This is a genomic window from Azospirillum sp. Marseille-Q6669, from assembly GCF_965111635.1.
The window spans coordinates 1-115,343 of record NZ_CBCOOP010000001.1 but is presented as its reverse complement, the minus strand read 5'-3'; the positions used below and the strand labels follow the sequence as shown (position 1 = coordinate 115,343).

Below are 115,343 nucleotides of genomic sequence, written 5' to 3'. Positions count from 1 at the left end.
CGCAACCGGTCCGCCGCCACAACACGCCGGTCGCCGCAGGGCGCATCCCAGAGCGGCGAAAAAGGAAGGAGCCGCGGCGCAGAGCCAGGATAATAAGCCTTCAATTTCACGCTTGAACGACATTGGTCCGGTGCCATATCCAACCGAGACATAAAAAGGCTTCAAATCTCTCCTAAAGTTTGTTAGCCTCTTGTCAGTGGCGGCCAGGAATTGACCTCTTGAACGCGCTTCAGGAGCGCCATTCCGTGTGCGCATTTCCCTACAACCCCAGTCTGTTTCAGAGGTGACATCGGTATGCATGCATAGATAAATCTGTTTTCTTGTTCATATAGCCTTCAATTTCATGAGTCTTCGCTGTTTTTGCGTTTTCTCATGTCGCTTTACTTTCCCTGTGGTTGGCGGGAGGCGGTCGCGACGCGGCTGTCAAAATTTCTGGCGTGCGGGCGAAAGGCCCTGCCCCGTCTCTTATAAACATCTGATGCTGCCGACGATATGCAGTGGTGAGAACTCTTCGGGGGCCGTTCTCTTCAAAAAAAAAAAAATCCAGCGCTTATCCATTCCGTCCCTCGCTACCCACACCTGCCCTTGGCCAATGAAGGCTGCACGACGGACCGGTCCCTTTCGGGGTCCGGAACCACACGCATTTTGCCAAGAGCGGAGGCATCAGCGGATGACCGCGAAAATTGCCGTAAACGGCGTCACCCGGATTTTCGGGCGCCACCCACGTCAGGCGCTCGACCTGCTGAAGGCGGGTCTTTCCAAGGAAGAGATCTTTAAAAGAACCGGCCAGACCGTCGGCGTCCTCGACGCCAGTTTCGAGGTCGAGGCCGGTGAAATCTTCGTCATCATGGGCCTGTCGGGCTCCGGCAAATCGACGCTGGTCCGGATGCTCAACCGGCTGATCGACCCGACCGCGGGCGAGATCCGGATCGACGGGCGCGACATCACCAAGCTGTCGCGCGCCGAGCTGACCGAGCTGCGGCGGCGCGACCTGGGCATGGTGTTCCAGTCCTTCGCCCTGCTGCCGCACCTGCGGGTGTGGGAGAACGCCGCCTTCGGGCTGGAGATTGCCGGGGAAAGCCTGAAGGCGCGGCGCGACAAGGCGCAGCAGGCGCTGGACGCGGTCGGCCTCGGCGCCTACGCGGAGAGCTTCCCACGGGAGCTGTCGGGCGGCATGCAGCAGCGCGTCGGCCTGGCCCGCGCGCTCGCCAACGAGCCGTCCGTCCTGCTGATGGACGAAGCCTTCTCGGCCCTCGACCCGTTGATCCGGACCGAGATGCAGGACGAGCTGCTGCGCCTTCAGGCCGAACGGCAGCGCACCATCGTCTTCATCAGCCACGATCTGGACGAAGCGATCCGCATCGGCGACCGGCTGGCCATCATGGAAGGCGGCCAGATCATCCAGGTCGGGCGCCCGGACGAGATCCTCAAGCAGCCGGCCAACGACTACGTTCGCTCCTTCTTCCGCAACATCGACGTCACCAAGATCCTGACCGCGGGCGACATCGCCCGGCGCGATCAGGTGACGCTGATCCGCCACACCGGCGAAGGCCCGCGCGCCGCCGTCCGCCAGCTGCGCGAGCGCGACCGCGAGTTCGGCTATGTCCAGGACGGCCGCCGCCGCTTCCACGGTGTGGTGTCGGTGGAGACGCTGGTTACCGCCATCGAGCGGCACAACGGCTCCGCCACGCTGGACGAGGCGCTGCTTCCGGGCATCGAGCCGCTTCCCGTCGACCTGCCGATGGACGAGGTGCTGCCGCGCATCGCGTCGGCCCCGTGCCCGCTGCCGGTGGTGGACGGGCAGGGCGCCTATGTCGGGGCGATCTCCAAGACCGCCTATCTGGAAACTCTTGGACGGACGCGCTGACCATGGAGTTCAAACTACCCATCGGCGATTGGGCCGACACCGCCGTGATGTTCCTGCTGGACCACGCGCAATGGCTGTTCGACGGCATCGACCTCGTGGTCGGCGCGGTCGCCGACGGCGTCCAGGCCGCCCTGACCTCGCTGCCCGGCGTGGGGCTGGCCGCCATCGTGGTGCTGATCGGTCTGTGGCGGAATGGCTGGCGCTTCGCGCTGTTCGCCGCGGCCTCGCTGCTGGTCGTCGCCGGGCTGGGCATGTGGCACCAGACGGTGGACACGCTGGCCCTGGTGCTGACGGCGACCGCCATCGCCCTGACCATCGGCGTTCCGCTGGGCATCGTCGCCGCGCGCAACGACCGGGTGGAAACGGTGGTGCGTCCGGCGCTCGACCTGATGCAGACCATGCCGGCCTTCGTCTATCTGATCCCGGCGGCCATGCTGTTCGGTCTGGGCCGGGTGCCGGGGATCATCGCGACGATCATCTTCGCCATGCCGCCGGTCGTCCGCCTGACCAGCCTGGGCATCCGGCAGGTCCCGCACGAGCTGGTCGAGGCCGGCCTCGCCTTCGGCTGCACGCCGCGCCAGCTCCTCTTCAAGGTGCAGATGCCGACCGCGCTGCCGTCGATCATGGCGGGCATCAACCAGACCATCATGCTGTCGCTGTCGATGGTCGTCATCGCCTCGATGATCGGGGCGGGCGGCGTCGGCAACGAGGTGCTGCGCGGCATCCAGCGGCTGGACATCGGCCTCGGCGTCGAGGGCGGGCTGGCGGTGGTGATCCTGGCGATCCTGCTCGACCGCATCACCCAGAGTTTCGGAACCCCGGACGCGGGGGGACGCTCCCCCCGGTCCGCTTTGCGCTCCCTGCTGAGCCGCCGCCGCGCGGCGCAGCCGAGGGACGACGCGCACCTGTCTCCCACGCACGGAGTCACGGAAGCGGGATGAACCGCCATCCCCAAAACCATACAAAACAAAGGATTTTTTGCATGAGACGCACGTTTCTGAAGATGATGGCCCTCGGCGTCGCCGCCATGATCGGCAGCACCGCCCTGTCCTCCGCGAGCCTCGCTGCCGAGGACAGGAAGCCGGTCCGCATCGGCTGGACCGCCTGGTCCGACGCCGAGGCGGTGACCAAGCTCGCCCAGCGCCTCATCCAGGAACGGCTGGATCAGCCGGTCGAGCTGGTGCTTGCCGACATCGGCCTGCAGTATCAAGGGCTCGCCAAGGGCGACCTCGACTTCATGATGATGTCCTGGCTGCCGACCACCCACGCCTCCTATCTGGACAAGGTGGGCAAGGACATCGTGCCGCTGGGCATGCTCTACACCCGCGCCCGCCTGGGCTGGGCCGTGCCGGACTATGTGCCGGAGGATCAGGTGAAGACCATCGCCGACCTCGCCAAGCCGGAAATCCGCGAGAAGCTGAAGGGCAAGATCCAGGGCATCGACCCCGGTTCGGGCCTGATGCAGGCGTCGGAGAAGGCGCTGAAGGACTACGGCCTCAACGACTACGAGCTGGTTTCGGCCAGCGGCGCCGCGATGACCGCCGCGCTCGGTCGCGCCGATCGGCGCGAGGACTGGATCGCCGTCACCGCCTGGAGCCCCCACTGGATGTTCGCCAAGTGGAAGCTGCGCTATCTGGAGGACCCGAAGGGCTCTCTGGGCGGGCTGGAGCGCGTCCACGTCATGGCCCGCAAGAGCTTCTACCAGGATCACCCCAAGGTCGCCGAGTTCCTGACCCGGATGTACCTGCCGCTGGAGGATCTGGAGAAGATCATGCTGGAGGCCGACGCCACCTCCTATGAGAAGGCGATCGACACCTACATCGCCAACAACAAGCAGCGCGTGGACTATTGGGTGACCGGCGAGATGCCTGCCTCCTGACGAGGCCGGGACAGGCCCGAGGCACTGCCCTTACTCTCACAAGGGTCCGGACAATGCCTCGATGCTGTCCTTCAGCACGCCTTCCAGGCTTCCGGCCAGGGCCAGGGCCTCGTCGGGCGGGGCTCTTTCCAGCGCCAGCGCAAGGTCGCCCAGCCGCTTCGCCCCCATGTTCCAGGACAGCCCCTTGAGCGTGTGGGCGGCGCGGCGGTGCTCGTCACCGGCGGCCAGAGCGGCGCTGATCTGCGCCACCTGCTCCCGCGCGGTGCGGGAAAAGCCCTCCAAGGCCTCGGACCAGAACTCCGGACCGAGTGCCTCGGCCACGCTGTCCACCTGTTCTCGGTCCAGCAACTCCGCCACCGGAGCGCTTTCCTGAACCGCCTCGTCAACCGGCTCGTCAACCGCCTTGCCAGCCGAACTGTCGATGACCGCGCGGATCGCCGCGTCGAGCGCCGCCGGACGCAAGGGCTTCGGCACGAACCCGTTCATGCCCGACGCCATGCATTCCGGAAGCGAACTGCCCGAGGCGTGGGCGGTCAGCGCGATCACCGGCACCCCGTTGCGCGGCGCCGGCAAGGCGCGGATCAGGCGGGTGGCGGTCAGCCCGTCCATTCCCGGCATCTGGATGTCCATAAGAACCACGTCGAAGGGCTCCTCCGCCCGTTCCACGCTGCGCACCGCCTCGTCCCCATCCACGGCGGTGACAACGCTGTGCCCGCCGCGCACCAGCAACCCGCGCACGATGTCGCGGTTCACCGCGTTGTCGTCCACCGCCAGGACCCGCAAAGGGGGCAGGGGGGCGGCCGGCGGTGCCTCCGCGGCGTGGCGCAGCGCCGCCGGATCGCCCAGCGCGCAGGCGACCGAGAATTGGAACAGGCTTCCCTTGCCCGGCACGCTGGAGACGGAAATCGTCCCGCCGAGCAGCCCGCACAGTTCCTTGCAGATCGCCAGCCCCAGACCGGTGCCGCCGTAGCGGCGGGTGATGGAACTGTCGGCCTGGGTGAAGCGGTCGAACAGCGACGGGATGGACTCGGCGGCGATGCCGATGCCGCTGTCCTCCACCTCGAACTGCAGGAGGAAGCGCCCGTCCGGCAGGTCGGCGCCGCGGCGGGCGCGCACGGCCACATGGCCGGTACCGGTGAACTTCACCGCGTTGCCGACCAGATTGAACAGGATCTGCCGCAGGCGGGCCGGATCGGTGACCACCGCCTCCGGCACGCCAGGCAGCATGTGGCAGGACAGGGTCAGCCCCTTGTCCGTCGCCGACGGATTGAACACCGCCATCACCGCCTCCGCGAGGTCGGCGGGCGCGCAGGTCTCCTCCTCGATGGCGATCCGCCCGGCCTCCAGCTTTGAGAAGTCCAGGATGTCGTCGAGCAGCCGCAGCAGGCTTTCCGCCGAACGGCGGGCGACGCCGGCCAGACGCCGCTCCTCCGGTTTCAGCCCATCGTCGTCCAGCAGGGTCAGCGTGCCCAGGACGCCGTTCATCGGCGTGCGGATCTCGTGGCTGATGGTCGCCAGAAACTCGCTCTTCATCCGGTTGGCGTGTTCGGCGCTGTCGCGGGCGCGGCGCAGGTCGGCCTCGATCTGCTTGGCCTTGGACAGGTCGTGGAAGACGCCGATGAAATGCTCCCGCCCGCCGCCGCGCCAGCTCGACAGGGCGATCTCGGTTGGCACCAGCGTGCCGTCGGCGCGCCGGACCGGCACCTCGCGGATCATGCCGCTCGGGCTGCCGCGGCCGCTGGACTGGTAATCCCGGAACAGGCGGTCATGGCTGCCGGCGTGCCCGCCCGGCATCAGGGCCGTGACGTTCCGCCCGATCATCTCCGCCTCCCGGAAGCCGAAGAGGGCCTCCGCCGCCGGGTTGAAGCCGGTGATCACGGCATTCTGGTCGGTGACGACGATGGGCTGGCCGACCGCGGCGAACATGGCGCGGTAGCGCCGCTCGCTGTCGCTCAGCGACCGTTCCGCCCGCCGCCGTTCCGTCACGTCGGAGCCGGAGCCGCGGTAACCGGCGAAGGCGCCCTGGTCGTCGAAGACGGGCTTGCCGCTGAGCGACCAGATGCGGGTGTCGCCGTCCGGTCCGCGGACCGCGAATTCGAAATCGCGGAAGGGCTGCCGGTCCTCCAGGGTGCGGCGGTGTTCCTCCCAATGGACGCCGTCGCCGGCTTCGCGCTGGGCGATGTCCTCGCAGCGCCGACCGCGGTACAGCTCCGGATCGCGGATCGAGCCGGCGTAGGCGCCGGACACGCCGGCAAAGCACAGATCGGCGTCCATCTCCCAGAACCAGTCGGACGCCGTCTCCGCGATGTCGCGCAGCTTCGTCTTGCTGGCGCGCAGATGCCGAGCCGCCTCGTCCAGCGTGGCATGGGATCGCTCCTGGGCGCGGCTCTGCCACGTCACCAACGCGGCCAGGACGAACAGCAGGGCGGTGGTCAGGCTGGCCCCGACGGAGTAGGCGCGCTGCCGCGCCCAGGTTTCGGCCATGAACTCCGCCTCGCCGAAGCCCGCGCTGACGATCAGCGGGTAGTGCGGAAGGCTGCGGAAGCTGGTCAGGCGGGCCACCCCGTCGACGGGACTGACCGAACGCAGGAAGCCTTGCGTTTTCTCCTGCGCCTGCCGGAGGATTGGCGACATGCCGAGGGCCAATCCGATGATGCGGTCGTCCATAACGCTGCGCGCGCGCAGGATGCCGTCGCGGCCGATGATGGAGATGACTCCGTCATGGCCGACATCCAGATTGTCGAAGGTGCGCCCGAAATAGAAGGGGTCGAGCGAGGCGACGATTATCCCGCCGAACCCACCGTCCGGGGCGTCGACCTTGCGGCTGAGCTGGATCGACCATTTGCCCGACGCCCGCCCGAAGACCGGCCGGCTGATGAACAGCCCGTCGACCGTACTCTCCTTGTGCACGCGGAAATGCTCGCGGTCGGCCAGATTCACCCGGGCCGGGGCGTTATCCACGCTGGTCTGGATCAGGTCGCCTTTGCCATCCGCGTAGGCGAGCTGGAGCAGCAGGTCCGAATCCAGCGTCGCATTCCGCATCACGTCGCGCAGCAGCGGGCTCTGGCTGCCCAGCCGGTACAGATCATAGCCGATGAAGGACAGGATGCGGTCGGTCCCGGCGATGGCCCGTGTGGTCTGTTCCGCGATGATGTGCGCCAGGTTGCCGGTGTCGCGCTCGGCCCGCTGGAGCGCGTCGCGCTGGTCGCGCTCCGCCAGGTAGAGAGCCGCGGTCCAGGCCGCCGCGGTCAGCAGGAGCGTGGCCATCCACACCCCGGAGACCAGCGCTCTGGACCGGAACGCATAGGCGCGGTGGCCGTGCTCGGGCAGGGGAAGGGAAACGGGGGTATCCGGCATCGCACCCTCCCGTCTAGCGGAACGCGGCGCCGTCCGTCCCGGTGAAATCCGGGTCGGGATGGGCGTCGTGGATGGCAAGGATGGACGTCCAGGCGCGCAGGAAGGCGTCGACGCAGGCCGGGTCGAAATGGGTGCCGCTGTGCTCGACGATGTAGGCCTTCGCGGTATCGAGCAGCCAGGGCGTCTTGTAAGGGCGGGCGGTGGTCAGCGCGTCGAACACGTCGGCGATGGCGACGATGCGACAGGCCAGCGGAATCTCTTCCCCCCGCAGGCCCTTGGGATAGCCGGTGCCGTCGTACTTCTCGTGATGGCCGAGCGCGATCTCCGCGGCCTCGCAGATGAGCGGATGCTCGCTGCCCTGGAGAACGGCGTGGCCGATCGCCGGATGCTCGCGCATCACCCGCATTTCGCTGCCGGTTAGCCGGCCGGGCTTCAGCAGGATGGCGTCGGGAATGCCGATCTTGCCGATGTCGTGCATCGGCGCGGCCTCGGCCAGCCGGGCGCAGTCATTCGGGTCGAGCCCGAGGCTTTCGGCGATGACGCGCGAGTAGCTGGCCATCCGTTCGATGTGCAGGCCGGTTTCCGGATCGCGGTACTCGGCGGCACGGGCGAGGCGGGCCACCAGCTCCTGCGCCTGCTGGCGGAGCTGGGCAGTCGCCTCCTCCACCCGGCTGCGCAGGACGGCGGCCTGATCGCGCATCATCCGCTGGCCCAGCCGCAGGCGCAGAAGGTTCTGCGCACGGGCGAGCAGCTCCGGCACGATGATGGGTTTGGTCAGGAAATCGGTGCAGCCGCTTTCAAGGGCGGCCACCCGCAGCTTCACCGACGTGTCGGCGGTGATCATCACCACCGGAACGTCAGCGAGATGTCGCTGGTCGCGGATGCGCTCCAGCACGTCCATGCCGTCGAGGTCCGGCATGACATGGTCGATCAGGATCAGGTCGGGCGTGTTAGCGGCCAGCCAATCCAGAGCCTCCAGCGGACTGCCCATGCCGACGGGCTCCGCGTCGTCGATCCGCCGGATGACCGCGCTGGTGATGAACAGCGTGGAAGGATCGTCATCGACGATTACAACCTGCATTTTTGCGCCCGTCTCAAATCACCATTTCGGGTATCATTAGAAAATGATACACGGCAAAATCTTAACGAATCTTGCTAAAATTGGATATATGAGGGCGAAAAAGTCGCGGCCGGACAGTCCGGCCGCGTGCAGGGGACCTGTGGTGTCGGGTGCGCCTCAGCGGGCGGCGGTCAGACCGCCGTTGGTCGCAGCGCCCGGACGGCTGAAGGCCGCGGCCAGACGGCGGAACAGGCTGCGCAGGTAGGCGGCCCGCAGGGCTTCCGCCTGGCGGCGGATGTTGCGCAGTTCCGTGGACGACAGGGGGTTCGCAAAGTTGTCGGCGTTCATGGCTGTCCTCATGGCGGCATCAAGGGCCGCGGTTCGATGGGAATGTCTCTGGCGGTGCCGCTCGGGCGCCGGGGTCGGCGGCTGGCCGTGGAAGGGGCCTGCGCGATGCCGGCGGAGGGGCGGTGCTGCCTGCCTGGATATATTGACACCACCACCCCGAAAGACGACGCGCCGATAACGCATGGCTTCTATTACTATGATGCAGCGCACAACCAAGAATAAAAGGGAGCATCATCACTCAAGAACACAAGTCTTCGCAGCGCTGTTAAAAGACTTCATCGCAGCGCTGTGACAGTGGAGACTTCCGCAGCGCTGCGAAGCGCGGATTTCCTGCCTTCGCGGCCTGACAGGAACGCACCGGACTGGATGATCGCCGAGGACGGGTTGACCGCACTCCACCGCCGCGGCAGGGTCGAGACCCGCCCCTCGAAGGAAGGGGATTCCGTCGAAGGGGAACCCGCATGCTTCGCCCAGCGCTGCTCGCCCTTGCTCTCCTGGCGCTGCCGACCGCCACCGCCGCAGCGGCGGGCTTTCCCTGCTCCAAGGCCGCCACCCCGACGGAAAAGGCCATCTGCGCCGATCCGGCGCTCTCCGCTCTGGACGAGCGGCTGGCCGCGACCTACCGCGCCGCCCTGGAGCGGCTGTCGGGCGCCAGCCCGGAGGAGGGCACCGCCGGTGCCGCCGTGAAGGCCGACCAGCGGGCGTGGCTGCGCGAGCGCGACTCCTGCGGCGCCGACGCGGCCTGCCTGCGCCGCGCTTATGACGGGCGGGTGGTGGTCCTGTCCTTCCGCACCGATCCGGTCACACCGCCGTCGCCCGTCGGTCGCTATGTCGGCCGCTTCGACCATCAGGGGTTCATGGGTATCGCCGCCATCGCCCTGCGCAACGGGACCATCGCCGTCAGCGTCAGCGGCGCCGAACCCACGGCGGGACGCTGGGTGTGCGACTTTTCCGGCATCGGGCGGCTGGACGACCAGGGACGGCTGACGGTCGGCACCCCCGACGCGGAGGGCGGCGGCCTGATCCTGGTCGCCGAGGAGGAAGGCGAGGTCATCATCCCCGACCTGGAGCCCAACCGCGCCGCCAGCGGCTACTGGTGCGGCCACAACGGCAGCTTCATCTGGACCTACCGGCGCGCTCCCTGATCCGCGCCGCCTTGCGAAGCGCGTGCCGCGACGCCATTCCGACGATGCATTGCGCACAATTCAATTGCGCATAGTCAATCATATTGCGCGCAATTCAATTGTGCGTGATAGTCCTTCTCGACAACAAGCGGCAACCCGCTTCCCCGATCGAAACGATCCATCTGTTCGAAGGAGTGCACGCAATGAAGATTCTCTACACGACCAAGGCGACGGCCACCGGCGGGCGTGACGGCAAGGCGGAGACCGACGACGGCCTGCTGTCGGTGGCGCTGGCCGCCCCGAAGGAGCTGGGCGGCAAGGGCGGCGCCACCAACCCCGAGCAGCTTTTCGCCGCCGGCTATTCGGCCTGCTTCCTCGGCGCCATGAAGTTCGTCGGCAACCGCGACAAGATCACCGTTCCCGCGGACGTGACGGTGACCGCTCAGGTCGGCATCGGCCCGCGCGACGACGGCGAGGGCTTCGGCATCGCGGTGGACCTCACCGTGTCGCTGCCCGGCCTGGACAAGGCGGCGGCCGAGGATCTGGTGGCCCGCGCCCACAAGGTCTGCCCTTACAGTCACGCGACCAAGGGCAACATCACGGTGAACACGGCCATCGCTTAAAGGGCGCGTCACCAGGCACATAACAGGGTTTCATGCTCGCGGGCGTGTTGCGTGCCATATCCCCATGCGCTATGGGGTCGCGCGCAACAAGCCCGCGACGCGTCCCTGGCTGGGAACTCCCGAACGATGAGCACCGAGAACGACAACCCGCTGCTTCTGGCCAACCAAGCCTGCTTCGCCCTCTATTCGGCGAATCTGGCGATGACGCGGGTGTACCGCCCGCTGCTGGAGGCGCTGGAGCTGACCTACCCGCAGTATCTGGTCATGCTCCTCCTCTGGGAACAGGACGGCCAGACCATGAAGGCGCTGGGGGAACGGCTGCTGCTCGACAGCGGCACGCTGACCCCGCTGCTGAAACGGCTGGAAGGGCAGGGGCTGGTCACCCGCAGGCGCGACCCGGCGGACGAGCGTCTGGTGCGCATCCACCTGACTCCGCAAGGCACCGCGCTACGGGACCGGGCGACGGCGCTGCCGGAGCACATCGCGGCGGCGGCGAACTGTCCGCTGCCCGACCTCGCCGGTCTGCGCGACGCCCTCCTGAGCTTGCGCGACTCACTGAACGCCGCCGCCGACCGGGATTGAACCCGGCCGCGGGGGCTCTCGTCAGCCGGCCTCGGCCATTGGCAGACGCGGCGGCTCCTCGGTCAGCCGCTTGGCGCGGCGCGCGCGGGTCTCCACCGTCGCGGCGGGAGTGACCGGCACGAAATCGGTGGGCCGGCGGTCGTCGCCGGTGATCGCCCGCATGGCCGCCACGTTGGCGCTCTCCACCGCCTGCGCCTTGCGCACCTGGGCGAGGAATTTGGCGCTGGGCAACATCACGTAGGTGATCCCCTCGATGCGGGCGCCCACCTTGTCGTAGAGCTTCTCCGCGCTGGTCAGGATGCCTTCCTCGACCAAGGCGTCCACCGCCGAGGTCACCGCGCGCAGCGTGTCGCGGCGGCGGCTCCACACATTCATGCCGCTGTTCTTGATGATCTCGTCCGCCGACAGGGTCATCGCCCTGGCGCCCAGATCGCCCGGCGCCTCCGCCCCCGAATAGTCGTACTCGGCGCTCAGACGGTTGTAGAGCCAACGGGAGACCGGGCTTTTCAGCCGCATCAGCCATTGGTAGCTGACCGGCTTGAACTCCAGGTTCCGGATGGCCGAGGAGACCAGCGGGTTGAACTGCAGGTGGGTTTCCTCGTCGCCCCCCTCGTCGCCGATCAGGTCGGGTCGGGAGCGGATGGCCAGCACCGGGAAGGCCGTGGATTCCAGCAGGTTGGCCCCGCGGCCCTTCTTCACCCCCTCCGCCGGCTTGCCGATGATGATGCGCGAGCGCGCCAGGATGGTCAGCGATTCGCGGATGTCGCGGATCGACAGGGTGTGGCCGACCGCCTTCAGCTCGCGCTGGATCTCGTAGAGGGTGAAGCGCATCTGGACCTTGTCGCGGTTCTCGCCGCCCAGCGACAGGCGCGAGCGGTCCATGGCGAGGCGGCGCACCACATGCTCCACCACCTGCTCGCGCTCGGCGGGGAAGACCTCGTATTCGATCTCGGTCTGGCCGTCGGCCTGGGCGGCCGCGTCGTCGCGGTTGACCATCCTGGTCAGACGGGCGGGCTGGATGGTCAGGTGGAAGGTGCTGCCGTGGTAGGTGAACTCGCGCTTGATCGACGCGACGAAGTTGCCCTTCGCCGGCGCGGTCTCCGCGGACCGTCCGCCGTCGCGCGAGGCGAAGACGTAGCGCGGTGCCAGATCGTACAGCGCGATCAGGTGCGACTGGGAGCGGTCCTCCAGCTCGAACAGAACCAGTTGCAGCGCGCCGGGTGTCGCGATCTTGCTCATCCAATCCCTCCTTGCCCGGCAATGACCATGCGGCGGGAGGCGCGCGCTGACAACCGCTTCGTGACGGGCGACCTCCTTCGGTATGGAGCCTTTGCCCGCGCCCATGGAGCGATAGCCCGCGGTTATGGAGCAACAGCCCGCGCTTTTCCGGCACGGCGTTGAGATCCTTCGACTCTGCGGGCGACTCCGCCACCCGATGCGAATCGCTCCGCCCCGGCGGGAACCAGGGTGCGGGCTATCACTCCATGACCGCGAGTCCCCCCGCGAGTCGGAACTCCATGGGTCGGTTCGGTGAAGCGCGAGCAAAAGCTCCATCCTGTGCTCGCCGCCGGATGACCAGCCTTGGGCGGGTGAACACGGCCAAGCGCGGGCTATCGCTCCATAACCGCGGGCTATCGCTCCAAGGTGGGCGGGTGGACCTAGTCCAAAGCGCGGGCTGTTGCTCCATACTCCCGCGCGCCAGCCGCGGCCTATGGCTCCAACGGCCGGGATTCCAGAAGCGCGGGCTATCGCTCCAAGGGCGCGGGTTTCCACTCCAGGATTCCGATTCGGCGATGAAGCGCGGGCTATCGCTCCATGACGGCGGGCAAAGGCTCCAGGAGCGCGGGCCAGGGCTTCAACGGTGCGGGTTACCGCTCCATGCCCGGCTATGGAGTGATTGCCCGCGGTTTGAAGAAGCGTGCGCCGCTGGGAATCCTGATCCGCAAAGCCACCGGCCCGCCTTCCGTGCGGAGCCGGTCCCGACAGCCTTGCGGAGACCGCACCATGACACCCCGCGACGACACACCCATCGACACCCCACCGGATGACGCCCTACGAGAATCCGGCCCGCCCGCGGACAACGGGCGGTGGGGCCGGATTCCCGCCTGGTGGCTCGGCCACCCCGCCATCGATGCCGACGGTCTGGCCGTGCTGGCGGCGCTGGCGACCTACGCCAACGCCCGCGGCGAATGCTGGCCGTCCCAGGCGACTCTCGCCACCGCGCTGAAGCGCAGCCGCAGCACGGTGAATCGAATCCTCGGCCATCTCGCCGAATCCGGGGTGATCGCGAGGGAGTCCCGCCGCTCCGCCTCGGGCGGGCGGCTGTCCTGCCTGTACCGGCTGCGGTTGGCCGCCGTCGACGGACCGATTCCGGCGGCCGGTGCAGCGTGCGACCAAGCCGCGATGCCCCCTGTGCAGACGCCGGCCAAGGATGTCGCTCCCGCCGACTCCCCATGTGCGCCAGTGCGACAGAAACAGCCGGAATCTGAACAGACTCTGGACTCGCACACCTCGCGCGGCCCTGCGCAAGCCGTGCCGGACAGCTGGACGCCCGATGCCGGAGACCGCGCTTGGGCCGAACGCCGCTTCGCCGGGGTGGATCTCGACCGTCACGCCGAAGGATTCCGCCTGCGCTGCCAAGCCCACGGTTACCGCTACCGCGACACTGGGGCCGCCTGGAAAGCCTGGCTGACGCAGGACGCCGCCGCCGGCAAGGCGCCGATGCTCCGGCCGACAGCGCCCGGCACCCCCGCAAGGCCGGCATCCAACGTCCTCGTTCCCGAACAGAAACTCGGCGCCTGGATGGCCGCCGCGGCGAAGCTCAACGCGGCCCAGGACCACGGCCCGCAAGCCCGCAAACCCGTCTGGAGGTAAGGACACACCATGGCCGCACAGTCGCGTTCCGTCCCGCCCGGGGTTCCAAGCCCATCGGTCGTGACTCCCTTGCCAACCCGTCCACCGCCGGCCTTCGACCCGTCCTCCCCCGCGGCCGAGCGCCGCGCCACGCTGGTTTCAGCCTTGCCGGGCCCCCTCCGGGACGTCCTCGGCTCCGGACGGCTGGAGCGCCGCCCGCGCTTCGGCGACCGCGGTTTCGACGGGGTGACGGAAGACTGGAGCCCACCCGACGGGATGACCGCCCAGCACGCGCTGATGGCGCGGCGCGCGCTCGACGAGCTGACCGGCACCATCCTGGCCCCGGCGTCGCCGGACCATCTGCTGGCCCGCGTCCTGGCCCTGCTCAGCCACTACCCGGCCAAGGGAACCGCGCCGGAGGTGGAGCATCTGGTCGCGCTCGACTGGGCGGAGGATCTCGGCGAGTTCCCGGCCTGGGCGGTCGATGCGGCGGCGCGGACCTGGCGCCGGACGCAGAAATGGCGCCCGTCCATCGCGGAGATGCGGGCGCTGTGCGAGGAGGCCTGCGCACCGGAATGGGCGCTGGCGCGGCGGCTGTCGGTGATTGCGGCGGCGGGAAGCGCGTCCGGAGACGGGGCGGGCGAGGGGACGGACCACGGCCGCACCGGCCGGCTGCGCGCGCTGGTCGGGGGAGCGGTCCGGCGGATGGGATGAACTGACCGTCCGGCTGCGTCGCCTACGGCGTCCGCTCCTCGCGGATCGCCCGTTCGAAGGCGGCCAGCATCTCCACGCCCTCGGCGCCGAAGCGCCGCTCGATGGCCTGCCGCACCGCGGGCTGGGTCACCTTGCGGAACGCCTCCGCCTCGCGCGGGGTCAGCGTGTGGACCTCCATGCGCTGGGTCAGCGGCGGCAGGCCGCGGTCGGAGGATTCGATCAGGCGGCTGAGACCGCGGCTGGCGACGACGCCCAGCCGGGCGGCGTTCATCACGGCCGCACGGTCGCTGGGGGCGAGCTCGTCCAGGAACTTGGCGTTCATCACCCAAACATAGGGGAGGAACAGGTGGTTGCTCAGCGTCAGGTGGCGCTGCACCTCGTCGAAGCGGGCGAAGCGGACGATCGGCACCGGATTCATCTGGCCGTCCACCGCGCCGGTGCCCAGAGCGTTGTAGAGGTCCGACCAGGCGACGTTGACCGGCGTGCCGCCCAGGCTGCCGATCATGGTGCGGTGCGTCTCCAGATCCATGGTGCGGATCTTCAGCCCCTTCATGTCCTCGGGCTGGCGGATCGGGCGCTTGGAGTTGGTGATGGTGAACAGCCCGCCCGGATCGCCGAAGCCCAGCACGGCGAGGCCCGCCTTGCGCCGGATCTCCTCGGCCAGCCGGTGGCCGAAGGGGCCGTCAAAGACGTCGTAGGCGTTGGCGACCGAGGAATAGGCGAAGGGCAGATCGATGACCGCCAGCATCGGGTAGAGCGGCGCCACCCCGCCGACCGAGGAGATGGCCGACTGGATGGTCCCCTGGCGGACCAGCTTCACCGCGTCGCCGTCGCGGCCCATCTGGCCCTCGGGAAAGATCTCCACGCGCACGCGCTTTTCGGTCGCCACCTCAACATGGTTCTTGAAGACGATCGCCATGGCCCCGGCGGTGTTGTCGAAGGCGTCGTTGCGGTTGGGGTGGGCCAGCTTGATGACCGTCTCGGCGGACACCCCGGCGGCGGCGAACGCCAGCGCCAGTACCGTGCAGGCGGCCAACAGCCGCGCCGTCCATCTGCTTTTCATCGCGTCCTCTTCTGGCTACTTGGTCTTGAAATGCTCGGCGGGGTCCCAGCCGTCGCCGGGCGGGTCGGCGATCAGCCGCTCGCAGCGCGCGATGTAGAGCCGGGCCAGCGCCGCCACCTCCGGCTCGTCGGCCAGCGGCCGCAGCAGGTCCAGCGCGGCCGCCCAGCGCCGGCTGCGGTAGAGCGAGACGGCGACGTGCCACTGGCGGCAGAGGTCGTGAGTCTCCGGCGGGCGGGCGAAGGCCGAATGCGGGTCGAGCGCGCCGACCAGTTCGAACAGCTCGATCGGCGCCGACAGGCCCGAGGGCACGGCGAGATCGACGGGCCGGAACAGGAAGCGCCCGCGCACCGCGTGCTCCACCGCCCCGGTGACCAGGATGCTGGTGCCGTAGACCTTGTTCAGCCCCTCGATGCGCGAGGCGAGATTCACGTGGGAGCCGAGTGCGGTGTACTGCATGCGGTCGGAGGAGCCGACGTTGCCCACCACCACCTCCCCCAGATGCAGGCCGAAGCGGGTGGGCATCGGCGGCATGCCGGCGGCGAGGCAGGCGTCGTTGATGGCGCGGTTGACCGACAGGCAGCCGAGAGCGGCAAGGCAGGCATGCTCCGCATGGTCCGGGTCGGGGCGCGGGGCGTTCCAGAAGGCCATGATGGCGTCGCCGATGAACTTGTCCACCGTGCCGCCATGGCCGTGGATGCAGGCGGTCATCCGCTCGAAATAGGTGGTCAGCCGGTCCAGGACCTGCTGCGGCGGCATGGCTTCGCTGGTCGCGGTGAAGCCGGCGATGTCGCTGAACAGGATGCTGAGGGGACGCGTCTCGCCGCCCAGCTCTCCGCCGTCGCCGGTCACGATGATGTCGCGCACCAGCGCCTTGGGGACATAGGCGCCGAAGCGGCGCAGGCCGCCCTTCATGGCCTCCACGGCGCCGGCCAGCTCCGCCACCTCCTGCACGCGGGTGCGGACGGCGAAGCGGCCGTTCAAGTCGAAATGGCGGATGCGCTTGGTCTCCGACACGATGTCCTGCATCGGGCGGGTCAACCGGTGCGACAGCCACAGCAGCAGCAGGACCGACACCGCCAGCAGGCCGGCGCCGATCACGACGATGCGGTAGGTGGCGCGGCGCAGGGAGCCGACGAACTCGTCCACCTCCACCGCCACGCCGACGGTCCAGCCGCTGCCGATCCCGTCGGCCAGGGTCGCGAACTCGACGATGTAGTCGCGGCCCTGCGGCCCCAGCGGGGCGATAAAGCGGTCGCCGGCACCGTCGCGGCGGCGCTCCACCGCCTCGGCCAGCACCGGGTCGGGGAAGGTCGCGGTGGTGTGGAGGGCCGCCGTCGCGCCGTCGCCGCCGACCAGCAGGTCGGCCCGGTTGTGGCAGATCACCCGCCCGGCGCCGTCGATCACGAACACCGCGCCGGACGACCCGATGCGCAGGGCGTCCAGCCGGGCCGCCAGCCGGTCCAGCGAGACGTCGGCCCCGATGGTGCCGATGGGCACCCCGTCGTCGGTGGCCATCCGGTAAGAGACGGTGACCACCGGCCGCCGGGTCGCCGGCAGGACGAAGGCGTCGGACATCACCGCCACAACCGCTTTCTGAGCCGCCACGTACCAGGGGGCGGTGCGCGGGTCCTCCGTCGCCTCCGTCCGCTCCACGCCGGTGACCTGCCCCCAGGAGCGCAGATAGAAATAGGAGTCGGCGAACCGGCCCGAACTGGAATCCTGCATGCGCAGGGCGAGCGCGCTGCCCGGCGGCGGCGCGGCGGGTCCGAAGCGTCCGCCGTCGGGCGCCAGCCGCGCCATCTGGAAAAACGCCCCGTCCCCGGCGAAACCGACATAGAGCGAGGCGAGCTGCGGCAGGGTGGCCAGGGCGTCGGAGAAGTAGCGCAGCGATTCGATGCGCCGTAGCCCGTTGCGGTCGATCCGCCCGAACCCGGCCATCGCCTCGGCGACACGGGCCACCGGGCTGACCAGACCGTTCAGGTCGTTGGTGACCGTCTGGGTGGTGCGCGCGATGGACTGCGACGCCACCTCCAGCGCGGTGCGGGAGTTCTCGTGGTAGAGATAGCTGAGCATCACCGCGATCAGCGGCACCGTCGTCAGCAGGAAGACCAGCGCGATTCCCACGCGCAGGCGTATCCGGTACGGCGTTTGGGACATCGGGCGGTCTCCGGAAGGCCAATATTGCGGTGACAAGAGGAGCCTCAGCCGCCGGCCGGGGCGGACAGGTCGCGGACGAAGAGGAGGCGGTCATGGCCGTCGTGCTTGGGCTTGCGCGCGAAGACATGCATGCCGACCGACAGCATTCCGCGCACGCTGGCCGTGTTCTCGGGCCGGACGGTGGCGAACCAGTAGCGGTGCCGGTCCGGCGGCAGCACCCCTTGGGCGGCGGTTTCGATCAGGCGCCGGTGCAGGCCCTGCCCGCGCCGGTCCGGATGCACGAGGATGCCGGTGAAGTGCAGCGCCCGGTCGAGGTCCCCGTCGGGAAGGCCGTAGTCGCGGCCCAGATTGTGGTCGGCCTGACCGGGAAACTGCACGGCGAGGAAGGCGGCAAGCGCGTCGTCGGTCAGCGCGCCGAGCACCGCCCCATGACCCCTGTGCGGCCCTCCCAGCATGTCCGACAGCTCGGCCTCGCCCAGCGGGTGCATCAGCGGGCCGCAGGCCTCCCGCTGCAGCGCCAGGACGGCGCCCAGCGCATCCGGCGCCAGAAGGGCGAAGCGCAGGCCGCTCATCGCCGGCCCTCCGTCCGCTGGCGCGCTGTGCGGTGCGGGACGGTCCGCCGCCACGTCAGCAGGGCGAAGAGCAGCAGGCTGCCGGCCAGAAGCCCGCCGATCAGGCCCACCCCCTCCGGTCCGGCGCCCAGCGGGACGGCGGCGGCCAGCGTGCCGAACAGCAGCGGTCCGGCGGCCTGTCCCAGCTTGCGGGTGTTGACGTGCAGGGCCAGCACGGAATCGCGCCGCCGCGCCTCGCGCGCCGCCAGCAGCTCGACGTGGCGCATCTGGGCGGACAAGCCGAAGCTCTCCGCCAGGCCGATCGCGAACACGGCGGCGAAGGCCGTCCACAGCGACGCCTGGAGACCGAACAGGGCCAGCGCCCCGGCGATCAGCGCCGCGGACAGCAGCGTCACCCCCGGAATCGGCAGGCGCCGCGCCGCCATGCGGGTCAGCAGCGGACCGGCCAGAACGACGCACAGACCGTGCAGCAGGTAGGCGCGGCCCACCGTCGCCGACGACAGGCCGAGATCCGCGATGAACAGCGGCAGATAGAAGGGCAGGAACATCGCCGCCACCGCGGTGGGCAGGGAGATCAGCGCCAGGAACAGCGGCACCTTGATGCGCCGATGCCGCGGGTGGACCGTCGCGCTGCCGGGCGAGGGAACCGCCGCAGGCGCGCATTGCGCGGCATCCGGCGGGACGGTTCCGGGCAGGCGGGGAATGCCGGAAGCGGTGTAGAGCAGCCCTGCCAACGGGATCAGGGCGCCCGCGGCGAACACCGTCACCGGTCCGTAGGTGGTGGAGAGCAGGGCGCCCGACACGGCCCCGCAATTCACCCCGGCGTACATGCCGGCGAACAGGCCGGGTTGCAGAGCGGAACCATCCGAAACCCCGCGCAGCCGCCCGATCAGGGCGTTCGCGGCGATGAGTCCGGCCATGCTGCCCGCCCCGCTCAGCCCGCGGGCCAGGACGAACAGCAGCGGGTCGGCGGTCATCGCCGCCACAGCGGCCAGCGCCATTCCCGCCCCCGCAGCGGCGAAACCGGTCAGCGAGACCGCCCGCCAGCCGAGCCGCCCGGTCAACCGTCCGGCGGCCAGCGCCGCGGCGACCCCGCACAGCATCTCCGCCGTCAGCGGCGCCGCGGCGATCTGGGACGGGGACAGAAAGGGAAAGGGCTCCCCGCCGAAGCTGGTCATCAGCAGCGGGACGAAGGACACCGGCAGAAAGGCGCCGAAATACATCAGAAAGGCCGAGAAGCGGATGAAGCCGGCGAAATCGCCGGTCTCACCCGCCGCGGCGCGGCCATCGCCCGAACGATGGGCCATCCGCGTCCGTCCGCCGAGCGCACGGTCCATCTCGAACATGAACAGAAGCGAGGTGACGAGGATGGTCGCCATGTCCAGCCCGAACTCGGTCAGTTGGGCGGCAACCCGGTCGCCGTCCACCACGGCCACCAGCTTGCGCGACTCGCCGCCGCGGTCCTGGGCGAGCGGCCAGCGCAGCGTCACGTCCGGCATGTCCGACAGGAAGGGAACGCCGGTCACCATGTGGCGTCCGTCGTGCGCCGGCGGGCTTGCGCCGGGCATGGCCAGTTCGATGGATTGCAGGGTGGGCATGCTGGCGCGGATGCGCTCGAAATAGCCGTCCATCCCGGCCAGCGACCCATAGTCCAGTCCGCGCCGGACCACCGACTCGACGTCGTTGCGGATCATCCGGGCGACGATCTGGGTCGCCTGTTCGGCGGCCTCCAGATGGGCGGTGGAGATCACCGTGTAGCATTCCGCCGCCGCCGCGGTCTGGGCGGCCAGCATCGCGCCGAGCGCCAGCAGCCGGCGCAGGCGCTCCAGCCGGACCCGGCGCCCCTCCGATGCGCGGCGCAGCCCGAAGGCCATGGCAAGGCCGGTCAGGCCGAGGAAGCCGACCGTCCCCAGACCCGTCCACAGGAGCTGCGGCAGGGTACGGTCGCGGAATTCCTCCACCCGGTCGTCCACCCTGCCGCTGTCGGACTGGATGATGAGGAAGCCGACGGGAGCGTCGGCGTGCCGGCCGTCCCGCTCGGCCTCGCCAGGATTGCGGATCGGCAGATAGAGGACGTAGGACCCGCGGTCGGCGTCGTGCCGGAACCAGTGGGGGCGCCGCTCCAGCTCGGCACGGGCGCGGCGTAGGGTGGCTTCCGCCATCGGCTCCACGGGCCGCCCCCTGGCGATGGCGACGACGCGCCCGTCCGCCACCGCCACCCCGATTCCCCGCGCCCAGGGCAGATTGGCGGCGAGCTGGTCGAGGATCGCCTCCAGCCCATAGAAGTCGTCCAATGGCTTGCCGTAGCCCAGCGCGTCCTGGATGTTCTCCACGGTCTTGCCGCCGACCACCGCGAAGGCGGCCATCAGCGTGCCCGCGTAGTTCTGGCGGAAGGAGCCGAGATTGATGCTCAGGCTGAAGGCCAGCGTCACCCCCACCAGCAGAACGGACACAAGGAAGGCGCGGAGGGGGCCGGAACGGCTGGACGGGGCGCCGGGTGAGGCCATGGCTAGAGCACTCCGTGCAGTGAATCCGCCGCCAGCAGCGCCGGGAAGGGGATGCGGTAGCCGATGGCCGCCGCCGTCGCCGCGTTCCAGGCGATGAAGGGCGTGTCGAAATAGACCTGCGGCAGGTGGCGCAGCGGCTCGCCGGCCGTGACGCGGGCGAGGGTGGCGGCGCCGAAATGGCCGATGCCCGCCATGTCGGCGCGGGCGATGCTCATCAGCGCGCCGCGCTCCACCTCCTCGGGGCCGAGCTGCGAGAAGGTCGGGATGCGCTGTTTCAGGAAGGGCCGGGCCAGCGAGGTGAAACGGTCCAGCGGCCAGCGACCGTAGGTGATGTAGACGGCATCCGCGTCGCGCGACAGCGCCTCCCAGGCGGCGGTCAGCTCGACCTCGTAGCGGTATTGGTCGAGATGGTCGATCGGCGCGCGGACGTGCCGCTCCACCAGCTCGAATCCGATCCGTCCGGCGGCAGCCTCGATGTCGGGCAGCGAGGCGATGGCGCGGCCGGTGGGGCTGTCGTCGTAGGCGATGCCCAGCCGCCGGAACTGAAAAGTCTTGTGAAAGATGGACAGCTGGCGCTGGAACCGTCGCGGGTCGAGATGCGCCCACACATGGTCGCGTCCCGTGTCGGCCTCTGACTCGACGATTCCGGCGGCGATCGGATTGGTGCATGAGAAGGCAAGGACCGGCACACGATGCGCGTCGGTCGCCAGGGCGACGCCGGCGACCGTCCCCATGACGATCATCAGGTCGATGTCGCGCGTCTGGTGCAGACGCGTCACCAGCGCGGCGGCGCCGTCGGGCGTCAGGTTGGTGACGTGGGCATCGGCGACGAAGTCCAGGACTGGGCTGCCGGCGCGGGCGGCCAGCCAGGACCACAGGGCGGCGGTGTCGGTCTGGCCCGGACGGTAGGGCATGCCGGTCAGCGCGCCGGTCCAGCCCATCCGCTCCAACTCGCCGAGGATGGCGGCGAGCGTCGCGGCGTAATTGCCGTAGGGCATGGATTCCGCGTAGCCGACACGCCAGCGCCGCGGCACGTCCCGGACCGACGGGAGCGGGCGGGGGGCGGCCGGGACCGCCGGCGACGGGCAGAGGGCGCCGAGGCTGGCGGCAGCGGCGCCGGCCATCCAGCCGCGGCGGGTGATCGCCGCGGCTCCGGTTTTGTCCGCAAGGGCTCGATAGTCGAATGGCGGGGTGGCGGGGCTCATTCCGTTTGGTCCTCCCTTGCGGCGCTCGACCGGTAGCGACGGACGATCCGCGGCCCGAGAAGCGGGATTGCGCTGGGGCGCAGCCCGGACCGTGCCGCGATGTCCTCCACGGTGATCCGGTGATCGCCCTGCCGCCCGATCAGGACCGCCTCGTCGCCCGGCTGGACGCCGGGTACGTCCGTCAGGTCGGCCAGCAGGCTGCTCATGAAGGGGCGGCCGAGGACCGGCGCCGGGCGTTCCCGGATCAGCAGGACCCCGCCGGCCAGCCGGTGCAGGTGGTGGGCGTCGGAGAAGCCGAAGGGCAGGACCGCCACCGGCGTGCGCCGGGGCGCCGCGCTGGCGGCGGCGTAATCGGCGACGTCGCCCAACTCCAGCGCCGTTACACGGGTAACGCGGGCCTTCACGCTCATCACCGGAGCGAGGGGGAGGGGCAACTCCCCATCCACCATGCGGATGCCGAACAGGGCGGCGCCGCACCGCACCGCCGTGCAGCCGATACGCGCCGCGGCCTCGGTCAGCAGAGGCCGGCCGAGCGCCGCGCTGCTGAGCGCGTGGACCAGCGGCGGCAGCAGTCCGGTTGCCCGCACCGCCTCGACCGCCTCGCCGAACCGCTCCAGTTCCGCCAGGCCTCCGTCCTCGTAAGGACCATAGGCGCCGGACAGGTGGGTGTAGAGCCCTTCCAGCCGCAGCGCCGGCGCGCCGGCAACCGCGGCCAGCAGGTCGGTCAGGTCCGCCCGCGGTGCCCCGAAGCCGGCGAAGCCGGTGTTCACCCGGACATGCACGTCGACCGTTCGTCCGGCGCGGTTGGCGGCGGTGGCGAGCGCCCGCGCCTCCGCCGCGCTGGTGACGGTGGCGCCCAGCCGGTGCAGGGCGGGCAACCGCAGCTGGCTTTGCAGCGGCGGGTCGATGACGAGGATGGGGGCCGTCACGCCGGCCCGCCGCAGGGTGATGGCCTCGCCCATGTCGGCGACCGCCAGCCCGTCGATCCCGAACCGCTGGAGCGCCCGCCCGACCGGTCCGGCGCCGTGGCCGTAGGCGTCCGCCTTGACCACGCCGAAGACGGCTTGGCCGGGGGGAAGGCCGCGGCGCAGCCGTTCCAGGTTCCGGCCGAGGGCGTGCAGATCGATGTCCGCCCAGGCGGTGGTGCTGCCCCGCCGGCCCGTCCGCGTTCCCGTCATGCAAGGAACTTCGCGCTGATGTCGGTCGAGGATTCCCTGCCGATCTTGTCGAAGTGCTGATCCAGGAACTCGTCGGCCTTATGGCGGCCCGTTTCGAACATGTACATCAGAAAGTCCCAGTCGGCATTCAGCTTGCTGGTGACGCCCAGCTTCTCCACGACCTCTTCGGCGTCGACGGTGTGGATGTGCATCTTCTTGTGCTTCTCCGGGCTGAGTTCGCCGGAGTCGATCAGTTTGGAGACGAAGTCGACGACGCGCAGTTCGCGCATCATGCTGGAGTTGAAGCTGAGCGTGTTGACGCGGTCCATGATCTCGCGGGCGGTGCGCGGCGGCACCGGCACGCGGACCGGGTTGATCTGGATGATCAGGATGTCGCGGCTGTCGCACTGGTCGATCAGCGGGAACAGCGGCGGGTTGCCGGAATAGCCGCCGTCCCAGTAGAAGGCGTTGCCGACTTGCACCGCCTGGAACAGGAAGGGCAGGCAGGCCGAGGCGAGGACCGCATCAACCGAAATGTCTTTCGGGCCGAACACCTTCAGCCGGCCGGCGCAGACGTCGGTCGCCGCGATGAAGGTCTTGCAGGCCGGCGCCTTGCGCAGGCGTTTGAAATCCACCACGTCCGACAGCACGTCGCGCAGCGGGTTCATGTTCATCGGGTTCAGCTCGTACGGCGACATCATGCGCGACAGCGCGTCGAACATCTGCCAGAGCGGGGAGAAGTCCATGTTCCCCTTGCTGAACATCTTGTCGAGCGGGGTCGGCTGGAGCGGCCCCTTCTTCGCCTCGTCGGAGATGCGGCGCCAGAATTCGCGCAGCTTGCTCCGCGCGCCCTCGGGACCGCCGACGGTGAGGCCATAGGCGGTGACGGCGCAGTTCATGGCGCCGGCGCTGGTGCCGACGATGCCGTCGATGGTCAGGCGCCCGTCCTCCAGGATGCGGTCGAGCACGCCCCAGGTGAAGGAGCCGTGGGCGCCGCCCCCCTGGAGCGCGAGGTTGATCGGCTTGGCGCCTTTCCGGTTGGCGGGTTGGACGGCGGGGGCGGGCATGGTCTGGTCGGGCATGAATGGCTCCGGTCGTTGACGTCCTGATGAGGACGGCGGAATGGGACGGGTCGTGCTCGGGTGTGCGGCGCTGGTCAAAGCGCCGGTTTCATCACCTTGGGAGGGGCCTTGGGCGGGCGTGTTCTGGTCAGCACGCCGTGCTTGGTGGCGCGCCGCGCCTGCGGGGTGTCGGGCGGCGGTTTCGCCAGCAGGTCGCGGTGATCGGGAACGGCGCTGCGCAGATAGCTGCGGATCTGCTGGATCCACTTGCGTGCCAGCTCTTCGGAGATGGACAGCTCCGCCGCGATGTCCGCGTAGGGCTGTTCCTCAATGAAGCGCATGCGGGCGGCTTGGCGCATCCGCTCGTCCCGGATGCCGTCGAGCGACTCCAGGACCTTGACCAGCAGGGCACGGTCGGCGTTGGTGCGTTCCGGGTCCATGGCGTCCCGCCCGCTGGACCCGTCGGCGATGGAGGCGATCTCGACGAGGGAGCCGACCAGGACGGGGTGGCGCTGGTGGGCGCGGTGCCGGTCGATGAAATGGTTGATGGCGGTGCGCCGCAACCAGGTGCGCGTGTTGAGGATGGAGCGCGCGTAGAGGGGCAGGACATCCGACAGGCTGAGGCAGAGCCCGCTCAGGCAGTCGTGGATTTCCTGCCTGTTTCCTTTGCACAACCTTTGATATGTCCAGAACAGGTCGGTGTAATGGCGGCACCAGAAGACCCAGAAGGCGGTCTGGTCCCCGGTTGCGATGCGTTCCAAAAGGCCGGAATCGTCCAATTCGTGGAGATCCTCCCCGGTGCGGGAGAGAAGCCGCGGCGATCCGGCCATGGACAGGGAGGGCCAGGGGCGTTTCGGTTCCCGCCGCCGATCCAACGCTGTTCCGGTGGGGGTATCCCCCAAAGGTTGCGCTCTTTGCTGCATATGACGTCCCTTGCGCGTTTTGCTCAAGGGACGCTCGCCAAGTTCTACGTGTGAACGAACTGGATATACTTTTTTTCGAAATACCTATGTATTTCGGACGATATTATCTAAAAAAAAGCCTATCCGACCACAACCGCACTATGTCTTGATAATCAAGACATGGCTATGCACACGCAGGCGAATGCGTCGATTCTATGGGTTCGCAGCGAAGGATCGGGATAGGGGCAGTAACGCCACGCGGCGCCAAGCCGTTCAGGGCCTTAAGGATAAAAGTGTATTAACCAAAGGGATCGAATGCTCGATCGCCGCCCTGACAATGTTTCCAGATTTCTATATTTCAGGGGGGTGGTACCGCGGTGTGCGGGGCCATCCGAATCACCTGCCGGATGGCAGGAGTGGAGGGGCTCGAACCCCCAACCCCCGGTTTTGGAGACCGGTGCTCTACCAATTGAGCTACACTCCTGTCGCCGCCTTGCAGCGGGAAGCCGCTTTTAGGCGATTTCAGAGCGGCACACCAGCGGAAAATTGCTGCGATCCACCCCGAAACGCTCTTTCACCACAGACAGGACGGCAAGAGGACCTGGGGGAAGCACCTCGACCGTGGCCGGACCACCGCCAGCCCTTCATTCCTGATATATGGGAAGTGAAAATTTACCGACAGAAGTAATATTGTCATGAAGCGGAATGAAAAGTCCGGTCTATTTGTAGAATTACGACACATTTGAAAATATCGATGTCAAATTTTAAAGAATGACGTCGGAGAAATCATGGTTGGCGTGGGAAGGGTTGGGGTGTGACGCCTCCCGCGTCACGGGCTCGTGAAGCCGTGGCGGAGCAGGATCGCCTGACCGGCTGGGGACAGGATGCTCTGGGCGAGCGCTTCCGACCGCCTGCGGTCCGTGCCGTTCAGGACGGCCAGCCCATAGTCGGCACCCACGGCCATCGCCGCCGGCAGGGCGACGATCCTCAATCCTGGAATCTCCCGGGCCGCGAGCCGCGCGTTGGTCCGGTAGGTCAGGAACAGGTCGGCCTTGCGCCGCTCCATCAGCCAGCCGTAGGGGTCGCGCCCCTCCGGCGGCCCCTCGCTCTCCGGCCCACCGGTGAGCCGCAGCGCCTTCGCGTCCAACGCCGCGAAACTGCCGGGGCGCAGGGCCTCTGCCTTGCGGAAGACCTCCCAGGCGTAGTCGCCGGCGGGATCGGCCTGCGGCGTTGAGGTGCCGAGCCTGATGGAAGGGTCGAGCAGGCGGTCGAGCAGCGTGTCCGCCGTGACCCCCACCTCCGGCTGGGCGATGGCGCAGAGCCGGTTGTGGGCGAATGGGCGAATGGTCGCCGCGCGTCCGACGTCGGCCAGCGCGCGGGGATGGGCCATGTTGGCGGAGGCGAACAGGCCGCTCTCTCCACTTTGCAGCAGCCGTGCCTTCAGCAAACCGGATGGAGCGAAGACGGGGGCGATCCGGATGCCTTCCCGCGCTTCGAACGCCTGGACCAGTTCGCCCAGCGCGGCCTTCAGGCTACCGGCGGCGAACAGGTGAACCGCACCGTCCCACCGCTCCGCCGTCTTGTTCATGGAGATCCCTGTCCGCACCGCTTGTGTCCAAACGCCTTTTTCTTATGCATAGAGCACGGAGCGGACGTGGAAAAGAGCGAGGACCAATGCTTCCCGTCACGGCACGGCCGCTTCGGACGCGTTCATCCGGAAGCGCCGGACAGGGAGCGCATCGTCTTTCCCACAACTTAAAACACATGTTTGCCGGGCTGCATGCCGCAGCTTTTCCCCGTCAAGGCAACCCGATGCGACAAGCGTGTCGGTCGTGAGTCCTTCGGGCTTCGACGCCCTGCCGTTAGTGAAGCGTGCCGCGAGGGGTGCGCACCCAGCGCCCTCGGTCGGCGCAGTGTTGCGATGCGGTTCGCCAGCCCAGCACCGCTTACGACAAGGATATGAATGTTACAAATTCCGACAAACTAGGACTAACACCCAATCCGAAATCGTATGATAAAAATAGCTACCTCAGATGGAGATCCGACGGGGTCTTCGTTAATCAAAGGTTAGCAACGACCATCGCGTGAAGGTACCGGTCCAATGAACTCGTCCACCAAAGCCGCCTCCTTCATCTTCATCCCTAACGAAGATGTGGGTAAGAGAAAAGCGCCTTGGTGGGCTTTCTTGGCGGCAAGTGCCATTCTTGCGGGTGTGATGGCGCCCGTGCTCGCGCAACAGCTGCCGGCCCAGCTCCCCTCCGGTGCGGAACCGCGTCCGGAGGCGCCGCGTCCGGTGATGCCGCTGCCCTCGGTGCCGGGCGGCGCGGTGACGGTGCCGAAGGCGCCCGCGGCGGAGGCACCGGCGGGGGCCGAGAATTACCGCCTTACGTTGCGGAGTGTCTCCATCGAAGGCGCCACCGCCTACAGCCAGGACAGCCTCAAGACCGCTTACCAAGATATGCTGGGCCGCGAGGTGTCGGTGGCGGACCTGTTCAAGATCGCCAACGACATCGAGTTCCGCTACCGCAACGACGGCTTCATTACCAGCCGGGTCATCGTTCCCGCCCAGACGATCGAGGACGGCACCTTCCGCCTCCAAGTGGTCGAGGGCTTCGTGTCCGACATCACTTATCCCGACGACATCGGCCCGGCGCTGGCCGCGGTCAAGCGGCTGGTGGAGCCGCTCCGCGGCGTCAAGCCGATCAACGTCGCCGAGGTCGAGCGCCGTCTTCTCCTGGCGAACGACCTCGCCGGCCTGAGCGTGCGCGCCAGCCTGGAGCCGTCGCCGGACACGCTCGGCGCCTCGGTGGTGGTGGTGAAGACGGACCGCAAGGCGGTGGACGCCCTGGTGTCGTTCAGCAACCGCAACACGCCCTATCTCGGCACCGCCCAGACCACCGCGACGGCGGCGCTGAACTCCTTCGGGCCGAACGCCGACACGGTGAACCTCAGCGGGCGCGTGTCCTCTCCGGCGTCGCGGGCCTGGTCGGTCGGCGCCGGCTATCAGGCGCTGGTGACCGGCGACGGGCTGACCTTCTCGGCCACCGGCTCCTATTCCAAGTCGCGGCCCGGACTGACGCTGGACCCGCTGGACGTGGAAAGCTGGGTGGCCGCGGGTGTGGGCACGCTCAGCTATCCGGTGATCCGCTCGCGCCTGGAGAACCTCCGCGCCGTCGGCGAGTTCGAATACCGCGACGTGAACACCGACATTTCCGGCGACCGCTTCAACCGCGACCGGCTGCGCATCCTGCGCGGCGGTTTCAGCTATGACCGGACCGACAATTGGGACGGCATCACTGCGGTGCGCGGCCTCGTCCACCAGGGGCTGGACATCCTTGACGCGACGAAGCTTGGCTCGGCCTACGCATCGCGCGAGCGCGGGCGCAGCGACTTCACCAAGCTCACCGCCGACATCACCCGCGTGCAGCAACTCCCGGCCAACTTCAGCATTTTCGCGACGGCCACCATGCAGGCCGCGGGCACGCCGCTGCTGGCCAGCGAGCAGATCGCGCTGGGTGGCCCGAGCTACGGACGCGCCTTCGACGAGGGCGAGATCTCCGGCGACAGCGGCTGGGCCGGGTCGCTGGAGCTGCGCTACACGCCGGTGGTCCCGGAGAACGCCTTCGCGCAGGCCGTCCAGATCTATGGCTTCGTCGACGGCGGCGAGGTGTGGAACCGCTCCAGCCTGGAGCAGAACAGCCGCAATTCGCTGGTTTCCGTGGGCGGCGGCGTGCGCGCCAGCCTCGTGGAACGGCTTTTCGCGACGCTTGAGATCGACAAGCCGCTGACCCGCCGCGTCGCGACCGAGGGCGACAAGGACATGCGGGTCTTCTTCAACATCACTGCGCAATACTGATAGGGCCGGGGGATACAGGACATGGGCAAGGGCAACGTCACCACCACCTCCGGCTTCACCGAGCTTCCCGGCGCGCGCCGCCACCGCCAGACGCTGCGCCAGCGGCTGCTGCTGTCCTCCGCGACGGAGGCGCCCCAGCGCGGCGGCGGCACCCGGCGCCAGCGCCGCGCGGCGAAGGCGCAAGGGGGCATCGACTTTGCGCGGCTGGCGCTGCGCAGCGTGATTGGCGTGGCGCTGTCCACCCTGTTCGCGGGTGCGGCCTACGCCAACCCGCTGGAAGGCACCGTCACCGCGGGCGCGGCGACCATCCAGTCGGCGACCCCGAAGTCGATGGAGATCCTGCAGTCTACCGACAAGGCCATCATCAACTGGAAGTCCTTCAGCATCGACGCCGGTGAGAAGGTCACCTTCCAGCAGCCCTCGGCCTCCAGCGTCACGCTGAACCGGGTCACCGGCAACGACCCGTCCAAGATCATGGGCAGCCTGTCGGCCAATGGCACGGTCATGCTGGTCAATCCCAACGGCGTGGTGATCGGCGCCGGGGCGAAGGTGGACGTCGGTGGGCTGGTGGCGACCACCGCCAACATCTCCGACGCCAACTTCATGGCGGGCAAGTACCAATTCGACCAAGCCTCCACCAAGCCGAACGCCATGGTGGTGAACGAGGGCGACATCACCGTCAAGGACAGCGGCCTGGCCGCCCTCGTGGCCCCGCACGTCCGCAACTCCGGAGTCATCCGGGCGAAGCTGGGCAAGGTGGCGCTGGGCGGTGCCGAGACCTTCACGCTCGATTTCCACGGCGACGGGCTGATCAGCTTCGACGCCAGCTCCGCCGTGAAGACGGTGGCGAAGGACGCGGACGGCAAGCCGGTCGCGGCGCTGGTCGTCAATTCCGGCGAGATCGCCGCGGAGGGCGGCAGCGTCACCCTGTCGGCGCGCGCCGTGAAGGGCGTGATCGACAACGTCATCAACACCGACGGCGTCATCAAGGCCACCTCGGTCGGCAGCGCCAACGGCAAGATCGTCCTGTCGGGCGGCGACACCGGCAAGGTCACCATCGCCGGCACCGTCGACGCCAGCGGGCGCGGGGAGGGGCAGACCGGCGGCACCGTCGTCGCCACCGGCGCCGAGATCGCCGTGAAGAAGAATGCCCGCGTCGACGCCTCCGGCAGCAAGGGCGGCGGCGAGGTCGCCATCGGCAGCAAGACGGGCCGTTCCGGCACTTGGTCGGACAAGGTGACGGTCGAGGCCGGCGCCACCCTGTCCGCCGACGCCGTGAAGTCCGGCAAGGGCGGCAGCGTGACGGTGCTGTCGCAGAAAAGCACGAAGCACGCCGGTAAGATCTCCGCCCGCGGCGGTGCCGAGGGCGGCGACGGCGGCTTCGCCGAGGTGTCCAGCCATAAGGACATCACGCTGACCGGCAGCGTCGACCTGACCGCGCCCAAGGGCGCGGCGGGCACCTTCCTGCTCGATCCGGAAAGCCTGCGCATCGTCAGCTCCGCCGGGGGCAGCCAGGACGGCGCTGCGGCGGACGGCACGATCGGCGTCAACGACCCCAACCTGGGCAGCGGCGACGCCGTCAACACGGTGTCGAAGCAGGTGCTGGAGAGCATCGCCGGCAACGCGAACATCGTGCTGGAGGCGTCGGGCCTCATCACGGTGGAGACCAGCCTTGATCTCCAGACCACGGCGGGCCACAGCTTCACCCTGCGGTCGCTGACCACCAGCGGCATCGCCTTCACCGACGCCAGCTACGAGATCCGCACCAACGGCGGCGACATCGTGCTGGAAGCCAACGGCATGGCCAGCAACCTGACCAACATCGGGAAGCTGACGACCCGCGGCGGCGCGGTGCGGCTGACGGCCACCAACAACGTCCAGCTTGCCAACCTGATCGACACCACGCCGGTTTCGGGCAGCGTCGGGGCGGTCTCCGTCAGCGCTCAGGGCGGGTCGCTGACCGCGTTGGACGCCGGCCGGATCGTCGGCGGCCCGATCTCCCTGACCGCCGGCGGCGCCATCGGCGCCAGCGGCGCGGCGGTGTCGACCAGCAGCACCCAGCTCTCCCTGGTCACCGGCGGCGACCTGTTCGTCACCAACGACCGGACACTGACCGACCTCTCCGTCACCAGCACGCACCGGACGGTCGGGGCCGACAGCCAGTTCTTCCTCGCCTCCACGGGCCTGATCTTCACCGTCACCGATTCGTCCGGCGGCACTACGCTCGACACGATCAGCCAAGTCGGGGGCCTGAACAGTTTCGCCTTCCGCGGTGATCGCAACGTCCAGGTCGGCACGGTCAGCGCCGGAACGGGGTCCGTCGCGCTGACCAGCACCGCCGGCAACATCACCGGCACGGGCGCGAGCCTGCTGACCGGCGGTGCGCTGACGCTGACCGCCAAAGGTTCGTCGGGCAGCAACGGTGCCATCGGCACGTCGTCGCAGGCGCTGAACACCGCTGGCGCCAGCCTGACGGCCACGGCCGGCAGCGGCGGCATCAACCTGTCGAACACTGGCGCGCTGGCCTTGACCAATCTGACCAGCGGCGGCTTTACCACCATCGCGGCCACCGGCAACCTGACGGTCGGCGCGGTGGCCAGCGGCAGCAACACGCTGACCCTGACCAGCAGCGGCGGCAGCATCCTGAACGACGCCGACGCCTCGACCACCATCAGTTCCTACAGCTTGGTCCTGAACGCTGCCGGCAGCATCGGTACCAGCGGCACGGCCCTGACCGCCAGCTCCTACAACATCGACGCCACCTCCGGCGCGGGCGGGGTGTTCCTGACGACGTCGGGCTCGGCGGTGCTGGGTTCCATCGTCTCGACCAACGGCGACGTCGCGATCACCACCGGCGGCACGACCACCATCGGGACGATCACCAGCGCCAACGGGACCAGCAGCATCTCCGTCACGGCGAACGGCACGGTGTCCGACATCACCGCGACCACGGTCAATGCCGGGGCCAACGGCAACGTCACCCTGACGACCGCCAACGGCAGCATCTCCGGCCTGTCCGGCACGATCACCGGCGACAACGTCACGCTCGCCGCCGGAGGCAGCACCTCCACCGTGACGGTGAACACCGCGGCGAAGCGGCTGACGGTCACCAACAACGCGGGCAACGTCACGGTCTCCCAGACCGGCGCCGTGACCGTGGACAACATCACCTCCACCGGTTCGTCGATCTCGCTCACCGTGAACAGCGGCGCCGCCACGCTGGGGACGATCAAGACGACCACCGGCTCGATCTCCGTGACGGCGACCGGCGGAGCGATCCTGGGCAAGGACGCCAACAACCGGCTGTCCGCCAACGCCATCAGCCTGAGCACGGGCGGCGCCATCGGGAGCTCCGGCACCCGTCTGCGCACCTCCACGGGGTCACTGACGCTGAGCAACGTCGGGGATCTGTATCTCGACAACAGCGGCGTGATCCTGACCAGCCTGTCGATCACCAACCGCCATGTCGGTGGGGCCGCCAACGCGCTGGAACTCACCTCCGAATACTTCAACTTTGTGGTCGGCGACAACGGCACCGCGACCATTCTGGAAGCGATCGGCAGCCCGAAGCTCTCCACCCTCAACTTCAACAGCGACATCGACCTGATCGTCGGCGATCTGGCCACGGTGGGAACGGGCGGCACGGTCACGCTGACCTCCACCACCGGCAGCATCCGCGACGACGGCAGCGTGAACACGCGGATCAACGCCGACACCGTGACGCTGAGCGCCGCGGCGGGCAGCCTGGGCGACACCTCCGCTCCGCTGGCGCTCAACGCCACGAAGCTGACGCTGACCACCGGCGGCGACCTGCACGTCACCAACCTGTCCGACATGGCGGAGCTGACCGTCACCAGCACGCATGCGGACACGACGGTGGTGAACAGCTACTCGATCACCGCGCCGAACTTCGCCTTCGACCTGACCGACGACGCCACCAACGGCTACCTGCTGCGCACGCTGGTCGACACCACCGGCCAGATATTCTCCTTCAAGGGCGACCGCGACATCCGGCTGGGCCGGGTCGATCTGACCTACAAGAACGGCGTCCTTCCCGACAACGGGACGCCCTCGCCCAGCGAAACCTACAGCATCTTCAACGCCGAGACGACGAACGGCTCCATCCTGGACGACGGGTCGAAGACCACGGTGGTGCTGGCCGGTTCGGTCAACCTGAAGGCCAGCAAGGCGATCGGCAGCGGCTCGGGCACCGAATATCTGGACATCGTCACCCCGGTCCTCAACGCCAGGGCGTCAGACGGCGGCATCTACATCACCCTGCCGACCTCGACCGGCGTCAACAACCAGAAGAATCTCGTCACGCTGGGCGGCAGCTTCTTCAGCGCCGCCAACAACCCCATTGTGGTAACGGCGACGTGGGGCGACATCGCCTTCGGCTCCAGTTTCTCGTCCAGCGCCAGCAGCGACATCACGGTGAAGGCGACCCACGGGTCGATCCTGAACCCGAACAGCGCCGGCTTGCGCGCCAGCTCCACCGGAACGGTGACCCTGACCGCTGGGAAGGACATCGGCTCCGCGTCCAACGCCCTCGTCGTGCAGGGCGGAACCGTGGTTGCCAACGCGGGCGGCTCCATGTGGCTCGGCCTGAGCAGCAGCACGGTCAAGCTGGACAGCCTGACGGCGGGTGGCGACATCAGCGTCGCACAAACCAGTGGCACCCTGACCGTCGGGACGGTCAACGCCACCAACGGCACCGTCGAGTTGAAGGTCAGCAACGGCAGCATCCAGGGCGACGCCGACACCACCACCCTGATTTCCGCGGGCAAGGTGATCCTGAACGCCAGCGGCGGCGTCGGCAGCGTGAGCGCGCTGGATTTGGCAACGGCGAACCTGTCGATCACCGCGGGCGGGTCCATCGGCATCGCCGGCACGATGGCGCTGACCGACCTCACCCTGACGCGCGGCTCCTACTCCGGCGGCACCATCGGGATCACCACGGTCAATGGGCAGGTCTTCACCCTGTCGGACAGCTCGTCGCAGTCCACGATCCAGACCGTCACCAGCAGCACGGCGCTGAACTTCGCCTTCAATTCATCGCGCGCGGTCAAGGTTGGCACCGTAAACGTTGGAACGGGCGGAAGCGTCGCCATCGTCTCATCCAATGGCGTCACCAACACCGGCAACGGCAGCAAGATCACCGCCGGCAAGGTGTCGCTTGAGGCGGGAACCTCCTCCTCCATCGGTGATTCGACCCTCTACGGGGCTATCAGCCTCGACACCGGCGACCTGTCGGTGACATCGGGGCGCGACATCTACGTCGACAACAACGGGCGCGCCTTCAACAGCCTGGCGATCACCAGCACGAACGCCACCACGGCCTCCGCGACCAAGAGCACCTTCTCCATCGGCAGCACCGGGTCCCAGATCTACTCGCTGGCCGACAGCGGCACGGCGCATTCGATCGACATCACGGGTGCGGGCAACAGCAAATTCAGCTTCACCGGCAAGAAGCACATCGTGGTTTCCGAGATCGTCGCCGGCGGCGGTTCGGTCAGCCTGACCACCGCAGGCGGCGGGGAGAACTCGACGATCACCATGTCGGGCGGCGGGGCCATCGCGGCGTCCTCCGTCACCCTGTCGGCCAACGGCTCCGGCACCAACGGCGGCTCCATCGGCACCAGCGCACGGGCGGTGAAGACCTCCGCCTCGTCGCTGACCCTGGTGAGCAACGGCGACCTCTACATCAACAACAGCAACACCGCGCTGACCGCGCTGGACGTCACCGTCACGCACAAGACGTCCACCGGCACGGGGACCTACCAATTCAACGCCCTCGGCTCCAACCGCAGCTTCACGGTGACGGAAGCCAGCGGCGTCCAGACGCTGGCCCTGTCCACGCCGAGCAACGGCAGCATGGACCTGCGCTACAGCGTGGATCGCGGTATCGTGGCCGGCACCATCGACGCCGGCACCAGCTCCACCGGCTCGGTGGCGCTGATCTCCACCGGGGCGGCTTCGGGCGCGTCCGGTGGTATCTCCGTCAACGGGAACGGGTCCGACAGGATCACGGCGGGTCAGGTTTCCCTGACTGCCACCGGCACCAACAGCAACGTCGGCGGCGTCAGCGCTGTCCTGACCAGCACGACGAAGTTGGCCATCACGTCGGGCGGCAACGTTTCGGTCAACAACAACGACACGCTGTCCGAACTGACGCTGGACACCCGGCACCAGAAGTCCGGCGGCTCCACCAATAACTACACCATCACCTCGACCGGCCTGACCGCCACCTTCAGCGACTCCACGCAAACCGGCCTGACGGTGTCGAACGTCACCCAGAGCGGGCTGAAGCTGAACATCAGCAACGACAAGGCCCTGCGGATCGCCAAGATCGACGTCGGGAGCACCGGCACCGTCGATCTGACGGCCAATGCCGGCGATTCCGCCATCGACGCCACGAACAGCAGCGGCACGACCGTCACCGCGGGCAGCCTGACGTTGAAGGCGACCAGCGTCGGGCACACCAGCAGCGGCTCCCGCTTCACCACCCAGGTCGGCACCCTGTCGGCCGATCTGAAGGGATCGCTGACGCTCGGCAACTCCGGCACCCTGACGCTGAAGAATGTGAAGGCCGGTTCCTCGGCGGACATTCAGGTGACCAACAACGGGTCGCTCCTCCAATCCGGAACCAAGCCGCTGAGCGCGGACGAGGTGACGCTGACGGTCGAAGGCGGCTCCATCGGGGCGTCCGGCACGCCGCTGCTGACCGAGGCGCGGACCCTCAAGGTGACCGCCGGGCGCAACGTCTATCTGACGAACAGCGCCGACCTGTACGCCTTGAGCCTGGATGTCAAGCACGGCTCGGCCGGCACGCAGAATGTCTACGACATCCGGTCCGAGGGGCTGACCTTCGCGCTGACCGACAGCAACACCGGCAGCCAGTACACCCTGTCCAGCGTCGTGGACAGCAGCGGCCTCGACTTCTCGTTCAAGAGCGACAACAGCGTCGCCCTGGGCACGATCAACGGCGGCCTGTCCCGCAAGGTGTCCATCGAGACCACCGGCACCGGCAAGAACATCCTCAGCACCGGCAGCTCGATGGTGACCGCCGGCACGGTCACCCTCACCTCGACCGGGACCATCGGTCAGGCGGGATCGTCCTCCAACCACATCGCGACGATGGCCGACACGCTGGCGCTGACCACGGCGACCGACGCCTTCGTGGACAACGGCCGGGACCTGACCGCGCTGTCGCTGACCAGCTCGCGGACGACCGGCGCCGGCACCTATCAGATCAGCGCGCCGCAGCTCGTCTTCACCATGACGGACGACGGCACCACCTCCACGCTGAGCGAACTGACCGACAGCACCGGTCTTGCGTTCAAGCTGGACACCAAGCACGCGCTGTCCATCGGCACGCTGAACGTGCAGAACTGGGGCACCGTCGACCTGACCAGCGCCGGGAACATCCTGGGCGCCGCCTCGGCGAACGTGGGCAACCCGGCCAACCGCATCACCGCGGGCACCGCGACCCTGAGCAGCGGCGGCGGCGCCATCGGCTCCTCCAGCAACAAGATCCACCTGTCGGCGTCGTCCGCGACCTTCAACGTGAAGGGCGATCTCTACGTCGAATCCGACACCCGCATCGGGGCGCTCAAGATCAAGAGCACCTCGTCCAACATCGACAACCGCACCTACAACCTGACCGCGGTCAGCACGGCCGGCACGGCCATCGCGCTGATCGGCGCCGAGAGCAGCACCCAGACGGCGCTGGCCTCGCTGACCGACGCCAGCGGGGTGCGCTTCACCTTCGACAGCCACCGCAAGTTGGTCGTCGGCGGCCTGGACGTCGGCAAGACCGGCACGATCGCCCTGATCGCGGACCCCGGCATCGTCGGGAACGGCCATTCCGTCGTCAAGATCAACGCCGGCGTCGCGAGCCTGACGTCCTCCTCCAACGTGGTCGGTGCGCAGGGAGGTGAGTTCATCAGCATCACCACCGGCAACCTGACGGTGAACGCCAACAATGGCGCCGTGATCAACCTGCACGGCTCGACGGTCATCGACTCCATGAGCTTGGCCGGCGCGCTGACCCTGAACAACTCGACCGGCGACATCGCGCTCGGCTCGATCTCCATGGGCGGCGCCAACGCGGTCATCAACAATCAGGGCGGCTCGATCCTCAGCGGCTCGATCAGCGGCAGCAATCTGCTGACGCTGACGGCGACTGGGTCCATCGGCAACGTCTCCGCCATCTCGACGTCGGCCGGTTCCGGCGGCACCACGACGCTGACCGCCAGCGCCGCCGGCAGCATCGCGGTGTCGGAAGGCAGGGCCCTGACCGTCCAGTCGGTGGTGAGCACCGGCGGCGGTGCGATCAAGTTGTCGACCGGTTCCTCGGGGACCAGCCTCCTGACCGTCGGCACCGTCACCACGACCGGGACGGTGACGCTGACCAGCAGCGACGGCAACATCCGCGCCAACAGCGGCAATCTGGTGACCGGCGGCAGCGTCGAGCTGTCCGCCATCAAGGGCGGCATCGCCGACACGGGCTCCACGCTGAACGTCGCGACGACCGACCTGACGCTGAAGACGCCCGGCACCTTCAACGTCGCCGACACGCTCGACCTCGCCAAGCTGACCATCGACCGCACGCCCTCCACCGGAACCGCCACCTCCGGCACGATGAGCCTGACGGCGACCAACCTCAGTTGGAACGTCACGGACAGCGGCGGCGTCACCACCTTCACCACGCTGACCGACAGCACCGGCCTGGACTTCACCTTCAAGGCTCCGGGGGCGATCGCCATCGGCACGGTGACCACGGGCGCTTCCAGCACGGTCAGCCTGACGGCGACGGGCAACAGCTCGACCGCCGGCAGCATCACGGCGGTGAACAACAGCTCCATCATCACCGCCGGCTCCCTGAAGCTGGACGCCCAGAAGAAGACCAACGAGCAGACTAACAGCAGTTCCATCGGCACCAGCGCAACGGCGCTGGGCATGAACGTGTCCAGCCTGACCGCCAGCAGCGGCTCCGGCGGGCTGTTCGTCAAGAACGCGGCGGGGCTGAACCTCAGCTCGATCACCACGGGCGGCGCCCTGACGGTGATCGCGGCGACCGGCGACCTGACCGTCTCCAACCTCTCCTACGACAGCAGCAAGGCGCTGACCCTGACGGCGACGGCCGGCCGGATCCTCAACGGCGGCTCCAGCCTGAGCCTCGGCACCGGCAGCGCCACGCTGACGGCGGGGACCGGCATCGGAACGGCGGACTCGGCGTTCAAGGTCACGACGTCCAGCACCGGGGCACTGACCACCAACGTCACGGGCGCGGGCGGCGTCTACCTCGACATCGCCGGGTCTCTGACGGGCGGGCTGACGGCCGCCGTCCAGAACGGCCCGGTGGTGGTGTCGGGCAGCGGCAACATCACGCTGACCAACGTCGCCATCGCCACCGACGCGGCGGGCAACAGCATCACCGTGACCTCGACCGGCGGGTCCATCACCGCCGGGACGGTGACGGCGGGGGCCAACAACGGCTCGGTCACGCTGAGCGCCACCGGCAACGGCGGCAAGATCCTGGCCGCCAACGGCGGCTCGGCGGTCACCGGCAAGACCGTCGCGCTGAACGGCGCCGGCGGCATCGGCACCTCTTCCGCCCGTGTCGGCGTGGGCGGGGCCCAGGTGCAGGTGAACGGCGGGTCGGGCGACATCTATCTGGGCATGACCGGCGCCACCGCGCTGGCCTACGCCGCGACGACCGGCGGCAAGATCGACGTGCAGGCCGGCGACCGCCTCCAGGTGGTCAGCGCCAGCACCGGCGGTGGGGCGATCACCATCGCCTCCACCGCGGTGGACGCCGACATCATCGCCGGCGGCATCAACGCCGGCAGCGGTGCGGTCATCCTCAGCTCCAGCGGGGGCGGCGTCTATGACGACGGCCTTGCCGAGACGCGGATCGTTGGCGGCTCGGTCTCGCTGACCGGCGGGAAGGGCATCGGCACCTCCAGCCGGTCGGTCCAGACCACCACTCCCGGCCTGACCATGGCGAGCGCCAACGGCAGCGTCTACGTGACCGACGACACCGCCGCCGGCGTCGCCGTCGCCTCGGCCACCGCCTCCAACGGCTCGGTCACCATCGCGTCGGCCGGCACGATGACGGTCCAGTCGGTGTCGGCCAACACCACCAGCGGAGCGGTCGCGCTGACCGCCGCCGGCTCCATCCTGGGCAGCGGCAATGGCACCCATGTGACTGGCCATTCGGCCAGCCTGACCGCCACCGGCGGCAGCATCGGCACCGTCACCGACGCCGCCACCGGCGCCGGCACGCCGATCAAGATGAACGTGTCGAGCCTGACCGGCCTGACCGCCAACGGCACCACACCGGTCATCTCGGTCGACAACATCAACAGCGCCGCGCTGTCTCTGGGCAACAACCTCGTCACCCTGGGGGCGGGCGGGTCCGCCTACATCCGCACGGCGGGCAACCTGGACGCCAGCGCCGGCCTGTCGATGACCAGCGGCAACCTGCTGCTGCAGTCCGGCGGGGTGCTGACCCTGCCGACCGCGGCGATCAACCTCGGCACGGGCGCGCTGACCCTGAAGGGCGCCACCGACGTGGTGGCCGCGGGCGCCTCGCCGCGCTCGCTGTCGATCACCGCGGGTTCGCTGACCTTCGCCAGCGGTTCCAACGGCGGCAACACCACCCTCAACACCACGGTCGGCACCATCGACGCCAGCCTGACCGGCTCCGGCAAGAACCTGACCGTCAACAACACCGGCACGCTGACGGCGGCGACCCTCGGCGCCAACGGCACCGTCACCGCCACCAGCAGCACCGGCATGACGGCGACCTCGGTGACCGGCGTCGGCACGGTCAGCCTGACCGCGACGGCGGGCAGCCTGACGGTCGGCACGGTCAACGCCGGGGTGAGCGGCGTCATCAACCTGTCGGCGGCGGGCGGCAGCCTGCTGACCGGCAACGGCACCAGCCTGACCGGCGGCGCGCTGAACCTGACCTCCAACACCGGGATCGGGACCAGCACTGCCGCCTTCACCAGCACCATCGCCAACGTCTCGGCGATGGTGACCGGGACGGGCGGAATCTATCTGGCCGGCACCAGCTTCAACCTGGGCAATCTCGCCACCACCGACGGCGACATCGCCGTCACCGCCAGCGGCGCCATTACCGACAGCAACGCCACCACCGGAATCAACGCCGGGAACAGCGGCAACGTCTCCCTGATCTCCACGGGGGGGGCGGTGTCCTTGACCAGGGCGGTGTACAGTGTCGGTTTGGACGCCACCCGGGCCAGCGTGACGGTGCAGGGCACCAGCATCGCCCTGGGCAACGTCACCACCACGGGCACGCAGACCTACACCGGCAACACCACGCTGGGCGGCGCGCTGTCCGGCAAGTCGGTGACCGTCACCGGGAACCTGACCCTGTCGGGCGCCAACCGCACGGTGACCGCGACCGGCGGCGACCTGTCGGTGAGCGGCACGCTGAACGGCGGCGGATACGGGGCGACCCTGCTCGCCGGGCAGGGCGCGATGACGCTGGGCGGGGCGGCCAGCAACCTGGCCTATCTGACGGCCACCGCCGGGACCATCGGCCTGCGCGCCGTGACGACGGCGGGCGCGCAGACCTACACCGGCGCGACCAGCCTCCAGGGCGCCTACGCCACCGGAAACGGCGCCTTCACGGTGACCGGCGCGACGACGCTGGCGGGCGGCACCACGGTGAACTCCGGCAGCGGAAACGTGCTGTTCAGCGGCACGGTGAACGGGGCCAACTCACTCGTGATCACCAGCAGCGGCGCGACGCAGTTCACCGGTACGGTGGGCGGCACGACGGCGTTGACGAGCCTGACCATCGATGCCGGCGGGACGGCCAGCGTGAAGTCGGTTTCGACCACGGGCGGACAGACCTACAGCGGCACGGTGACGCTGGATGGCACCTACACCACCGGCGCGGTCTTCTCGGCCATCGGCGCGGTGACGCTGGGCGGCAATACGACGGTGGACGGCACGTCGAGCGTTCTGTTCATGAACACGGTGGACGGCGCCTATGCCCTGGCGGTCAACAACAAGGGCATGGCGCAGTTCAACGGCGCTGTGGGCGGCACGACGGCGCTGATGAGCCTGACTACGGACGCCGGCGGCTCCAGCAGCCTGAAGTCGGTGACAACCAACGGCGCCCAGACCTACAACGACGCTGTGACGTTGGACGGCACCTACACCACCGGCAGCGGCGCCTTCACCGCCAACGGTGCGGCGACGCTGGCCGGCGGCACGACGGTGAACGGCGGGTCGAGCGTGCTGTTCGCCGGCACGGTGGATGGAGCCTACGCCCTGGCGGTCAACAGCAAGGGCGCGACGCAGTTCAGCGGCACGGTGGGCGGCACGACGGCGCTGGCCAGCCTGACCACCGACACCGGCGGCACCAGCAGCCTGCGCAGCGTCACCACCACGGGTGTCCAGACCTACAACGACGCGGTCACCCTGAACGGCACCTACGCCACCGGCAGCGGCGCCTTCACTGCCAACGGCGCGGCGACGCTGGGCGGCGGCACGACGGTGAACGGCGGGTCGAGCGTGCTGTTCGCCGGCACGGTGGACGGTGCCCAGGCCCTGGTCATCAACAGCAAGGGCGCGACGCAGTTCAGCGGCACGGTGGGCGGCACGACGGCGCTGGCCAGCCTGACCACCGACGCCGGCGGCACCAGCAGCCTGCGCAGCGTCACCACCACGGGTGTCCAGACCTACAACGACGCGGTGACGCTGGACGGCACCTACACGGGCGGCACGGTCACCGTCAACGCGGCGACCACGCTGGCCGGGGCGACGACGGTGAACGCCGGGACGGCCACCTTCAACGGCGCGGTGAACGGCGCCCAGGCGCTGACCATCGCCGGAACGGGCACGACGCAGTTCAACGCGGCGGTGGGCGGCACGACGGCGCTGGCCAGCCTGACCACCAACGCGGGCGCCACGGCCAGCTTCCTGAACGTCTCCACCACGGGCGCCCAGACCCACGGCGCCGCCACGACCCTCAACGGCACCTACACCACCACCAACGGCGCCTTCACCGCCAGCGGTGCGGTGACGCTGGCCGGTGACACGACGGTCAACGGCGGGTCGAGCGTGCTGTTTAGCGGCACGGTGGACGGCGCCTACGCCCTGGCGGTCAACAACAAGAGCACGACGCAGTTCACCGGCACGGTGGGCGGCACGACGGCTCTGGCCAGCCTGACCACCGACGCCACCGGCACCAGCAGCCTGAAGTCGGTGACGACGACGGGCGCCCAGACCTACAACGACGCGGTGACGCTGGACGGCACCTACACAACCAACAGCGGCGCTTTCACCGCCAACGGCGCGGCGACGCTGGGCGGCGGCACGACGGTGAACGGCGGGTCGAGCGTGCTGTTCGCCGGCACGGTGGACGGCGCCCAGGCCCTGGTCATCAACAGCAAGGGCGCGACGCAGTTCAGCGGCACGGTGGGCGGCACGACGGCGCTGGCCAGCCTGACCACCGACGCCACCGGCACCAGCAGCCTGAAGTCGGTGACGACGACGGGCGCCCAGACCTACAACGACGCGGTGACGCTGGACGGCACCTACGCCACCGGCAGCGGCGCCTTCACTGCCAACGGCGCGGCGACGCTGGGCGGCGGCACGACGGTGAACGGCGGGGCGAGCGTGCTGTTCGCCGGCACGGTGGACGGCGCCCAGGCCCTGGTCATCAACAGCAAGGGCGCGACGCAGTTCAGCGGCACGGTGGGCGGCACGACGGCGCTGGTCAGCCTGACCACCGACGCCGGCGGCACCAGCAGCCTGCGCAGCGTCACCACCACGGGTGTCCAGACCTACAACGACGCGGTCACCCTGAACGGCACCTACGCCACCGGCAGCGGCGCCTTCACTGCCAACGGCGCGGCGACGCTGGGCGGCGACACGACGGTGAACGGCGGGTCGAGCGTGCTGTTCGCCGGCACGGTGGACGGTGCCCAGGCCCTGGTCATCAACAGCAAGGGCGCGACGCAGTTCAGCGGCACGGTGGGCGGCACGACGGCGCTGGCCAGCCTGACCACCGACGCCGGCGGCACCAGCAGCCTGCACTTGGTGACGACCAGCGGCGCCCAGACCTACAACGACGCGGTGACGCTGGACGGCACCTACACGGGCGGCACGGTCACCGCCAACGCGGCGACCACGCTGGCCGGGGCGACGACGGTGAACGCCGGGACGGCCACCTTCAACGGCGCGGTGAACGGCGCCCAGGCGCTGACCATCGCCGGAACGGGCACGACGCAGTTCAACGCGGCGGTGGGCGGCACGACGGCGCTGGCCAGCCTGACCACCAACGCGGGCGCTACGGCCAGCTTCCTGAATGTCACCACCACAGGCGCCCAGACCCACGGCGCCGCCACGACGCTCAACGGCGCCTACAACTCGCTCAACAGCCCGATCACCTTCAACGGTGAAACGACGCTGGCCGGGGCGACGCTGGTGGATGCAGGCTACGGCACGATCACCTTCAACGGGACGGTCAACGGCGCCCAGGCGCTGACGGCGATCTCGACCGGGGCGATGGTGTTCAACGCGGCGGTGGGCGGCACGACGGCGCTGGCCAGCCTGACCACCGGCACGGGCTACACCAGCCTCGTCAACGTGACCACGGCGGGCGCCCAGAGCTACGGCGGCGAGACCAGCCTGATGGGCACCTACGCCACCGGCAACGGCGCCTTCACCGTCGCCGGCCCGGTGACGCTGGCGGGGGCCGCCACGGTCAACGCCGGCAGCGGTGCGGTGACCTTCAACGGCACCGTGAACGGCGCCCAGGCGCTGACCGTCAACGGCAGCGGCGCCACGCAGTTCAACGCGGCGGTGGGCGGCACGACCGCGCTCGCCAGCCTGACCACCGACGCCGACGGCACCACCAGCCTGAAATCGGTGACGACCAGCGGCGCCCAGACCTACAACGACGCCACGACGCTCAACGGCGCCTACAGCTCGCTCAACAGCCCGATCACCTTCAACGGTGAAACGACGCTGGCCGGTACGACGCTCGTGGATGCAGGCTACGGCACGATCACCTTCAACGGGACGGTCAACGGCGCCCAGGCGCTGACGGCGATCTCGACCGGGGCGATGGTGTTCAACGCGGCGGTGGGCGGCACGACGGCGCTGGCCAGCCTGACCACCGGCACGGGCTACACCAGCCTCGTCAACGTGACCACGGCGGGCGCCCAGAGCTACGGCGGCGAGACCAGCCTGATGGGCACCTACGCCACCGGCAACGGCGCCTTCACCGTCGCCGGCCCGGTGACGCTGGCGGGGGCCGCCACGGTCAACGCCGGCAGCGGTGCGGTGACCTTCAACGGCACCGTGAACGGCGCCCAGGCGCTGACCGTCAACGGCAGCGGCGCCACGCAGTTCAACGCGGCGGTGGGCGGCACGACCGCGCTCGCCAGCCTGACCACCGACGCCGACGGCACCACCAGCCTGAAATCGGTGACGACCAGCGGTGCCCAGACCTACAACGACGCGGTCACCCTGGACGGCGCCTATCAGGCCGGCACGGTCTTCTCGGCGGCGAAGGCGGTGACGCTGGGCGGCGACAGCCGGATCACCGGCACCGGCGGGATCGTCCTCGCCTCGACCGTGGACGGTGGGCGGGCGCTGACGCTGGCCAGCGGCAACGGCGACATCCTGCTCGGCGGTGCCGTCGGCGGCACCAGCCGTCTTGGGGCGCTGGCGATCAACGGCGGCGGCACCACCACCGTCGCCGGCGCGGTGAGGGCGGCCTCGCTGGCCACCGACGCCGCCGGGATCACCATCCTGAACGGCGGCAGCGTCGACACCACCGGTGCGCAGAGCTACGCCGACGCGGTGTCGCTTGGGGCCGACACCGTCCTGACCGGCACCCAGGTGTCGCTGTCGGGCGGCATCGATGCGGCGGAGACGGGCCGTCAGAGCCTGACCATTGCCGGCAACGCGGCGCTCGCCGGCTCCCTCGGCACCCGGCAGGCGCTGGCCGCGCTGACGGTCGGCGGCGAGACGCTGCTGACCGGCGCCACGGCGGTCACCAGCGGGGCGCAGACCTACGGTGGTGCGGTCCGTCTGGCCGGCACCCCGTCGGTCCTGACCGGCACCGGCGTCACCTTCGCCGGGACGCTGGACGGCGGGCAGGCCCTGACCGTCAGCAGCGGAACCGGCGACGCCGTCTTCGCCGGCACGGTCGGCGTGACGGAGCGGCTGGGCGCCCTGGCGGTGAACAGCGCCGGCCAGACCCGCTTCGCCCAGTCGGTCCGCGCGGCCTCGGTCGTCACCGACGCAGCGGGCACGCTGGCCCTCAACGGTGGTTCCATTGACACCACCGGCACCCAGACCTACGGGGAGCGGGCGGTGCTCGGGGCCGACACCCGTCTGACCGGCGGCACCGTCGTGCTGGCCGGCGGGCTGGACGCCGCCACCCGCGGCGGGCAGGGGCTGACCATCGCCGGCAACGCCGTCATCAACGGCGCGGTCGGCGGCACGCAGGCGCTGAGCCGCCTGTCGGTGACCGGCACCGCCGCCCTGAACGGCGGCGCGGTGACCACCGTGGCGGAGCAGAGCTTCGGCGGCGCGGTGACGCTGGGGACCGACACCGTCCTGACGGGCGGGACCGTCTCCCTGCTGAGCGGCGGCAACGCCGCCAGCGCCGGGGGACAGGGGCTGACGGTCGAGGGCGACGCCGTCCTGGCGGGAGTCTTCGGCGAAACCGGCGCCCTGCGGCAGATCGCCGTCAGCGGCGGCACCCGCCTGGATGGCGCGACCGTCACCACCACCGGGGCGCAGCGCTTCGGCGGCGCCCTGACGGTGGCCGCCAACAGCGTCCTGACCAGCAACGGTGGCGACCTCGTGTTCGGCGGGGCCGTCGACAGCGCCAACCGTTCCGCGCTGTCGCTGAACGGCGCGTCCATCCGGGCGGTGGGGGACATCGGCGCGTCGGGCCTGATGGGCGATGTCACGGTCCGGACCTCGGGCGGCGTCTTCTACGACGGCGCGGTGACCGTGCGCTCGCTGACCCAGACGACGGGCGGCGAGGGCCGCTTCGCCAAGGCGCTGACCGCCACCGGGACGGATGGCCTCCGCCTGACCGGCGCCGGCTTCACCTTCGGCGCGGCGGTGAACAGCGCGGGCTCGCTGGCCTTGGTCACGACGGACGGGTCCGGCATGGTGACCTTTGGTCGCGATGCCACGGTTGTCACGGAGGGAGGCTTTACCCAATCCGGTGGATCGGGCATTGTTCTGCCGGCCAGCATTACGGCCAAGACCGGCCCGATCACGCTGGGCGCCGTGGCGTTCCTGCCGGACGGCCAGGCGTCCATCGCGGCGGGCGGCCCCATCACCATGGCGGGGCTCCAGGGCAAGGCCACCGCGCTGACCATGGCGTCCGACGGCGGGGCGCTGCTCATCGGACAGGAGGCCGGGACCGCCTTGCAGAAGATCGACGTGCTGAGCCTGACCGTTCCCAAGGCCGGTTCCGCCCGGATGTTCGGCACCGTGGCCGGCAAGACGGACGCGTTGGCCGCCAGCGCGATCGACAGCCCGCTGCGGGCCGCCCCGTACTTCATCAACAACACCCCCTGGGGTCCGACGCAGCAGGTCAGCCGGGTCGCCGCCACCGTGGTGGTGGTGGTCCCGGTTCCCAGCACCCCCGGCGTCACCAGCCTGTTTACCGGTGCGATGACCCACGCCGGCCTCACGCCGAACGCCCTGGCCGCCTACGCCGCGCCGCAGGTTCTGACCCTGGCCGGCACGACCCCGTCCCTGACCGGTGTGGGGGCGCAGCCGGAGGTTCTGTCCACGGGCGCCGGAACCACCCCGTCCACCACCCGTGCCGGCGCACAGCCGGAGGTCCTGACCACCGGTCCTGCACCGTCCGCCACCGGCAACCAGCAGACGGCGAAGGAGGAGGCGCGCTGAGGCGCGCCTTTCCCCCCGGCAGACTTTTACCCTTTGGATAGCGAACGATGACCGAACCGACCCTGCCCCTGTTCTACAAGAACCCCCGCCCGCTGGTGGCCGCCCGTGACGCCGATCTGTCGCTGCGCACCGAGCCGAACTTCGCCTTCGCAGCCGCCACCAACTCGGTGCCGCTGATGGCGGCGGAGTTCGCCGCGGCCTGCAAGCAGTTCCCGATCCTGTTCTCGGAAGGCCCAGTGGTCCAGCCGGTGGCGCTGCTCGGGCTGCGCTCGGGCGAGAACCTGTTCGTCGACGGGAACGGTGCGTGGGAGGAGGGGGCCTACATTCCCGCCTATGTTCGCCGCTACCCGTTCATTTTCCTGGAGAGCGAGGACAAGTCCCAGCTCACCCTGTGCATCGACGAGGCGGCGGACGCCGTCGTTCCGGGCCGCGACAACCCCTTCTTCGTCGACGGGCAGCCGTCCGCCCTGACCAACAACGCCCTGGAGTTCGTCAAGGAAGTGCAGGCCCAGAGCGCCTACACCACGCAGTTCGTCGAGGCGGTGACGGCCGCCGGCCTGATGTCGGAGAAGTGCGCCGACATCACCCTGAACAACGGCGAGCGGCTGAGCCTCGCCGGCTTCAACGTGATCGACGAGGCGGCCTTCAACCAGCTTCCAGCCGAGACGCTGGTGGAATGGCGTGACCGCGGCTGGCTGGGGCTGGTCTACGCCCACCTGATCTCGGTCAGCAGCTGGTCGGGTCTGGTCGACCGCCTTGCCCGCCGGGGCTGATCCGGTCCAGTCTGCCGGAAACGAAAAGGGCGGCGCCATGACGGCGCCGCCCTTTTTTCTTTCTGGATCGGCGGAAGGGCCGGCGCTTAGAAACCCTTTTCGATCTTGAAGACGTCCGGCTCGTTCGGCTTCTCGATGTAGGAGAGCTGGAGGGACGGCGGCAGGGCGGGGGTGTCGTCCGAGGGCTTCGGCGGGACCGCAAGGGTCAGCAGGCTCATGCGCCCCTGGCTGTCGGTGCCGCGGAAGACCACCACCTGCGATCCGTCGCCGACCGGCGCGTTGAGCAGCATGCCCTCCTGCCGGTAACCCTGTCCCACGAAATAATTGCGCAGCGCGTTGGCCGCGCCGACCAGGGCGTTGGGATCGATCTTCGGATTCACCGCGCCGCCCCACAGGATGTTCACCTGAAACAGCTTCTGCGTCGAATGGCCGAGGATGTAGGCGACGACCGCCGGGCCGGCGCCGGTCTGCAGGTCATCGACCTTCACGATCAGGCTGGTGGTCCGCTCCGTCGCGTTGGTCTCGCGGCGGATGTCCTTGCCGTCGATCTTGAAGTCCTTGGCGATGGCCTTCGCGACCTCGTCAGCGGTCATGCCGAAGCGCGCGGACCGGAAGCCGGTGACCTTGGCGGCGGGAGCCGCCTCGGGCGCGGCGTTGGGCGTGGCGACCGGGGCGGTCTGGGCGGCGGGAGCGGGGTTGCGATCGGTGGTTGCGGCGTGGGCCGCGCCTGACAGGGCTCCGGCCAGGGCAAGGGCGGCAAGAGTCAGCCCCAGGGCCGGTCGGTGAAACGGCATAATGGAAACTCCACAAGACATCGAAGCCATTCGGTCGGCGGATCAAGCCAATCGCCGCCGCCCGCCTCTCTTCCGGATGAGGCGACGCGACAATTGTCGTTGCTTCGAACGAGAGTTTAGCAAAATCCGACCCAGCTCCGGGGGTGAATTATGATCGATCCCTCATGTCCTTTTTCCGACGCGGAACGCGCCGGCGAAGTTCTGGACTTTGTCCGACGACACGGAGAGCAGCGCCTTCGTGACCGCCGCCGGGCGCCGCGCCTGTGCGGACGCGATCTCCCCCACAAGGCGCTCCAGGGTCGGCGTCGCGCTGCGGTAGCGGATGCGAAGGTCCCCGTCCGTATGGATCAATCCAGCCTGTTGAAGATTCGCCAAGACTTCCCGGAGGATGAGCGTGCTGCTGCGCGATTCGCGAATGAGTTCGTCCGAATTCCATGCCTGACCCGGATCACGCCGTAAAATCAGGAGAATCTCCAGAGTCCACACCGTCTTGATCGAATGCTGAAGAAAGATCAGGGCATCGTCCGAAAGCACGCCGCCAGTCCATTGTCTGTTCCAGTTTCCTGCGGGTCCCGGCCATCCGGGAAGGCTCGACGATTTGAGCCGTACGTCGGGGCGGAGTGTGCACAGGATGCCCGCCCCCGTCCAGCCCCTCGCCCCTTCTTGCGGAAGCGCATCCGGCGCGATTCCAGACATCTTTCGGGGTAGAAGGGCGCTCACTGGGCTGGTCGGCGGTCCTTCTCTGGCCCAAACAGGCCATATGGGGTAACCCATTGGGAAAATCGCCCTACGGCGCGCTTCGGGCATGCCGAAGCGTCGCAATCGTGACAACTTAGGCCGCAATTCCGATCGGCTATGGCCTGTGCATGACTGGTTTCGACACCCGCCCCGTCTTCTTCATCATCGGCGCGCTTCTCAGCGTCCTGGCCGTCGCAATGCTGCTGCCAATGACCGTCGATCTGGCGGCCGGCAATCCAGACTGGATGGTCTTCGCCATCGCCTGCGCCCTGACGCTGTTCTTCGGCGTCCAGTTCATGCTGGCCAACCGCATGGACCGGATCGCGCTAAACGTTCGCCAAGCTTTTTTGCTGACCGCCCTGTCCTGGGTGGTCATCTGCGCCTTCGCCGCCGTGCCCTTCATGGTGTCGCAGATCGACCTGACGGCGGCTGACGCCTATTTCGAGGCGATGTCGTCGCTGACCGCCACCGGGGCCACGGTGATCTCCGGGCTGGACGGGCTGGCGCCGGGGCTGCTGCTGTGGCGGTCGCTGCTGCAATGGCTGGGCGGCATCGGCATCATCGGCATGGCCATCGCCATCCTGCCCTTCCTCCAGGTCGGCGGCATGCAGCTCTTCCGCTCGGAATCCTCCGACCGGTCGGACAAAGTGACGCCGCGGGCCAGCGACCTCGCCATCGCGGTGGGCTGGATCTACCTGTCCCTGACCGCGGTCTGCACGGTGATGCTCTCCTATGCGGGGATGTCCTGGTTCGACGCCGTCAACCACGCGATGACCGCCGTGTCCACCGGCGGCTTCTCCACCCGCGACGCGTCCATCGCCAGCTGGAACAGCCCGGCCATCGAGTGGGTCCTGGTGGTCTTCATGGTGTTGGGCGGCATGCCCTTCGTCCGTTTCATCAGCCTCGCCCAGGGGCGGGCGGCCAGCTTCTGGGCGGACACGCAGATCCGCTGGTACCTCGGCTTCCTCGCGGCGGTGTCCTTCGGCATGTCGATCTGGCTGACCCTGACGCGGGACGTGCCGTGGGACGATGCCATCCGCGTAACCACCTTCAACGTCGTCTCGGTGGTCACCACCACGGGTTATGCCTCCATCGACTATGAGCGGTGGGGGCCGTTGGCGTCGGTGGTCTTCTTCATCCTGACCTTCGTCGGCGGCTGCACCGGATCGACCTCGGGCGGGCTGAAGATCTTCCGGTTCGAGATCCTGTTCATCGTGCTGCGCGCGCTGCAACGCCGCCTCTACAGCCCCAACTTGGTGATTCCGCTCAACTACAACGGCAAGCCGGTCAGCGCCGAGGTGATGATCTCGGTGATGGGTTTCGGCTTCGTCTATCTGATGTCGGTGTTCGTGCTGGCCTTCGTCCTGGCCTTCCTCGGAGTGGACGTGGTGTCCGCGCTGTCGGGGGCGGCAACGGCGGTCAGCAACGTCGGCCCCGGCCTCGGCCCGACCATCGGACCCTCCGGGAATTTTGCCACATTGCCGGACGGAGCCAAATGGGCGCTGGCCGCCGGCATGCTGCTGGGGCGGCTTGAGTTCTTCACCATCCTGGTCGTGCTCAGTCCGTCCTTCTGGCGGCGGTGAGGGGGCCGGGGGGCTTCTCCTCCTGCTCCTGCGGGTCGCGGCTGGCCGCCGACACCAGATGGACCAGGGCGGCGCCGAGCGCGATCACCCCGACCGCCACCGACGCCCGCAGGAAGCGGGAGGCGTCGCCGTGCAGGGTGAAATGCCACCACAGTTCGTCGCTGAAGGCGATGTGCTTGTAGGAGAACAGGCCGAGCCAGAAGGCGCTGGCCAGCGCCACGCCGGTCGCGATGAACCAGCTCGGCGTCAGGGGGTTGCGCAGGATGTTGCCGCGGCGGTGGAACTCCTTGCGGGCCGGCAGCAGGGCCAGGAAGATCAGCCCCGGCACGATGGCCTCCGGCCAGTCGCCGCCCTTCAGCAGGGCGGAGGCGCAGCCGGTCGCCAGCAGCACCAGCGACAGCACCCAGGCGGCGTGCAAACGCCGCTGCACCGCGTGGGCCAGCAGGATCAGCAGCACCCCGGCGACACTGCCGGTGAAGTGCGACATCTCCACCAGCGGCAGCGCCGTGGCGTCGAAGGGGGCGGGCAGCGTCTCCTCCGGCGTGGCACGGGAGAACAGCAGGAAGGCCCCGGTGATGAAGATGCAGGCGGCCAGCACCAGCGGGACCGCCGGGCTGACGGCGGCGGAGATTTCCCGCGACAGTCCGCCGATGCGACGCCGGGCCTGGAAGGCCTCCACGCCTCCGAACATCAGCCCGGCGATCACCAGCGGTGCCAGATAATAGATCAGCCGGAAGACAAGCAGCCCCGCCATCACGTCGTTGCCGGGCATGGCCGGGGTCAGGCTGACCAGGACGATGGCGTCGAACACCCCCAGCCCGCCCGGCACATGGCTGATGATGCCGGCGACCAGCGCGAGCCCGAAGGCGACCAGGACGTCGGCGTAGCTCACCGCGTCGCTCGGCGGCAGGCAGAGATAGAGGACCAGCGCGGCCAGCGACAGGTCGCACAGCCCCAGCAGGAGCTGCCGAACCGCGATGGACGGGCGGGGGAAGGCGATGGCGTGCCCGAACACCCGCAGCGGCCGGCGCAGCCAGAAGCCGCCCACCGCGTAGGCCACCAGGATCGCCAGCGCCGCCAGCCCCAACAGGACGGCGCTTCCCGGCGGGACGTGCAGGGCCTTCAAGGCCGTGGGGTCGATCAACATGACCACCGGCATCACCGTCGCCAGCCCGAGCATGAAGGTGGTGACGACGAACAGCGTCACCTGGGCCACCTCCACCCCGCCCAGCCCATGCGGCGCGTAGAGGCGGTAGCGCACGGTCGCCCCGATGATGCTGGCGAAGCCCAGACTGTGGCTGAAGGCGTAGCTGGTGAAGGCGGTGAAGGCCACCCAGCGGTAGGGCAGGGGCCGCCGCAGGTGGCGCAGGGCCAGCAGGTCGTAGAGCGTCAGCAACCAGTAGCTGACCGCCGCTGCCGCCGAGGCGGCAAGAAGCTGAACACCCGTGATGCGGTTCAGCGCCTGCCGGATGTCGGCGACGCTGTACTGTTCCAGCCAGCGGTTCAGGATGACCAGCGCCCCGGCCAGCAGGGCCAGGATCAGCACCCCCGTGCCGTAGCGCAGGAGCCGCTGGGTCCAAGTCGGGTGACTTTCGGTGTGGGCCATGGCTGACAGGATCGCTCCGGGCGCCTAGGATGACGGGACTTCGGACAAGAACAACACCGCGCAACGAAAAAGCGCATGGCCGGGCCGGGCTCATCGGGAGGCAACGGATGCATCTTGTGCTTTATCTCGCCACCGGCCTGTCGGGGACCAACACGCTGATCCTGCTGCTCGCCTATCTCTGGGACAGCTCGGTGATGCTGTTCGGCGGCGCCACGGGCTACGACCTGCGGCCGGACGGCGTGTCCTTTACCTTGTCGCTCTTCACCACGGTCTTGCTGGCCTGGTACGCGCTGGTCCTGCGGCGGCGCCTGCGGTCGGAACGCAAAGGCGGCGCCCGCCCGGAATAGCCGGTCGCCGGAAGCATGAGCGCAGCGCTTTTTTGGAAACTCCGGCCGGGTTGATCCGTTGTGTTGGCCAAGACGCCGCGCCTCGGATTCGGGTGCGCTGCCCGGACCCGGAGAAAAATCATGCACGGGATCAACAAAACGGTCTCCTTCACCGCAGGGGGGCTGATTCTCCTGTTCGTCCTTCTCGCTAGCGTCTTCACTGAATCCTTCGGAGCGCGTATTTCCGCCCTTCAGTCGGCCATCGTCGGCAACTTCGGCTGGTTCTACATTCTGTCCGTTGCGGGATTCCTTTTGTTCGCTTTTTGGTTGTTCTTCAGCCCTTACGGGTCGATCAAGCTCGGCAAGGACGATGACGAGCCGGAATTCAGCTATCTGACCTGGTTCGCCATGCTGTTCAGCGCCGGCATGGGCATCGGCCTGCTGTTCTACGGCGTGGCGGAGCCGGTGCTGCATTTCGCCAACCCGCGGGTCGGCGAGGCGGGAACGCCCGATGCGGCGCGGGAAGCGATGAATCTGGCCTTCCTGCATTGGGGGCTGCACGCCTGGGGCATCTACATCACGGTCGGCCTGTCGCTGGGTTACTTCGCCTACCGGCACGACCTGCCCCTGACCATCCGGTCGGCGCTCTATCCGCTGCTGGGCGACCGGCTGAGCGGCTGGCCCGGCCATCTGGTGGACATCGTGGCGATCGTCGGCACGCTGTTCGGCATCGCCACTTCGCTCGGGCTGGGGGTCATGCAGATCAACGCCGGGCTCGATTACCTCGGGCTGGTCAGCGTCGGGACGGTGCAGCAGATGGTGCTGATCGCCGTCATCACCGCGGTCGCCACCGCCTCGGCGGTCAGCGGCGTCGGGCGGGGCATCCGCCGGCTCAGCGAGCTGAACATGCTGGCGGGGTTGCTGCTCCTGCTGTTCGTCTTCCTGCTCGGCCCATCGGTGTTCCTGCTGTCCACGCTGGTGGAGAGCATCGGGCGTTACCTGTGGACCTTGCCCTACACCAGCTTCCGCACGCTGCCCTACACCGGGGCGGAGTGGCAGGCGAGCTGGACGATGTTCTACTGGGGCTGGTGGATTTCCTGGGCACCCTTCGTCGGCATGTTCATCGCACGGGTGTCGCGCGGACGCACGATCCGCGAGTTCATTGGCGGCGTGCTGTTCGCCCCGGTGGCGCTGACTTTCGTCTGGTTCACCGTGTTCGGCGAGACGGCGATCCATATGGAGATGTTCGAAGGTGGCGGCATGGCGGCGGCGGTGCAGGAGAACGTGCCGACGGCCCTGTTCGTCATGCTGGACCGCCTGCCGCTCAGCGTGATCACCTCGGCCCTGGCGACGCTGATCGTCGTCACCTTCTTCGTCACCTCCGCCGATTCCGGCGCCCTGGTGATCGACATCATCGGGTCCGGCGGCAACCAGGACCCGCCCATCGCGACGCGCATCTTCTGGGCGGTGCTGTGCGGCGTGGTGGCGGCGGTGCTGCTTCTGGTCGGCGGGTTGCAGGCGCTCCAGACGGCGGCGGTGACGACGGCGCTGCCCTTCGCGGTGGTCATGGTGCTGATGTGCGTCGGGCTGGTGACCAGCCTGCGGGCGGAGCGCCGGGCGGGGTCGGACCGGCGGGTGGCGCGGGTGCCCACCACGTCGGAGGGCAGCGCACCGGTGCAGCCGGTCGGCGACGGCGACGGCGACTGGCGCCAGCAGCTGGCCGCCGTGATCGGGCGCAAGGCGGCCATCGCGGCGGCGGTCCCGCCCGGCGCCGCCGGGGCGCGGCGCGAGGTCGCCCGCTTCATCGCCGACACGGTCGAGCCGGCCTTCCGCGACATCGCGGCGGAGCTGGAACGGCTCGGCCGCCGGGCTGTCATCGAGGTCGGTCCCTTCAACGCCGGGCTGGCCGTCCTGCGCGACGGGGAGGAGGAGTTCAGCTACGACATCCGCGCGCGGGCCTACCACCCGCTGACCTTCGCCTTTCCCGATCTGAAGGCGGCTGACGAACAGTGGCAGATGCGCGTCGAGGTGATCCTGCGCGGCGGCCTGCACAAACAATTATCACCGGCGCTCGCCGGGCGGGAAGCAATCGTCCGCGACTTCGTGCAGGAGTATGGAAAATGGCGAGGGTGGTGAAAGAGCGCGGCCTCTCGCGGTAGCAGGAGAAGATTGCCTCGAATTATGCTAGAAAGCCGTCCGGTGCTTTCTTCGTGCCGAGGCGGCGGCGACCACCATGGGTCATCAGGCGGATCAGAACCAGACCGGGGTCGGCGTTCCCGGCGGGGAGGCGTGCGCGTCGGCGGGCCGCCCGGTGACGGCTTCGATGACCGTTGCCGAACTTCACCGGCTCGACGGGCTGTGGGCGCCGGTCTGGCTGCATGACGGTGACCGAGGGCGGATGGTCTGGGGCAACCGCGCCGCCCTGGAGCTGTGGAACGCCGCGTCGCTTACCGATTTTCAGGCCCGCGAGTTTGGCAGCCAGCCGGAGGGGGCGCCGCGGACCGAAGGGGAATCGGTGGCGGGGCGCTGGACCTTTTATCCCAAGGGGCGTCCGGTGACCGCCTGGGTGCGGCGCAGCGGCATGGCGCTGCCGGACGGGCGCCTGGGCATCCTGCACGAGGCGCAGCTCGCCGCTCCCTTGGCCGATCCGGACCATGGCGGCACCGACACCGAGGCGCTCGACCGCGAGCGCGCCATGCTGCAAAGCCTGATCGACTCGATGCCGGACATCGTCTTCTTCAAGGACGTGAACGGCACCTATCTCAAGGTCAACCGGGCGATGCTCGACTATGCGGGGCGGCCGCCGCTGGGGCTGACCGACCATCGGCTGTTCGACGCGGAGACCGCGGTACGGCGGCGGCGGACCGACCAGATCGCCATGCAGAAGGGCTTCTCCCGCAGCGAGGAATGGTTCGTCCACCCGGACGGGCGCCGCGTGCTGATGGAGACCGCCAAGGCCGTCTGCCTCGACCGCAGCGGCAAGATGCTGGGCGTCGTCGGCATCGCCCGCGACATCACCGAGCGGCGCCAGACGGAGAAGCAGCTTCTGCGGCAGCACGCCCTGTTGCAGGGGATCATCGACACCATCCCGGACGCCGTCTTCTTCAAGGACCGGGACGGCGTGCTGCGCAAGGCCAACCGCGCCTTCGCCTCCTGGACCGGGCGTCCCCTGGAGCAGGTGATCGGGCTGGACAGCCACGAAATATGGCCCCCGGACATGGCCGACGGCATCCGTGCGGGCGACGCCTCGGTCTATGCCGAGGACCAGCCGCGGCGCAACGAGGAGAGCATCCCGCTGCCCGATGGCGGGCGGATCTGGGTCGAAATCCTGAAGGCGCCGATTCGCGACGCCGGCAACGAGCTTCTCGGGCTGGTCGGCATCGGGCGGGACATCACGCTGCGCAAGGCCGCCGAGGAGGATCTGCGGCGGAGCGAGGCGGAGAAGGACCACCTCGCCAACCACGACGCCCTGACCGGCCTGCCCAACCGCCGCCTCCTCTTCGACCGTCTGGACGTGGCGCTGGCCCGGTCGCGGCGGTCCGGACGATCGTTGGCCCTGCTGTTCATCGATCTGGACGGCTTCAAGGCGGTCAACGATCGTATGGGCCACGACTGCGGGGACGAGGTGCTGCGCATCGCCGCGGCGCGAATCGCCGGCTGTCTGCGCCGCAGCGACACGGTGGCCCGCGTCGGCGGCGACGAGTTCACCATCGTGCTGGAGGATGTGACCTCCGCCGCGGACGCCGGGGGCGTGGCCGCCAAGATCGTGGAGGCGGTGGCGCTGCCCATCCCGGTGCAGGGCAAGACCGCCGTGATCGGCGCCAGCGTCGGCATCGCCCTGTCCCCGGCCGATGGATCGGACGCCCGCAGTCTGCTTGTGGCCGCGGATGGCGCGATGTACCGGGCCAAGCAGGCCGGCCGTGGCACCCATATCTTCTACAAGGATATTCCCCGCAGGAATCCGGACTGACCGGGTGCGGAATCCGCTTGCACAGCCAGAACAAAAGAAGAACAATACCCACCTGACCGGTTCATGACGGGAGAGGATGGGATCATGTTCGTATGCGTCGATGGTGACCGCACCACCCGCCTGCGCCAGTGGGCCTGGCTCGACATCGGTGTCGGTATGGGCGGTGCCGGGACAGGTCCCGGCGAACGCCGCCTCGTCGGCTGGAGCCTTACGGACGAGGCGTGGCTGGTTTCCGAACCCATCGGCGTGGTCGCCACCAGCCCGCTGGGCCGTCCACCGGGCTGGGCGGTGACCGACAACCACCGCCGGTATCTGCTCGAACAGCCCGGCCTGCCCTACGGGGACGAGCCGCTGGCCGCCATCGACTGCCTGCGAGCGAACGGCAGCCTCGACCCGACGGCCCCCATCAGCATCGTACCCTGGCGCCCTGGCAAGTCCACCGCCGAACGCATCTTCGAACGCCGGACGGCCTGATCGCGGCCTGATCGCGGAAAGACGCGCGGCTGCGTGACGGAACGGCCTTTTTCCCGTTGAAAGCCTTGGTTGAGGCGGGAAGGGGTCGTTCACCATGCAGCAGCGCTGGCCGCAGAGGCTGTGGATCGTCCGTCACGGGGAAAGCGCCGGCAACGTCGCGCGCGACGCCGCCTACGCCGCCGGGCTGGGCCGGATCGACATTACGGAGCGCGACGTGGACGTTCCGCTCAGCCGCCAGGGGGAGCAGCAGTCCGAAGCGCTGGCGCGCTGGTTCGCGGCGCTGCCGCCGGGCGAACGGCCCGACGTGGTTCTGACCTCCCCTTATCTGCGCGCCCGGCGCACGGCGGAGATCATCCACGCCGGGGGCGGCTTGCCGGTCGAACCCACGGAGTTCGTGGTGGACGAGCGGCTGCGCGAGAAGGAGTTCGGCATCCTCGATCGGCTGACCGGGCTGGGCATCGCGCAGGAGCACCCGGAGCAGGCGGAGTTCCGCCGCTTCCTCGGCAAGTTCTACTTCCGCCCGCCGGCCGGGGAGAGCTGGTGCGATGTGATCCTGCGGCTGCGCAGCGCGCTCGACACCATCAGCCTGCACCATGGCGGGCAGCGCGTGCTGGTGGTCAGCCATCAGGTCGTCGTGCTGTGCCTGCGCTACCTGTTGGAGGGCATGACGGAGGAGCAGATCCTGGCCATCGACCGCGAGGGCGACGTTGCGAATTGCGGGGTCACCGAATATGCCTTCGATCCCGCCCAGGGGCACAGCGGGCGGATGCAGCTTCGCCGTTACAACTTCGTTGCCCCGCTGGAGGTGGCCGGGGCGCCGCTGACCGCCGAACCCGACGCCAACGCGGCCGTCCGATGAGTGCTTTCCGATGAGCGATTTTCCGATGGACGACCCGATTCCGGTCACCCGCGACCTGCTGCGGTCCATGCCGCTTCCCCACCCCGGCGACGGCGCCGACAAGGACGGGCGGGGCCGGGTGCTGGTCATTGGCGGCAGCGTGGAGGTGCCGGGCGCCGTGCTGCTGGCCGGAACGGCGGCGCTGCGCGCCGGGGCGGGCAAGCTCCAGATGGCGACCTGCCGCAGCGTGGCCCCGCATCTCGGGCTCGCCGTGCCGGAGGCGCTGGTGCTCGGCCTGCATGAGACGGCGGAGGGCGGCATCGCCCCCGACTGCGTGGGCACGCTGTGCGAGCGGGCGGCCCGCTGCACCGCGGTGCTGATCGGTCCCGGCATGATGGACAAGCTTGCGGTCGCCGACCTGACCGGCGCGCTGATCGCCGGGCTGGACGGGGAGGGCGGCCCCGTTCTGGTCATCGACGCGGAGGCGCTGATGGGGCTGGACAACGCCAACGAAGCGCTGTGCCGCCGCGGCGGGCGGACGATCATCACGCCGCACGCCGGCGAGATGGCCGGCCTGTCCGGAGTCAGCCGGGAGGAGGTGGAGGCCGACCCGCCCGCCGCCGCCCGCCGCGTCGCGGACCTTCACAAGGTGATCGTCGTGCTGAAGGGCGCCTGCACCCACATCGCCACGCCGGACGGGCACATGTGGGCCTATGATGGCGGCAATGTCGGCCTCGCCACGTCGGGGTCAGGCGACACGCTGGCGGGCGTCATCGCTGGCTTGGCCGCACGGGGCGCCGACCCGGCCCAGGCGGCGATCTGGGGAGTCCATCTGCATGGCGAGGCCGGCAACCGTCTGGCCCGCCGCGGCCCGCTGGGCTTCCTGGCCCGCGAGCTGCTGGCCCAGGTGCCGGAGATCATGGCCGAACTGTCGGCCTGAGACCGCCGGTTTCAGAACACCAGCTTGGCGGCTTGGTAGAGGACGACCCAGGGAGCGGCGATCAGCCCGCCCCACAGGGCGATCAGCGGCAGGCCGCGCAGCTTCTTGGCCGGGACCGGAGCGGTGAGGGGGAGCGGGAAGGAAGCGGTCTCGGTGGTGCCGACAGCGGGATTGTACTGGGACATGATGACCTGCCGATCTGTGTGTAAGGGCAGGATGCACGCCGATCTCTTAACGACGATTAAAGTCGGGGGTAGCCGGCGTGCGGGATTACGGCGTACCGCCGCCGGGTAGCCAAGCGCGTTCGAGTGGGCAAATTCGGAGAGTTCCGGGCGTCTTGACAAAGATTGCCAATCGTCCCGAGATGTCCTTCGGAAGAAGGGCGTGGTCCATGCCAACCATGAACAGTGGCCCGCCCGAGGCGCTTCGCCGGCTTCATCGCGAAAAGGCGGTCGAGCGTGAAAAGCTGGGGAAGTTTCGGCGCGCCATCCTGGTGGGCGTCGACGACTGTAAAAACGGCCGCCTGGACGACCGCCCCATTGCCGACATCCTGAACGACATTGACGATTGACCGGCGATTCTCTGCCGCATCACGAGCGCTGCGAAGCGCCGGCTGTCGTCGTCCTGCGCCCTCTGCATGAAAAGAGGGAACCGGACCGCCGCATCCCACAAGGATGAGGCCGGTCCGGTTCCCTGCGTTCACTCAGGTCACTTGGCCAGCGTCTTGTTGAGCCACAGGGCCAGCAATGTGCAGACCGCGCCCGACAGCAGGTAGGCGCCGGCCGAGAACAGGCCGTAGTTGGCGGACAGCACCAGCGCCACCAGCGGCGCGAAGCCCGCCCCGAACAGCCAGGCGAGGTCCGAGGTGATGGCCGCGCCGGTGTAGCGGTAGCGCTGGGTGAAGCCCGACGCGACCACGCCCGATGACTGGCCGAAGGACAGGCCCAGGATCACGAAGCCGACGATCATGAAGACCAGCTCGCCCAGCGGCCCGCCGTTCAGCAGCAGGGGCGCCACGCCGCTGAACACGGCGATGGCGGCGGCGCAGCTTCCCACCAGGGTGCGGCGGCCGATGCGGTCGGCGATCCAGCCGGAGGCGATGATGGCCCCCAGGCCGAAGAAGGCCCCGACCACCTCGATCAGCAGGAAGTCCGCCGGCGTGTCCTGCGTGTAGAGGAAGATCCAGGACAGCGGGAAGACGGTGACCATGTGGAACAGCGCGAAGCTGGCCAGCGGGGCGAAGGCGCCCAGAACGACGCGCATCCCCTCGTTGCGCAGCATCTCGGTCACCGGGACCGGCTGAAGCTCGCGGCTTTCGAACAGGTGGGTGTATTCCGGCGTCACCACGATGCGCAGCCGCGCGAACAGCGCCACCACGTTGATGGCGAAGGCCACGAAGAACGGGTAGCGCCAGCCCCAGCTGAAGAAATCCTCCGCCGACAGGTTGCCGGCGAAGTAGGCGAAGAGGGCGCTCGCCACGATCAACCCGATGGGGGCGCCGAGCTGCGGAATCATCGCGTACCAGCCGCGGCGGCTCTCCGGCGCGTTCAGCGCCAGCAGCGAGGCGAGGCCGTCCCAGGCGCCGCCCAGCGCCAGACCCTGGCCGATGCGGGCCGCCGCCAGCAGCCAGATCGCCGCCGCGCCGATCTGCTCGTAGCTCGGCAGGAAGGCGATGGCGACCGTCGAGGTGCCCAGCAGGAACAGGGACAGGGTCAGCTTGGCGCCGCGCCCGTGGGCACGGTCGATGGCCATGAACAGCATGCTGCCCACCGGGCGGGCGACGAAGGCCAGCGCGAAAATCGCGAAGGACCACAACGTTCCGGTGAGCGGGTCAAGATAGGGAAAGACCAGCTTCGGGAAGACGATCACCGAAGCGATGGCGTAAACGAAAAAATCGAAGAATTCGGACGTCCGTCCGATGATGACGCCAATCGCGATTTCACCGGGATTCACCCGGTGGTCGCGGGCATTGACCAGTCTTGCATCCCGTTCGGTCGCCGTGGTCGATGATCCCATGGTCCCCCCACCGTCTGGCAATTGCGTCAGAGGGAATTAAATAGGCACCGCAACGGCATTCTGCCACGCCCATGGACGCATTGCCTTGATGTGCGTCAATGGCTGCGCGGAATCGCGGCGCATTGGACAAATTGTCCAATGTCCGACCCGGCCCGTGGGGGTTAGCTCTTCGCCCAAATCCAAAGCGAACCCCTGCTGACAGGTCCTGCCTTGACCCGTTTCCGCGCCTTGGCCCTCCTGCCGCTGATGGCGGTTTTGAGTGGCTGCAACCTTGTGGTGATGAGCCCGTCCGGCGACGTGGCGAGCCAACAGGCCAACCTCATCACCATTTCCACCCTCCTGATGCTTCTCATCATCATTCCGGTGATGGTGCTGACGGTGCTGTTCGCGTGGCGCTACCGCCAGTCGAATAGCACGGCCGACTACGACCCGGACTGGGACCATTCGACGCAGTTGGAGCTGGTGATCTGGGCGGCCCCGCTGCTCATCATCATCTGCCTGGGCGCCCTCACCTGGATGGCGACCCACCTGCTCGACCCCTACCGCCCGCTCGACCGCATCGCCGCCGGGCGCCCGGTCCCGGCCGACACCAAGATGCTCGACGTCAACGTCGTGGCGCTCGACTGGAAGTGGCTGTTCATCTACCCGGAATACGGCATCGCCACGGTGAACGAGGTGGCCGCCCCGGTGGACCGCCCGATCCGCTTCAACATCACCTCCTCTACGGTGATGAACTCCTTCTACATCCCGGCGCTGGCCGGGCAGATCTACGCCATGGCCGGCATGGAGACGAAGCTGCACGCCGTCATCAACGAGCCGGGCAGCTACAAGGGCTTTTCCGCCAACTACAGCGGCGCCGGCTTCTCGCACATGCGCTTCACCTTCCACGGTCTGGCCGCCGACGGCTTCGACAACTGGGTGGCGGACATCAAGGCGGGCGGCGGCAAGCTCGACCGCGACGGCTACCTCCAGCTTGAGCGTCCCAGCGAGAACGAGCCGGTGCGCCGCTACGGCGCTGTCGACTCGGGCCTGTTCAAGGCCATCGTCGGGATGTGCGTCGAGCCGGGCAAGATGTGCATGCACGACATGATGGCCATCGACGCCAAGGGCGGCCTCGGCCTGGCCGGCATCGACAACGTGATGCCGCTGATGCACGACAAGCTGTCCCGCCGCGGCACCGCGGTTCTCGGCCCGGCGCCGGTCTATGTGGCGGGCATCTGCTCGACCGAGGAACTGACCGGCCGCGCCGTCGAGTCGTCGCTGGGCGTGCTGAACGCTCCCGCCGACGAGTCCCCGATTTCCGGCGCGGGTCTGCCGCGCTCCTCCATCACGCCGATCTCCGCGCCCGCCCCTGCGTTCGGGCCGCGGCTGACGGCCAATCCCTGAGCGGCCAACCGCCATGATCGACACATCGACCGTCGCCACCCATCCGCTCTTCGGGCGTCTGACCCTGGAGTCCTTCCCCTATCACGAGCCCATCGTGGTCGCGACCTTCGTCGCGGTCGTGCTGGGCGGCATCGCGCTCGTCGCGGCGCTGAGCTATTTCCGGTTGTGGGGCTATCTCTGGAAAGAGTGGTTCACCACCGTCGACCACAAGCGCATCGGCATCATGTACATGGTGCTGGGCCTGGTCATGTTGCTGCGCGGCTTTGCCGACGCCATCATGATGCGCCTCCAGCAGGCCATGGCCTTCGGCGGCAGCGAGGGCTACCTCAACGCCCACCATTACGACCAGATCTTCACCGCCCACGGCGTCATCATGATCTTCTTCGTGGCGATGCCCTTCGTCACGGGCCTGATGAACTACGTGGTGCCGCTGCAGATCGGCGCCCGCGACGTGTCCTTCCCGTTCCTGAACAATTTCAGCTTCTGGATGACGGTGGGCGGTGCGGTGCTGATCATGGCCTCGCTGTTCGTCGGCGAGTTCGCGCGCACCGGCTGGCTGGCCTATCCGCCGCTGTCCAACATCGCCTACAGCCCTGAGACGGGTGTCGACTACTACATCTGGGCGTTGCAGATTGCCGGTGTCGGAACAACATTGTCCGGCATCAACCTGATCTGCACGATCGTCAAGATGCGCGCGCCCGGCATGACCATGATGAAGATGCCGGTCTTCACCTGGACGTCGCTCTGCACCAACGTGCTGATCGTCGCCTCCTTCCCGATCCTGACCGCCACGCTGGTCCTGCTGTCGCTGGACCGCTACGTCGGCACGAACTTCTTCACGAACGATCTCGGCGGCAGCCCGATGATGTACGTGAACCTGATCTGGATCTGGGGCCACCCGGAGGTTTACATCCTGATCCTGCCGGTCTTCGGCATCTTCTCCGAAGTCACCTCGACCTTCTCGGGCAAGAAGCTGTTCGGCTACACCTCCATGGTCTACGCGACGGTGGTCATCACGATCCTGTCCTACCTGGTGTGGCTGCACCACTTCTTCACCATGGGGTCGGGCGCCAGCGTGAACTCGTTCTTCGGCATCACGACGATGATCATCTCGATCCCGACGGGTGCGAAGATCTTCAACTGGCTGTTCACCATGTACCGCGGCCGCATCCGCTTCGAGCTGCCGATGATGTGGACCGTCGCCTTCATGCTGACCTTTGTGGTCGGCGGCATGACGGGCGTGCTGCTGGCTGTTCCGCCGGCGGACTTCGTCCTGCACAACAGCCTGTTCCTGATCGCCCACTTCCACAACGTCATCATCGGCGGCGTGCTGTTCGGCCTGTTCGCCGGCATCTACTACTGGTGGCCCAAGGCCTTCGGCTTCCGCCTCGATCCCTTCTGGGGCAAGGTGTCCTTCTGGTGCTGGGTGATCGGCTTCTGGGTCGCCTTCATGCCGCTCTACGTGCTCGGCCTGATGGGCGTCACCCGCCGCCTGCGCGTGTTCGAGGACCCGTCGCTCCAGATCTGGTTCCAGATCGCCGCCGTCGGCGCCGTTCTGATCGCCGCGGGCATCGGTGCCTTCCTCCTCCAGATCGCCGTCAGCGTCTGGAAGCGCCGTGAGCTGGTCGACCGCACGGGCGACCCGTGGGACGGCCGCACGCTGGAATGGGCGACCTCCTCGCCGCCGCCGGACTACAACTTCGCCTTCACCCCGATGATCCACGACAACGACGCGTGGTGGGACATGAAGAAGCGCGGCTACAAGCGTCCGCTCGGCGGCTACAAGGCGATCCACATGCCCAGCAACAGCGGCACCGGCGTGATCCTGGCCGGGATCAGCGTGGTCCTCGGCTTCGCCCTGGTCTGGTACATCTGGTGGCTGGCGGCGGTGAGCTTCGTCGCCCTGCTGGCGGCGGCCATCCACCACACCTTCAACTATCACCGTGACTTCCACATCCCCGCGGACGTGGTGGTGCGGACCGAGAACGAGCGGACCCGTCTCCTCTCCGGGCAGGTGTAAAGCATGAGCACGACCCTGACAGCCGAGCGGCCCCGCAGCCAGGCTCCGGTGTTCCACGTTGTGGACGAGCACGCGCACCCCGAAGGCTCCAGCACCATGCTAGGCTTCTGGATCTACCTGATGAGCGACTGCCTCATCTTCGCGGTGCTGTTCGCGACCTACGGCGTTCTCGGCGCCAACTACGCCGCCGGGCCCGCACCCAAGGACCTGTTCGACCTGCCGCTGGTGGCGCTGAACACCGCCATGCTGCTGTTCTCCTCCATCACCTATGGCTTCGCCATGCTGGCGATGGAGAAGGGGCGGGTGTCGCAGACCCAGCTGTGGCTGGCGGTGACCGGCCTGTTCGGCGCCGCCTTCCTGGCCATCGAGCTCTACGAGTTCGCCCACCTGATCCACATCGGGGCGACCCCGCAGCGCAGCGCCTTCCTGTCGTCCTTCTTCACGCTGGTCGGCACCCACGGCCTGCACGTCACTTTCGGCCTCGTCTGGCTGGTGACGCTGATGGTCCAGGTCAACAAGCGTGGCCTGATCCCGGCCAACCGCCGGCGCCTGATGTGCCTCAGCCTGTTCTGGCACTTCCTGGACGTCATCTGGATCGGCGTCTTCACCTTCGTCTATCTGATGGGAATGCTGCGATGAGTTCTCACGCCGAACATCATTCCGGGCATCATGGGGCCGGGCATCACGACCACGGCCACGGGGACGACGGGCACGCCCACGGGACGCTCGGCAGCTACGTGATCGGCTTCGTCCTGTCGGTGATCCTGACGGTCATTCCCTTCTGGCTGGTCATGGACGGGACGATCCTGGACAAGAACATGACCGCGATGGCGATCATGGCGCTCGCCGCCGTCCAGGTCGTCGTCCACATGATCTTCTTCCTGCACATGAACGGACGTGCGGAAGGCGGGTGGACCATGCTGTCGCTGATCTTCACGATCATCGTCGTGGTCATCATGCTGGCCGGTTCGTTGTGGGTGATGTACCACCTGAACACCAACATGATGCCGATCCACGACCCGAGCCAACTGCCGTGACCGGCACGGCGACCCACCGTCCGCGCCGGGGGCTGATCCTTCTCGGCGTCCTGGCGCTGGCGGGAGTCGCCGTCTTCACGTCGCTCGGCGTCTGGCAGGTCGAGCGGCTGTTCTGGAAGCTGGACCTGATCCAGCGGGTGGAGGAGCGGGTGCAGGCCGCCCCCGTTCTCGCCCCCGGCCTGGAGGATTGGCCCGCCGTCACGGCGGCCAGCCAGGAATACCGGCGGGTCAGCGTCACCGGGCGTTTCCTCAACGACAAGGAAACCCTGGTCCAGGCGGTGACCGAGCGGGGCGGCGGCTTCTGGGTACTGACCCCCTTGCGCACCGACCGGGGCTTCACCGTTCTGATCAACCGGGGCTTCGTACCGCCCGAGCGGCGCAGCACCGACAGCCGCCCCGACGGGCTGATCGATACGGACACCACGGTCACCGGCCTGCTGCGGGTGACCGAGCCGGGGGGCGGTTTCCTGCGCACCAACGATCCCGCGCAGGACCGCTGGTACTCGCGCGACGTGGCGGCCATCGCGGCGGCCCGCGGCGTGACGGAGGCGGCCCCCTATTTCATCGACGCCGAGGCCAGCCCGCCGGGCGGTTCTCCGGTCGGCGGGCTGACCGTGTTGAAGTTCAGGAACAACCACCTCGTGTATGCGCTGACGTGGTTCGCCCTGGCGCTCATGCTGATCGCCGCATCGCTCTATGTCGCGCGCAGTGAACGGCGGCGCCGGGGTTGAAGAAGTAATCTCTTTTTCTTCATGGTCTTTCGCCGGATGGAAAGGGCTCCCGCGCGGACTCTTCCACCTGGCTTTTTTGTGCTATCGAGACCGCCCGGATTCCATGGCAAGGCTGCCAAGCCGGAGTATCGTGCCCATATAACAGGGGACCGAAGGAAGCCGGCGAAGGGCCAGACATTTTCCGTGCGCGACACCACCGACAAGAAGAACCTGTTCCTGCTGGTGCAGTTGCGCTGGCTCGCCGTCGCCGGGCAGGTGGTGACGATTCTGATCGTGCACTACCAGATGGGCATCACCCTGCCGCTCGACCAAATGGGCGCGGTGATCCTGTTCCTGGTCGCGCTGAACATCGCCAGCGTCCTGCATCTGCGCCGCCAAACCTCGGTGTCGAACACCCAGCTTTTCCTGGAGCTGCTGATCGACGTGTCTGCGCTTACGGTCCAGCTCTACCTCAGCGGCGGCGCGTCCAACCCCTTCATCTCGCTCTACCTTCTGCAGATCACGTTGGGGGCGGTGCTGCTGGAGGCTTGGTCGGCCTGGGCGCTGGTGCTGGTCGCCACGGCCTGCTTCACGCTGCTGATCGGCGCCTACCGTCCGCTGGCCCTGCCGCCGGGGCTGGAGGGGCTTCTGCTGGGGCTGCACATCCAGGGCATGTTCCTGTGCTTCGTGCTGACGGCCAGCCTGATCGTTCCCTTCATCACCCAGATCACCCGCAACCTGCGCGCCCGCGACGCCCATCTGGCGGACCTGCGCCAGCGCTCCATGGAGGAGGACCACATCGTGCGCCTCGGCCTGCTCGCCTCCGGCGCCGCGCATGAGCTGGGGACGCCGCTCGCCACGCTGTCGGTGATCGTGAACGACTGGCGGCGGATGCCGGTGGTCAAGGGCGATCCCGACATGGCCGAGGACATCGCCGAGATGCAGAACCAGATCAACCGCTGCAAGGCCATCGTGTCGGGCATCCTCCTGTCCTCCGGCGAGGCGCGGGGGGAGGGGACGCTGCGCACCACCGTGACCGCCTTCCTGGACGATCTGGTGGCGGAGTGGAAGGACAGCCGGTCGCCGGCCTGCGTCGATTACGACAACAGCGTCCGCTCGCGGGAGGGGATCATCTCCGACCTCGCGCTGAAGCAGGTGATCTTCAACGTGCTGGACAACGCGCTGGAGGTGTCTCCCGGCTGGGTCGGCATCGCCGCCGGGCGGCAGGGGGACAGCCTCGTCCTGACCGTCAACGACGCCGGCCCCGGCTTCGAGGAGCGGATGCTGGCGGAATTTGGCAAACCCTACCGGTCGAGCAAGGGGCGGCCCGGCGGCGGGCTGGGCCTCTTCCTGGTGGTCAACGTGGTGCGCAAGCTGGGCGGCTCGGTCGCCGCGCGCAACCGCCCCGGTGGCGGCGCTTCCGTCACCATGACCCTGCCGCTCGCCGCCCTGTCCGCGGGAGAGAGCCATGGAGACTGACCGTTCCCTCGTGCTGGTGGAGGACGATGCCGCCTTCGCCAAGGTCCTGCGCCGCTCCTTCGAGCGCCGGGGCTATCAGGTCTACTGGTGCGACAGCCTGGACGGGCTGCGGGCTCTGCTGGAGACGCTGCCCTTCGCCTACGCGGTGGTGGACCTGAAGCTGGGCAACGGCTCCGGCCTGGAATGCGTGCGGGAACTGCATGCCAACGACCCCGAGACGCGGATCGTCGTCCTGACCGGCTTCGCCAGCATCGCCACGGCGGTTGAGGCGATCAAGCTGGGAGCCTGCCATTATCTCGCCAAGCCCTCCAACACCGACGACATCGAGGCGGCCTTCGAGCGCACGGAGGGCGATCCCTCCATTGCCCTGGGCGCGCGGGCGACCTCGCTCAAGACGCTGGAGTGGGAGCGTATCCACGAAACCCTGGCGGAAACCGGCTTCAACATCTCCGAAACCGCCCGCCGCCTGGGCATGCACCGGCGCACCCTGGCCCGCAAGCTGGAGAAGAAGCAGGTGCCCTGAACGGGCGTTCCCCTGTCCAGTCGGTCAAAGGATGCGCATGGCCGCTGGACAATGGCCGCCACTCCGCCCATTTTTCACGGCCTGTTACAGTCGTGTGTCATACGCAGCAGCAAGGAGCAGTGTGAAGTGTCTCTTTCCACGTCGAGCAGCAGCCCCTCCGATCCGCGGACCGAGGCCCGCCGTCTTTTGACGGACGCCATCTCCACGTACCTCCAGTCGTGCAAGGATCTGGCTGCTGCGACCGAACGCGCGACCGAGACGAGCGGCAGCATCGACACCCAGGCCCGCCGCAAGGCTTACCAGACGCTGACCGAGCTGGGCGATCAGGTCCGTCTCGCGCAGCGCCGCCTCGTCACCGCGGCCAAGCAGGCCCGCCGGGTCATGCCGGTCGCCGAGATCGAGGAGGTCGCCAAGAAGCTGGACAAGCGCGACACCACGGAAAGCGCCGCCGTTCTGGTCAAGGCCGCCCTGGTCAATTGACCTCTGTTGGGGGATGGCTCGCCTGTTCGGCATAGACGAATCCGCCGGATTGGCGGGAATCGCCGACTTTTTGCGGGTCACAGCGTCGCGCCCGGTCGATTCCGGGCGGGAGCATCTTGCGCGCTGCCGCCCGGCAGGGTAGGTCAGAGGCGCCTGGAGCCCTGGAACATGCTGGGGTTCCGCCACGAACAAGGGGAATTTGGGAATGACGAAGGCCGATCTCATCGACGCGATCGCCGGCAAGCTGGGCGGCACGAAGGCCGACGCCGGCAAGGCGCTGGACGCGGTTCTGGAGAGCCTGCAGGACGCGCTGGTCAAGGGGGAGACGGTCAAGCTGCCGGGCTTCGGCCAGTTCGAGATCGCCGAGCGCGGCGAGCGCACGGGCCGCAACCCGCAGACCGGTGCGGAGATCAAGATCGCCGCCTCCAAGGCGCCGAAGTTCTCCGCCGGCAAGGCCCTCAAGGACGCCGTCAACGGCAAGGCCGAGTAACGGCGCCGATTTGCCCCTCTCCCTCCCGGGGAGAGGGGATTTCACCACCCGCTCAATGCGGGTTCGCCGGTCCCGGCGTGGCGTCGGCCAGCCAGCGGCCGAGCGGGTCGTCGCTCTCGTTGCCCGTTTCGTTGGACGCTTCGCTCCAGCCCGGCGGGACGCCGTCCATGTTCGGCAGGCGGTGGGCGATGCCCTTGTGGCAATCGATGCAGGTGCGCTGCCCGCTGAACAGATATTGCTGATGGATGCGCGCCGCCCGCGCCCCCTGCTTGGTGATGTCCATCGATTCCGCGCTGTGGCAATTGCGGCATTCCAGGGAATTGTTCGCCTTCAGCCGCGCCCACTCATGCTCGGCCAGCTCGCGCCGCTTCTCCACGAACTTGTCGCGCGTGCTGATGGTGCCGAAGATCTTGCCCCAGACCTCCTTCGAGGCCTGCATCTTGCGGGCGATCTTGTCGGTCCAGTTGTGGGGGACGTGGCAGTCCGGGCAGGTCGCCCGCACGCCGGAGCGGTTGGTGAAGTGGATGGTGGTCTTCAGCTCCTCGAACACATTGTCCCGCATCTCGTGGCAGCTCGTGCAGAACTTCTCGGTGTTGGTGACCTCCAGGGCGGTGTTGAAGCCGCCCCAGAACATCACGCCGGCCAGGAAGCCGCCCAGCGTCAGGAAGCCCAGGCTGAGGTAACGGCTCGGCCCCGCGATGATCCGCCAGGGCCGCAGCAGGAAATCGGGCAGCTTCATCGCCGGTCACCCCCGTCCGACGGGCGGCTGATGAGGCTGTCCATGTCCCTGAAGGTGTTCGGGACGATGGGCTGCGCCACGGTCTGGGGGACATGGCACTGCGTGCAGAAATAGCGGCGCGGCGCCACCGCGCCCAGGGTCTGGCCTTCGCGGTCGACGTAGTGGGTGATGCTGATCATCGGCGCCTGGGTGGCCCCGGTGAACTGGCGGCTGTGGCATGTCAGGCACTGGTTGTTGTTCAGGCTGATCTGATAATCGCGGATGTTGTGCGGGATGACCGGAGGCTGTTCCGGATAGTTGCGGGCGACCCGCCGGTCGTCGGTGACGTCGGCGGGGATCGGCGGGGCCGGGTCCTCGTCGGTGAACTGGATCGGCGGGCGGAAGGGCTCCCGGACCTGTCCGGTTCCCTGGGCGGCGAGCATTGCCGGCACGAGGCAGGGCAGGGCCGCGGCCAGCACGAGCATGAGATGGCGGCGCATGGTTGCGGTCCTCCCTCAGACGGCCACGATCTTGACGGCGCACTTCTTGAAGTCCGTCTGCTTGCTGATCGGGTCGGTAGCGTCGAGCGTGCATTTGTTGATGAGTCGCGCCGAATCGAACCAGGGCACGAAGACCACGCCGCGCGGCGGCCGGTTGCGCCCGCGCGTCTCGACCCGCGTGCGCATCTCGCCGCGCCGCGACATCACCTTGACCTCCGAGCCGCGGCGCAGGCCGCGCGACTGCGCGTCGTCCGGGTGCATGTAGACCAGCGCCATCGGCATGGCCTTGTAAAGTTCGGGCACCCGCATGGTCATGGAGCCGGAGTGCCAGTGCTCCAGCACGCGCCCCGTGACCAGCCACAGGTCGAAGTCCTTGTCCGGCGATTCCGCCGGGGGTTCGTAGGGGAAGGCGAACAGGTTGGCCTTGCCGTCCGGATTTCCGTAGAAGCGTACCCCCTCGCCCTTCGGGACGTAGGGGTCGAGCCCCTCCCGGTAGCGCCACTTCGTCTCCTTGCCCTCAACCACCGGCCAGCGCAGCCCGCGCACCTCGTGATAGGTGTCGAAGGGCGCCAGATCGTGGCCATGGCCGCGCCCAAAGGCGGCGTACTCCTCGAACAGGCCTTTCTGCACGTAGAAGCCGAATTCCTTCGACTCCCGGTTCTCGTAGGCGGGGTCCAGCTCCGACACGGGGAAGCGGTCGACGTTGCCGTTGCGGAACAGCACGTCGAACAGGGTCTTGCCGCGGAAGTCGGGATTGGCGTCCAGGATCTCCTTCGGCCACACCTCGTCGGTGGTGAAGCGCTTGGAGAACTCCATGAGCTGCCAGAGGTCCGAGCGCGCCTCGCCCGGCGCGTTGACGAGCTGGTGCCAGAAATGGGTCCGCCGTTCGGCGTTGCCGTAGGCGCCCTCCTTCTCCACCCACATGGCGGCGGGCAGAATCAGGTCGGCGGCGGCGGCGGTCACCGTCGGGTAGGCGTCCGAGACGACAATGAAGTTCTCTGGATTGCGGTAACCGGGATAGGTCTCGTTGTCGCTGTTGGGCGCCGCTTGGAGGTTGTTGTTGACCATGATCCAGTAGGCGTTGAGCTTTCCGTCCTTCAGCATCCGGTCCTGCAGGACGGCGTGATAGCCGATCTTGCCGGGCAGCAGGCCCTTGGGGATCTTCCAGCCCTCCTCGACATGGGAGCGGTGGGTGGGGTTGGTCACCTGCATGTCGGCGGGCAGCCGGTGGGCGAAGGTGCCGACCTCGCGCGCCGTGCCGCAGGCTGAGGGCTGGCCGGTCAGCGAGAAGGGGCTGTTGCCCGGTTCCGAGATTTTTCCAGTCAGAAGGTGGATGTTGTAGACCATGTGGTTCACCCACACGCCGCGGACGTGCTGGTTGAACCCCATGGTCCACAGCGACATGACCTTGATCTTCGGGTCGGCGTACATCTCGGCGAGCGCCAGCAGCCGCTCTTTGGGGACCTTGCTCAGCTCCGCCACCTTCTCCAGCGTGTACTCGCTGACGAATGTGGAGAACTCGTCGAAACTCATGGGCTTGGAGTCGGTCGGGTCCTTGGCGTTGGCGGCGCGCACCTCCAGAACGCTTTCGGGGCGCAGGCCGTAGCCGATGTCCTTCTGCCCCAGGCGGAAGCTGCAGTGCTTTTCGATGAACTCCTTGTTCACCCGCCCGGTCTGGATGATGTGGTTGGCGATGTAGTTCAATATGGCCAGGTCGGTCCCCGGCTCGAAAATCATCGGCACGTCGGCCAATTCGAAGCTGCGGTGCTCGAAGGTCGAGAGGACGGCCACCTTCACATGGTTGTGGGCCAGCCGCCGGTCGGTGATGCGGGTCCACAGGATGGGGTGCATCTCCGCCATGTTGGAGCCCCAGAGGACGAAGGCGTCGGCGTGCTCGAAATCGTCGTAGCAGCCCATCGGCTCGTCCATGCCGAAGGTGCGGATGAAGGCTACGGCGGCCGACGCCATGCAGTGGCGGGCGTTGGGGTCCAGATTGTTGGTGCGGAAGCCGGCGCGCATCAGCTTGGACGCGGCGTAGCCCTCCCAGATCGTCCATTGGCCGGACCCGAACATGCCGACGGCGTCCGGCCCCTTCTCCTTCAGCACCCGCTTCCATTGGCGGGCCATCTCGTCGAAGGCCTCGTCCCAGGAAACCGGGCGGAATTCCCCATCCTTGTGGTATTTGCCATCGCGCATGCGCAGCAGAGGCTGGGTCAGCCGGTCCTGTCCGTACATGATCTTGGACAGGAAATAGCCCTTAACGCAGTTCAGGCCGCGGTTGACCTCCGCCTGCATGTCGCCGTGGGTGGCGACGACGCGGTTGTCCTTGGTGGCGACCATGACGCTGCATCCGGTGCCGCAGAAGCGGCAGGGCGCCTTGGACCAGGTGAGCTGGGCGTCCTCGCCCGCCACCATGGATTGTTGGGCCATGGCGGGCAGGCTGATGCCCCCCGCCGTGGCGGCGGCCGCGACCGCCTGCGCCTTGATGAAATCCCGCCGGTCAAGCATGGGTTCCTCCCCCTTTTTCTTGACGAATGTGAAATCCGGACGCGTCAACGCCGCGCCGTATCGACCTTCTCCGCGGTCCGGGCCGCCATCGGCTCGGCATGGTGGAAGACCATGACCGCCGACATCACGCCGGGCATCAGGTGGATGGCGGTCATGCGGTCGGCGATGCGGCCCTCGTGGGGGCCTTCCACGGTCACCACCATCCGGCCCCGCTCCTCCGCATGGACTTCCACGTCGCCCAGCGCGGCGACGGCGGCCCGCACGTCGGGGCTTCGCTCGGGCCGCAGATGGACGAGGATGGAGGCGATGTGCCATTCCGCCGGTGCTTCGGCCAATCGGTCGTGGGCTTCAGGGTGCATGGGCGGTCTCCGGTCCGGGGTGCAACGTGACGGCGTCGGCGGGGCAGGCGGCCAGACATGCGCCGCAGCCGGTGCAGGAGTCGTCCTCGACCACGGGGACCGCCACGCCGCCGGGCGCCAAGGCGAAGCGGATGGCCGATTCCGGACAGGCGTCGCGGCAGCTTCGGCAGACGACGCGGTTCATGGCGAGGCAGGATGGTCCAATGCGCACGGCCAGCGTCCAAGGGCTGGCGGCGACACGGTCGAAGACCGGCTCGGGGCAGGAATCGGCACAGGCCGCGCAGAAACTGCACTCGCCCCGCCGGAAATCGACCTCGGGAAAACCGCCGTCCCCCCGGCGGATGATCCCCTCGGGGCAGGCGTCGACGCAGGCACCGCAGCGCGTGCACAGGTCGGTGAAGCGCTCTGTCCGGGACCAGGGCGGGCGCAACGGTGCCGGTTCGGTGCGTCGCCGTCCGCGAAGAAAGCCTCGTCGCCCTAAGTCGACCGATTCATCGGCCATGGCACCGTACCCCTCAGACCGGGGGCGGACCAGGCGGACCCATGATGAGTTGCGACATCCAGACCAGGAAGCCGTAGCCGCCCACGACGGCGATCGACAGGATCGGCCAGATCACCACCGCCATAACAAGGAACATGGCGATTTCCCGCCGCTTCGCGCCGGGATCGGGCAGGGGCGGGCTGGCGGCGGCGCGCGATGGGAAGCGGGCTGGGTCCGGAGAATGGCGGCGGCTCATGGCGGCTCCCGTTTTTGGCGGGCGATGGTGTTGCCGACAGCCGGGGAGGCGGTCGGACATCCCAACAACAGGTTGAGCGTCGCTTCTGTTCCATGCGGCCGAGCGTGCGATGGACACCGCCCCGGCGCGCCGCGGCATGGCCTTGGACGCGGATGATTTGGGGCGCGAACTTTTTTTGAGGGTCCCCGGGATTAAGCGGGGCGCGGGATCGTAAACTGATTGAAGAGGGGATAAGGAGGTCGGACGGCCTTGGTGTGATTTGGGTCTCCGGATTGTTTATTTCCGATTCGTACAGGGCATACAGATTGGATCGACTACGAGGTTGCTGATGATCTGAAGTTCTGTAAGATTGGAACAGCCGTTCTTGGTGTAACGGCTTCTCCACTGTTGTGATCGTAAGTGAAGCGAACTCAATCAGAGGCCGCGCCTGCTTTGGCGCGGCCTTTTTTTTGTCATTTACAAGTTATAGTACGAAAGTTTTGCTGCTTTGATGGTGCCATTCCGTAGGGCATACCTTGAACGATAGTTGCGACAGCGGGGATTAATTGTGCTGTGATTCCTGAAACGGATGTTGTGTTCCGCTGATTGTGTGGTATACCAAGTACGAAATGCGGAACACCAAGCCTCTCCCAACGGTGGCGGTGGTGCTCCCGCCAAAACGTGAAGGGCACGCAAGCCCCAGAGAAAAGGCAATGCGACAACAACCATCGGCCCCGCCCGGCTGAGTTGAGTGTTCGATCACCGCATTGGGGAGGAAGAGTAATGAGTCAGTCCATCGCTGCACCGCCTGGCGGCTCGCAGGCGCCCATTTCCGAAGGCGCGCGTTGGATGCAGATCGTCGTCGGCATCGTCTGTATGGTGGCCGCGGCCAACATCCAGTATGCCTGGACGCTGTTCGTGCCGGAAATCCAGGCCACCCATGGCTGGACCCGCGCCTCGATCCAGACCGCCTTCACCGTCTTCGTCGTCGTCCAGACCTGGCTGACCCCCATCGAAGGCTACTTCATCGACCGTTACGGCCCCCGCGTCATCGTCGCCTTCGGCGGCGTGATGACCGGCCTCTCCTGGATCGTCGACAGCTACGCCGGCTCGCTCGGCATGCTCTATGTCGGCTCGGCCATCGGCGGCATCGGCGTCGGCTGCGTCTACGCCACCTGCGTCAACAGCGCGATCAAATGGTTTCCGGACAAGCGCGGCCTCGCCGTCGGCCTGACCGCGGGCGGCTACGGTGCCGGTTCGGCCCTGACCATCCTGCCGATCGCCAACATGATCCATTCCTCCGGTTATCAGGCGACCTTCTTCTGGTTCGGCCTGCTGCAGGGTGCGATCATCATCGCCGCCGCCTTCTTCCTGCGCGCCCCGCAGAAGGATCAGGTGAAGGCCTCGACCAAGGTCCTGCAGTCCCGCCGCGACTACACGCTCAAGGAAGCGCTGCAGACGCCGGTCTTCTGGGTCATGATGGTCATGTTCATCTGCACCGTCTCGGGCGGTCTGATGGCGGTGGCCCAGCTCGGCGTGATCGCCCACGATCTGGGCGTGAAGGAAGCCCCGATCAGCCTGTTCGGCATCACCATGGCGGCACTGCCCTTCGCGCTGATGCTCGACCGCGTGATGAACGGCATTTCCCGTCCGCTGTTCGGCTTCATCTCCGACCACATCGGCCGTGAAGCGACGATGTTCATCGCCTTCACCTTCGAAGGCATCGGCATCCTGATGCTCAGCCGCTTCGGCCACGACCCGATCATGTTCCTGATCCTGTCGGGTATGGTGTTCCTGGCCTGGGGCGAAGTGTACAGCCTGTTCAGCGCCACCTCGGCGGACACCTTCGGCACCAAGCACGCGGCGAAGATCTACGGCGTGCTGTACTGCGCCAAGGGCGTTGCGGCGCTGCTGGTCCCGCTGGGCAACCTGCTGATGGAAGCCACCGGCACCTGGGCGACCGTGCTCTACATCTGTGCCACCATGGACCTCATCGCGGCCTTCTGCGCCATCGCGGTCCTGCGGCCAATGCTGCGCCGGCACCATGCCCGCAACGCCGAACTCGCCGCCCAGCAGGGCACGGGTCCGGTCACCGCGGCAGCCAGCCCGTAACCTCCGCTCCGGCGGACCGACCGAAAGGGGGCCACGCGCGTGGCCCCCTTTTCGGCGTTCCGGACGGCCTTGCGAAACGGGACGGGAGGGTGAAGCATGTCGGCGGAGGGGGCATGGACAATCGACGGCGGGGGCAGGGTATGGCAAAGGACGACGGCAGTTTCCGGCTGGTGGTCGCGTGCTCGCTGGGCGGGGTGGCGGTCAGCGTGGCCCTCGGCTCGCTGCTGCTGTCGCGCTGGGCGCCCCGGACGGAGAACACGGTGGTCGAACGGGCGATCCACAACATGGACCGGGAGACCTGCGAGCGGGTGCTGCACTCCTTCACGCAGCCGCAGCCGGTGGGCACCCGTGTGCTGTGGCTGTGGGCGGAGGAATCGACGCCGGGCGTCTTCACCGGAGCGCCCTGGACGTCGCGTGTGACCGGGCCGGGCGTGCAGACGGCGGCGGCCGGGGCGGCTGGAGGGGGGAGCGGGGCGTTGGCCGGCCGGTCCCCCCGTCCCTACGCCTTCGATCCGGCGTCCCAAGTGGCGCCGGACGCGGCCTGCTCTTTCCCGAACAACTCCCTGCACATCGTGTCGGTGGAGTATCCGCCCAGGCCCGACGCCGCTCCGGCAAAGGGCAAGCCGTAAAAAGGAAAAGGGCCGGCCGCGGGAAGCGGCCGGCCCTTTCCGGCAGGCGGTGCACCGGATGGAAGCGCCGCCTTACTCCTCGCGCTGTCCCATGAGCTGCATCAGCATCTGGAAGAGGTTGATGAAGTTGAGGTAGAGGGAGAGAGCGCCCATGACGGCGAGCTTGGTGTTGCCCTCGTGCCCGTAGCCCTCGGCGTACTCCTCCTTGATGCGCTGGGTGTCGTAGGCGGTCAGGCCGGTGAAGATGACCACGCCGATGACCGAGATGGCGAACTGCAGCGCGCTGGAGCCGACGAAGATGTTGACCAGACTGGCGATGACGATGCCGATCAGGCCCATCATCAGGAACGAGCCCATCTTCGACAGGTCGGCCTTGGTGGTGTAGCCCCACAGGCTCATCGCCGCGAACATCGCCGCGGTGATGAAGAACACCCGCGCCACGCTGGCCCCGGTGAAGACCAGGAAGATCGACGCCATCGACACGCCCATCACCGCGCAGAAGGCCCAGAACAGCCCCTGCAGCGCGCTGGCCGACATCGCGTGGAAGCGGAAGGACAGCACCATGATGAAGGCCAGCGGCGCCAGCATCACCACCCACTTCAGCGGGGTCGTGAAGATCGGAACGTACAGCGCCGGCGTGCTCGCCACGAACAGCGCCACAAGCCCCGTCACGCCCAGGCCGAGCATCATGAAGTTGTAGACCCGCAGCATGTGCTTGCGCAGGCCCTCGTCGAACGCCGCGCCGTAGGCCGGCGCCGCGCTGCCGAATTGGTTGCCGTAGAAGGGTCCGCTCATTGTCTCACCATGTCCTTCGGATGCTTATCGTTCGGATGCTTGTCGTTCAGTGCGTCTGCTTCAGAACCACGCCATGCGGGCGTCGCGGGCGTGGGCCAGGATTTCCTTTTCCGGCTGTTCGCCGCACAGCGCGTAGACCGTCGTCCCGACCTGCCAATAGGCGACCGAGACGTTGCCGATCCGCTCCGCCTGGGGTTCGGTGACGGCGAAGCGGTCGACCTCGCTGGCAAACAGCGTGATCAGCTCGGACCCGCCGTGGCGGTAGGCCGCCTGCACCGCGACCCCACCGTCCCAGGCCACCGTGCGCAGCCCGTCCGGCGCCTGCCCGATGTCGAGCTGCGGGATCGGCACCGCGACCTCCGGATTGGCGGGGGCGAGCCGGTTCACCAGGGAATTGGCGGCGTCAGCGAAGGGCTTGAAGTCGATCCCGCTGTGCAGCGCCTGCTGGTGGGTCTGCGCCGCGATGGTGATGTAGTGGGTGGCCGCGTGCGCCGTGGCGACGGGGTTGACCGACAGGGACGACACCGCGCTGTGCGCCGTCCAGCCGAGCCCGACGAGGCACAGCGCCGCCACCGCCCGCCGCCCGCGGCCCGAGCCCTTGGTGGCCCGCGCCCGGTTCATCAGCTCCGCCGCCGGGCGGCGCCACAGCGCCCCCCACTGCTTGCGCCGCGGCAGCGGCGCGCCGGCGCCGACCGCCGGCTGGGCCGGGGTGGAAGCCGGTTCGGCGGTGGGGTCTGCGCCGGGTTCGGGGGCGACCATTTCGGCCGCCGCCTTCTCAATGGCCGGGCCGGCTATGAACAGGCGGATCTCGTCACGCACCCGCATGTCGTGCATGACACGGGCGGCCTCGTCAGGATTGGCCTCCAGGTAGGCTTCCACCTCGATGCGGCGCTGCGCGTCGAGTTCGCCGTCCACATAGGCGTTCAGGTCGATGTCGCTGATCGGTTCGTTCATCGTCATTTCACCACGCGCAACGGGGGGCGCTGGACCCGGTCTGATGGGGTTCGGTCGGACTGGTCCGGGTGGCGCCCGCCGCCCGTCTTGGCCCGCAGCGCGTCGCGCGCACGGCCCAGGCGGGACATCAGGGTGCCCACGGGGATGCCCAGGCACTCAGCGGCGTCCCGGTAGGACATGCCGTCGAGCGCCACGAGCACCAGGGCCTCCCGCTGTTCGACCGGCAGGGTCATCAGGGCCGCGATGGTCTGGCCCAGATGGACGTGGCTCAACTGCGCGGGCGGGGAGCCTTCCTCCGCCATCGAGCTGAGCTCGCCGGTCGCCTGGCGTTCGGCCTGCTGGCGCCGCCAGCGGTCCACGAAGGTGTTGTGGACGATGGCGAGCAGCCACTTGCGCAGGTCGCGCCCGTCCGTGAAGGACGACGCTCCCTCGATGGCCTTGACGAGCGCCTCCTGGACGAGGTCCTCGGCTTGGTCGGGGTCGCGCATCAGGACCAGGGCGTAGCGCCTCAGAACGTCCAGATGCTGTCCCAGCTCGTCTTTCATCACCGTCCCGGATTGGTTCTTCACACTCGGCATACGGATCATGCCGTGGCTTAATCCGCACCGGGGGAAAAAATCGCCACGGGATTGGCTTGCGCGCGGACGCAGGGCGGAGTAGGTCAGAAGCGCCTGGAGCCCTGGAGAATGCTGGGGTTCCTCCATGAACAAGGGGAGTAGGGAATGACGAAGGCCGATCTCATCGACGCGATCGCCGGCAAGCTGGGCGGCACGAAGGCCGACGCCGGCAAGGCGCTGGATGCGGTTCTGGAGAGCCTGCAGGACGCGCTGGTCAAGGGGGAGACGGTCAAGCTGCCGGGCTTCGGCCAGTTCGAGATCGCCGAGCGCGGCGAGCGCACGGGCCGCAACCCGCAGACCGGTGCGGAGATCAAGATCGCCGCCTCCAAGGCGCCGAAGTTCTCCGCCGGCAAGGCCCTCAAGGACGCCGTCAACGGCAAGGCCGAGTAAGCCTTCCGCAAGGACGATCCTTGTATCGGATGAAGGGGCGGCGGCAACGCCGCCCCTTTCGTCTTTCCAAATTTCCTGGTGACGACATGAGCAGCAACAACGTCTACCGCTGGATCAAGGTCGAGGGACGGTGGGAGCCGGCGCAACAATTGGGCGATGGCTCCTACATGCCGATCGGCGACATCGTGCCGTTGACCGCCCGCAGCGTGAAGGTCGGTCCGGTGATCGAGCCGCCGCCCCGCAACGCCGCCCCCAAGGACGACGACTGAACCCGGGCTCTACCCGAAGGGCCGGGCGTGTTCGAGCATGGCGCGGACGGCGCCGATCGCCGCCTGGAAGCTGAAGGGCTTGTGCAGGACGCGCAGCCGGTCCGATTCCGGGTGCCGGAGGGCGCCGCTGTCGGCGGTCATGACGATCACCGGCAGGACGGGCCGCCGCGCCCGCGTCCGGCGAATCAGTTCATTGCCATCCATCACCGGCATGCGCAGGTCGGTCATCAGCAACGACGCCGGGCTGCTTTCCAGGGCGGTGATGGCTTCCAATCCGTTGTGGGTCAGCGTGACGCGCAGCCCCTGGCCTTCCAGCGTGTCGGCAAGGGCCAGGGCTTCAAGGCGTTCATCCTCGGCGACGAGGATGTGGGGAACGGACTCCATGGTTCGGCCTGACAGTGCAACGCAAAGGGAGTAAGGGGTACGTTGCGGCCGGTCGAATGGATTTCCCTTGATTGCGGAGGGTGATCAGGGTGCTTGGTTTCAGGCGCACTCGGCGAGGTCGGCCAGGGCCTCGGCGTCCAGCAGCTCGACCCGGCCTCCGTCCAGGATGCGGATCAGGCGCGAGGTCTTCAGCTTGGTGAAACCGCGGGACACGGTCTCCGTGGTCAGGCCGAGATGGTCGGCGATGTCGCAGCGGCTCATCGGCAGGGCGATGGCCCGGCCCGCACCGGCCCGGCGGCTCAGCGCCAGCAGGAAACTGGCCAGCTTCTCCAGCGCCGATTTGCGGCCCAGCAGCAGCATCTGGTCCTGCGCCGCCACCAGCTCGGAGGTGGTGACCGACAGCAGCCGGCGGGCCAGGGCGGGCTGGGAGTCCAGCAGGGCGTCGAGCTGGCAGCGCGGGATGCGCTGGACGGTGGAGGCGGTGATCGCCTCGGCGGAGTAGAGGTAGCGGTCGGCGAAGGCCAGACCGACCATGTCGCCGGCCTGGAGGAAGCCGATGATCTGGCGGCGCCCGTCCGGCAGCAGCTTGTAGAGGCGGATCATGCCGTCGACCACCCGGAAGACGGCGTCGGCGGTCTCGCCCTCGGCAAAGATCGACTGCTCGCGGTCGAACACCCGGAACTGGGCGATGGCGGCCAGCGGGTCGGCGTCGTTGGCGGCGAAGCCAGTGGCGGGGCGGGAGGGGGCGACACGCGGCATCGCCATCACGGCGGCCTGATGGCCGTGCGGAACGCGCGTCGGCTGGGCGGCGATGGCGGTGTGAGCGTGCATGTCGGGCCCCTCGGCGTTCGTGGAAGCGGCCCGTCCCCGTGGGGCAACCGCTCGATGAGCCGAAGTTATGCGCTGCGGGGTACCCTGTGCAGTTCGGTCTTGTACCTAAGGGGCTTTGCGTACGTAAGACTACCTAGGGGCCATTGCTGACGCGTGGGGGCGGAGGGGAGCGAGGACGCTCACCCTCCGTGGACCAGCCGTTCGAACAGATCCTCCGATCCCATCTGGCCGCCCTTGAGCATTAGCTCGACGCCGTCGGTGGGCGGGTGCGCGCTGTGGGTCAGGCTGACCGTCACGCCGGGGCTGGGCGCCGTCCGGTAGGACAGGCCCCACAGGCCCAGCGCCTTCACCGCCTTGCTGGAGGTGTCGCCCCCGGCGATGCCCATACGGCGCAGCGGCACCGCGCGGGCGACCGAAGCCACGAACTCCGCGGTGGCGTCGGCGATGGCGGAGGACTGGGCGGTGTCGGGCGTCTCGCCCTCCGCCGGGGCGGTCCACACCAGCACGTTGCGTCCTTGGCCCAGCAAGCCGGCGATCTCGCTCCGCAGCCGCTCGCGGTAGGCGGCGTCGCGGCACAGGGCGCCCGCATCCGCCGGCATCCGGTGGAAGGAGTTCGCCGCGGCGATCTGCCGGCGCGTGACCGGCGACAGGCTGCCGGCCAGCACGAAGACCGGCCCCTCCGCCGGGGCAAGGGGAGCGTCGCCGACCCCGTTGTCGCGCTCCCACTGGGTGGCCAGTGCCTGGACCACGCCGCTCGGCCCGACCGCCAGCAGGGGGGCGCGTTGCGCGCGCTCCCAGACCAGCCGCCCGACGGGCGCCAGATCCGCCGGCTGGGCGATGTCCAGCAGGACGGCGGGTGCGCCACCCGCCACCATCCGGTCGAGTTTTTCGTCCAGCGCTCCGGCGTCCAGCCCGTAATCCGGGTAGTGCAGGGCGCCCATCCCCTCCAGCCCCTGCGCGCCGATATGGAGGCGCAGGTCGGCCTCCGTCATCGGGGTCACCGGGTGGGCCTTCATCGTCGGGTGGCGGTCGATGCGGTGGACCGTCCCACCGGTACCCGCTGCGGCGAACAGCGTGCTGAACAGGCAGTAGCGCCCGATGTTCGGCTGGCCGCCCACCACCGGCAGGAAGCGGTTGGGGAAGAAGGGCCGCAGGGCCGCCACCGCCGCCCCGATGCTGCCGACCTGCGGCGCGCTGTCGAAAGTCGAGCAGCACTTGTAGTGCATCACCGGCACGCCGAGCCCGGCGAAGAAGCGCCCCACCGGCTCCAGCTCCGCCCGCAGGGCTTCCGGATCCATGGTGCGCGACGCCCCGGCGATCCCCAGCGCGTCCAGTGGGCCGAGCCCGGCCAGCCGCTTCGCGTCGGGAATCTCCAGCAGCAGCAGCGCCCGCTGCCCGGCCTTCGCCAGCGTGGCCAGCGTGTCGGTGGCCCCGGTGAAGTCGTCCCCGTACCAGCCCAGCCGGGGGCCGAGCCGGGGCGGCGGGTGCGCCGCCGTCACTTGCCCGCTCCGAAGAACTCCAGGGCGCGCTTCAATTCCGGCCGGGTCGCGGCGGCGTCCGGCAGGGTGACGCCCTCGCGCACCGCCTCCCAGGCCTGACGGATGCTCGTCACGCCGGCGGCGGGGCCGTCCGGATGGGCCATGATGCCGCCGCCGGACATGAACAGCAGGTCGTCCGTCCCCACCGCGTCCCAGGTGACGGGAACGGTCCCCGCCCACTGGCCGGAGGAGAAGGCCGGCATCACCGCGTCGTCGCAGCCCTCGGCCAGCGGGGCGAGGCAGGACTTGGCGCCCTCGATGACCTCCGCGTCGGGCTGGGCGAACTTGCCCTGAAGGCCGTGGACGTGCATGTGGTCGACCCCGGCCAGCCGCCACAGCGTCTGGTAGGCGTCGAAGCCGATGCCCAGGCTGGGGTGGCGCGACAGGGCGCCGAAGCCGTTGCGGTGCCCGTGCAGCACCAGCCCGCTGTGCCGGCGCAGCGTCTGCACGGCGGAGAAGCCACACCAGTTCAGGCTGACCATCACGCAGCTTCCGCCCTCACGCTCCACCAGATCGGCGTGGCGGCGCATGGCGTCCGTCTCGTCGCTGATGTTGAAGGCGACCATGACGTGCTTGCCGGTGCGGTCCTGATGGCGGCGCACCCGGTCCATCACCGCCGGCACGCGCTGGGCCAGCGGGGCGTGGATCGGATCGGCGCAGATCTCGTCGTCCTTGATGAAGTCCAGCCCGGCGGCGCAGAGCGTGCCGACCAGCTCGCCGGTTTCCTCCGCCGACAGGCCGAGGTTCGGCTTGATGATGGAGCCGACCAGCGCCCCGCGCTCCACCCCGGTCAGCCGCCGCGTGCCGGCCACGCCGTGCCGCGGCGTGTCGAAGCCCTTGCGGTACGCGGCGGGCAGACGCACGGAGTCCAGCCGCAGGCCGGTGACCTCGCCGAGGTCGAACAGGTTGCCGGCCACCGTGGCGGCCAGCGTCGGCAGGTTGGCGCCGACGTTGCCGGTGGGGAAGCTGATGGTGACGCGGGCGCGCCGCCACGGTCCGGGCCGCTTCTGCCGCTCCAGCCATGTGTTCGGCAGGCTGGGGGAGGCGGCGGGTTCCAACTCCTCCACCCGCTCCACCACGGCGCGGGCGCGGGCGCGCAGGTCGTCCGTCTCGCCGTGGACGCGGGTGAAGGTGCCGCAGGACTGCTCCCCGGCCATCACCTCCGCCACCTTGGCGGGGTCCAGCGGGGTTTCGATCAGATAGGTCGCCTCGAAGCGGTCGGAGCGCATGGCGATGCTCACAGGCGGCTGAGGTCGGGGAAGGGCCGGACCGGATCGCGGCCGTCCCAGTCGAGGGAGGCGTTGCGGATCAGGTCGAACATCTTGCCCTTCGGCCCGGCGACCTCCGACAGTTCGATCACCGTGCCGGGGTGGTACTCGGTGTCGAAATAGACGAAGCGGCCCTTCTCGCCGACCTCGCCGCTCATCACCGGCTTGAAGCCCTGGCCGGTCAGACGCTCAAGGTCGGCGTCGTAATTCTCGGTCCAGTAGGCGACGTGCTGGAGGCCGGTGCGGCCCGCCTTCAGGAAGTCGCGGTACATCGACGGCGCGTCGTTGCGGGTCTGGATCAGCTCCATCTGGAGCGGGCCGGAGTTGGCGAGGGCCACCGAGTTGTGAACCTCGTACCGCTCCCCGCGGTAGGTGTAGTTCCTGATCGGAACCCGCTCGTTGTAGAACCACGGGCCGATGCCCAGGGTGCGGCTCCAGTAATCCATGGCGGCTTCGATGTCGTCGACGACGTAGCCAGCCTGCCGGATCTGGCCGAAGAATCGGCTCATGAAGGAACTCCTGATTTTATCGTTATGAGGGGACCGGCGGGGCTTCAGTAGGGAAGGAAGCCGGTGGAAATCCACGGAATGGCGGCGACCACGATCAGGCCCACGAGAAGGGCGGCGACGTAGCCCCAGATGTGCTTCAGGCCTTCGTCCGGGCTGACCTTGCTGATGGCGCAGGCGCCGTAGTAGCCGACGCCGAAGGGCGGGGCGAACAGGCCGATGCCCATGGCGAAGATCACCACCATCGCGTAATGCACCTCGTGCACCCCGGCGTCGCGGGCGATGGGGAACAGCAGCGGGCCGAACAGGACAATGGCGGGGATGCCCTCCAGAACGCTGCCCAGGATGATGAAGGCGACGATGGAGATGGCGAGGAAGCCGTAGCCGCCGCCGGGGATGTCGGCCATCCACAGGGCCAGCGCGCGGGAGAAGCCGGACTGCGTCAGGCCCCAGGCCATGGCGGTGGCGCAGCCGACGATGAAGATGATCGCCCCGGTCAGCGACGCCGTCTCGATCAGCATCGGCTTCAGCCGCGCCCAGTCGAACTGGCGGTAGACCAGCAGCCCCATGAGGGTGGAGTAGGCGATGCCGATGGTTGACACCTCGGTCGCCGTCGCCACCCCTTCCACCACCGCGGCGCGGATGACGAAGGGCAGCAGGATGGCCGGCAGGGCGGCCACGGCCAGACGGGCGATCTCCGACGCCGGCGGACGGCGGATGTGGCTCAGATCCTCATGGCGGTAGCGCCACCAGACGACGGCGCAGAGCGCCGCGCCCAGCACCACCGCCGGCAGCAGGCCGCCCGCGAACAGCGCCGCGATCGACACGCCGGTGACCGAACCGATGGTGATGAGGACGATGGAGGGCGGGATGGTCTCGGTCTGCGCGCCGGTCGCCGACAGCAGGGCCACGAGGTCGCCCGGAGGGGCGCCGCGCTTCTTCATCTCCGGGAACAGCACCGGCGCGATGGCCGCCATGTCGGCGATCTTCGAACCGGAGATGCCCGACACCAGATACATCGCCCCGATCAGCACGTAGGACAGGCCGCCGCGCACATGGCCGAGCAGGCTGGCGAGGAACTGGATCATGGCGCGGGCCATGCCGGTCATCTCGATCAGCAGGCCGAGGAAGACGAACAGCGGCACCGCCAGCAGGATCAGGTGGGACATGCCCTCGTCCAGCCGTCCGACCATGACGAGCAGCGGGGTCGAGGTGGTCAGCGCCAGATAGCCGAAGGTGGCCAGCGCGAAGGAGAAGGCGATGGGAACGCCGCCGAACACGCAGGCGGCGACCACGCCGACGAAGAAGATGACGAGGTTGGCCTGCCCCAGCGGCTTGAGCATCGGACCGGCCAGCCAGAAGGCCACGGTCACCGCCGCGGTCAGGGCGACCGCCGCGAGCGTGACCCGGAGGTTGCGCATCCGCATCAGCCGGATCAGCGCGACCACCGCCATCAGCCCCAGCCCGGTGGGCAGGGCCGCCGCGCGCCAGGCGTTGCTGATCTCCAGCGCCGGGGTGACGATGAACTGCTCCTCCATGGCGTAGTCCAGGGCGGGGTGCAGGATCATCGCCAGGAAGGCGATGGGGGCGGTGATCGCCAGCGTCTCCAGCAGGGCGCGCGTGGTCGGGCCGACGCGGCTGACCAGACCGGTCATCCGCATGTGCTCGCCGCGGCGCAGCGCCACTACGGCGCCCAGCATGGACAGCCACAGGAAGAGGATGGAAGCCAGCTCGTCCGACCACACCAACGGCGCGTGGAAGACGTAGCGCGCCGTCACCCCGGCCAGCAGGATGGCGATCTCAGCCAGAACGATGAGGGCGGCGACGCCCTCCACCGTCGCGGCGAGGCCGCGGTCCAGCCGATCGGTCCAGGAACCGCCGGACGCGGCCCCTGGCATGGCGCCGCCCTCGTCGAGCGCCGTCGCGTGGTGAGACAAAGCCGCACCCTCCCTTCCCGTGTTGTCCACAGCCGTTCTTTAGGCGAGCTTGCCGACGGCGCCTTCCAGCAGCGCCCAGGCCTCGTCGCCGAAGCGGCCCTTCCATTCGCCGTAGAAGCCGCTGTCGCGGAGCTTGGCGCGGAAGCTGTCGGGGGAGGGCTGGTTGAAGGCCAGGCCCTTGGACTGGAGGTCGGCCTGCACCGACTGGTTCAGCGCCTTGATGTCCTCGCGCTGCTGGACGCCGGCGTCGTTGATCGCGGTGGAGACGATCTTCTGCAGGTCGGGGGGCAGGCCGCGCCACGCGCGCCCGTTGGCGATGAACCAGAAGCCGTCCCAGATGTGGTTGGACAGGGCGCAGTACTTCTGCACCTCGTACAGCTTGGCGACCTGGATGATCGGCAGAGGGTTCTCCTGCGCGTCGACGATGCGCGTCTGCAGCGAGGAATAGACCTCCGAGAACTGCAGGCTGGCCGGGGCGGCGGACAGCGACTTGAACATGGCGATGCTGAGCGGGCTGACCGGCACGCGGATCTTCAGCCCGTCCATGTCGGCGGCGGTCTGGATCGGCTTGGCCCCGCTGGTCATCTGGCGGAAGCCGTTGTCCCACATCTTTTCAAAGGCGTGCAGGCCGACCTTGGAGATGGCGCCGCGCACATGCTCGCCCAGCTTGCCGTCCATGGCGGACCAGACCTGCCCATAGTCGGCGAAGGCGAAGCCCACGGCGTTGATGGCGGCCACCGGGACCAGCGTGGCGATGACCAGCGCCGACGGGGTGAAGAAGGTGATGCCGCCGCTGCGCACCTGCGACAGCATGTCGGTGTCGCCGCCGAGCTGGTTGTTCGGGAAGATCTGGATGTCGACGCGCCCATTCGTCTCGCGGCGGATGCGCTCCGCCGCCTCGTGCGAGCGGACGTTCAGCGGGTGGGTCAGCGGCAGATTGTTGCCGTACTTGAAGTCGAACTCGGCGGCGCGGGCGATGCGCGGCGCGCCGATCAGCGTGGCGGTGCCGGCCCCCGCGGCCAACCCGGCAGCCATTCCGATCGCCGGAGTGGCGGCCAACCCCTTGAGCATCTTGCGGCGCGAGAGCGGGTTCATGCTTTCCTCCCAGGAAACGTTGATGTAGTTTGATGTTCGACGGTGATTGTTGGTTGGACGGTATGTGCGCGAATGGCCGGTGTCAAACGCGAATGATGATGTGATTTGATGGGATCGGAGGGTTTTGAGCTGTGATGCAGGATGATGCGGACGCCGTCGCCGCCCCCCCCGAACATTCCCGCGGGCTGCCGCGGATCGCCGACATCGCGCGGCTGTCAGGGGTTTCCACCGCCACCGTGGACCGCGTGCTGAACCACCGACCCGGCGTGCGCCCGGCGACCGTGCAGCGTGTGATGAAGGCGGCGGCGGAGCTGGATTACATCCCGGAATCGGACCTCGGCGCGGCGCTGGGGCCGAAGCCGATGCGGCTGGCCTTCCTGCTGCCAGACGGGACGAACCGCTATTTGACGCGGCTCGGCCAATTGATCCGCCAGTCGGAGGCGGCGCTGGCCCCGCTGGGCATCCGCGCGCAGGTGGAGTTCATCAAGAGCTTCAACCCCGACCTGCTGGCGCGCAGCCTGCTCCAGCACTGGCGCAAGGTCGACGGGGTGGCCTTCATGGCGCTGGAGCATCCGGCGGTGCGCGAGGCGGTGAACGAGTTGGCGGCGCGCAACGTGCCGACCGTGACGCTGATCTCCGACGTGCAGAATTGCCGGCGGGCCGCCTATGTCGGACTCGACAACCGGGCGGCGGGGCGGACGGCGGGCTACCTGTTCGCGCGCTTCCTCGGCGGGCGGGCGGGAAAGGTCGCGATGATCGCCGGCAGCCTCAGCTACCGCGCGCACGAGGACCGCGAACTGGGATTCCTCAACGTCCTGAAGGAGATGGCGCCGGCCATCGAGGTGGTGGGGCTGCGCGAGGCCCACGACGACGAGGCCAAGAGCTACCGGCAGACGCGGACGCTGCTCAGCCACCACCCCGACCTTGCCGGCATCTACACCATCGGCGGCGGGGCGGAGGGCGTGGCCCGCGCGCTGAAGGAGGCGCGGCGGGAGCGCGAGGTCGTCTTCATCGGCCACGGCTTCACGCCGGAGACGCGCGCGCTTCTGATCGACGGCACGATGGAGGCGGTCATCACCCAGGACCCGCGCAGCGCCCTGATGAGCTGCGCCGCCGTCTTCGCCAACCTGCGCGCCGGCCGCGAGGCGATGCACGGCGTGGAGCCGCCGCGCATCGAGGTCATCTTCAGGGAGAACCTGCCCCCCGCGGCTCCGCCGTGACCGGCTCCGGGTCGGGGGCGGGCCGCTTGTCGCGGACCATCACGACCAGCAGGACGGCGCAGAGGATCAACGCCAGCGCGGCGTAGGTGCGCAGCGGCGGCGTCTCGCCCAGCACGACGATGGCTCCGGTCACCCCGATCACCGGCACGATCAGCGAGCTGACGGAGGCCTGCGCGACGCTCAGCCGCCGCACGATGGCGAACCACAGCAGATAGCCGCCGACCATCGCCACCAGGATGTGGAAGACCAGCGCGACCAGCACGCGGGGCTCCAGCGCCAGCGTCGGCGCGGGGTCCAGCGCCAGGGCGAAGGGCAGCACCACCGGCAGGGAGATGGCGAACTGCCAGCCGGTGATGGCGTTCGGCCCCATGGTCCAGGCCGTCCGCTTGATCAGGACGTTGCCCAGCGCCCAGCTCAGCGCGCCGGTCAGCATGAAGGCGGGGCCGAGCGGCAGGGCGCCCAGCCGAAGCAGATCGGGGCCGAGCAGAACGGCCAAGCCGGTCAGCCCGCAGGCCAGCCCCATCCATTGGCGCAACCCCGGACGCTCGCCCAGGATCGGGATCGCCAGCAGCGTCGCCCAGGCCGGCATGGTGTAGGCGATGATCGCCGCGCCCGAGGTTGCCATGTTCATCTGCCCGAAGGCGGAGCAGATGTTGAAGCCCGCCATGTTCAGCAGGGCGACGGCGACCAGCGGCCAGCGCTGCCCGTGCGGCACGGCCAGCGATTCCCCGCGCGACCGCGCGTAGGCGAACAGCACCGCCGCTCCCACGGCGAAGCCCAGGCTGCGCAGCGTCCAGGGCTGGATCTGGGTGAGGATGATCTTGACGGCGGGCCAGTTGAGGCCCCAGCAGACGCTGATGAGACCCACCAGCGACAGATCCAGCGCCCGAGCGCGGCTTATCATGGCATGGGATTCCGGGTGTGGGGTGGTCGTATCTTGAAATCCCCTCTCCCCTCCGGGGAGAGGGTTAGGGTGAGGGGGGTGCGCTTGTGCCGGACGCACCGAAACGCACAACCCCCTCACCGGCCCTCCGGGCCACCCTCTCCACAGAGGGGAGAGGGATATTCCCGGTCAGAACTTCACCGCGTCGCCACCCTTCAGGGAGAGCATGGCGCGGGCCTCGTCCGGGGTGGCGACCTCCAGGGCCAGACCCTCGATCAATTTGCGGACCATGGCGACCTGCTCGGCGTTGGAGGTGGCGAGGCGGCCCGGTCCGGCCCACAGATTGTCCTCCAGCCCGACGCGCACGTTGCCTCCCAGCGCCAGCGACTGCGTGGCGATGGGCATCTGGTTGCGCCCGGCGCCCAGCACCGACCACACATACTGGTCGCCGAACAGCCGGTCGGCGGTGCGCTTCATGTGCATCACGTCCTCCGGATGCGCGCCGATGCCGCCCAGGATGCCGAAAACCGACTGTACGAACAGCGGCGGCGTCACCAGCTTGCGGTCGAGGAAATGGGCCAGCGTGTAGAGGTGGGAGATGTCGTAGCACTCGAACTCGAAGCGCGTCCCGTTGCCGGAGCAGGTCTTCAGGATGTGCTCGATGTCCTTGAAGGTGTTCTTGAAGACGAGGTCGCGGCTGTTCTCCAGATAGGTGCGCTCCCAGTCGTGCTGGAACTCGCTGAAGCGGTTCAGCATGGGGAACAGGCCGAAATTCATCGAGCCCATGTTGAGCGACGCGACTTCCGGCTGGAACTGCGCGGCGGGGCGCAGCCGGTCCACCACCGTCATGGCGGCGCTGCCGCCGGTGGTGATGTTCACCACGGCCTTCGTCGCCTGCTTGATGCGCGGCAGGAAGCGCTGGAACAGCGCCGGGTCCTGGGTCGGGCGGCCGGTCTCCGGGTCGCGGGCGTGCAGGTGGACGATGGCCGCCCCGGCCTCCACCGCGGCGATGGCCTCCGCCGCAATCTGGTCCGGAGTCACCGGCAGGTGCGGCGACATGCTGGGCGTGTGGATGGAACCGGTGACCGCGCAGGTGATGATGACTTTCCGCGCGCTCTTCTTGGGCGTGGTCATGCTGTCCTCCCTTATCCCCCGCGCCCCTTGAGGGGGCGCAGGGATATGTTGTTGTTCGTCAGATCACCGCTTCGATCAGGAAAGGACCCTTGCGGGAAAAGGCGGTCGTCAGCAAGTGGTTGAAGCTCTCTGCGTCGGTGGCCTGTCCGCCTTCCACCCCCATGCCGCGGGCGAGCGCCACCCAATCGAGGTCCGGGCGGCCCAGCTCCGTGCAGTTGCGGGCGTTCGGCCCCATGTCGCGGAAGCCGAGGTTGCCCAGCTCCCATTGCAGGATGCCGTAGCGGCGGTTGGCGAAGATGATCGTCACCACGTCGGCCTGCTCGCGCGCCTGGCTCCACAGGGCCTGGAGCGTGTACATGCCGCTGCCGTCCGCCTGGAGGGTCACCACCTTGCGGTCGGGGCAGGCGATGGCGGCACCCAGCGCCAGCGGCATTCCGATGCCGATGGCGCCGCCGGTGATGGTCAGCCAGTCGTGCGGGCGCGCCCCGGCGCAGGCCGTGTAGACCATCGGGCTGGAGGAAATCCCCTCGTCCACCACGATGGCGCCCTCCGGCAGCAGGGCCGCCAGGGACTGGCCGACGCTGTCGGCGGTGAGAGCACCGGTCGCCGGAGCGGGCGGGGCGAGCGGCTGAACCGGAACCGGCGTGCCGGCGGCGCCCACCGCCTCGACCAGCCGGCGCAGGGCGGCCAGGGCGTCGCTGCCCGGCGGGGCGACGGCGTGGATGCGGCAATCCTCCGGCGCCAGACGGCTGGGCTTGTCGGGGTAGCCGAAGAAACCGACTGGCTCCCCCGAACCGATCAGGACGACGTGCTTTGCCCCGGCCAACGCGGCGATGCCGAGGTCGATGGGGTAGGGGAAACGCTCCACCGTCACGCGGCCCGCCCCGCGCTCGATGCGGGTGGCACCGGTGTGGGCGTAGAGTTTGGCGCCGGTCGCGGCAGCGATCCGGCCAGCCAGGGCCAGCCCCTCCGCCCGCGTGGCGCGGCCGTTCAGCAGGACAACCACCCGCTCACCGCTCCGCAGGGCGTCGGCGGCGGCGCGCAGGGCCTCGGCGTCCGGGGCGGCGGGGGCGGGCGGCTCGACGATGACCGGGTCGGTCGCCGCCGTGTCGTCCCAGGAGGAGTCGGACGGCAGGATCAGGGTGGACACGCCGCAGGGCGGGGTCAGGGCGGCGCGGATGGCCTCCGCCGTGTCCGCGGCGACCGAGGCGGCGTCCGGCACCGTGCGCACCCAGGCGGACATGGGCTTCGCCAAGCCTTCCACGTCGGAGGTCAGCGGCGCGTCGACGCCGCGGTGCCACGTCGCGTGGTCGCCGACGATGTTGACCATCGGCACGCAGGCGCGCCGGGCGTTGTGCAGGTTGGCGAGGCCATTCGCCAAGCCCGGCCCAAGATGCAGCAGCGTGGCCGCGGGGCGGTCGGTCATGCGGGCGTAGCCGTCCGCCGCCCCCGTCGCCACCCCTTCGAACAGCGTCGGGACGCAGCGCGCGCCGGGCATGCTGTCGAAGGCGGCCAGCGCGTGCAGTTCCGACGTGCCGGGGTTGGCGAAGCAGGTGTCGACGCCGTTCGCCACCAGCGTCCGGACCAGGATTTCCGCGCCGATCATCGTGCCGCCTCCGTGAGCCCGCTCTCGAAGCCATCCAGGAAGCTGGCGAGATTCACCGCCAGCGCGTCGCAATCGTAACCGCCCTCCTGTACAACCACGGTCGGCAGGCCGGCACCGGCGATCTTGCGGCCGAGCGTGGCGAAGCCCGGCGTCGTCACCTTGAAGAACGCCAGCGGGTCGCCGACGTAGGTGTCGAAGCCCAGCGACAGCACCAGCGCCTCCGGCCCGAAGGCGGCGATGTGGGTCAGCGCCCCGTCCACCGCGTCGAGGAAGGTGGACTCCTCGGTGCCCATGGGCAGGGGGATGTTCAGGTTGCTGCCGAGGCCGCGGCCCTTGCCGCGCTCGTGCGCGTAGCCGGCGAACCACGGGTAGAAGTTGTTGGGATCGCCGTGGATCGACACCACCAGCACGTCGTCGCGCTCGTAGAAGATGGCCTGCGTGCCGTTGCCGTGATGGACGTCCACGTCGAAGACGGCGACGCGCGGCGCGCGGCCCTGCTGGGCCAGCACCGGCAGCATCGCCTGGGCGGCGACGGCGGCGTTGTTGATGTAGCAGAAGCCCCCGGCCATGTCGCGGGACGCGTGGTGCCCCGGCGGGCGGCACAGGGCGTAGGCCGCGCGCTCTTGCCCGCTCGCCACCATCAGCGCCGCGTGGACCGCCGTGTCGGCGCCGCCGCAGACCGCCTCCCAGGTGCCCGCGCCGATCGGGCAGGCGGTGTCCGCCATGTGCCAGCCCGCTTGGCCGACGATGCCCGTGGGATACTCGGCCATGTCGGTGTTGCGGTGGACGTTGGGGACGATGACCTCCGACGCGTCGGGCAGGGCCGACCAGCGGGCGTGGGCGGTTTCCAGGAAGCGCAGGTAATCGGCCGAGTGGACCGCCGCACGCGGGCCGGCGCCGTAGGACGGCGGCTCCTCCACCGTCACGCCGCGCGCCCGCAGGGAGCCGACGAGCGCCTCCGCCCGTTCCGCCTTTTCCGGCGAGGGCTTCGGCTGGCCGCGCACCAGGAAGGTCGGCGGACGATGGCGCAACTGGGCCTCGGCAAAGACGTAGCGCATGGACAGGCTCCCGGAGTGGATGGATTTCCTCTCCCCAGAGGGGAGAGGGAGAATTGTGCTTTACCCGGCGGTCGCCAGAACCGCGTCGGCCAGCACCGCGCAGCCGGACGCGGCGTGTTCAGGCTTGATGTTCTCCGCCTCGTTGTGGCTGAGGCCGTTCTCGCAGGGGATGAAGATCATCGCCGTCGGCACCTTGCGCGCGACATAGACCGCGTCATGGCCGGCCCCGGACACGATGTCGCGGTGGCTGAAGCCGCGCCGCTCCACCGAGCGGCGGACATGGCCGACCAGCTCCGGCGCGAAGGGCGTGGTCGGGAAGGCCCAGAAGTCGGTCAGTTCCAGCGTCAGGCCACGCTTGTCCGCGATGGCGGCCAGCCGCTCGCGCAGCATGGCGTCCATGCGGGCCAACGCGTCGGGGTCGGGGTTGCGCAGGTCGATGGTGAACCAGACGCGGCCGGGAATGACGTTGCGGGAGTCAGGATGGACCTGGACGCGCCCGATGGTCGAGCAGGCGTCGCCGCCGACCTCCAGCGCGATGGCCTCCACCGCCTCCATCATCACGGCCGCACCCGCCAGCGCGTCGCGGCGCAGGCGCATCGGCGTCGGCCCGGCGTGGGATTCACGGCCCGTCACCGTCGCCTCGTACCAGCGCTGGCCCTGCGCGCCGGTCACCACGCCGATCTCGACATCCTCGGCCTCCAGCACCGGACCCTGCTCGATGTGCGCCTCGAAATAGGCGCCCATGGCGTGGCCGGTGACGGGAACGCTGCCCTTGTAGCCGATGCGCGCCAACTCGTCGCCCAGGCGGACGCCATCGGTATCGCGGATGTCCAGCACATGGTCGAGCGTGAAGACGCCCATCGCCACGCCGGAGCCCAGCATCGGCGGGGAGAAGCGTGCGCCCTCCTCGTTGGTCCAGACGATCAGGTCGATGGGGGCGTCCGTCTCGATGCCCTGGTCGTTGAAGCTGCGGATGACCTCCAGCCCGGCCAGCACGCCGTAGATGCCGTCGAAGCGGCCGCCGGTCGGCTGGGTGTCCAGATGGCTGCCCATGCAGACGGCGGGACGGTCGGGGCTGCGGCCCGGACGGCGGGCGAAGATGTTGCCCACCTCGTCCACGGTCACGGTGCAGCCGGCTTCCTCACACCAGCGCACGAAGAGGTCGCGGCCCTCCTTGTCGAGGTCGGTCAGCGCCAGCCGGCACAGGCCGCCCTTCGGCGTCGCGCCGATCTTCGCCAAGTCCATCAGGGTCCGCCACAGGCGGTCGCCGTCGATGCGCAGGTCAGACATGGTCCCTATCCCGATCCCAATTCCGAATTATTGTTGAGTGTCGGCGCGAACCGCGGTCAGCAGTCCGGTCACCGTGGGCAGGCTCAGCCCCGCCCTGTTTGCCAATTCCAGCGGCGCGTCCAGCACCGCCTCGATCTCCGCCCGCCGGCCCGCCGCCACGTCGGCGCGCAGCGCCGGCCGGATGCGGCCCGGATGCTGGGCCATGGTCCACACATCCTCGACCTTCGCCGTCGCCGGGTGACCGAGCGCCGCTGACAGGGCCAGCACGTCCTCCACCACCGCGGCGAAGGTCGGCTGGAGCGCGTCGTCGTGGGCGATCTCCTGCGCCGTCTTGCCGGTGGCGAGGCCGAGCAGGCCGAAGGCGAAGGGTGCCAGCAGCGCCGTCCACACCTCCGCCCGGATGTCCGGCACGGCCAGCGCGTTGAAGCCGCCTGCCCCGAACAGAGCCGCCAGATCCCTGGCGCCCTCGCTCCCCGCCACCGGACCGAGGGCGAGACGCAGCCCGCCGAGATGCCGCAGATAGCCGGGGGTCCGCCGCTCCACCGCCACGCGGGCGACGGCGCCGACGATGCGGTCCGCCGGGATGGCGTCCGACAGCAGCCCCTTGGGATCGACCGACGACAGCGGGCCTCCGAGAGTTCCATCCGCCGTGTACCACCAGGGAATTCCGCCGACCACCGGCACCAGCCGCGTCTTCGGCCCCAGCAGGGGGAGAAGCAGGTCCAGCACCTCGGTCAGCAGGGGGGAGGGCACCGCCAGCACCACCACGTCCTGCGGGCCGAGGGCCAGCGTGTCGTCGGTCACCAGGGGCCGCACCGTCACCGGACGGCCCGAGGGGCCTTCGACGGTCAGCCCGTCGCGCCGCAGCGTGTCGAGCGTCCGCCGCCGGGCGACCAGCGAGGCCGGCAGCCCGGCGGCGGTCAACCGCGCGGCGATCAGACCGCCGACCGCCCCGGCCCCGATGACGGCGACCTTCATGACCGTCCCGTCAGGCGCTGTTGCGCAGGGCGGCCGACCGCCGCGTTACCGGAACCACGTCCTCCGGGATGGTCCAGCCCTTGCCGGGGATGGCGTCCAGGAGGGTGCGGGTGTAGGCGTGCTGCGGGTTGCCGAACACCTCCTTCGCCGGGCCGATCTCGACGATGCGGCCCTTCTGCATGACCGCGATGGTGTCGCAGATCTGGGCGGCGATGCGCAGGTCGTGGGTGATGAACAGCATCGACAGGTTCAGCCGGTGCCGCAGATCCTCCAGAAGGTCGAGCACCTGGGCCTGCACCGACACGTCGAGCGCCGACACCGGCTCATCCGCGATCAGCAGCTTCGGCTCCAGCGCCAGGGCGCGCGCGATGGAGATGCGCTGGCGCTGCCCGCCGGAGAACTCGTGCGGGAAGCGCTCCGCCGCCGAGGCGTCGAGCCCGACGAGCTTCAACAGTGCCTTCGCCTTGTCGAGCGCCTTGCTGCGGTCCTCGCCGAAGGCCACCGGCCCCTGGGTGATGATGTCGCCCACGGTGTGGCGCGGGTTCAGCGAGGCGTAGGGGTCCTGGAAGACCATCTGCACGTGCCGCCGGTAGGGCCGGAAGGCCGGGCGCGACAGCGACAGAAGATCGACGCCCTCGAACAGGATCTTGCCCGAATCCGGCTTGATCAGCCCGACGATGGAGCGGCCGAGCGTCGATTTGCCGGAGCCGGACTCGCCGACCAGCCCGACCGTCTCGCCCTGGTGGATGGTCAGCGACAGGTCGTCGCCCGCCACCACCTTGCGCCCCGGCGTGAAGAAGCCGCCGCCGAGGTGGAAGGTCTTGCACACCTTCTCCGCCGTCAGCACCGGCTGGCGGGCGCGGGTGAAGTCCTCGCGGTGCTCGATCAGGTGCGGGACGGCGGCGATGAGCTGGCGGGTGTAGGGGTGCTTCGGACGGTTCAGGACCTCCTCGGCGGTGCCGATCTCGACGATCCGGCCGCGCTGCATCACCGCCACGCGGTGGGCGATCTCCGCCACCACGCCGAAGTCGTGGGTGATGAACATCACGCCCATGCGGCGCTTGGCCTGGATGTCCTGGATCAGTTCCAGGATCTGCTTCTGGGTGGTGACGTCGAGCGCGGTCGTCGGCTCGTCGGCGATCAGGATGTCCGGCTCCACCGCCAGCGCCATGGCGATCATCACGCGCTGGCGCTGGCCACCCGACAGGCGGAACGGGTAGCTGCGGCGCAGATGGTCCGGCTCCGGCAGGCCGACCGAGGCGAGAAGCTCCACCACGCGCGCCCGGCGGGCGGCGCGGTCGAGCGTGGTGTGGTAGCGCAGAACCTCGTCGATCTGGTCGCCGACCCGCATCAGCGGGTTCAGCGCCGTCATCGGCTCCTGGAAGATCATGGCGATGCGGCCGCCGCGAAGCGCGCGCTGGTCGCGCTCCGGCAGGCTGAACACGTTGGTGCCCTGGTGGCGGATTTCGCCCGACGACACCGTCACCGCCTTGGGCAGCAGGCCCATCACGGCGTGCGCGGTCATCGACTTGCCCGACCCGGACTCGCCGACCACGCAGAGGATTTCCCCAGGCTCCAGTGTGAAGGTCAGATCCTCGACGGCATGCGGGCGGTCGGCGCCGCGCGGCAGGTCGATGGTCAGGTTGCGGACGTCGAGGAGAGGCGTCTCGGTCATCAGGAACGGCCCTTTCGCGCCAGCTTGGGATTCAGCGCGTCGTTCAGCCCCTCACCCACGAGGTTGAGGGCGAGCACGGTCAGAAGGATCGCGATGCCGGGGAAGAAGCTCATCCACCAGGCCTGACGGATCACGGTGCGGGCCGCACCCACCATGTAGCCCCAGCTCATCAGGTTCGGATCGCCGAGCCCGAGGAAGGAGAGGGAGCTTTCCAGCAGGATCGCCGTCGCCACCATCAGCGAGGCCGACACGATGATCGGGGACAGGCTGTTGGGCAGGATCTGGCGCCAGATGATCGTCATGTTCGACTGGCCGGTGGTCACCGCAGCGTGCACGAACTCGCGGCTGCGCAGGCTCATGAACTCGCCGCGCGCCAGCCGCGCCAGCGGCGGCCAGGAGACGATGGCGATGGCCAGCACGATGGAGGTCAGCGACGGCGTGAAGATCGCCACCAGCACCACGGCCAGCACGAAGTTCGGGATGGTCTGGAACAGCTCGGTGAAGCGCATCACCAGATCGTCGACGCGCCCGCCGTAGAAGCCGGAGACGGCGCCCAGGAACACGCCGATCAGCACGGCGACGGCGGTCGAGGTCAGCCCGATCAGCAGCGACACCCGCGCCCCATGGGCGATGCCCGCCGCGATGTCGCGGCCCAGCGTGTCGGAGCCGAGCAGCGCATCCTCCGACAGCGGCGGCTGGAAGGGCATCGCGGTCATGTCCCACGGGCTGTCCGGGTACAGCACGTCGGCAAAGGCCGCCATCAGGATGATCAGGGTCAGGAAGGCCAGCCCGATCACCGCGCCCTTGTTGCGGGCGAAGGCGTTCCAGAAGCCGGAGCCCTTGCGGGCGGGGGTGATGGCCGCGGCGGTCATGGCGCCACCTCGATGCGCGGATCGACGAGGGAATAGATCAGGTCGGTCAGCAGGTTGAACACCACCACCACCACCGAGGTCAGAAGGAAGATGCCGAGCAGGACCTGATAGTCGCGCTGCAACACGGCCTCGAAGGCGAGGCGCCCGATGCCGGGGAGCGCGAAGACGGTCTCGATCAGGATGGAGCCGCCGATCAGGTGGCCCGCCTGGAACCCCGCCACCGTGATGACGGGCAGGATGGCGTTGCGCAGGATGTGCACCGATACGATGCGCCATTCCGGCAGGCCCTTGGCCCGCGCCGTCTTGACGAAGTCCATGTCGCGCACCTCCAGGATCGAGGCGCGGGTCAGCCGGGTGTAGACGGCCATGTAGAAGAGGCCGAGCGTGGTCACCGGCAGCACGAGGTGCTTGGCCCGGTCGAGGAAGGCGTCCCAGCCGGTGTAGCCGGCGCCGATGCTCTCCGTGCCGAAGGCGGGCAGCCAGCCGAGATTGACCGAGAAGAGGAGGATCAGCATCAGGCCGATCCAGAAGATCGGCGTCGCGTAGGCGGTCAGGCCGACCACGGTGATGGCGGTGTCCGACCAGGTACCGGCGCGCATCGCCGCCAGCGTGCCCAGCGCGATGCCGCCCAGCAGGGCCAGCACGAAGGCGGTCAGCGTCAGCGACAGGGTGACGGGCAGGCGGTCCATCAGCAGGTCGAAGACGGGGCGCTGCTGGCGGTAGGAATAGCCGAGGTCGGCCTGCACCACCTTGGACATGTAGGTGCCGAGCTGCTCGTACAGGGGGCGGTCGAGGCCGAACTGCTGGCGGAGCTGTTCGACGAACTTGGCATCGGCGGCCCCGGCCTCGCCCGCCATCACCGCGGCGGGATCGCCGGGCGCTGCGTGGACCAGGAAGAAGTTGAACACGGCGATCGCCAGAACGACGAAGACCGCCTTCACCAGCCTCTGTGAGATGAATAGGGCGATGCGGGGCATGTTGTCACTCCCGGGATGCGTGGTGCCCCCTCCCTATCCCTCCCCCGCTTCGCAGGGGAGGGGATTGACCTCCCTCTCCTGCGAAGCGGGGGAGGGTTTGGGTGGGGGCAACAGCACCCCTCCTGTTCAGGCCCGTTTGCTCAACAACCCCTTCAGCACGCGCGACAGCAGGTCCGCGAGTTGGAACTGCTCCGGTCCCGGCAGGGCCCCGATGACCGCGGCGAAGTCCTTCAGCGGATCATGTTCGAGAAGGGCCAGCGCCTTCTCCGTGGGGTGAAGCTGCACGACGCGGCGGTCCTCCGGCACCGGGACGCGCGTCAGCAGTTCCTTCGTCACCAGGACCTCGACCATCTGGGACGCCGCGCCGCGGGTCGTCGCGTGAAAGTCGGCGAAGGCGGACACCGTCCGCTGACTGTCGTTGGCGCGCGCGAAGTAGCGCAACGCCGTCCATTGCGACGGTTTCAAGCCCTGCGTATAGCCCATGCTGTCGGCGATATGGCCGATGTGCATCATGACCTCGGCAATCGCTTGCGCCGAAGCCAGGGACGGCGGGCTTTTCGACATGGCAGCGGGGTCTCGACAGTTGCCAGAATAAACAAGCGCTGCACAGCAAGTGCCGGCAACGAGTCTGTACGTTTCAGAGACTATACAAACACCAAACTAACATACCCCAGTAGGCAAGTCCATGACTCCCCACCCCCGACGACGAGCCGCACACTACGGTATCGGGAGGGTAAACGAAACATTGACCTCAAACCTCATTCAGCACAAGGTGTCGCACCCCCCTGTGGCGCCGTGCGGATTACCGGACAGGTGCGGAGACAACGCAGGGCACCTACCACCTCGTGTCGGAGCTGCGCCGCGCGTTTTGTCTGGCGTTGCGCCGCGACTCGCCTATATATGCGCGCCATGACCAGCACGCCCCCGTCCATTCCCGGTTTCAAGACCAACCCGGCTTCCTCCCCCAAGGTGGGGATCGTCAGCCTGGGCTGTCCCAAAGCGCTCGTCGACTCCGAGCGCATCCTCACGCGCCTGCGCGCCGAAGGCTACGAGATCTCGCCGTCCTACGACGGCGCGGACGTCGTGCTGGTCAACACCTGCGGCTTCCTCGATTCCGCCAAGAAGGAATCGCTGGAGGCCATCGGCGAGGCGATCAAGGAAAACGGCCGGGTCATCGTGACCGGCTGCATGGGCGTGGAATCGGACATGATCCGGCAGGTCCATCCGGACGTGCTGGCCGTCACCGGCCCCCACCAGTACGAGCAGGTGGTCAACGCGGTGCACGATGCCGTGCCGCCGGTCCACGACCCCTTCACCGATCTGGTGCCGCCGGAAGGGCTGCGGCTGACCCCGCGCCACTACGCCTATCTGAAGATTTCGGAAGGCTGCAACAACCGCTGCAGCTTCTGCATCATCCCGTCCCTGCGCGGCGATCTGGTCAGCCGTCCGGTCGCTTCGGTCCTGCGCGAGGCGGAAAAGCTGGCGACCGCTGGCGTCAAGGAACTGCTGGTCATCTCCCAGGACACCAGCGCCTACGGCGTCGACCGCAAGTACGCGGAAGAGGACTGGTACGGGCGCAAGGTGAAGGCGCGCTTCATCGACCTCTGCCGCGAGCTGGCGAACTTCGACGTCTGGGTGCGCCTGCACTACGTCTACCCCTACCCGCATGTGGACGAGGTGATCCCGCTGATGGCGGAGGGCCGCATCCTCCCCTATCTGGACATCCCGTTCCAGCACGCCTCCCCCACCGTGCTGAAGGCGATGCGCCGTCCGGCGGCCCAGGAGAAGCAGCTCGACCGCATCCGGAAGTGGCGGCAGGAATGCCCGCATCTGGTGCTGCGCTCCACCTTCATCACCGGCTTCCCCGGCGAGACGGAGGAGGACTTCCAGTTCATGCTGGACTGGCTGAAGGAAGCGCAGCTCGACCGCGTCGGCTGCTTCAAGTACGAGCCGGTCGAGGGCGCCACCGCCAACGACCTTCCCGGCGCCGTGCCGGAAGAGGTCAAGCAGGAGCGCTGGGAGCGCTTCATGGAAACGCAAAAGGCGATCAGCGCCGAGCGGCTCCAGCAGAAGGTCGGGTTCACGCTCGGCGTCCTCATCGACGAGGTCGACGAGGAGGGCGCCATCGGCCGTTCCTACGCCGATGCCCCGGAGATCGACGGCAACGTCTTCCTGAACGGCGAAACGAACGTGAAGCCGGGCGACATCGTGGACGTGACCATCGAGCACGCCGACGAATACGACCTCTGGGGCTCCATCGAGCGCGCCGAGTAAGGGGCTTCGCCCAAAACAAAAGGGCCGGGGCGGCAACGCCTCCCGGCCCTTTTGCTTTTCGTTGACCTCAGTACAGCCGCCCGCCGTTCGGCACGCCCTGCCCGGGTCCGACCAGCACCACCTCGCCATCCGCGTCGGGCAGGCCCAGACACAGAACCTCGCTGGTGAAAGGGCCGATGCGCTTGGGCGGGAAGTTCACCACGCCCAGCACCTGCCGCCCCACCAGCTCATTGAGCGTATAGTGGCGCGTGATCTGGGCGGAGCTGCGCCGGGTCCCGATTTCCGGCCCGAAGTCGATGGTCAGCTTGTAAGCGGGCTTGCGCGCCTCCGGAAAAGGCTCCGCCGCGGTGATGGTGCCGACGCGGATGTCCACCTTCAGAAAATCGTCGTAACTTATGGTCACGGGTCTCGTCCCTGCCCTATTGCGGTTGTCACGGTTTCAATCGTCACGGGCAAAGCTATCATCGACGGCGGCGACGCTGAAACGCGAAAGGGCCGCCCCGGTGGGCGGCCCCTTGCGGCACTCTCCGCCTGAAGCGGAGCTTACTTCTTGGCGATGGCGGCCTTGACCTCGTCCAGGCTCTCCGACACGCGCTTGGACAGCACGTCGGCGGCCTCGGTGTTGGACTTGGCGACCAGCTCGGCCAGTTCCTTGATGTTCGACAGGGCCTTCTCGAAGGCGGTCTTCACCAGTTCGGCCTGCTTGGCGGCCTTCTCTTCCGGCGTGCCGGCGGCGGCGACCTGATTCACGTAGCTGCCGGCCTCCTCGACGGAGGAGCGGACGATCTCGGCCTGGCGGCGCAGCACGGCCTGCAGACCCTCGATCGCGAGCTGGTTGGCGGCGGTCACCGCCTCGATGTTCTTACGCTGGCTCGCCAGGATGGACTCGATGTCCAGGCCCGGCACCTTGTATTCGCCCAGCATCTTGGACAGATCGAATTCGAGGAACGGGTTACCGGTCTGCTTGGCCATGGTTCTCACCCCCGACGAAAGGATTCATTCGGCGTGCTGCGGCGCAGCAAACCTGTGGCGCGACTATGCAGATTGCCAAAAAGATAGTCAACGCCCTTGTGCGTCGCACCAGGGGCTACACTGCGTCCTACGGAACCTCAACCGGCGGACGCGCTTCCTGGTTCCCTGGTCGGTTCCACGGCGCCCTGCGGGGCTGTGGGCGATTCGGTTGCGGAGTCGCGTCCGGATCTGCGGCGTAATGCCCCAGCCCAGCGTTCCGCCCGCCGCAGTTCGGAATCGAGCGCCGCCATGGTCCGCGACAGGTCGGCGCTGTCGTCCTCCAAGAAGACGCGCATGACCCGCGCCTGCACCGCGCCCAGCCCGGCCACGAGCAGGGCGCCGCCGGTCCGGTCGGCCCCCACCCCGGCGGCACGCAGCATCCAGGCCATCGACCGCCCGAAATGACGGGAGAAGGCCAGCGCGGTCAGCGGCTCCCGCCGCAGGTCGCGGACGACCGAGCGCAACCCGTCCCGGTAGGGCAGCAAAGCGTCGTAACGGCGCATCATCACGTCGAACAGCCGGTCGCGGGCGCTCTCGTCCGGACCGGCTGGCGCGTCGTCGGCGAGAACCGCGGTGTCGGCGACCCGCGACACGGCGGCCAGCACATCGGAGCGATCGGGAAAGCGGCGGTAGAAGACGTCAGGCGCCACCCCCGCCGCCCGTGCGATCGCCAGCAACCCGGTGTTGCGCCAGCCCTGCCCGGCGGCGAGCCGCATCGCTGCGGCGGCCACCCGCCGATCCAGTTCGTCGGCGCCTCCCCCTCCCGCAGCATTCCCCGCGGCGTCGGGGGCGTCCGGATCGGTCTTCCAGGGGGTGTCGGCGGTGTCGTCCATGGGGTCGAGCCTCGTGGTCAGCCTATCCCCATGATGTGGGACGCCCGCGCCGCGCCTCAACCGGGGCGGCAGAAGGGGAAGGGCTCGACCCGCTTCATATAAGTGGGTATCCAGCCGCATTGGCCGGCCGGGTTGGGCAGGCGGATGGCCTCGATGGCGGGCCAGACCTGGGCGACCACCACCACCAGCGCCACCATGCCGAATATCCAGCGGCGCGTCCGGGTGCGCTCCAGAAGACCGGGCAGGCACAGCAGCACCCAGGCCGCGGCAAGCCCCATCAACGGGTCGGTGTAGGCGGCGTAGGCCCGCTGGAAGCCGCGCAGGGAGAACAGCGTCTCCAAACCCCAGGCGACCAGCAGCAGAAGCGCCGCCTGCGCCGCGGCCACCCGCTCCCCTCGGCGCCACAGGACGATGCAGCCGCCGATGATGAACCACTCCACCACGACGGTCTGCGGAATGTTGTCGGGGTGTAAGACGATGGTGCGGATCGCCAGCGTGCGCCACAGCCCCTTCGCCAGCAGCGTCACCAGCCCGTCGGAGAGCACCTGCTCCTGCCCCTGGAGCGCCACCTGATGCTTCCAGGTGGTGAAGACGAACATGTGCTCGATCAGGTTGGCGACGGCGATGACGTTCTGCTCATGCGGGCGGATCGTCAGGGCGAGCACGCCGAGCGCCAGCCCGAGCGCGACCGCCGCCATGGCCGCCGCCGCGTAGGACAGGCGCACCCGCCACACCGCCGCGTAGACGGCCATGCCGAGAAAGGCCCAGCCGACGATGATCCCCTGATAGACCCCCGACAATCCGCCGCCGACCGGACGGTAGGGATAGAGCGACTGGCCGGCGCTGGCGATGCCATGCTGGATCAGGGCCACCGCGGGCAGCGCCGCCGCGCCCGCCGCCAGAGCCAGAATCCCGGCGGCGATCCAGTATCGTCCGCCCTCCCCCGCGAAGCGGCGCCCGAAGGCCAGCGCAATCACCGGAATGCCCAGCGCCAGGAAGATCGCCTGGATCTTCGTCACCACCGCCAGTCCGGCCAGCAGCCCGGCCAGCCCGAGAAGCAGCAGAGGCCGCCATCCCGGTGCGGTGCGGATGGCGACCAGCACCAGAAGAAGCGCCGTCACCACGAAGGAGGCCGACAGCAGGTCGGTGCGCATCTGCCGCGCCTGGGTGGACAGGCCGATGCCGAAGGCCATCACCACGGCCGCCAGGAAGGCCACCCGACGATCGCCGACCAGCGCGCGGACGAGGTTGGCGTAGATCAGCGCGAAGCCGGTGGTGACGAGGATGGACAGAGCCCGCCCGGCCTCCACCAAATTCTGCCAGGCCGCGTTGTAGGCTGCGGTGTCGGCGGCGGGCGGCAGGCCGGAGAGGGTGATGACCGGCATCAGGCCAAGCGCGTGCAGCAGCCGGTACCAGACCTCGATCACCAGGAAATAGGTGTAGCCGGGATGGTCGAAATACTCCTGGGGCAGCCCCTCGCTGAACAGCAGCCCGTGATAGGCCAGCACCAGATCCTGGTCGGCGTGCGACCAGTAAGGGGTGCGGAAGCCTATCGCCAGGGCCGACGCCACCATCACCGCCGCCAGCGCCGCGCACAGCCCCCACCAGGGCCAGCGGTCCAGCACGCCGGTGCCGGGCACGCCGGCGGACCGGTTGGGCATGACCGTATGGGGTGAGGCGGCGCCGCGGTCCAAGGATGACATGATGGGAGTATGTCCAGAGGTTACACGCCACCGGTTTGTGCACGATTCCGGACGGTTTTGGAACCGCGGCAGCGGCGCGCTGTTTTTTGCGGACCTGCAACTCTTGATCGCTCAACCCCATCGCCAGAAGGAACGGTGCCAGCCCGATGCCTGATTCCGACGACCGCCCGTCACCCCGTTCCGCCGCCTTCGTTTCCCGTAGCGTCCAGGGCAACGATCCTGACGGGGCGGGACCGCCCTCCGCCGGCCGCGCCCTGGTTATCCTGCCGGTCCTGCCCACGCACCCCGACGATGGAAACGCCGCGGCGCGCCAGCCCGACGCGCGGCTCTCCGAAGCGATCGCGCTTGCCCAGGCCATCCGCCTGGAGGTGCCGCACGCCGAGGTGATCCGCGTCGCCCGCCCCGACCCCGCCACCCTGTTCGGGCGCGGCACCGCCGATCGGATCGGCGGCATGGTGGAAGCCTTCCACGCCGATCTGGTGGTGATCGACCATCCGCTCAGCCCGGTGCAGCAGCGCAATCTGGAGCGCCGCTGCATGGCCAAGGTGATTGACCGCACCGGCCTCATCCTGGAAATCTTCGGGGAGCGCGCCCACACCCGCGAGGGCCAGTTGCAGGTCGAGTTGGCGGCCCTCACCTACCAGCGCTCGCGGCTGGTGCGGTCCTGGACCCACCTGGAGCGGCAGCGCGGCGGTTTCGGCTTCCTGGGCGGCCCCGGCGAAAGCCAACTCGAACTCGACCGCCGTCTGATCGCCGAGCGCATCAGCCGCCTGAAGTCGGATCTGGAGGAGGTGCGGCGGACCCGCAAGCTGCACCGCTCCGCCCGGCAGCGCGGCGGCACGCCGCTGGTGGCGCTGGTCGGCTACACCAACGCCGGCAAATCGACGCTGTTCAACCGGCTGTCCGGCGCTGGGGTCGCCGCCGAGGACATGCTGTTCGCCACGCTCGACCCCACGGTGCGCCGGATCGCGCTCTCCTCCGGCAAGACCATGGCTTTGTCGGACACGGTGGGCTTCGTGTCGGAACTGCCGACCCAACTCGTCGCCGCCTTCCGCGCGACGCTGGAGGAGGTGCAGGCCGCCGACCTGATCCTGCATGTCCGCGACGTCTCGCATCCCGACACGGCGGCGCAGAAGGCGGACGTGGATTCTGTGCTGGCCGACCTCGGGATCGATGCCGCCAACGACCCGCGGGTGGTGGAGGTTTTGAACAAGACCGACCAGATGCCGGCGACGGCCCGCGGCGCGCTCCACATGCGCCTCGCCAACCAGCGGATGATGGAGGGAGAGGAACGGGCCGTCGCCGTGTCCGCCCTGACCGGGGAGGGGCTGGACGACCTGCTGGATCTTCTGGACCGCCGCGTATCGGCCGAGCGGCAGGTGCTGGAGCTGAGCGTCAACCTGTCGGACGGACGCGCCCTGGCGTGGCTGTACGAGCATGGGCAGGTGCTGGATCGCCGGGACGAGGATGGGCAGGCCCATGTGCACGTGGCCTTGGCCCCCGCCGACGCCGCCCGCTTCGAAAGCCGGTTCGTCGGGCAGGACAGCCGTTGACGGGGCATCGCCCGCGGTTTGGTCCGTCGTTTCGGATGGTTTGAAACCACTGCCTCTCTCCTGCGTTGTGACGGGAAGGCCGGTCCGTGACCCGCCCGGTCCGTGATCCGCCATGACCAGGAGGAGGCAACCCCATGAGCCGAAAGCCGGACCAGGATCGGGCCGAGCGTGTTCGCCGCCGCGCCCACGACATTTGGGAACGGGATGGTCGCCCCGACGGCCGGCATGACGAGCATTGGGCTCAGGCCGAAGCCGAGGTCGACGACGAGATCCGCGCGGAGCGGCAAAGCGAGGAGACGGAAAGCAGCGCGTCGGATGCCTCACCGAAACGGCGCTCCAAAACGGCCAGCATGAAGCCAAGATCGGAAAAACCAAAAGCGGCGCCCGAAGCCACTCCCAAGGCGGCTCCCAAGGCCACTCGGGGCGGCGGCACGCGGGCAGCGGCGGAGAATCTGTCGGCGGTGGCCGCCGGACGGACGGAGCAGACCGGCACCACAAAGACCGGCGGCCAGATCTCCCGAGGCGGGGCGGCCAGCGGAAAGCCGGGCAAGGCGGCGCGCCGGGACGCGTCGCGCGGCTGACGGGGCGGGGCGCTCCCCCTCCCCGTTCTCCGCAAAGCTCCTATGCCCCGCCTGCCGGAAAATGGGGCCCAAAAGGGAACGAGAGGTCTGGTTTCTGGCCTTCGGGATTGCTAGTGTTGCTGCCCCTGCGCATCCGCACGCAATGTTCGATCCCTGAGGTAGAGACATGCCGCATTATCGCTCCCGCACTTCCACGCACGGCCGCAACATGGCGGGCGCCCGCGGCCTGTGGCGCGCGACGGGCATGAAGGACGGCGATTTCGGCAAGCCGATCATCGCGATCGCCAACTCCTTCACCCAGTTCGTGCCGGGGCACGTCCACCTGAAGGATCTGGGTCAGCTCGTCGCCCGCGAGATCGAGAAGGCCGGCGGCGTCGCCAAGGAATTCAACACCATCGCCGTGGACGACGGCATCGCCATGGGCCACGACGGCATGCTCTACAGCTTGCCCTCGCGCGAGCTGATCGCCGACGCCGTCGAGTATATGGTGAACGCCCACTGCGCCGACGCGCTGGTCTGCATCTCCAACTGCGACAAGATCACCCCCGGCATGCTGATGGCCGCCATGCGGTTGAACATCCCGGCGGTCTTCGTGTCGGGCGGCCCAATGGAGGCCGGCAAGGTCAACTGGCGTGGCAAGACCAAGGCCGTGGATCTGATCGACGCCATGGTCGCCGCCGCCGACCCGACGGTGACCGACGAGGAGGCGGCGGTGATGGAGCGCGGCTCCTGCCCGACCTGCGGCTCCTGCTCCGGCATGTTCACCGCCAACTCGATGAACTGCCTGACCGAGGCGCTGGGCCTTTCCCTGCCCGGCAACGGCACCATCCTGGCGACCCACGCCGACCGCAAGGAGCTGTTCCTGGCCGCCGGCCGCATGGCGGTTGAGCTGTGCCGCCGCTGGTACCAGGAGGAGGATTCCACCGCCCTGCCCCGCGGCATCGCCACCTTCGAGGCGTTCGAGAACGCCATGACGCTCGACATCGCCATGGGCGGCTCCACCAACACGGTGCTGCACCTGCTGGCCGCCGCGCAGGAGGGTCAGGTGCCCTTCACCATGGCCGACATCGACCGGCTGTCGCGCCGTGTGCCCAACGTCTGCAAAGTCGCCCCGGCGGTGTCCGATGTTCACATTGAGGACGTGCACAAGGCCGGCGGCATCTTCGGCATCCTGGGCGAGCTTGACCGCGGCGGGCTGCTGAACCGCGACGTCGCGACCGTCCACGCCAAGACGCTGGGCGACGCGCTGGACCGCTGGGACGTCAAGCGCACCCAGGACGAGGGCGTCCACACCATGTTCAAGGCCGCCCCCGGCGGCATCCCGACGACCATCGCCTTCAGCCAGGAGAAGCGCTGGCCGGAACTGGACCTCGACCGCGACAAGGGCGTCATCCGCTCGGTCGACAGCGCCTTCAGCAAGGACGGCGGCCTCGCCGTGCTGTTCGGCAACATCGCCGAGAAGGGCTGCATCGTGAAGACCGCGGGCGTGGACGCCTCCAACCTCGTCTTCGCCGGCCCGGCCCGCGTCTTCGAAAGCCAGGACGCGGCGGTCGAGGCCATCCTGGGCGACACGGTCAAGGCTGGCGACGTGGTGGTCATCCGCTACGAAGGCCCGCGCGGCGGCCCCGGCATGCAGGAGATGCTCTACCCGACCAGCTACCTGAAGTCGAAGGGGCTGGGCAAGGCCTGCGCGCTGGTCACCGACGGCCGCTTCTCCGGCGGCACGTCGGGCCTGTCGATCGGCCACGCCTCGCCGGAAGCGGCGCAGGGCGGCGCCATCGGTCTTGTCCAGGACGGCGACCGGATCGAGATCGACATCCCCAACCGCAAGATCAACCTCGCCCTGTCCGCCGAGGAACTGCAGCGCCGCCGCGACGCCGAGAACGCCAAGGGCGCCGACGCCTGGAAGCCGGCCAACCGCAACCGCGTCGTCTCGCCTGCCCTGCGCGCCTATGCCGCCCTGACCACCAGCGCCGACCGCGGCGCGGTTCGCGACGTGTCGCAGGTCGAGGGCATCGCCATGAAGCGCTGACACGGCACCGAGAGCGCAACCGAAGGAACCAGATCCTTCCGGTTAAGACGTTCGGCAAGGTTGTGAGTGCTCAAGGCAGCAACGAACGGCGCCCGGCAATCCGCGGCGCCGTTTCGCTTTCCGGACGCAATGGATCGCGGAGGGCCATGCGGCAGTATGTCTCCGATCACCCCGACCTATCACCAAAAGAAGTGCAGACCCTTCACTTCAAAATCTGCCATTGTCTTTCCGCATGCCCCGGCATGCGGAAACGGGATCTGTGCTCCCTGAAACCAACACCACGGGGAAACCGATGGCGCAGCCGCGGTCAGTCGCTCGGGATGAAGCCGGGGCGCCACCCGATGGTGCCGCGTTCCAGCGCGCACTGATGGACATCGCGGATGCGTTGCACCGTGCCGAGGAAGGCATCGGCTCCATCCTTTCCCTGACCGCGTCGAACGAGGACGCCAGCCGCCTGATCGCCGCGCTTGTCCACAGCCCCGTTTCAGCCGGTTTCAGCATTCTGCGCTGGCCGCAATCCCTGTTGCCGCCGCTGGGGGGACCGGACGATCTCGAAGCGGTGGCCATCAGCCTTTTGCCGTTGGCCGATGGTCTTCCGGACAAGGCCCGTCAGGACATCGCCCTGGCCGCCGAACGCGGCGGCGGCGAGTTGGCCGGAGAGGCGATGCGTGGCCTGTTGGGCCTTCCGTCGCTTCAACCGCTCTGGATGGGGCTGGACGGCGTACAGAAGGCTGAATTCCACGTGGAGGCGCTGGCCGCCGCCCTTCTGGACCTGTGCTACGAACGCCCCGTGCTGATCGTCGTTGAAAACGCCCAATGGACGCGTAGCCTGACCGGGGCGCTGCTCGATGCGCTCGGCAACACCGTCGAGGACGCACGGCTGTGCCTGCTGGTCATCCGCTCTCCCGCAGCGTGCGAGCGGCCCGCTGGTTGGATGCCGCCCGGCACCGCACGACGCATCGTCCTGCCGGAACCGGACGGAGGGCCGGCCGAGGCCAATGGCGCCGGTCGGGATGATCCGACGCCGCACGCAGTCCTGTTGGACGCGCTGCGCCGCGACCGGCGGCCGGAACGGATCGAGTGGATGGCCCCACCACGCCCCGTTCGCCGGCAATTGGGCGCTGGCCTTCGCCTGCGCACGGCACGCCGGACGACGGGCTGAGGCGGACTGCCGCCCCGCCGACGCCGCCCGTCATTACCGGAATGCGCTTGCCGCGCTGGACCGTTTGCCCGAAACCCAACGGCACGCGCAACGCCGAATTGATCTGTGGACCGCTCTGGCCCGCACCCATCCGCCGTCGGACGGCGACGCGATCAAGGCGGCGGAGAAAGCCCGCATGCTCGCCGAAGACCTCGGCGACCGTTTGCGCGTTGCGCGCGCCCTGTCGCTCCTGGCCACGCTGCGCTGGGCCGGTGGTGATCTGCCGGGGGCCCGGCGGACCGGCATGCAGGCCCTACGGATTTGGCGGCGCGCTGAAAGCGCTGGGCAGCAGATGCAAACGCTCATCAAGCTGGGCCGCGGCTTGACCGAAGAGGGCCGTTTCCGCCACGCCGACACCATCCTGCGTGCCGCCGCCGCGTTGGCAGCGCGTGAGGAAACGTGCCGCCTCCACGGTCCGACCGCCTTGGCGCCGGTGTGCATCGCCGCGCACCAAGCGCGCTGCCGGGCGGAACTGGGCGAGCCGGAGGAGGCGCTACGGCTGGCCCTTGCGGCGCTTGCCCAAGCGGAAAGCAGCGGCCACGCCGCGTCCCGCACGCTGGCCTGTCTGCATCTCGGCTGGGCCGCCTTGACCGCGCAGCGCTACGCCGTCGCTGTGGAGCCTCTGAAAAGGGCCGTTGTCATCACCGAAACGATCCGGCTGCACGCCTTCCAGCCGCTGGTCCTCGGTGCGTTGGGCTATGCCCTTGTCCGCACCGGAGCGCTCAACGATGGAGCGTCCCTCCTGCTGGGCAGCCGGGAGCACGCGCGGATGCTCGGCATTCGGCGCCACGAGCCGCAAATCCTGATCTGGATCGCCGAGGCCGCGCTGCTCTCCGGCCAGCCGGAAGACGCCGTCCGCAATGCCCGTGACGCCGCCGGGAAAGCCTCTGCCTCGAGACAATCGGGCGACGAGGCCTGGGCGCGACTCGCTCTGGCTCGTGGGTTGGCCGCGCAAGGGGATATCGCTGCGGCCTTGCAGTCCATCGACGCCGCTGCCCGCATCGCCACACAACGCTCGATGGCACCGTTGCTCACCCAATGCACTGATTTTCGCGGAACCGTGACTTCAGCGTGAAGACCCTGGGCCACAAGCCAGGCAAACCTCACGAAGATCGAACTTAATTCGCCAGGCACCCGTATAAAAGGCGGTGCGTTCGCATACAAATCTCCATATCGTAGACGCTCTCCCCTGCGGACGGCATCGTCCGTTCCCTTGCTTCCGAGACGGACGACCGCTGCATATGACTCTTGCCCAGCTCACCCGGTTGCGCGGGCACAAGGGGTTGGGTTTCACGTTCGCCCTGGCGACCTTCGCCGTGGCTCTGCTGGCGCGCCTTACACTGGACGACCGGCTGCCGGCGGGGTTTCCCTTCCTGACCTTCTTCCCGGCGGTCATCGTCACCACCTTCCTGGCCGGGCTGTGGCCGGGCATCATGACCGCGCTGCTGAGCGGACTGGCCTCCTGGTATTTCTTCCTCGGCCCCAGCCACTCGCTGGAACTGGCGCCCGGCAGCGCTCTGGCGCTTGGCTTCTTCGGGCTGGTCGTGGCGGTGGACATTGCGGTGATCCACATCATGACCGTGGCGCTGGAGCGGCTGGCGGAGGAGCGCAACCGCAGCGCCCGCTTGATGCAGCAAACCCAGGTGATGTTCAGCGAGCTTCAGCACCGCGTGTCCAACAACCTTCAGCTCGCCTCCTCGCTGATCGCCATCCAGAAGTCCAAGGTCAGGGACCCGGAAGCCCGCCGTGCGCTGGAGGAGGCCGCCGGGCGGCTGTCCACATTGGGCCGTTTGCACCGCCGGCTCCACGCCCCCCATGACGGCCCGATGGATATGGAGCCGTTCCTGCGCGAACTGTGTCAGGACATCCTGAAGACCTCCGGGGCGGAGCGGATCGACTGCACGGTCAGCGCCGCCAGGTCCGACCTGCCGCCGGACACCCTGATTCCGCTGGCCCTGATCCTCGCCGAACTGGTCAGCAACGCCTTGGAGCACGGTTTCCCCGATGGCGAGGCCGGGCGGATCGTCGTTGATCTGCGCGCCGATGACGGAGATCTGGTGCTGACGGTGCGCGACGACGGTGCGGGACTTCCCGATGGTTTCACCCTGGCGCGCCCCTCCAGTCTCGGCCTGAAGATCGTCAGTTCGCTGGCCGCTCAGATCGGCGGAAGCTTCAGCATGACCGGATCGCGCGGACAGGGCACCACCGCCCGGCTGGTGCTTTCCCAGACCATGGCCTCCTGACGGGCGGCGGTGGACAGGGACGTGCCATTCCGGCAAAAGTCGCGCCCATGCCCATCCTCCCCACCTCATCCGCATCGACAGCTTCGGCGACCACGGCGGCGCGGCGTGTTGGCGTCATCGACACGGCACGCGGTGTGGCCCTGCTCGCCATGGCGCTCTATCACGGCTCCTGGGACCTGACCTATCTCGGGCTGGCTGATTTCGACCTGTTCGGCGATCCACTGTGGCTGGCCGCGCGCACCGGCATCCTTGGCAGCTTCCTGATCCTGTCGGGTCTCAGCCTCGTCCTGGCGGCGGAGGGCGGCATCGACCGGCGCCGCTTCCTGCGGCGCCTCGCCCTGCTGGTGCTGGCCGCGGGCGGCGTGTCGGCTGTGTCGATGGTCATGTTTCCGGACAGCCCGATCGTTTTTGGCGTGCTGCACCATATGGCGGTGGCGAGCCTGATCGGCCTCGCGCTGCTGCGCCTTCCCTGGCTGGTGCTTCTGCTGCTCGGCGTGGCGGTGATCGCGTTGGGCGAGACGGTCGCGCTGCCGCTGTTCGACGAGCCCTGGCTGCGCTGGATCGGGCTGATGACCTTCGAGCCGGAATCAAACGACTATGTGCCGTTGTTCCCCTGGCTCGGCGGCTTTCTGTTCGGGATGGCGCTGGGGCGGCTGGGGCGTCCAGCCCTGGCGAAACCCCCGGGTGGAGCGGTCGGGCGCGGGTTCGCCTGGGCCGGTCGACACAGCCTGGCGGTCTATCTGCTCCACCAGCCCGTGTTGTTCGGCCTGTTGTCCTTGCTGGCGATGGGAATTGGCGCCGACCCGGCGGATGTCCGCAGCTTCCAGACCTCCTGCGTGGCGACCTGCACCAGCAGCGGCGGGGAGGCGGCGCACTGCACCACCACCTGCCGCTGCGTGGCCGACGATCTGAACCGGGCCGGCCTATGGTCCGACTTCGTCCATGACCGGCTGAGCGCGGACGGCGCCCGCAAGGTCGACGGCGTCATTCAGAGCTGCGGCAGCCGCTGACCAGGAAAGCGCCGCGCGGGAAAAAGCGCTATGCCCGGCGCTTCCCCACCGTGTCGGCGACATAGGCGTCCCGATGGCCCATCGGCTTCGGACCGCGCCCATCCTCTTCCGTGGTGTCGCGGGCGGTCTGATGCTCGATCTCCGCGTTCAGCTCCGCCCCCATGAGGATCACGTAGGAGGTCAGGTTGAACCACAGCAGAAGCACCACGCCCGCCCCGACCGATCCGTAGGTCTGGTTGTAGCTGCCGAAGTTCGAGACGTAGACGGAAAAGCCCACCGAGGCGATGATCCACAACGCCGTGGCGATGGACGATCCCCAGGTGACCCAGCGCCATTTCGGCTGCCGCCGGTCCGGGCCGTAGCGGTAGAGCACGGCGAGCGCCAGGACGATCGCCACCGCCAGGATGGGCCAGCGCGCGAGGCTGGCGGCCCAGCCGATGGGAGTGTCCCGCAGGCCGAGAAAGTTGATGGCCGCTGGAACCGCCACGATCAGCGCCAGGGTCATGATCACAAAAACCAGCCCAGCGAGCGTCAGCACCAGCGATAGGAAGGCGAGCCGGAGGAAGCCGCGCCGCTCCTCCTCCCCATAGGCGATGTTCAGCGCGGTGATCAGCGAGTTGGTGCCTCGTGACGCACTCCACAGTGTCAGGGCAAGGCCGAACAGAACACCGAAGCCCAGACCTTCCCGCGGTGCCGACGCCACGTTGCGCGCCTGATCGCGCAGCACGTCCAGCGCCTCCGGCGGCAGCAGACCGGCCAGTTGATTGACCTGCTGTTCCACCCCCGCCGGGTCGAAGACGAGGCCGTACAGCGAGACCAGCGCGGCGATGGCCGGGAAGATGGCGAACAGGGCGTAGTAGGCCACCCCTGCGGCCACGATGGAGATGTTGTCCTTTCCCTGCTCCTCCCAGGTGCGCCAGAGAATGTCCTTCCAGCCCGCCTTGGGAATGTCGGAGGGCCGGACCGCCGACCGCCCCCGCCCTCCCATCTCGACGCGCGGATACTGGTTGCGGTGGCGACGGCTCAGCCCCAGCATGCCCCCTCCCTCACGCGACCGCTTCGCGCAGAGCGCCGACACGGTGACGCACCGTCTCGATTTCATGGAAATGGGCGCCGACGATCACCGTCAGCTCCTCGGGAAGGTCATCGTGCAGGCTGTTGCGGAACAGCCCCAGCGTTCCCTCCACACCGCTTTCCAACCCACGGAGCAGCCCGCCGCGCGTCCGTGCGCCACCCAGTTCCGTGTCCAGGTCACGCCAGACCGCGTGAACGGGAATCCGCAGATCCCGTCCACCGCCGCGGCGCACCAGTTCCGCTTCCAGGGCGGCGGCGCTGCGATCGAACTGACTGGCGACCTGGGTCAGCCGCGCCCTCAAGTCAGGGTCGTCCAGCACCATGTCGGCTTGGCGGAACCCGGTGGCCCCCTGGCGGCACGCGGCGACCAGAACGCTCAGCACATCTTGGATCGTCCCATCGGCGACCCGTCCCGAAGCGTGCCCTGAAACGGTCGGTTCGACCTCCGGCGTGCGCGATACGGTCCAGGCGAACCACAGGGCGCCCGCCGCCATCACGGCCAGCGGCCAGGGGTTGGAGCGGATGGCGCGCGCCATGCGCGACGGGTTGCCCTCCACCACGTCCCGCACCACCTCGATGACCCCCCCCGACATCTGGCCGGGCGACAGGCGGAACTCGATCTCGTCGAGAACCGCGTCCATACGTCCACGGATGGCGTGGATGTCCTGCTCGATCTCATCCGTCCCGCGCCGGCCCTGCGGCGCTGCCGGGGCGTCGGATGTGGGTGTTGTGTTTGCTGTGTTGCCCGCCGCGACGCCGCCCATGGTGTCGGCATACGGATCGGTGGCTCGGTTCATGCCGGCGACTCCCCCTCTTGACGCTGCCGCCAAGCAACACCGGAAATTGGCCGAAGGTTCCGGCTTGCGGCCGGGGTGACACGAGGGATCGGCTATTCAATCTTTTTAAACAGGCCGCGACCGGGAGCAGTACCCCGTCCTTAGCAAACCGCCACGAATCAGCTTGCCGAAGGGGTCTGAACGGATGGCCGGTCAGATGGTTAAA

91 protein-coding genes and 1 tRNA gene are annotated in these 115,343 nt (G+C 68.6%); 41 read left to right on the top strand and 51 right to left on the bottom strand.

Translation table 11 applies throughout. The features are described 5' to 3' along the window. The first annotated feature begins 670 nt into the window (after positions 1-670). The 3 genes from proV to ACWPXE_RS00450 are packed head-to-tail and all read left to right on the top strand — an operon-like array spanning position 671 to position 3,746. Positions 671-1,867 (top strand): glycine betaine/L-proline ABC transporter ATP-binding protein ProV, encoded by a 1,197-nt coding sequence (gene proV, locus ACWPXE_RS00460; protein WP_014241964.1) that lies wholly within the window; start codon positions 671-673, stop codon positions 1,865-1,867. 2 nt (positions 1,868-1,869) lie between these two features. Continuing rightward, positions 1,870-2,808, top strand: a complete 939-nt coding sequence (locus ACWPXE_RS00455; protein WP_454016216.1) for an ABC transporter permease — start codon at positions 1,870-1,872, stop codon at positions 2,806-2,808. A gap of 41 nt (positions 2,809-2,849) precedes the next feature. Next, positions 2,850-3,746, top strand: coding sequence for a glycine betaine ABC transporter substrate-binding protein (locus ACWPXE_RS00450; RefSeq protein ID WP_454016215.1), 897 nt, complete (start codon positions 2,850-2,852; stop codon positions 3,744-3,746). Positions 3,747-3,782: 36 nt separating this feature from the next. Here the strand turns inward: ACWPXE_RS00450 and ACWPXE_RS00445 are convergent, their stop codons facing one another. From ACWPXE_RS00445 to ACWPXE_RS00435, 3 genes are all read right to left on the bottom strand, one after another. Continuing rightward, a complete protein-coding gene (locus ACWPXE_RS00445; protein WP_454016214.1) occupies positions 3,783-7,103 on the bottom strand; it encodes a PAS domain S-box protein in 3,321 nt (1,106 codons plus the stop codon). A 13-nt stretch (positions 7,104-7,116) separates the two neighbouring features. Beyond that, positions 7,117-8,184 carry an HD domain-containing phosphohydrolase gene (locus ACWPXE_RS00440; RefSeq protein ID WP_454016213.1) on the bottom strand — a complete coding sequence of 356 codons (1,068 nt, stop codon included), beginning with the start codon at positions 8,182-8,184 and terminating at the stop codon, positions 7,117-7,119. A gap of 156 nt (positions 8,185-8,340) precedes the next feature. Then, positions 8,341-8,511 carry an RSP_7527 family protein gene (locus ACWPXE_RS00435; RefSeq protein ID WP_237907406.1) on the bottom strand — a complete coding sequence of 57 codons (171 nt, stop codon included), beginning with the start codon at positions 8,509-8,511 and terminating at the stop codon, positions 8,341-8,343. Between the two features lie 461 nt (positions 8,512-8,972). Between ACWPXE_RS00435 and ACWPXE_RS00430 the strand changes: the two genes are divergently transcribed. The 3 genes from ACWPXE_RS00430 to ACWPXE_RS00420 all read left to right on the top strand — a co-directional run bounded on the left by ACWPXE_RS00430 (position 8,973) and on the right by ACWPXE_RS00420 (position 10,840). Beyond that, positions 8,973-9,656 (top strand): lysozyme inhibitor LprI family protein, encoded by a 684-nt coding sequence (locus ACWPXE_RS00430; RefSeq protein WP_454016212.1) that lies wholly within the window; start codon positions 8,973-8,975, stop codon positions 9,654-9,656. Between the two features lie 182 nt (positions 9,657-9,838). Next, entirely contained in the window at positions 9,839-10,258 is a 420-nt protein-coding gene (locus ACWPXE_RS00425; protein WP_237907404.1) for an organic hydroperoxide resistance protein, read from the top strand. A 126-nt stretch (positions 10,259-10,384) separates the two neighbouring features. After that, positions 10,385-10,840 carry a MarR family winged helix-turn-helix transcriptional regulator gene (locus ACWPXE_RS00420; RefSeq protein ID WP_454016211.1) on the top strand — a complete coding sequence of 152 codons (456 nt, stop codon included), beginning with the start codon at positions 10,385-10,387 and terminating at the stop codon, positions 10,838-10,840. 21 nt (positions 10,841-10,861) lie between these two features. Here ACWPXE_RS00420 and ACWPXE_RS00415 read toward each other — a convergent pair whose 3' ends face one another. Next, on the bottom strand, positions 10,862-12,079 hold the full coding sequence (locus ACWPXE_RS00415) for a plasmid replication protein (protein WP_454016210.1): 1,218 nt from the start codon (positions 12,077-12,079) through the stop codon (positions 10,862-10,864). Positions 12,080-12,844: 765 nt separating this feature from the next. On the opposite strand from ACWPXE_RS00415, the gene ACWPXE_RS00410 reads away from it, so the two are divergent. Both ACWPXE_RS00410 and ACWPXE_RS00405 read left to right on the top strand, forming a co-directional pair. Beyond that, a complete protein-coding gene (locus ACWPXE_RS00410; RefSeq protein WP_454016209.1) occupies positions 12,845-13,714 on the top strand; it encodes a helix-turn-helix domain-containing protein in 870 nt (289 codons plus the stop codon). 144 nt (positions 13,715-13,858) lie between these two features. After that, on the top strand, positions 13,859-14,407 hold the full coding sequence (locus ACWPXE_RS00405; RefSeq protein ID WP_454016208.1) for a hypothetical protein: 549 nt from the start codon (positions 13,859-13,861) through the stop codon (positions 14,405-14,407). 22 nt (positions 14,408-14,429) lie between these two features. On the opposite strand, the gene ACWPXE_RS00400 is transcribed toward ACWPXE_RS00405, so the two are convergent. The 10 genes from ACWPXE_RS00400 to ACWPXE_RS00355 form a co-directional block, all read right to left on the bottom strand. Beyond that, a complete protein-coding gene (locus tag ACWPXE_RS00400) occupies positions 14,430-15,470 on the bottom strand; it encodes a TRAP transporter substrate-binding protein (RefSeq protein WP_454016207.1) in 1,041 nt (346 codons plus the stop codon). 15 nt (positions 15,471-15,485) lie between these two features. Beyond that, positions 15,486-17,627, bottom strand: a complete 2,142-nt coding sequence (locus ACWPXE_RS00395; protein ID WP_454016206.1) for an adenylate/guanylate cyclase domain-containing protein — start codon at positions 17,625-17,627, stop codon at positions 15,486-15,488. Between the two features lie 44 nt (positions 17,628-17,671). Next, the gene (locus tag ACWPXE_RS00390; protein WP_454016205.1) at positions 17,672-18,199 is read right to left on the bottom strand and encodes a GNAT family N-acetyltransferase; all 528 of its coding nucleotides are present in this window, start codon (positions 18,197-18,199) and stop codon (positions 17,672-17,674) included. Next, a complete protein-coding gene (locus tag ACWPXE_RS00385) occupies positions 18,196-20,706 on the bottom strand; it encodes an MFS transporter (RefSeq protein ID WP_454016204.1) in 2,511 nt (836 codons plus the stop codon). The genes ACWPXE_RS00390 and ACWPXE_RS00385 overlap by 4 nt, the downstream gene beginning before the upstream one ends. A gap of 2 nt (positions 20,707-20,708) precedes the next feature. Further along, positions 20,709-21,911, bottom strand: coding sequence for an ABC transporter substrate binding protein (locus ACWPXE_RS00380; protein WP_454016203.1), 1,203 nt, complete (start codon positions 21,909-21,911; stop codon positions 20,709-20,711). Further along, positions 21,908-23,089 (bottom strand): alanine racemase, encoded by a 1,182-nt coding sequence (alr, locus tag ACWPXE_RS00375; protein ID WP_454016202.1) that lies wholly within the window; start codon positions 23,087-23,089, stop codon positions 21,908-21,910. The genes ACWPXE_RS00380 and alr overlap by 4 nt, the downstream gene beginning before the upstream one ends. After that, the gene (locus tag ACWPXE_RS00370; protein ID WP_454016201.1) at positions 23,086-24,150 is read right to left on the bottom strand and encodes a patatin-like phospholipase family protein; all 1,065 of its coding nucleotides are present in this window, start codon (positions 24,148-24,150) and stop codon (positions 23,086-23,088) included. Before ACWPXE_RS00370 ends, alr begins: the two co-directional genes overlap by 4 nt. Before the next feature lie 74 nt (positions 24,151-24,224). Continuing rightward, positions 24,225-24,890 carry an RNA polymerase sigma factor gene (locus tag ACWPXE_RS00365; protein ID WP_454016200.1) on the bottom strand — a complete coding sequence of 222 codons (666 nt, stop codon included), beginning with the start codon at positions 24,888-24,890 and terminating at the stop codon, positions 24,225-24,227. A gap of 549 nt (positions 24,891-25,439) precedes the next feature. Then, positions 25,440-25,515, bottom strand: a tRNA-Trp gene (locus ACWPXE_RS00360). 345 nt (positions 25,516-25,860) lie between these two features. Next, a complete protein-coding gene (locus tag ACWPXE_RS00355) occupies positions 25,861-26,619 on the bottom strand; it encodes a molybdate ABC transporter substrate-binding protein (protein ID WP_454016199.1) in 759 nt (252 codons plus the stop codon). A gap of 627 nt (positions 26,620-27,246) precedes the next feature. Here ACWPXE_RS00355 and ACWPXE_RS00350 point away from each other — a divergent pair. Genes ACWPXE_RS00350 through ACWPXE_RS00340 form a run of 3 tightly spaced genes read left to right on the top strand, consistent with a single transcriptional unit; the run spans position 27,247 to position 47,597 of the window. Continuing rightward, positions 27,247-28,887, top strand: a complete 1,641-nt coding sequence (locus ACWPXE_RS00350; protein WP_454016198.1) for a ShlB/FhaC/HecB family hemolysin secretion/activation protein — start codon at positions 27,247-27,249, stop codon at positions 28,885-28,887. A 21-nt stretch (positions 28,888-28,908) separates the two neighbouring features. Next, a complete protein-coding gene (locus tag ACWPXE_RS00345) occupies positions 28,909-46,824 on the top strand; it encodes a filamentous hemagglutinin N-terminal domain-containing protein (protein WP_454016197.1) in 17,916 nt (5,971 codons plus the stop codon). Positions 46,825-46,871: 47 nt separating this feature from the next. Next, entirely contained in the window at positions 46,872-47,597 is a 726-nt protein-coding gene (locus ACWPXE_RS00340) for a SapC family protein (protein ID WP_454016196.1), read from the top strand. Between the two features lie 86 nt (positions 47,598-47,683). Here the strand turns inward: ACWPXE_RS00340 and ACWPXE_RS00335 are convergent, their stop codons facing one another. Together ACWPXE_RS00335 and ACWPXE_RS00330 are read right to left on the bottom strand one after the other, a co-directional pair. Continuing rightward, a complete protein-coding gene (locus ACWPXE_RS00335; protein WP_454016195.1) occupies positions 47,684-48,391 on the bottom strand; it encodes a hypothetical protein in 708 nt (235 codons plus the stop codon). Between the two features lie 162 nt (positions 48,392-48,553). Further along, on the bottom strand, positions 48,554-48,925 hold the full coding sequence (locus tag ACWPXE_RS00330) for a hypothetical protein (RefSeq protein ID WP_237907386.1): 372 nt from the start codon (positions 48,923-48,925) through the stop codon (positions 48,554-48,556). Between the two features lie 332 nt (positions 48,926-49,257). On the opposite strand from ACWPXE_RS00330, the gene ACWPXE_RS00325 reads away from it, so the two are divergent. Next, positions 49,258-50,712: a TrkH family potassium uptake protein gene (locus ACWPXE_RS00325; RefSeq protein WP_454016194.1), complete on the top strand. Its 1,455-nt coding sequence runs from the start codon at positions 49,258-49,260 to the stop codon at positions 50,710-50,712. Here ACWPXE_RS00325 and ACWPXE_RS00320 read toward each other — a convergent pair. Beyond that, positions 50,687-52,318: a lysylphosphatidylglycerol synthase domain-containing protein gene (locus ACWPXE_RS00320; RefSeq protein ID WP_454016193.1), complete on the bottom strand. Its 1,632-nt coding sequence runs from the start codon at positions 52,316-52,318 to the stop codon at positions 50,687-50,689. The genes ACWPXE_RS00325 and ACWPXE_RS00320 overlap by 26 nt on opposite strands. 107 nt (positions 52,319-52,425) lie before the next feature. Between ACWPXE_RS00320 and ACWPXE_RS00315 the strand changes: the two genes are divergently transcribed. The 6 genes from ACWPXE_RS00315 to ACWPXE_RS00290 all read left to right on the top strand — a co-directional run bounded on the left by ACWPXE_RS00315 (position 52,426) and on the right by ACWPXE_RS00290 (position 58,866). Further along, the gene (locus ACWPXE_RS00315) at positions 52,426-52,665 is read left to right on the top strand and encodes a hypothetical protein (protein WP_454016192.1); all 240 of its coding nucleotides are present in this window, start codon (positions 52,426-52,428) and stop codon (positions 52,663-52,665) included. A 120-nt stretch (positions 52,666-52,785) separates the two neighbouring features. After that, positions 52,786-54,780, top strand: coding sequence for a BCCT family transporter (locus ACWPXE_RS00310; protein WP_454016191.1), 1,995 nt, complete (start codon positions 52,786-52,788; stop codon positions 54,778-54,780). Between the two features lie 97 nt (positions 54,781-54,877). Then, on the top strand, positions 54,878-56,614 hold the full coding sequence (locus ACWPXE_RS00305) for a diguanylate cyclase domain-containing protein (RefSeq protein WP_454016190.1): 1,737 nt from the start codon (positions 54,878-54,880) through the stop codon (positions 56,612-56,614). Between the two features lie 84 nt (positions 56,615-56,698). Continuing rightward, positions 56,699-57,088 carry a hypothetical protein gene (locus tag ACWPXE_RS00300; protein WP_454016189.1) on the top strand — a complete coding sequence of 130 codons (390 nt, stop codon included), beginning with the start codon at positions 56,699-56,701 and terminating at the stop codon, positions 57,086-57,088. A 94-nt stretch (positions 57,089-57,182) separates the two neighbouring features. Next, positions 57,183-57,947 (top strand): histidine phosphatase family protein, encoded by a 765-nt coding sequence (locus ACWPXE_RS00295; RefSeq protein ID WP_454016188.1) that lies wholly within the window; start codon positions 57,183-57,185, stop codon positions 57,945-57,947. 10 nt (positions 57,948-57,957) lie between these two features. Further along, on the top strand, positions 57,958-58,866 hold the full coding sequence (locus ACWPXE_RS00290) for an NAD(P)H-hydrate dehydratase (protein WP_454016187.1): 909 nt from the start codon (positions 57,958-57,960) through the stop codon (positions 58,864-58,866). A gap of 11 nt (positions 58,867-58,877) precedes the next feature. Here the strand turns inward: ACWPXE_RS00290 and ACWPXE_RS00285 are convergent, their stop codons facing one another. Beyond that, complete coding sequence (locus ACWPXE_RS00285) at positions 58,878-59,051, bottom strand: hypothetical protein (protein ID WP_454016186.1); 174 nt, start codon at positions 59,049-59,051, stop codon at positions 58,878-58,880. A 206-nt stretch (positions 59,052-59,257) separates the two neighbouring features. On the opposite strand from ACWPXE_RS00285, the gene ACWPXE_RS00280 reads away from it, so the two are divergent. Further along, positions 59,258-59,437: a hypothetical protein gene (locus ACWPXE_RS00280; RefSeq protein WP_454016185.1), complete on the top strand. Its 180-nt coding sequence runs from the start codon at positions 59,258-59,260 to the stop codon at positions 59,435-59,437. A gap of 137 nt (positions 59,438-59,574) precedes the next feature. Here ACWPXE_RS00280 and ACWPXE_RS00275 read toward each other — a convergent pair whose 3' ends face one another. Further along, the gene (locus ACWPXE_RS00275; protein WP_454016184.1) at positions 59,575-60,882 is read right to left on the bottom strand and encodes an MFS transporter; all 1,308 of its coding nucleotides are present in this window, start codon (positions 60,880-60,882) and stop codon (positions 59,575-59,577) included. 210 nt (positions 60,883-61,092) lie between these two features. On the opposite strand from ACWPXE_RS00275, the gene cyoA reads away from it, so the two are divergent. From cyoA to ACWPXE_RS00230, 9 genes are all read left to right on the top strand, one after another. Then, positions 61,093-62,268: a ubiquinol oxidase subunit II gene (cyoA, locus tag ACWPXE_RS00270; protein ID WP_454016183.1), complete on the top strand. Its 1,176-nt coding sequence runs from the start codon at positions 61,093-61,095 to the stop codon at positions 62,266-62,268. A gap of 13 nt (positions 62,269-62,281) precedes the next feature. Continuing rightward, complete coding sequence (gene cyoB, locus ACWPXE_RS00265) at positions 62,282-64,288, top strand: cytochrome o ubiquinol oxidase subunit I (protein ID WP_174438401.1); 2,007 nt, start codon at positions 62,282-62,284, stop codon at positions 64,286-64,288. Positions 64,289-64,291: 3 nt separating this feature from the next. After that, positions 64,292-64,927 carry a cytochrome o ubiquinol oxidase subunit III gene (gene cyoC / locus ACWPXE_RS00260; protein ID WP_035679814.1) on the top strand — a complete coding sequence of 212 codons (636 nt, stop codon included), beginning with the start codon at positions 64,292-64,294 and terminating at the stop codon, positions 64,925-64,927. Continuing rightward, positions 64,924-65,325 (top strand): cytochrome o ubiquinol oxidase subunit IV, encoded by a 402-nt coding sequence (gene cyoD, locus ACWPXE_RS00255; protein WP_454016182.1) that lies wholly within the window; start codon positions 64,924-64,926, stop codon positions 65,323-65,325. Before cyoC ends, cyoD begins: the two co-directional genes overlap by 4 nt. Continuing rightward, on the top strand, positions 65,322-66,056 hold the full coding sequence (locus ACWPXE_RS00250; RefSeq protein ID WP_454016181.1) for an SURF1 family protein: 735 nt from the start codon (positions 65,322-65,324) through the stop codon (positions 66,054-66,056). Before cyoD ends, ACWPXE_RS00250 begins: the two co-directional genes overlap by 4 nt. 183 nt (positions 66,057-66,239) lie before the next feature. Next, positions 66,240-67,514, top strand: a complete 1,275-nt coding sequence (locus ACWPXE_RS00245; protein ID WP_454016180.1) for an ATP-binding protein — start codon at positions 66,240-66,242, stop codon at positions 67,512-67,514. Further along, entirely contained in the window at positions 67,504-68,037 is a 534-nt protein-coding gene (locus ACWPXE_RS00240) for a response regulator transcription factor (RefSeq protein WP_454016179.1), read from the top strand. The genes ACWPXE_RS00245 and ACWPXE_RS00240 overlap by 11 nt, the downstream gene beginning before the upstream one ends. Positions 68,038-68,163: 126 nt before the next feature. Continuing rightward, positions 68,164-68,517: a hypothetical protein gene (locus tag ACWPXE_RS00235; protein ID WP_014241891.1), complete on the top strand. Its 354-nt coding sequence runs from the start codon at positions 68,164-68,166 to the stop codon at positions 68,515-68,517. 205 nt (positions 68,518-68,722) lie between these two features. Continuing rightward, entirely contained in the window at positions 68,723-69,007 is a 285-nt protein-coding gene (locus ACWPXE_RS00230) for an HU family DNA-binding protein (protein WP_014241890.1), read from the top strand. Between the two features lie 52 nt (positions 69,008-69,059). Here ACWPXE_RS00230 and ACWPXE_RS00225 read toward each other — a convergent pair whose 3' ends face one another. From ACWPXE_RS00225 to napE, 6 genes are read right to left on the bottom strand one after another with little or no spacing between them, the layout of a single operon-like run. After that, positions 69,060-69,746: a NapC/NirT family cytochrome c gene (locus tag ACWPXE_RS00225; RefSeq protein WP_454016178.1), complete on the bottom strand. Its 687-nt coding sequence runs from the start codon at positions 69,744-69,746 to the stop codon at positions 69,060-69,062. After that, positions 69,743-70,225 (bottom strand): nitrate reductase cytochrome c-type subunit, encoded by a 483-nt coding sequence (locus ACWPXE_RS00220; RefSeq protein WP_454016177.1) that lies wholly within the window; start codon positions 70,223-70,225, stop codon positions 69,743-69,745. Before ACWPXE_RS00220 ends, ACWPXE_RS00225 begins: the two co-directional genes overlap by 4 nt. A gap of 15 nt (positions 70,226-70,240) precedes the next feature. Then, complete coding sequence (gene napA, locus ACWPXE_RS00215; protein ID WP_454016176.1) at positions 70,241-72,733, bottom strand: periplasmic nitrate reductase subunit alpha; 2,493 nt, start codon at positions 72,731-72,733, stop codon at positions 70,241-70,243. 44 nt (positions 72,734-72,777) lie between these two features. Then, entirely contained in the window at positions 72,778-73,092 is a 315-nt protein-coding gene (locus ACWPXE_RS00210) for a chaperone NapD (protein ID WP_454016175.1), read from the bottom strand. Continuing rightward, positions 73,082-73,594, bottom strand: coding sequence for a ferredoxin-type protein NapF (gene napF / locus ACWPXE_RS00205; protein WP_454016174.1), 513 nt, complete (start codon positions 73,592-73,594; stop codon positions 73,082-73,084). The genes ACWPXE_RS00210 and napF overlap by 11 nt, the downstream gene beginning before the upstream one ends. 13 nt (positions 73,595-73,607) lie before the next feature. Continuing rightward, positions 73,608-73,829, bottom strand: coding sequence for a periplasmic nitrate reductase, NapE protein (napE, locus tag ACWPXE_RS00200; protein ID WP_454016173.1), 222 nt, complete (start codon positions 73,827-73,829; stop codon positions 73,608-73,610). 762 nt (positions 73,830-74,591) lie between these two features. Between napE and oxlT the strand changes: the two genes are divergently transcribed. Continuing rightward, positions 74,592-75,920 carry an oxalate/formate MFS antiporter gene (oxlT, locus tag ACWPXE_RS00195; protein WP_237907365.1) on the top strand — a complete coding sequence of 443 codons (1,329 nt, stop codon included), beginning with the start codon at positions 74,592-74,594 and terminating at the stop codon, positions 75,918-75,920. Positions 75,921-76,060: 140 nt separating this feature from the next. Continuing rightward, positions 76,061-76,549, top strand: a complete 489-nt coding sequence (locus ACWPXE_RS00190) for a hypothetical protein (protein WP_454016172.1) — start codon at positions 76,061-76,063, stop codon at positions 76,547-76,549. A 72-nt stretch (positions 76,550-76,621) separates the two neighbouring features. On the opposite strand, the gene ACWPXE_RS00185 is transcribed toward ACWPXE_RS00190, so the two are convergent. The 3 genes from ACWPXE_RS00185 to ACWPXE_RS00175 are packed head-to-tail and all read right to left on the bottom strand — an operon-like array spanning position 76,622 to position 78,843. Beyond that, positions 76,622-77,344: a Bax inhibitor-1/YccA family protein gene (locus tag ACWPXE_RS00185; protein ID WP_237907363.1), complete on the bottom strand. Its 723-nt coding sequence runs from the start codon at positions 77,342-77,344 to the stop codon at positions 76,622-76,624. A gap of 60 nt (positions 77,345-77,404) precedes the next feature. Beyond that, a complete protein-coding gene (locus ACWPXE_RS00180) occupies positions 77,405-78,298 on the bottom strand; it encodes an anti-sigma factor family protein (protein WP_454016171.1) in 894 nt (297 codons plus the stop codon). 2 nt (positions 78,299-78,300) lie between these two features. Beyond that, positions 78,301-78,843 carry a sigma-70 family RNA polymerase sigma factor gene (locus ACWPXE_RS00175; protein WP_454016170.1) on the bottom strand — a complete coding sequence of 181 codons (543 nt, stop codon included), beginning with the start codon at positions 78,841-78,843 and terminating at the stop codon, positions 78,301-78,303. 177 nt (positions 78,844-79,020) lie between these two features. Here ACWPXE_RS00175 and ACWPXE_RS00170 point away from each other — a divergent pair, with 177 nt between their 5' ends. Continuing rightward, entirely contained in the window at positions 79,021-79,305 is a 285-nt protein-coding gene (locus tag ACWPXE_RS00170) for an HU family DNA-binding protein (protein ID WP_014241890.1), read from the top strand. A gap of 86 nt (positions 79,306-79,391) precedes the next feature. Then, positions 79,392-79,574, top strand: coding sequence for a hypothetical protein (locus tag ACWPXE_RS00165; RefSeq protein ID WP_454016169.1), 183 nt, complete (start codon positions 79,392-79,394; stop codon positions 79,572-79,574). A gap of 9 nt (positions 79,575-79,583) precedes the next feature. Here the strand turns inward: ACWPXE_RS00165 and ACWPXE_RS00160 are convergent, their stop codons facing one another. The 7 genes from ACWPXE_RS00160 to ACWPXE_RS00130 form a co-directional block, all read right to left on the bottom strand. Beyond that, a complete protein-coding gene (locus ACWPXE_RS00160) occupies positions 79,584-79,958 on the bottom strand; it encodes a response regulator (protein WP_454016168.1) in 375 nt (124 codons plus the stop codon). 99 nt (positions 79,959-80,057) lie between these two features. Further along, positions 80,058-80,789 (bottom strand): helix-turn-helix domain-containing protein, encoded by a 732-nt coding sequence (locus ACWPXE_RS00155; protein WP_454016167.1) that lies wholly within the window; start codon positions 80,787-80,789, stop codon positions 80,058-80,060. A gap of 179 nt (positions 80,790-80,968) precedes the next feature. After that, entirely contained in the window at positions 80,969-82,288 is a 1,320-nt protein-coding gene (locus ACWPXE_RS00150) for a four-carbon acid sugar kinase family protein (protein ID WP_454016166.1), read from the bottom strand. Beyond that, positions 82,285-83,556, bottom strand: coding sequence for a ribulose-bisphosphate carboxylase large subunit family protein (locus ACWPXE_RS00145; RefSeq protein WP_454016165.1), 1,272 nt, complete (start codon positions 83,554-83,556; stop codon positions 82,285-82,287). The genes ACWPXE_RS00150 and ACWPXE_RS00145 overlap by 4 nt, the downstream gene beginning before the upstream one ends. An 8-nt stretch (positions 83,557-83,564) precedes the next feature. Beyond that, positions 83,565-84,104, bottom strand: a complete 540-nt coding sequence (locus ACWPXE_RS00140) for a VOC family protein (protein ID WP_109139185.1) — start codon at positions 84,102-84,104, stop codon at positions 83,565-83,567. A 44-nt stretch (positions 84,105-84,148) separates the two neighbouring features. Then, positions 84,149-86,038, bottom strand: coding sequence for a TRAP transporter large permease (locus ACWPXE_RS00135; protein WP_454016164.1), 1,890 nt, complete (start codon positions 86,036-86,038; stop codon positions 84,149-84,151). A gap of 39 nt (positions 86,039-86,077) precedes the next feature. Further along, a complete protein-coding gene (locus ACWPXE_RS00130; RefSeq protein ID WP_454016163.1) occupies positions 86,078-87,133 on the bottom strand; it encodes a TRAP transporter substrate-binding protein in 1,056 nt (351 codons plus the stop codon). 134 nt (positions 87,134-87,267) lie between these two features. Here ACWPXE_RS00130 and ACWPXE_RS00125 point away from each other — a divergent pair, with 134 nt between their 5' ends. Continuing rightward, positions 87,268-88,353 carry a LacI family DNA-binding transcriptional regulator gene (locus tag ACWPXE_RS00125; protein ID WP_454017887.1) on the top strand — a complete coding sequence of 362 codons (1,086 nt, stop codon included), beginning with the start codon at positions 87,268-87,270 and terminating at the stop codon, positions 88,351-88,353. On the opposite strand, the gene ACWPXE_RS00120 is transcribed toward ACWPXE_RS00125, so the two are convergent. The 10 genes from ACWPXE_RS00120 to ACWPXE_RS00075 all read right to left on the bottom strand — a co-directional run bounded on the left by ACWPXE_RS00120 (position 88,319) and on the right by ACWPXE_RS00075 (position 99,390). Beyond that, positions 88,319-89,257, bottom strand: a complete 939-nt coding sequence (locus tag ACWPXE_RS00120; protein WP_454016162.1) for a DMT family transporter — start codon at positions 89,255-89,257, stop codon at positions 88,319-88,321. The two genes, ACWPXE_RS00125 and ACWPXE_RS00120, sit on opposite strands and share 35 nt — an antisense overlap. Positions 89,258-89,425: 168 nt before the next feature. Then, positions 89,426-90,370 carry a 3-keto-5-aminohexanoate cleavage protein gene (locus ACWPXE_RS00115; protein ID WP_454016161.1) on the bottom strand — a complete coding sequence of 315 codons (945 nt, stop codon included), beginning with the start codon at positions 90,368-90,370 and terminating at the stop codon, positions 89,426-89,428. Between the two features lie 58 nt (positions 90,371-90,428). Next, positions 90,429-91,976 carry an acetolactate synthase large subunit gene (locus ACWPXE_RS00110; protein ID WP_454016160.1) on the bottom strand — a complete coding sequence of 516 codons (1,548 nt, stop codon included), beginning with the start codon at positions 91,974-91,976 and terminating at the stop codon, positions 90,429-90,431. Continuing rightward, the gene (locus tag ACWPXE_RS00105) at positions 91,973-93,034 is read right to left on the bottom strand and encodes a histone deacetylase family protein (RefSeq protein ID WP_454016159.1); all 1,062 of its coding nucleotides are present in this window, start codon (positions 93,032-93,034) and stop codon (positions 91,973-91,975) included. The genes ACWPXE_RS00110 and ACWPXE_RS00105 overlap by 4 nt, the downstream gene beginning before the upstream one ends. Positions 93,035-93,094: 60 nt before the next feature. Beyond that, positions 93,095-94,324 carry a Zn-dependent hydrolase gene (locus ACWPXE_RS00100; protein WP_454016158.1) on the bottom strand — a complete coding sequence of 410 codons (1,230 nt, stop codon included), beginning with the start codon at positions 94,322-94,324 and terminating at the stop codon, positions 93,095-93,097. 27 nt (positions 94,325-94,351) lie between these two features. Continuing rightward, positions 94,352-95,302: a ketopantoate reductase family protein gene (locus tag ACWPXE_RS00095; protein WP_454016157.1), complete on the bottom strand. Its 951-nt coding sequence runs from the start codon at positions 95,300-95,302 to the stop codon at positions 94,352-94,354. Positions 95,303-95,312: 10 nt separating this feature from the next. After that, entirely contained in the window at positions 95,313-96,977 is a 1,665-nt protein-coding gene (locus tag ACWPXE_RS00090; RefSeq protein WP_454016156.1) for an ABC transporter ATP-binding protein, read from the bottom strand. Next, entirely contained in the window at positions 96,977-97,849 is an 873-nt protein-coding gene (locus ACWPXE_RS00085) for an ABC transporter permease (RefSeq protein ID WP_454016155.1), read from the bottom strand. The genes ACWPXE_RS00090 and ACWPXE_RS00085 overlap by 1 nt, the downstream gene beginning before the upstream one ends. After that, the gene (locus tag ACWPXE_RS00080; protein ID WP_454016154.1) at positions 97,846-98,826 is read right to left on the bottom strand and encodes an ABC transporter permease; all 981 of its coding nucleotides are present in this window, start codon (positions 98,824-98,826) and stop codon (positions 97,846-97,848) included. Before ACWPXE_RS00080 ends, ACWPXE_RS00085 begins: the two co-directional genes overlap by 4 nt. A 126-nt stretch (positions 98,827-98,952) precedes the next feature. Beyond that, positions 98,953-99,390, bottom strand: coding sequence for a MarR family winged helix-turn-helix transcriptional regulator (locus ACWPXE_RS00075; RefSeq protein ID WP_454016153.1), 438 nt, complete (start codon positions 99,388-99,390; stop codon positions 98,953-98,955). A 345-nt stretch (positions 99,391-99,735) separates the two neighbouring features. Between ACWPXE_RS00075 and rimO the strand changes: the two genes are divergently transcribed. Then, positions 99,736-101,100 carry a 30S ribosomal protein S12 methylthiotransferase RimO gene (gene rimO / locus ACWPXE_RS00070; RefSeq protein ID WP_237906086.1) on the top strand — a complete coding sequence of 455 codons (1,365 nt, stop codon included), beginning with the start codon at positions 99,736-99,738 and terminating at the stop codon, positions 101,098-101,100. Between the two features lie 67 nt (positions 101,101-101,167). Here rimO and ACWPXE_RS00065 read toward each other — a convergent pair whose 3' ends face one another. The 4 genes from ACWPXE_RS00065 to ACWPXE_RS00050 all read right to left on the bottom strand — a co-directional run bounded on the left by ACWPXE_RS00065 (position 101,168) and on the right by ACWPXE_RS00050 (position 104,647). Then, positions 101,168-101,503 carry a tRNA-binding protein gene (locus ACWPXE_RS00065; protein WP_454016152.1) on the bottom strand — a complete coding sequence of 112 codons (336 nt, stop codon included), beginning with the start codon at positions 101,501-101,503 and terminating at the stop codon, positions 101,168-101,170. Between the two features lie 140 nt (positions 101,504-101,643). Then, positions 101,644-102,072 (bottom strand): phasin family protein, encoded by a 429-nt coding sequence (locus ACWPXE_RS00060; protein WP_145671869.1) that lies wholly within the window; start codon positions 102,070-102,072, stop codon positions 101,644-101,646. Between the two features lie 137 nt (positions 102,073-102,209). Next, positions 102,210-102,944 (bottom strand): TetR family transcriptional regulator, encoded by a 735-nt coding sequence (locus tag ACWPXE_RS00055; protein WP_454016151.1) that lies wholly within the window; start codon positions 102,942-102,944, stop codon positions 102,210-102,212. 56 nt (positions 102,945-103,000) lie between these two features. Next, on the bottom strand, positions 103,001-104,647 hold the full coding sequence (locus ACWPXE_RS00050; RefSeq protein ID WP_454016150.1) for a phospholipid carrier-dependent glycosyltransferase: 1,647 nt from the start codon (positions 104,645-104,647) through the stop codon (positions 103,001-103,003). Between the two features lie 146 nt (positions 104,648-104,793). Here ACWPXE_RS00050 and hflX point away from each other — a divergent pair, with 146 nt between their 5' ends. The 7 genes from hflX to ACWPXE_RS00015 all read left to right on the top strand — a co-directional run bounded on the left by hflX (position 104,794) and on the right by ACWPXE_RS00015 (position 113,267). Further along, positions 104,794-106,200, top strand: coding sequence for a GTPase HflX (gene hflX / locus ACWPXE_RS00045; protein ID WP_454016149.1), 1,407 nt, complete (start codon positions 104,794-104,796; stop codon positions 106,198-106,200). A 134-nt stretch (positions 106,201-106,334) separates the two neighbouring features. After that, positions 106,335-106,781 carry a DUF2934 domain-containing protein gene (locus ACWPXE_RS00040; protein WP_454016148.1) on the top strand — a complete coding sequence of 149 codons (447 nt, stop codon included), beginning with the start codon at positions 106,335-106,337 and terminating at the stop codon, positions 106,779-106,781. 166 nt (positions 106,782-106,947) lie between these two features. After that, the gene (gene ilvD, locus ACWPXE_RS00035; RefSeq protein ID WP_454016147.1) at positions 106,948-108,813 is read left to right on the top strand and encodes a dihydroxy-acid dehydratase; all 1,866 of its coding nucleotides are present in this window, start codon (positions 106,948-106,950) and stop codon (positions 108,811-108,813) included. A gap of 367 nt (positions 108,814-109,180) precedes the next feature. After that, positions 109,181-109,975: a hypothetical protein gene (locus tag ACWPXE_RS00030; protein WP_454016146.1), complete on the top strand. Its 795-nt coding sequence runs from the start codon at positions 109,181-109,183 to the stop codon at positions 109,973-109,975. 64 nt (positions 109,976-110,039) lie between these two features. Further along, positions 110,040-111,089, top strand: coding sequence for a hypothetical protein (locus tag ACWPXE_RS00025; RefSeq protein ID WP_454016145.1), 1,050 nt, complete (start codon positions 110,040-110,042; stop codon positions 111,087-111,089). A gap of 166 nt (positions 111,090-111,255) precedes the next feature. Beyond that, positions 111,256-112,257: a sensor histidine kinase gene (locus ACWPXE_RS00020; RefSeq protein ID WP_454016144.1), complete on the top strand. Its 1,002-nt coding sequence runs from the start codon at positions 111,256-111,258 to the stop codon at positions 112,255-112,257. 47 nt (positions 112,258-112,304) lie between these two features. Beyond that, complete coding sequence (locus tag ACWPXE_RS00015; protein WP_454016143.1) at positions 112,305-113,267, top strand: DUF1624 domain-containing protein; 963 nt, start codon at positions 112,305-112,307, stop codon at positions 113,265-113,267. A gap of 28 nt (positions 113,268-113,295) precedes the next feature. Here the strand turns inward: ACWPXE_RS00015 and ACWPXE_RS00010 are convergent, their stop codons facing one another. Continuing rightward, positions 113,296-114,303 (bottom strand): YihY/virulence factor BrkB family protein, encoded by a 1,008-nt coding sequence (locus ACWPXE_RS00010; protein WP_454016142.1) that lies wholly within the window; start codon positions 114,301-114,303, stop codon positions 113,296-113,298. A gap of 10 nt (positions 114,304-114,313) precedes the next feature. Beyond that, positions 114,314-115,138 (bottom strand): hypothetical protein, encoded by an 825-nt coding sequence (locus tag ACWPXE_RS00005; RefSeq protein ID WP_454016141.1) that lies wholly within the window; start codon positions 115,136-115,138, stop codon positions 114,314-114,316. Positions 115,139-115,343: the final 205 nt, after the last annotated feature.

Bases quoted from the DNA above. Each gene is read 5' to 3' on its own strand.
- proV (WP_014241964.1), top strand. From the start codon at position 671: ATGACCGCGAAAATTGCCGTAAACGGCGTCACCCGGATTTTCGGGCGC.
- ACWPXE_RS00455 (WP_454016216.1), top strand. From the start codon at position 1,870: ATGGAGTTCAAACTACCCATCGGCGATTGGGCCGACACCGCCGTGATG.
- ACWPXE_RS00450 (WP_454016215.1), top strand. From the start codon at position 2,850: ATGAGACGCACGTTTCTGAAGATGATGGCCCTCGGCGTCGCCGCCATG.
- ACWPXE_RS00445 (WP_454016214.1), bottom strand. From the start codon at position 7,103: ATGCCGGATACCCCCGTTTCCCTTCCCCTGCCCGAGCACGGCCACCGC.
- ACWPXE_RS00440 (WP_454016213.1), bottom strand. From the start codon at position 8,184: ATGCAGGTTGTAATCGTCGATGACGATCCTTCCACGCTGTTCATCACC.
- ACWPXE_RS00435 (WP_237907406.1), bottom strand. From the start codon at position 8,511: ATGAACGCCGACAACTTTGCGAACCCCCTGTCGTCCACGGAACTGCGC.
- ACWPXE_RS00430 (WP_454016212.1), top strand. From the start codon at position 8,973: ATGCTTCGCCCAGCGCTGCTCGCCCTTGCTCTCCTGGCGCTGCCGACC.
- ACWPXE_RS00425 (WP_237907404.1), top strand. From the start codon at position 9,839: ATGAAGATTCTCTACACGACCAAGGCGACGGCCACCGGCGGGCGTGAC.
- ACWPXE_RS00420 (WP_454016211.1), top strand. From the start codon at position 10,385: ATGAGCACCGAGAACGACAACCCGCTGCTTCTGGCCAACCAAGCCTGC.
- ACWPXE_RS00415 (WP_454016210.1), bottom strand. From the start codon at position 12,079: ATGAGCAAGATCGCGACACCCGGCGCGCTGCAACTGGTTCTGTTCGAG.
- ACWPXE_RS00410 (WP_454016209.1), top strand. From the start codon at position 12,845: ATGACACCCCGCGACGACACACCCATCGACACCCCACCGGATGACGCC.
- ACWPXE_RS00400 (WP_454016207.1), bottom strand. From the start codon at position 15,470: ATGAAAAGCAGATGGACGGCGCGGCTGTTGGCCGCCTGCACGGTACTG.
- ACWPXE_RS00395 (WP_454016206.1), bottom strand. From the start codon at position 17,627: ATGTCCCAAACGCCGTACCGGATACGCCTGCGCGTGGGAATCGCGCTG.
- ACWPXE_RS00390 (WP_454016205.1), bottom strand. From the start codon at position 18,199: ATGAGCGGCCTGCGCTTCGCCCTTCTGGCGCCGGATGCGCTGGGCGCC.
- ACWPXE_RS00385 (WP_454016204.1), bottom strand. From the start codon at position 20,706: ATGGCCTCACCCGGCGCCCCGTCCAGCCGTTCCGGCCCCCTCCGCGCC.
- ACWPXE_RS00380 (WP_454016203.1), bottom strand. From the start codon at position 21,911: ATGAGCCCCGCCACCCCGCCATTCGACTATCGAGCCCTTGCGGACAAA.
- alr (WP_454016202.1), bottom strand. From the start codon at position 23,089: ATGACGGGAACGCGGACGGGCCGGCGGGGCAGCACCACCGCCTGGGCG.
- ACWPXE_RS00370 (WP_454016201.1), bottom strand. From the start codon at position 24,150: ATGCCCGACCAGACCATGCCCGCCCCCGCCGTCCAACCCGCCAACCGG.
- ACWPXE_RS00355 (WP_454016199.1), bottom strand. From the start codon at position 26,619: ATGAACAAGACGGCGGAGCGGTGGGACGGTGCGGTTCACCTGTTCGCC.
- ACWPXE_RS00350 (WP_454016198.1), top strand. From the start codon at position 27,247: ATGGCGCCCGTGCTCGCGCAACAGCTGCCGGCCCAGCTCCCCTCCGGT.
- ACWPXE_RS00345 (WP_454016197.1), top strand. From the start codon at position 28,909: ATGGGCAAGGGCAACGTCACCACCACCTCCGGCTTCACCGAGCTTCCC.
- ACWPXE_RS00340 (WP_454016196.1), top strand. From the start codon at position 46,872: ATGACCGAACCGACCCTGCCCCTGTTCTACAAGAACCCCCGCCCGCTG.
- ACWPXE_RS00335 (WP_454016195.1), bottom strand. From the start codon at position 48,391: ATGCCGTTTCACCGACCGGCCCTGGGGCTGACTCTTGCCGCCCTTGCC.
- ACWPXE_RS00325 (WP_454016194.1), top strand. From the start codon at position 49,258: ATGACTGGTTTCGACACCCGCCCCGTCTTCTTCATCATCGGCGCGCTT.
- ACWPXE_RS00320 (WP_454016193.1), bottom strand. From the start codon at position 52,318: ATGGCCCACACCGAAAGTCACCCGACTTGGACCCAGCGGCTCCTGCGC.
- ACWPXE_RS00315 (WP_454016192.1), top strand. From the start codon at position 52,426: ATGCATCTTGTGCTTTATCTCGCCACCGGCCTGTCGGGGACCAACACG.
- ACWPXE_RS00310 (WP_454016191.1), top strand. From the start codon at position 52,786: ATGCACGGGATCAACAAAACGGTCTCCTTCACCGCAGGGGGGCTGATT.
- ACWPXE_RS00305 (WP_454016190.1), top strand. From the start codon at position 54,878: ATGGGTCATCAGGCGGATCAGAACCAGACCGGGGTCGGCGTTCCCGGC.
- ACWPXE_RS00300 (WP_454016189.1), top strand. From the start codon at position 56,699: ATGTTCGTATGCGTCGATGGTGACCGCACCACCCGCCTGCGCCAGTGG.
- ACWPXE_RS00295 (WP_454016188.1), top strand. From the start codon at position 57,183: ATGCAGCAGCGCTGGCCGCAGAGGCTGTGGATCGTCCGTCACGGGGAA.
- ACWPXE_RS00290 (WP_454016187.1), top strand. From the start codon at position 57,958: ATGAGCGATTTTCCGATGGACGACCCGATTCCGGTCACCCGCGACCTG.
- ACWPXE_RS00285 (WP_454016186.1), bottom strand. From the start codon at position 59,051: ATGTCCCAGTACAATCCCGCTGTCGGCACCACCGAGACCGCTTCCTTC.
- ACWPXE_RS00280 (WP_454016185.1), top strand. From the start codon at position 59,258: ATGCCAACCATGAACAGTGGCCCGCCCGAGGCGCTTCGCCGGCTTCAT.
- ACWPXE_RS00275 (WP_454016184.1), bottom strand. From the start codon at position 60,882: ATGGGATCATCGACCACGGCGACCGAACGGGATGCAAGACTGGTCAAT.
- cyoB (WP_174438401.1), top strand. From the start codon at position 62,282: ATGATCGACACATCGACCGTCGCCACCCATCCGCTCTTCGGGCGTCTG.
- cyoC (WP_035679814.1), top strand. From the start codon at position 64,292: ATGAGCACGACCCTGACAGCCGAGCGGCCCCGCAGCCAGGCTCCGGTG.
- cyoD (WP_454016182.1), top strand. From the start codon at position 64,924: ATGAGTTCTCACGCCGAACATCATTCCGGGCATCATGGGGCCGGGCAT.
- ACWPXE_RS00240 (WP_454016179.1), top strand. From the start codon at position 67,504: ATGGAGACTGACCGTTCCCTCGTGCTGGTGGAGGACGATGCCGCCTTC.
- ACWPXE_RS00230 (WP_014241890.1), top strand. From the start codon at position 68,723: ATGACGAAGGCCGATCTCATCGACGCGATCGCCGGCAAGCTGGGCGGC.
- ACWPXE_RS00225 (WP_454016178.1), bottom strand. From the start codon at position 69,746: ATGAAGCTGCCCGATTTCCTGCTGCGGCCCTGGCGGATCATCGCGGGG.
- ACWPXE_RS00220 (WP_454016177.1), bottom strand. From the start codon at position 70,225: ATGCGCCGCCATCTCATGCTCGTGCTGGCCGCGGCCCTGCCCTGCCTC.
- napA (WP_454016176.1), bottom strand. From the start codon at position 72,733: ATGCTTGACCGGCGGGATTTCATCAAGGCGCAGGCGGTCGCGGCCGCC.
- ACWPXE_RS00210 (WP_454016175.1), bottom strand. From the start codon at position 73,092: ATGCACCCTGAAGCCCACGACCGATTGGCCGAAGCACCGGCGGAATGG.
- napF (WP_454016174.1), bottom strand. From the start codon at position 73,594: ATGGCCGATGAATCGGTCGACTTAGGGCGACGAGGCTTTCTTCGCGGA.
- napE (WP_454016173.1), bottom strand. From the start codon at position 73,829: ATGAGCCGCCGCCATTCTCCGGACCCAGCCCGCTTCCCATCGCGCGCC.
- oxlT (WP_237907365.1), top strand. From the start codon at position 74,592: ATGAGTCAGTCCATCGCTGCACCGCCTGGCGGCTCGCAGGCGCCCATT.
- ACWPXE_RS00190 (WP_454016172.1), top strand. From the start codon at position 76,061: ATGGCAAAGGACGACGGCAGTTTCCGGCTGGTGGTCGCGTGCTCGCTG.
- ACWPXE_RS00185 (WP_237907363.1), bottom strand. From the start codon at position 77,344: ATGAGCGGACCCTTCTACGGCAACCAATTCGGCAGCGCGGCGCCGGCC.
- ACWPXE_RS00180 (WP_454016171.1), bottom strand. From the start codon at position 78,298: ATGAACGAACCGATCAGCGACATCGACCTGAACGCCTATGTGGACGGC.
- ACWPXE_RS00175 (WP_454016170.1), bottom strand. From the start codon at position 78,843: ATGAAAGACGAGCTGGGACAGCATCTGGACGTTCTGAGGCGCTACGCC.
- ACWPXE_RS00170 (WP_014241890.1), top strand. From the start codon at position 79,021: ATGACGAAGGCCGATCTCATCGACGCGATCGCCGGCAAGCTGGGCGGC.
- ACWPXE_RS00165 (WP_454016169.1), top strand. From the start codon at position 79,392: ATGAGCAGCAACAACGTCTACCGCTGGATCAAGGTCGAGGGACGGTGG.
- ACWPXE_RS00160 (WP_454016168.1), bottom strand. From the start codon at position 79,958: ATGGAGTCCGTTCCCCACATCCTCGTCGCCGAGGATGAACGCCTTGAA.
- ACWPXE_RS00155 (WP_454016167.1), bottom strand. From the start codon at position 80,789: ATGCACGCTCACACCGCCATCGCCGCCCAGCCGACGCGCGTTCCGCAC.
- ACWPXE_RS00145 (WP_454016165.1), bottom strand. From the start codon at position 83,556: ATGCGCTCCGACCGCTTCGAGGCGACCTATCTGATCGAAACCCCGCTG.
- ACWPXE_RS00140 (WP_109139185.1), bottom strand. From the start codon at position 84,104: ATGAGCCGATTCTTCGGCCAGATCCGGCAGGCTGGCTACGTCGTCGAC.
- ACWPXE_RS00130 (WP_454016163.1), bottom strand. From the start codon at position 87,133: ATGAACCCGCTCTCGCGCCGCAAGATGCTCAAGGGGTTGGCCGCCACT.
- ACWPXE_RS00125 (WP_454017887.1), top strand. From the start codon at position 87,268: ATGCAGGATGATGCGGACGCCGTCGCCGCCCCCCCCGAACATTCCCGC.
- ACWPXE_RS00120 (WP_454016162.1), bottom strand. From the start codon at position 89,257: ATGATAAGCCGCGCTCGGGCGCTGGATCTGTCGCTGGTGGGTCTCATC.
- ACWPXE_RS00115 (WP_454016161.1), bottom strand. From the start codon at position 90,370: ATGACCACGCCCAAGAAGAGCGCGCGGAAAGTCATCATCACCTGCGCG.
- ACWPXE_RS00110 (WP_454016160.1), bottom strand. From the start codon at position 91,976: ATGATCGGCGCGGAAATCCTGGTCCGGACGCTGGTGGCGAACGGCGTC.
- ACWPXE_RS00105 (WP_454016159.1), bottom strand. From the start codon at position 93,034: ATGCGCTACGTCTTTGCCGAGGCCCAGTTGCGCCATCGTCCGCCGACC.
- ACWPXE_RS00100 (WP_454016158.1), bottom strand. From the start codon at position 94,324: ATGTCTGACCTGCGCATCGACGGCGACCGCCTGTGGCGGACCCTGATG.
- ACWPXE_RS00095 (WP_454016157.1), bottom strand. From the start codon at position 95,302: ATGAAGGTCGCCGTCATCGGGGCCGGGGCGGTCGGCGGTCTGATCGCC.
- ACWPXE_RS00090 (WP_454016156.1), bottom strand. From the start codon at position 96,977: ATGACCGAGACGCCTCTCCTCGACGTCCGCAACCTGACCATCGACCTG.
- ACWPXE_RS00085 (WP_454016155.1), bottom strand. From the start codon at position 97,849: ATGACCGCCGCGGCCATCACCCCCGCCCGCAAGGGCTCCGGCTTCTGG.
- ACWPXE_RS00080 (WP_454016154.1), bottom strand. From the start codon at position 98,826: ATGCCCCGCATCGCCCTATTCATCTCACAGAGGCTGGTGAAGGCGGTC.
- ACWPXE_RS00075 (WP_454016153.1), bottom strand. From the start codon at position 99,390: ATGTCGAAAAGCCCGCCGTCCCTGGCTTCGGCGCAAGCGATTGCCGAG.
- rimO (WP_237906086.1), top strand. From the start codon at position 99,736: ATGACCAGCACGCCCCCGTCCATTCCCGGTTTCAAGACCAACCCGGCT.
- ACWPXE_RS00060 (WP_145671869.1), bottom strand. From the start codon at position 102,072: ATGGCCAAGCAGACCGGTAACCCGTTCCTCGAATTCGATCTGTCCAAG.
- ACWPXE_RS00055 (WP_454016151.1), bottom strand. From the start codon at position 102,944: ATGGACGACACCGCCGACACCCCCTGGAAGACCGATCCGGACGCCCCC.
- ACWPXE_RS00050 (WP_454016150.1), bottom strand. From the start codon at position 104,647: ATGTCATCCTTGGACCGCGGCGCCGCCTCACCCCATACGGTCATGCCC.
- hflX (WP_454016149.1), top strand. From the start codon at position 104,794: ATGCCTGATTCCGACGACCGCCCGTCACCCCGTTCCGCCGCCTTCGTT.
- ACWPXE_RS00040 (WP_454016148.1), top strand. From the start codon at position 106,335: ATGAGCCGAAAGCCGGACCAGGATCGGGCCGAGCGTGTTCGCCGCCGC.
- ilvD (WP_454016147.1), top strand. From the start codon at position 106,948: ATGCCGCATTATCGCTCCCGCACTTCCACGCACGGCCGCAACATGGCG.
- ACWPXE_RS00030 (WP_454016146.1), top strand. From the start codon at position 109,181: ATGGACATCGCGGATGCGTTGCACCGTGCCGAGGAAGGCATCGGCTCC.
- ACWPXE_RS00020 (WP_454016144.1), top strand. From the start codon at position 111,256: ATGACTCTTGCCCAGCTCACCCGGTTGCGCGGGCACAAGGGGTTGGGT.
- ACWPXE_RS00015 (WP_454016143.1), top strand. From the start codon at position 112,305: ATGCCCATCCTCCCCACCTCATCCGCATCGACAGCTTCGGCGACCACG.
- ACWPXE_RS00010 (WP_454016142.1), bottom strand. From the start codon at position 114,303: ATGCTGGGGCTGAGCCGTCGCCACCGCAACCAGTATCCGCGCGTCGAG.
- ACWPXE_RS00005 (WP_454016141.1), bottom strand. From the start codon at position 115,138: ATGAACCGAGCCACCGATCCGTATGCCGACACCATGGGCGGCGTCGCG.